The organism is Chryseobacterium sp. Tr-659, from assembly GCF_011752975.1.
GTDB lineage: Bacteria > Bacteroidota > Bacteroidia > Flavobacteriales > Weeksellaceae > Chryseobacterium.
In genome coordinates this window covers 634,388-740,783 of sequence record NZ_VWWP01000002.1, presented here as the reverse complement: position 1 = coordinate 740,783, position 106,396 = coordinate 634,388, and the positions used below count along the sequence as shown (strand labels likewise).

The 106,396-nt window shown below is 36.1% G+C and carries 110 protein-coding genes and 1 pseudogene (1 of these 111 only partly in view); 61 read left to right on the top strand and 50 right to left on the bottom strand.

Annotated features, from left to right (window positions below; all coding sequences use genetic code 11):
• The 3 genes from F3J23_RS07605 to F3J23_RS07595 form a co-directional block, all read left to right on the top strand.
• Positions 1 to 1,655 (top strand): RHS repeat domain-containing protein (locus F3J23_RS07605; RefSeq protein ID WP_167026493.1); only part of this gene is annotated, 1,655 nt, incomplete at its 5' end.
• An 875-nt stretch (positions 1,656 to 2,530) separates the two neighbouring features.
• A complete protein-coding gene (locus F3J23_RS21805; protein WP_410497578.1) occupies positions 2,531 to 3,643 on the top strand; it encodes an RHS repeat-associated core domain-containing protein in 1,113 nt (370 codons plus the stop codon).
• 11 nt (positions 3,644 to 3,654) lie between these two features.
• A complete protein-coding gene (locus F3J23_RS07595) occupies positions 3,655 to 3,894 on the top strand; it encodes a hypothetical protein (RefSeq protein WP_167026490.1) in 240 nt (79 codons plus the stop codon).
• A 52-nt stretch (positions 3,895 to 3,946) separates the two neighbouring features.
• Here F3J23_RS07595 and F3J23_RS07590 read toward each other — a convergent pair whose 3' ends face one another.
• Positions 3,947 to 4,168, bottom strand: coding sequence for a transcriptional regulator (locus tag F3J23_RS07590; RefSeq protein WP_167024626.1), 222 nt, complete (start codon positions 4,166 to 4,168; stop codon positions 3,947 to 3,949).
• A gap of 17 nt (positions 4,169 to 4,185) precedes the next feature.
• On the opposite strand from F3J23_RS07590, the gene F3J23_RS21615 reads away from it, so the two are divergent.
• The 11 genes and pseudogenes from F3J23_RS21615 to F3J23_RS07540 all read left to right on the top strand — a co-directional run bounded on the left by F3J23_RS21615 (position 4,186) and on the right by F3J23_RS07540 (position 9,678).
• Positions 4,186 to 4,443, top strand: coding sequence for a hypothetical protein (locus F3J23_RS21615; protein WP_228455288.1), 258 nt, complete (start codon positions 4,186 to 4,188; stop codon positions 4,441 to 4,443).
• Positions 4,444 to 5,049, top strand: coding sequence for an RHS repeat-associated core domain-containing protein (locus tag F3J23_RS07585; protein WP_317167703.1), 606 nt, complete (start codon positions 4,444 to 4,446; stop codon positions 5,047 to 5,049). It begins immediately after the preceding gene.
• 21 nt (positions 5,050 to 5,070) lie between these two features.
• Positions 5,071 to 5,295 (top strand): hypothetical protein, encoded by a 225-nt coding sequence (locus F3J23_RS07580; protein WP_167026487.1) that lies wholly within the window; start codon positions 5,071 to 5,073, stop codon positions 5,293 to 5,295.
• 29 nt (positions 5,296 to 5,324) lie between these two features.
• Entirely contained in the window at positions 5,325 to 5,675 is a 351-nt protein-coding gene (locus F3J23_RS07575; protein WP_228455286.1) for a hypothetical protein, read from the top strand.
• A pseudogene (locus F3J23_RS21800) lies at positions 5,674 to 5,856 on the top strand (RHS repeat-associated core domain-containing protein); the annotation flags it as partial. The gene F3J23_RS07575 and the pseudogene F3J23_RS21800, both read left to right, overlap by 2 nt.
• A 375-nt stretch (positions 5,857 to 6,231) precedes the next feature.
• A complete protein-coding gene (locus F3J23_RS07565) occupies positions 6,232 to 6,531 on the top strand; it encodes a hypothetical protein (protein WP_167026481.1) in 300 nt (99 codons plus the stop codon).
• Between the two features lie 689 nt (positions 6,532 to 7,220).
• Positions 7,221 to 7,781 carry a hypothetical protein gene (locus tag F3J23_RS07560; protein WP_167026478.1) on the top strand — a complete coding sequence of 187 codons (561 nt, stop codon included), beginning with the start codon at positions 7,221 to 7,223 and terminating at the stop codon, positions 7,779 to 7,781.
• Between the two features lie 216 nt (positions 7,782 to 7,997).
• The gene (locus F3J23_RS21795) at positions 7,998 to 8,279 is read left to right on the top strand and encodes a hypothetical protein (RefSeq protein WP_410497582.1); all 282 of its coding nucleotides are present in this window, start codon (positions 7,998 to 8,000) and stop codon (positions 8,277 to 8,279) included.
• Positions 8,228 to 8,785: an RHS repeat domain-containing protein gene (locus tag F3J23_RS07550; protein ID WP_410497575.1), complete on the top strand. Its 558-nt coding sequence runs from the start codon at positions 8,228 to 8,230 to the stop codon at positions 8,783 to 8,785. Before F3J23_RS21795 ends, F3J23_RS07550 begins: the two co-directional genes overlap by 52 nt.
• A 120-nt stretch (positions 8,786 to 8,905) precedes the next feature.
• On the top strand, positions 8,906 to 9,316 hold the full coding sequence (locus F3J23_RS07545) for a hypothetical protein (RefSeq protein WP_410497573.1): 411 nt from the start codon (positions 8,906 to 8,908) through the stop codon (positions 9,314 to 9,316).
• Positions 9,317 to 9,318: 2 nt separating this feature from the next.
• Complete coding sequence (locus F3J23_RS07540; RefSeq protein WP_167026472.1) at positions 9,319 to 9,678, top strand: hypothetical protein; 360 nt, start codon at positions 9,319 to 9,321, stop codon at positions 9,676 to 9,678.
• A 78-nt stretch (positions 9,679 to 9,756) separates the two neighbouring features.
• Here F3J23_RS07540 and F3J23_RS07535 read toward each other — a convergent pair whose 3' ends face one another.
• The gene (locus tag F3J23_RS07535) at positions 9,757 to 9,978 is read right to left on the bottom strand and encodes a transcriptional regulator (RefSeq protein ID WP_167024623.1); all 222 of its coding nucleotides are present in this window, start codon (positions 9,976 to 9,978) and stop codon (positions 9,757 to 9,759) included.
• 83 nt (positions 9,979 to 10,061) lie between these two features.
• On the opposite strand from F3J23_RS07535, the gene F3J23_RS07530 reads away from it, so the two are divergent.
• From F3J23_RS07530 to F3J23_RS07520, 3 genes are read left to right on the top strand one after another with little or no spacing between them, the layout of a single operon-like run.
• A complete protein-coding gene (locus F3J23_RS07530; RefSeq protein WP_317167699.1) occupies positions 10,062 to 11,009 on the top strand; it encodes an RHS repeat-associated core domain-containing protein in 948 nt (315 codons plus the stop codon).
• Positions 10,987 to 11,268 (top strand): hypothetical protein, encoded by a 282-nt coding sequence (locus F3J23_RS07525; protein ID WP_167026469.1) that lies wholly within the window; start codon positions 10,987 to 10,989, stop codon positions 11,266 to 11,268. The genes F3J23_RS07530 and F3J23_RS07525 overlap by 23 nt, the downstream gene beginning before the upstream one ends.
• A 6-nt stretch (positions 11,269 to 11,274) precedes the next feature.
• Positions 11,275 to 11,610 (top strand): hypothetical protein, encoded by a 336-nt coding sequence (locus F3J23_RS07520; protein ID WP_167026466.1) that lies wholly within the window; start codon positions 11,275 to 11,277, stop codon positions 11,608 to 11,610.
• Between the two features lie 28 nt (positions 11,611 to 11,638).
• Here the strand turns inward: F3J23_RS07520 and F3J23_RS07515 are convergent, their stop codons facing one another.
• Together F3J23_RS07515 and F3J23_RS07510 are read right to left on the bottom strand one after the other, a co-directional pair.
• Positions 11,639 to 12,067 (bottom strand): hypothetical protein, encoded by a 429-nt coding sequence (locus F3J23_RS07515; protein WP_167026464.1) that lies wholly within the window; start codon positions 12,065 to 12,067, stop codon positions 11,639 to 11,641.
• A 172-nt stretch (positions 12,068 to 12,239) separates the two neighbouring features.
• On the bottom strand, positions 12,240 to 12,380 hold the full coding sequence (locus tag F3J23_RS07510) for a hypothetical protein (protein ID WP_167026461.1): 141 nt from the start codon (positions 12,378 to 12,380) through the stop codon (positions 12,240 to 12,242).
• Positions 12,381 to 12,463: 83 nt separating this feature from the next.
• On the opposite strand from F3J23_RS07510, the gene F3J23_RS07505 reads away from it, so the two are divergent.
• Positions 12,464 to 12,859, top strand: coding sequence for a hypothetical protein (locus F3J23_RS07505; RefSeq protein ID WP_410497570.1), 396 nt, complete (start codon positions 12,464 to 12,466; stop codon positions 12,857 to 12,859).
• 64 nt (positions 12,860 to 12,923) lie between these two features.
• Here the strand turns inward: F3J23_RS07505 and F3J23_RS07500 are convergent, their stop codons facing one another.
• From F3J23_RS07500 to F3J23_RS07455, 9 genes are all read right to left on the bottom strand, one after another.
• Positions 12,924 to 13,115: a hypothetical protein gene (locus F3J23_RS07500; RefSeq protein WP_167026458.1), complete on the bottom strand. Its 192-nt coding sequence runs from the start codon at positions 13,113 to 13,115 to the stop codon at positions 12,924 to 12,926.
• Positions 13,116 to 13,171: 56 nt separating this feature from the next.
• Positions 13,172 to 13,507: a hypothetical protein gene (locus tag F3J23_RS07495; protein WP_167026455.1), complete on the bottom strand. Its 336-nt coding sequence runs from the start codon at positions 13,505 to 13,507 to the stop codon at positions 13,172 to 13,174.
• Positions 13,508 to 13,527: 20 nt separating this feature from the next.
• A complete protein-coding gene (locus tag F3J23_RS07490) occupies positions 13,528 to 14,133 on the bottom strand; it encodes a DUF4230 domain-containing protein (protein ID WP_167026452.1) in 606 nt (201 codons plus the stop codon).
• Between the two features lie 3 nt (positions 14,134 to 14,136).
• Entirely contained in the window at positions 14,137 to 14,700 is a 564-nt protein-coding gene (locus F3J23_RS07485) for a TlpA family protein disulfide reductase (RefSeq protein WP_167026449.1), read from the bottom strand.
• A gap of 3 nt (positions 14,701 to 14,703) precedes the next feature.
• Positions 14,704 to 15,171, bottom strand: coding sequence for a nucleoside triphosphate pyrophosphohydrolase family protein (locus F3J23_RS07480; protein WP_034694493.1), 468 nt, complete (start codon positions 15,169 to 15,171; stop codon positions 14,704 to 14,706).
• A 226-nt stretch (positions 15,172 to 15,397) separates the two neighbouring features.
• Complete coding sequence (locus F3J23_RS07475; protein WP_167026446.1) at positions 15,398 to 15,817, bottom strand: hypothetical protein; 420 nt, start codon at positions 15,815 to 15,817, stop codon at positions 15,398 to 15,400.
• An 11-nt stretch (positions 15,818 to 15,828) separates the two neighbouring features.
• The gene (locus F3J23_RS07470; RefSeq protein WP_167026443.1) at positions 15,829 to 16,545 is read right to left on the bottom strand and encodes a glycohydrolase toxin TNT-related protein; all 717 of its coding nucleotides are present in this window, start codon (positions 16,543 to 16,545) and stop codon (positions 15,829 to 15,831) included.
• Between the two features lie 427 nt (positions 16,546 to 16,972).
• A complete protein-coding gene (locus F3J23_RS07465; RefSeq protein WP_167026440.1) occupies positions 16,973 to 19,900 on the bottom strand; it encodes a reprolysin-like metallopeptidase in 2,928 nt (975 codons plus the stop codon).
• 365 nt (positions 19,901 to 20,265) lie between these two features.
• Entirely contained in the window at positions 20,266 to 21,405 is a 1,140-nt protein-coding gene (locus F3J23_RS07455; RefSeq protein ID WP_167026436.1) for an acyl-CoA dehydrogenase family protein, read from the bottom strand.
• Between the two features lie 191 nt (positions 21,406 to 21,596).
• Here F3J23_RS07455 and F3J23_RS07450 point away from each other — a divergent pair, with 191 nt between their 5' ends.
• From F3J23_RS07450 to F3J23_RS07425, 6 genes are all read left to right on the top strand, one after another.
• Complete coding sequence (locus F3J23_RS07450; RefSeq protein WP_167026433.1) at positions 21,597 to 23,507, top strand: endonuclease; 1,911 nt, start codon at positions 21,597 to 21,599, stop codon at positions 23,505 to 23,507.
• Between the two features lie 353 nt (positions 23,508 to 23,860).
• Positions 23,861 to 24,466 (top strand): SatD family protein, encoded by a 606-nt coding sequence (locus F3J23_RS07445; RefSeq protein WP_167026429.1) that lies wholly within the window; start codon positions 23,861 to 23,863, stop codon positions 24,464 to 24,466.
• 2 nt (positions 24,467 to 24,468) lie between these two features.
• Positions 24,469 to 25,164 carry a DUF3307 domain-containing protein gene (locus F3J23_RS07440; RefSeq protein WP_167026426.1) on the top strand — a complete coding sequence of 232 codons (696 nt, stop codon included), beginning with the start codon at positions 24,469 to 24,471 and terminating at the stop codon, positions 25,162 to 25,164.
• A 37-nt stretch (positions 25,165 to 25,201) separates the two neighbouring features.
• Positions 25,202 to 25,924: a phosphoribosylaminoimidazolesuccinocarboxamide synthase gene (purC, locus tag F3J23_RS07435; RefSeq protein WP_167026423.1), complete on the top strand. Its 723-nt coding sequence runs from the start codon at positions 25,202 to 25,204 to the stop codon at positions 25,922 to 25,924.
• Positions 25,925 to 26,061: 137 nt separating this feature from the next.
• Positions 26,062 to 27,561, top strand: a complete 1,500-nt coding sequence (gene purF / locus F3J23_RS07430) for an amidophosphoribosyltransferase (RefSeq protein WP_167026420.1) — start codon at positions 26,062 to 26,064, stop codon at positions 27,559 to 27,561.
• A 139-nt stretch (positions 27,562 to 27,700) separates the two neighbouring features.
• Positions 27,701 to 28,648 (top strand): glycerophosphodiester phosphodiesterase family protein, encoded by a 948-nt coding sequence (locus F3J23_RS07425; RefSeq protein WP_167026417.1) that lies wholly within the window; start codon positions 27,701 to 27,703, stop codon positions 28,646 to 28,648.
• Between the two features lie 107 nt (positions 28,649 to 28,755).
• Here the strand turns inward: F3J23_RS07425 and F3J23_RS07420 are convergent, their stop codons facing one another.
• The 7 genes from F3J23_RS07420 to aroB form a co-directional block, all read right to left on the bottom strand.
• The gene (locus tag F3J23_RS07420) at positions 28,756 to 29,472 is read right to left on the bottom strand and encodes a porin family protein (RefSeq protein ID WP_167026414.1); all 717 of its coding nucleotides are present in this window, start codon (positions 29,470 to 29,472) and stop codon (positions 28,756 to 28,758) included.
• A 325-nt stretch (positions 29,473 to 29,797) separates the two neighbouring features.
• The gene (locus F3J23_RS07415) at positions 29,798 to 30,499 is read right to left on the bottom strand and encodes a porin family protein (protein ID WP_167026412.1); all 702 of its coding nucleotides are present in this window, start codon (positions 30,497 to 30,499) and stop codon (positions 29,798 to 29,800) included.
• Between the two features lie 439 nt (positions 30,500 to 30,938).
• Positions 30,939 to 31,538, bottom strand: a complete 600-nt coding sequence (locus F3J23_RS07410; protein ID WP_167026409.1) for a porin family protein — start codon at positions 31,536 to 31,538, stop codon at positions 30,939 to 30,941.
• 181 nt (positions 31,539 to 31,719) lie between these two features.
• A complete protein-coding gene (locus F3J23_RS07405) occupies positions 31,720 to 32,319 on the bottom strand; it encodes a porin family protein (protein ID WP_167026406.1) in 600 nt (199 codons plus the stop codon).
• A 241-nt stretch (positions 32,320 to 32,560) separates the two neighbouring features.
• Positions 32,561 to 33,151 carry a porin family protein gene (locus F3J23_RS07400; RefSeq protein WP_167026402.1) on the bottom strand — a complete coding sequence of 197 codons (591 nt, stop codon included), beginning with the start codon at positions 33,149 to 33,151 and terminating at the stop codon, positions 32,561 to 32,563.
• 212 nt (positions 33,152 to 33,363) lie between these two features.
• Positions 33,364 to 33,993: a porin family protein gene (locus F3J23_RS07395; RefSeq protein ID WP_167026399.1), complete on the bottom strand. Its 630-nt coding sequence runs from the start codon at positions 33,991 to 33,993 to the stop codon at positions 33,364 to 33,366.
• A 276-nt stretch (positions 33,994 to 34,269) separates the two neighbouring features.
• Positions 34,270 to 35,316 carry a 3-dehydroquinate synthase gene (gene aroB, locus F3J23_RS07390; RefSeq protein ID WP_167026396.1) on the bottom strand — a complete coding sequence of 349 codons (1,047 nt, stop codon included), beginning with the start codon at positions 35,314 to 35,316 and terminating at the stop codon, positions 34,270 to 34,272.
• 101 nt (positions 35,317 to 35,417) lie between these two features.
• On the opposite strand from aroB, the gene F3J23_RS07385 reads away from it, so the two are divergent.
• Complete coding sequence (locus tag F3J23_RS07385; RefSeq protein WP_167026393.1) at positions 35,418 to 36,596, top strand: pseudouridine synthase; 1,179 nt, start codon at positions 35,418 to 35,420, stop codon at positions 36,594 to 36,596.
• Positions 36,597 to 36,663: 67 nt separating this feature from the next.
• Here F3J23_RS07385 and F3J23_RS07380 read toward each other — a convergent pair whose 3' ends face one another.
• Complete coding sequence (locus F3J23_RS07380; protein ID WP_167026390.1) at positions 36,664 to 38,235, bottom strand: amidase; 1,572 nt, start codon at positions 38,233 to 38,235, stop codon at positions 36,664 to 36,666.
• Between the two features lie 145 nt (positions 38,236 to 38,380).
• Positions 38,381 to 38,986 carry a bifunctional nicotinamidase/pyrazinamidase gene (gene pncA, locus F3J23_RS07375; RefSeq protein WP_167026387.1) on the bottom strand — a complete coding sequence of 202 codons (606 nt, stop codon included), beginning with the start codon at positions 38,984 to 38,986 and terminating at the stop codon, positions 38,381 to 38,383.
• Between the two features lie 214 nt (positions 38,987 to 39,200).
• On the opposite strand from pncA, the gene F3J23_RS07370 reads away from it, so the two are divergent.
• The 5 genes from F3J23_RS07370 (at position 39,201) to F3J23_RS07350 (ending at position 42,521) form a co-directional block, all read left to right on the top strand.
• On the top strand, positions 39,201 to 40,343 hold the full coding sequence (locus F3J23_RS07370) for a DEAD/DEAH box helicase (RefSeq protein ID WP_167026384.1): 1,143 nt from the start codon (positions 39,201 to 39,203) through the stop codon (positions 40,341 to 40,343).
• Between the two features lie 216 nt (positions 40,344 to 40,559).
• The gene (locus F3J23_RS07365) at positions 40,560 to 41,096 is read left to right on the top strand and encodes a YfiT family bacillithiol transferase (RefSeq protein WP_167026381.1); all 537 of its coding nucleotides are present in this window, start codon (positions 40,560 to 40,562) and stop codon (positions 41,094 to 41,096) included.
• The gene (locus tag F3J23_RS07360; protein ID WP_167026378.1) at positions 41,090 to 41,551 is read left to right on the top strand and encodes a DUF1569 domain-containing protein; all 462 of its coding nucleotides are present in this window, start codon (positions 41,090 to 41,092) and stop codon (positions 41,549 to 41,551) included. The genes F3J23_RS07365 and F3J23_RS07360 overlap by 7 nt, the downstream gene beginning before the upstream one ends.
• A complete protein-coding gene (gene ytxJ / locus F3J23_RS07355; protein WP_167026375.1) occupies positions 41,548 to 41,928 on the top strand; it encodes a bacillithiol system redox-active protein YtxJ in 381 nt (126 codons plus the stop codon). The genes F3J23_RS07360 and ytxJ overlap by 4 nt, the downstream gene beginning before the upstream one ends.
• A complete protein-coding gene (locus F3J23_RS07350; protein ID WP_167026372.1) occupies positions 41,925 to 42,521 on the top strand; it encodes a Crp/Fnr family transcriptional regulator in 597 nt (198 codons plus the stop codon). The genes ytxJ and F3J23_RS07350 overlap by 4 nt, the downstream gene beginning before the upstream one ends.
• 138 nt (positions 42,522 to 42,659) lie before the next feature.
• Here F3J23_RS07350 and F3J23_RS07345 read toward each other — a convergent pair whose 3' ends face one another.
• Positions 42,660 to 44,081, bottom strand: a complete 1,422-nt coding sequence (locus tag F3J23_RS07345; protein WP_167026369.1) for a PLP-dependent aminotransferase family protein — start codon at positions 44,079 to 44,081, stop codon at positions 42,660 to 42,662.
• A gap of 95 nt (positions 44,082 to 44,176) precedes the next feature.
• On the opposite strand from F3J23_RS07345, the gene F3J23_RS07340 reads away from it, so the two are divergent.
• From F3J23_RS07340 to F3J23_RS07320, 5 genes are all read left to right on the top strand, one after another.
• Complete coding sequence (locus tag F3J23_RS07340; RefSeq protein ID WP_167026366.1) at positions 44,177 to 45,061, top strand: DMT family transporter; 885 nt, start codon at positions 44,177 to 44,179, stop codon at positions 45,059 to 45,061.
• A 274-nt stretch (positions 45,062 to 45,335) separates the two neighbouring features.
• Complete coding sequence (locus F3J23_RS07335) at positions 45,336 to 45,932, top strand: Crp/Fnr family transcriptional regulator (protein WP_167026363.1); 597 nt, start codon at positions 45,336 to 45,338, stop codon at positions 45,930 to 45,932.
• Between the two features lie 42 nt (positions 45,933 to 45,974).
• Positions 45,975 to 46,589 carry a Crp/Fnr family transcriptional regulator gene (locus tag F3J23_RS07330; RefSeq protein ID WP_228455283.1) on the top strand — a complete coding sequence of 205 codons (615 nt, stop codon included), beginning with the start codon at positions 45,975 to 45,977 and terminating at the stop codon, positions 46,587 to 46,589.
• Positions 46,590 to 46,910: 321 nt separating this feature from the next.
• Complete coding sequence (locus tag F3J23_RS07325; protein WP_167026360.1) at positions 46,911 to 47,291, top strand: hypothetical protein; 381 nt, start codon at positions 46,911 to 46,913, stop codon at positions 47,289 to 47,291.
• A gap of 178 nt (positions 47,292 to 47,469) precedes the next feature.
• On the top strand, positions 47,470 to 47,970 hold the full coding sequence (locus tag F3J23_RS07320; RefSeq protein WP_167026357.1) for a CinA family protein: 501 nt from the start codon (positions 47,470 to 47,472) through the stop codon (positions 47,968 to 47,970).
• A gap of 26 nt (positions 47,971 to 47,996) precedes the next feature.
• Here F3J23_RS07320 and F3J23_RS07315 read toward each other — a convergent pair whose 3' ends face one another.
• The gene (locus F3J23_RS07315) at positions 47,997 to 48,803 is read right to left on the bottom strand and encodes an AraC family transcriptional regulator (RefSeq protein ID WP_185156434.1); all 807 of its coding nucleotides are present in this window, start codon (positions 48,801 to 48,803) and stop codon (positions 47,997 to 47,999) included.
• 183 nt (positions 48,804 to 48,986) lie between these two features.
• On the opposite strand from F3J23_RS07315, the gene F3J23_RS07310 reads away from it, so the two are divergent.
• Entirely contained in the window at positions 48,987 to 50,123 is a 1,137-nt protein-coding gene (locus tag F3J23_RS07310; protein WP_167026354.1) for an Atu1372/SO_1960 family protein, read from the top strand.
• 126 nt (positions 50,124 to 50,249) lie between these two features.
• Here F3J23_RS07310 and F3J23_RS07305 read toward each other — a convergent pair whose 3' ends face one another.
• Complete coding sequence (locus tag F3J23_RS07305; RefSeq protein ID WP_167026350.1) at positions 50,250 to 51,683, bottom strand: PLP-dependent aminotransferase family protein; 1,434 nt, start codon at positions 51,681 to 51,683, stop codon at positions 50,250 to 50,252.
• 101 nt (positions 51,684 to 51,784) lie between these two features.
• Between F3J23_RS07305 and F3J23_RS07300 the strand changes: the two genes are divergently transcribed.
• The 5 genes from F3J23_RS07300 to F3J23_RS07280 all read left to right on the top strand — a co-directional run bounded on the left by F3J23_RS07300 (position 51,785) and on the right by F3J23_RS07280 (position 55,497).
• Positions 51,785 to 52,240 carry a cupin domain-containing protein gene (locus tag F3J23_RS07300; protein WP_167026347.1) on the top strand — a complete coding sequence of 152 codons (456 nt, stop codon included), beginning with the start codon at positions 51,785 to 51,787 and terminating at the stop codon, positions 52,238 to 52,240.
• Positions 52,241 to 52,384: 144 nt separating this feature from the next.
• A complete protein-coding gene (locus F3J23_RS07295) occupies positions 52,385 to 53,269 on the top strand; it encodes a dihydrodipicolinate synthase family protein (protein ID WP_167026344.1) in 885 nt (294 codons plus the stop codon).
• Between the two features lie 12 nt (positions 53,270 to 53,281).
• Positions 53,282 to 53,515 (top strand): conjugal transfer protein TraF, encoded by a 234-nt coding sequence (locus F3J23_RS07290; RefSeq protein WP_167026341.1) that lies wholly within the window; start codon positions 53,282 to 53,284, stop codon positions 53,513 to 53,515.
• Positions 53,516 to 53,681: 166 nt separating this feature from the next.
• Positions 53,682 to 54,479 carry a helix-turn-helix domain-containing protein gene (locus tag F3J23_RS07285; RefSeq protein WP_167026338.1) on the top strand — a complete coding sequence of 266 codons (798 nt, stop codon included), beginning with the start codon at positions 53,682 to 53,684 and terminating at the stop codon, positions 54,477 to 54,479.
• A 64-nt stretch (positions 54,480 to 54,543) separates the two neighbouring features.
• Entirely contained in the window at positions 54,544 to 55,497 is a 954-nt protein-coding gene (locus F3J23_RS07280) for a nitrilase family protein (RefSeq protein WP_167026335.1), read from the top strand.
• A 44-nt stretch (positions 55,498 to 55,541) separates the two neighbouring features.
• On the opposite strand, the gene F3J23_RS07275 is transcribed toward F3J23_RS07280, so the two are convergent.
• The 12 genes from F3J23_RS07275 to F3J23_RS07220 form a co-directional block, all read right to left on the bottom strand.
• Positions 55,542 to 55,898 carry a rhodanese-like domain-containing protein gene (locus F3J23_RS07275; protein WP_167026332.1) on the bottom strand — a complete coding sequence of 119 codons (357 nt, stop codon included), beginning with the start codon at positions 55,896 to 55,898 and terminating at the stop codon, positions 55,542 to 55,544.
• Positions 55,895 to 56,197 carry a DUF3817 domain-containing protein gene (locus tag F3J23_RS07270; RefSeq protein ID WP_167026329.1) on the bottom strand — a complete coding sequence of 101 codons (303 nt, stop codon included), beginning with the start codon at positions 56,195 to 56,197 and terminating at the stop codon, positions 55,895 to 55,897. The genes F3J23_RS07275 and F3J23_RS07270 overlap by 4 nt, the downstream gene beginning before the upstream one ends.
• 2 nt (positions 56,198 to 56,199) lie before the next feature.
• Positions 56,200 to 56,658, bottom strand: a complete 459-nt coding sequence (locus F3J23_RS07265; RefSeq protein ID WP_167026326.1) for a hypothetical protein — start codon at positions 56,656 to 56,658, stop codon at positions 56,200 to 56,202.
• Between the two features lie 69 nt (positions 56,659 to 56,727).
• Positions 56,728 to 57,318, bottom strand: a complete 591-nt coding sequence (locus F3J23_RS07260) for a TetR/AcrR family transcriptional regulator (protein ID WP_167026323.1) — start codon at positions 57,316 to 57,318, stop codon at positions 56,728 to 56,730.
• A gap of 101 nt (positions 57,319 to 57,419) precedes the next feature.
• Positions 57,420 to 58,079, bottom strand: coding sequence for a ligase-associated DNA damage response endonuclease PdeM (gene pdeM / locus F3J23_RS07255; RefSeq protein WP_167026320.1), 660 nt, complete (start codon positions 58,077 to 58,079; stop codon positions 57,420 to 57,422).
• Positions 58,080 to 58,131: 52 nt separating this feature from the next.
• Positions 58,132 to 58,734 (bottom strand): 2,3-bisphosphoglycerate-dependent phosphoglycerate mutase, encoded by a 603-nt coding sequence (locus F3J23_RS07250; protein WP_185156433.1) that lies wholly within the window; start codon positions 58,732 to 58,734, stop codon positions 58,132 to 58,134.
• Positions 58,735 to 58,848: 114 nt separating this feature from the next.
• The gene (locus F3J23_RS07245) at positions 58,849 to 61,299 is read right to left on the bottom strand and encodes a ligase-associated DNA damage response DEXH box helicase (protein ID WP_262888150.1); all 2,451 of its coding nucleotides are present in this window, start codon (positions 61,297 to 61,299) and stop codon (positions 58,849 to 58,851) included.
• A gap of 1 nt (position 61,300) precedes the next feature.
• Complete coding sequence (locus F3J23_RS07240) at positions 61,301 to 62,881, bottom strand: ATP-dependent DNA ligase (RefSeq protein WP_167026317.1); 1,581 nt, start codon at positions 62,879 to 62,881, stop codon at positions 61,301 to 61,303.
• A complete protein-coding gene (locus F3J23_RS07235; RefSeq protein ID WP_167026314.1) occupies positions 62,878 to 63,900 on the bottom strand; it encodes a ligase-associated DNA damage response exonuclease in 1,023 nt (340 codons plus the stop codon). Before F3J23_RS07235 ends, F3J23_RS07240 begins: the two co-directional genes overlap by 4 nt.
• Before the next feature lie 225 nt (positions 63,901 to 64,125).
• Positions 64,126 to 65,193 (bottom strand): SDR family oxidoreductase, encoded by a 1,068-nt coding sequence (locus F3J23_RS07230; protein WP_167026311.1) that lies wholly within the window; start codon positions 65,191 to 65,193, stop codon positions 64,126 to 64,128.
• Between the two features lie 85 nt (positions 65,194 to 65,278).
• Positions 65,279 to 65,863 (bottom strand): Crp/Fnr family transcriptional regulator, encoded by a 585-nt coding sequence (locus F3J23_RS07225; RefSeq protein ID WP_167026308.1) that lies wholly within the window; start codon positions 65,861 to 65,863, stop codon positions 65,279 to 65,281.
• A gap of 48 nt (positions 65,864 to 65,911) precedes the next feature.
• Positions 65,912 to 66,367, bottom strand: a complete 456-nt coding sequence (locus tag F3J23_RS07220) for a PPC domain-containing DNA-binding protein (RefSeq protein WP_167026305.1) — start codon at positions 66,365 to 66,367, stop codon at positions 65,912 to 65,914.
• Positions 66,368 to 66,691: 324 nt separating this feature from the next.
• Between F3J23_RS07220 and F3J23_RS07215 the strand changes: the two genes are divergently transcribed.
• Positions 66,692 to 67,318, top strand: a complete 627-nt coding sequence (locus F3J23_RS07215; protein ID WP_167026302.1) for a CatA-like O-acetyltransferase — start codon at positions 66,692 to 66,694, stop codon at positions 67,316 to 67,318.
• Between the two features lie 658 nt (positions 67,319 to 67,976).
• A complete protein-coding gene (locus tag F3J23_RS07210; protein WP_167026299.1) occupies positions 67,977 to 68,318 on the top strand; it encodes a helix-turn-helix transcriptional regulator in 342 nt (113 codons plus the stop codon).
• 15 nt (positions 68,319 to 68,333) lie between these two features.
• Here F3J23_RS07210 and F3J23_RS07205 read toward each other — a convergent pair whose 3' ends face one another.
• Positions 68,334 to 69,065: an MBL fold metallo-hydrolase gene (locus tag F3J23_RS07205; RefSeq protein ID WP_167026296.1), complete on the bottom strand. Its 732-nt coding sequence runs from the start codon at positions 69,063 to 69,065 to the stop codon at positions 68,334 to 68,336.
• A 266-nt stretch (positions 69,066 to 69,331) separates the two neighbouring features.
• Here F3J23_RS07205 and F3J23_RS07200 point away from each other — a divergent pair, with 266 nt between their 5' ends.
• A complete protein-coding gene (locus tag F3J23_RS07200) occupies positions 69,332 to 70,528 on the top strand; it encodes an MFS transporter (RefSeq protein WP_167026293.1) in 1,197 nt (398 codons plus the stop codon).
• A gap of 64 nt (positions 70,529 to 70,592) precedes the next feature.
• Here F3J23_RS07200 and F3J23_RS07195 read toward each other — a convergent pair whose 3' ends face one another.
• Entirely contained in the window at positions 70,593 to 70,970 is a 378-nt protein-coding gene (locus F3J23_RS07195) for a winged helix-turn-helix transcriptional regulator (protein ID WP_167026290.1), read from the bottom strand.
• Between the two features lie 159 nt (positions 70,971 to 71,129).
• Here F3J23_RS07195 and F3J23_RS07190 point away from each other — a divergent pair, with 159 nt between their 5' ends.
• The 3 genes from F3J23_RS07190 (at position 71,130) to F3J23_RS07180 (ending at position 74,002) form a co-directional block, all read left to right on the top strand.
• A complete protein-coding gene (locus F3J23_RS07190) occupies positions 71,130 to 72,068 on the top strand; it encodes an alpha/beta hydrolase (RefSeq protein WP_167026287.1) in 939 nt (312 codons plus the stop codon).
• Positions 72,068 to 73,234, top strand: coding sequence for an MFS transporter (locus tag F3J23_RS07185; protein ID WP_167026284.1), 1,167 nt, complete (start codon positions 72,068 to 72,070; stop codon positions 73,232 to 73,234). The genes F3J23_RS07190 and F3J23_RS07185 overlap by 1 nt, the downstream gene beginning before the upstream one ends.
• Before the next feature lie 66 nt (positions 73,235 to 73,300).
• Positions 73,301 to 74,002: a DsbA family oxidoreductase gene (locus F3J23_RS07180; RefSeq protein ID WP_167026281.1), complete on the top strand. Its 702-nt coding sequence runs from the start codon at positions 73,301 to 73,303 to the stop codon at positions 74,000 to 74,002.
• A gap of 234 nt (positions 74,003 to 74,236) precedes the next feature.
• Here the strand turns inward: F3J23_RS07180 and F3J23_RS21715 are convergent, their stop codons facing one another.
• A complete protein-coding gene (locus F3J23_RS21715) occupies positions 74,237 to 74,371 on the bottom strand; it encodes a hypothetical protein (RefSeq protein WP_262888149.1) in 135 nt (44 codons plus the stop codon).
• 147 nt (positions 74,372 to 74,518) lie between these two features.
• On the opposite strand from F3J23_RS21715, the gene F3J23_RS07175 reads away from it, so the two are divergent.
• The 4 genes from F3J23_RS07175 (at position 74,519) to F3J23_RS07160 (ending at position 77,273) form a co-directional block, all read left to right on the top strand.
• The gene (locus F3J23_RS07175; protein ID WP_167026278.1) at positions 74,519 to 75,100 is read left to right on the top strand and encodes a 5'-methylthioadenosine/S-adenosylhomocysteine nucleosidase; all 582 of its coding nucleotides are present in this window, start codon (positions 74,519 to 74,521) and stop codon (positions 75,098 to 75,100) included.
• A 16-nt stretch (positions 75,101 to 75,116) separates the two neighbouring features.
• The gene (locus F3J23_RS07170; RefSeq protein WP_167026275.1) at positions 75,117 to 75,638 is read left to right on the top strand and encodes a GNAT family N-acetyltransferase; all 522 of its coding nucleotides are present in this window, start codon (positions 75,117 to 75,119) and stop codon (positions 75,636 to 75,638) included.
• Positions 75,639 to 75,650: 12 nt separating this feature from the next.
• Entirely contained in the window at positions 75,651 to 76,226 is a 576-nt protein-coding gene (locus tag F3J23_RS07165; RefSeq protein WP_167026272.1) for a Crp/Fnr family transcriptional regulator, read from the top strand.
• Between the two features lie 234 nt (positions 76,227 to 76,460).
• Positions 76,461 to 77,273, top strand: a complete 813-nt coding sequence (locus tag F3J23_RS07160; RefSeq protein WP_167026269.1) for an alpha/beta hydrolase — start codon at positions 76,461 to 76,463, stop codon at positions 77,271 to 77,273.
• A 64-nt stretch (positions 77,274 to 77,337) separates the two neighbouring features.
• Here F3J23_RS07160 and F3J23_RS07155 read toward each other — a convergent pair whose 3' ends face one another.
• The 7 genes from F3J23_RS07155 to F3J23_RS07125 all read right to left on the bottom strand — a co-directional run bounded on the left by F3J23_RS07155 (position 77,338) and on the right by F3J23_RS07125 (position 89,753).
• Positions 77,338 to 78,750: a serine hydrolase domain-containing protein gene (locus F3J23_RS07155; RefSeq protein WP_167026266.1), complete on the bottom strand. Its 1,413-nt coding sequence runs from the start codon at positions 78,748 to 78,750 to the stop codon at positions 77,338 to 77,340.
• Between the two features lie 161 nt (positions 78,751 to 78,911).
• Positions 78,912 to 80,255 carry an MATE family efflux transporter gene (locus F3J23_RS07150; protein WP_167026263.1) on the bottom strand — a complete coding sequence of 448 codons (1,344 nt, stop codon included), beginning with the start codon at positions 80,253 to 80,255 and terminating at the stop codon, positions 78,912 to 78,914.
• The gene (locus F3J23_RS07145; protein ID WP_167026260.1) at positions 80,231 to 81,544 is read right to left on the bottom strand and encodes a lysine N(6)-hydroxylase/L-ornithine N(5)-oxygenase family protein; all 1,314 of its coding nucleotides are present in this window, start codon (positions 81,542 to 81,544) and stop codon (positions 80,231 to 80,233) included. Before F3J23_RS07145 ends, F3J23_RS07150 begins: the two co-directional genes overlap by 25 nt.
• Positions 81,545 to 81,736: 192 nt before the next feature.
• The gene (locus tag F3J23_RS07140) at positions 81,737 to 84,160 is read right to left on the bottom strand and encodes a GNAT family N-acetyltransferase (protein ID WP_167026257.1); all 2,424 of its coding nucleotides are present in this window, start codon (positions 84,158 to 84,160) and stop codon (positions 81,737 to 81,739) included.
• Positions 84,138 to 85,655: a pyridoxal phosphate-dependent decarboxylase family protein gene (locus tag F3J23_RS07135; protein ID WP_167026254.1), complete on the bottom strand. Its 1,518-nt coding sequence runs from the start codon at positions 85,653 to 85,655 to the stop codon at positions 84,138 to 84,140. The genes F3J23_RS07140 and F3J23_RS07135 overlap by 23 nt, the downstream gene beginning before the upstream one ends.
• Before the next feature lie 88 nt (positions 85,656 to 85,743).
• The gene (locus F3J23_RS07130) at positions 85,744 to 87,972 is read right to left on the bottom strand and encodes a TonB-dependent receptor (RefSeq protein WP_167026251.1); all 2,229 of its coding nucleotides are present in this window, start codon (positions 87,970 to 87,972) and stop codon (positions 85,744 to 85,746) included.
• A gap of 293 nt (positions 87,973 to 88,265) precedes the next feature.
• The gene (locus tag F3J23_RS07125; protein WP_167026247.1) at positions 88,266 to 89,753 is read right to left on the bottom strand and encodes a PLP-dependent aminotransferase family protein; all 1,488 of its coding nucleotides are present in this window, start codon (positions 89,751 to 89,753) and stop codon (positions 88,266 to 88,268) included.
• Between the two features lie 66 nt (positions 89,754 to 89,819).
• Between F3J23_RS07125 and F3J23_RS07120 the strand changes: the two genes are divergently transcribed.
• From F3J23_RS07120 to bioA, 5 genes are all read left to right on the top strand, one after another.
• A complete protein-coding gene (locus F3J23_RS07120) occupies positions 89,820 to 90,443 on the top strand; it encodes a hypothetical protein (protein ID WP_167026244.1) in 624 nt (207 codons plus the stop codon).
• Positions 90,436 to 91,542 carry an aminotransferase class I/II-fold pyridoxal phosphate-dependent enzyme gene (locus tag F3J23_RS07115; RefSeq protein WP_167026241.1) on the top strand — a complete coding sequence of 369 codons (1,107 nt, stop codon included), beginning with the start codon at positions 90,436 to 90,438 and terminating at the stop codon, positions 91,540 to 91,542. Before F3J23_RS07120 ends, F3J23_RS07115 begins: the two co-directional genes overlap by 8 nt.
• Positions 91,543 to 91,616: 74 nt before the next feature.
• The gene (bioD, locus tag F3J23_RS07110; protein ID WP_167026238.1) at positions 91,617 to 92,228 is read left to right on the top strand and encodes a dethiobiotin synthase; all 612 of its coding nucleotides are present in this window, start codon (positions 91,617 to 91,619) and stop codon (positions 92,226 to 92,228) included.
• A gap of 2 nt (positions 92,229 to 92,230) precedes the next feature.
• Positions 92,231 to 93,214: a biotin synthase BioB gene (gene bioB / locus F3J23_RS07105; protein ID WP_167026235.1), complete on the top strand. Its 984-nt coding sequence runs from the start codon at positions 92,231 to 92,233 to the stop codon at positions 93,212 to 93,214.
• Positions 93,215 to 93,483: 269 nt separating this feature from the next.
• Complete coding sequence (gene bioA, locus F3J23_RS07100; protein WP_167026232.1) at positions 93,484 to 94,776, top strand: adenosylmethionine--8-amino-7-oxononanoate transaminase; 1,293 nt, start codon at positions 93,484 to 93,486, stop codon at positions 94,774 to 94,776.
• A 473-nt stretch (positions 94,777 to 95,249) separates the two neighbouring features.
• Here bioA and F3J23_RS07095 read toward each other — a convergent pair whose 3' ends face one another.
• From F3J23_RS07095 to F3J23_RS07085, 3 genes are all read right to left on the bottom strand, one after another.
• Positions 95,250 to 96,020 carry a T9SS-dependent choice-of-anchor J family protein gene (locus F3J23_RS07095; protein ID WP_167026229.1) on the bottom strand — a complete coding sequence of 257 codons (771 nt, stop codon included), beginning with the start codon at positions 96,018 to 96,020 and terminating at the stop codon, positions 95,250 to 95,252.
• Between the two features lie 432 nt (positions 96,021 to 96,452).
• The gene (locus tag F3J23_RS07090) at positions 96,453 to 97,355 is read right to left on the bottom strand and encodes a C1 family peptidase (protein WP_167026226.1); all 903 of its coding nucleotides are present in this window, start codon (positions 97,353 to 97,355) and stop codon (positions 96,453 to 96,455) included.
• 555 nt (positions 97,356 to 97,910) lie between these two features.
• Positions 97,911 to 99,116 carry a CynX/NimT family MFS transporter gene (locus F3J23_RS07085; RefSeq protein ID WP_228455282.1) on the bottom strand — a complete coding sequence of 402 codons (1,206 nt, stop codon included), beginning with the start codon at positions 99,114 to 99,116 and terminating at the stop codon, positions 97,911 to 97,913.
• A 71-nt stretch (positions 99,117 to 99,187) separates the two neighbouring features.
• Here F3J23_RS07085 and F3J23_RS07080 point away from each other — a divergent pair, with 71 nt between their 5' ends.
• The 5 genes from F3J23_RS07080 to F3J23_RS07060 all read left to right on the top strand — a co-directional run.
• Positions 99,188 to 99,967 carry a helix-turn-helix domain-containing protein gene (locus F3J23_RS07080; RefSeq protein ID WP_167026223.1) on the top strand — a complete coding sequence of 260 codons (780 nt, stop codon included), beginning with the start codon at positions 99,188 to 99,190 and terminating at the stop codon, positions 99,965 to 99,967.
• A 603-nt stretch (positions 99,968 to 100,570) separates the two neighbouring features.
• Positions 100,571 to 101,179 carry a hypothetical protein gene (locus F3J23_RS07075; protein ID WP_167026220.1) on the top strand — a complete coding sequence of 203 codons (609 nt, stop codon included), beginning with the start codon at positions 100,571 to 100,573 and terminating at the stop codon, positions 101,177 to 101,179.
• Between the two features lie 118 nt (positions 101,180 to 101,297).
• Positions 101,298 to 101,660 carry a hypothetical protein gene (locus F3J23_RS07070; protein WP_167026217.1) on the top strand — a complete coding sequence of 121 codons (363 nt, stop codon included), beginning with the start codon at positions 101,298 to 101,300 and terminating at the stop codon, positions 101,658 to 101,660.
• 204 nt (positions 101,661 to 101,864) lie between these two features.
• Positions 101,865 to 106,202: a CusA/CzcA family heavy metal efflux RND transporter gene (locus F3J23_RS07065; protein ID WP_167026214.1), complete on the top strand. Its 4,338-nt coding sequence runs from the start codon at positions 101,865 to 101,867 to the stop codon at positions 106,200 to 106,202.
• Between the two features lie 7 nt (positions 106,203 to 106,209).
• A protein-coding gene (locus tag F3J23_RS07060; RefSeq protein WP_167026211.1) for an efflux RND transporter periplasmic adaptor subunit crosses the window boundary here: on the top strand, positions 106,210 to 106,396 show its beginning. 965 nt of this gene lie beyond the right edge of the window; only the first 187 of its 1,152 coding nucleotides appear in the window; it begins with the start codon at positions 106,210 to 106,212; its stop codon lies beyond the right edge, outside the window.

Sequence of the window (106,396 nt, the reverse complement as noted above, 5' to 3'; positions counted from 1 at the left end):
AGATCGATTGGAAAACATCCACAGTTACCAATGACAATCTGAGAAGATACGGTTATGTGTATGATAATCTGAACAGGCTTACCGCAGGCTTTTACCAGAAAGACAGCAATCCTTCCGCTCAGGAGTATAATGAACTTTTCGCATATGATCTGAACGGAAACATCCTGAACTTGATAAGAACTCAGGGAATACTTCCGGGAAGCACCACAGCGTTGGTGATTGATAACCTGGTGTACAATTACACAGGAAACAAGTTGGATAAAGTATCCGATGCTTATATGAACCCCTCTGGCTATCCCATAGGAGGCAATGAAATCACCTATGATGACAACGGGAATATGACGATTCATCCCGATAAAGGAATTTCCTCGATCAGGTATAATTATTTGAATTTACCGGGGCAGGTTACCCAGGATGCGAAAATTACCAATTATATCTACCGTTCCGACGGGGTGAAGGTTAGAAAATATGGAACCGCAGGCCTGGCCACAGATTATCTGGATGGCTTCCAGTATACAGAAGGAAGTCTGAAATTTGTTCCTACCTCTGAAGGGTACTTTAATTTTGAAAATAATAAGTATATTTACAACTATACAGACCATTTAGGAAATGTAAGATTAAGCTATTTCCACAATGGAAGCGGAATAGAAGTTCTAGAGGAAAACAATTACTATCCATTCGGATTGAAACATGAGGGATATAATCCTTTGGTAGGAAATCCTTCTTATAAGTACAAATACAACGGCAAAGAACTCCAAGAGACGGGGATGTATGATTATGGTGCAAGATTCTATATGCCGGATATAGGAAGGTGGGGAACGATAGACCCGAAAAGTGAATTATTAGAGAGTTCATCTCCATATGTATATGCTCTTAATAGCCCTATTCTTTATTTAGATAAAGATGGTGAACTTCCTATTTTAATTAATGGACGAGTTGAATCAGAATCATTAAGAGCAAGTTCAAATTATTGGACATCATCAATAATAAATACAATAAAAGGTTCAGGCATTCCTAATCCAGGAGGGGAATTCCATTATGTAGATGGAGATAGATATGCACAACAAGATTTTTCAGGAAATTGGAGTATCAAGAAAGGTAGTTGGATATGGGGTAATGATCCTATCAATAGAATTCAAGCAGGTAGAATGGCTATGACCGATAAAGAATTTCAAAATATTTTATCAAAGTTAGCAAAAGATCCAAAGACAGGGAAAATTATAGAAAAAATACAAATATATACTCATAGCAGGGGAGCTGCATTTGGTCAAGGATATACAGAACGATTAGTTCAAATGATTAATGAGAATGCTGATTTATTTGCAGACGCTGCTAATGAGGTAGAGTTTTCTTATAATATGGCACCTCACCAATCTGGAAAATTAAGTGCTGTTGATGGAGTGGATACTTATACCCAAGACCATACTAAAGACTGGTTATCTGGAAATAAAATGAAGGGTGCAAAAGGTGCTTTTACTTCGAATGAAGGAATTGGAGGTATGGTTCCTGAAGCTCATTATGTCGAGGGCTTTCAGAATGATTTAAAATCATTCACATCTTCCTTCTTAAAAGGAGGTACAAGTCAACAAGTTGTAAATAATTTTATACAAGAAATGAAGAAAAAATATAATATAACTGTAACCGTAACTCAATGAGAAATATATTAATATTAATAGGAAATGTAATTATTCCGATTATTTTGTTTTTTATTTTTGGACTAACTTACATAGGGATTTTTGGATCAAGTGGGCGATTTGATTATAAAAAGGTTTTGATACTTGAAATACTTTATTTTTGTGTTGGTATTATTCATTGTTACATTTATATAAAAAGGGTTGACAGTAACTATAAAATAATAACAGGTTTAATAATTTTATTTCTATATTTTTATTTGGCTTTTGTTATAGGTAAATAAAAAATAATTAAACTGTCCCAGAAAGTTAGGAGCTTTTTAAAGGCAGTTTTTATAAGAGAGGGTCAAAAAATGATAATAATTTCAAAAAATTATATCTAAAGAAGAACTTTATAACAAGCTATCACAAATTGAAATTTAATAAGAAGAATCTTTTACTGGCGGGTATTTTCCTCTACTTGTATACAACTATATAATGAACCTGTTTAAACTTATTTAGAAAATGAGTTTCCAGGAAATTAGCAATTTAGAGTTGCAAAAAAAAGAACTAAAATCTGGAACTCGTAAGCAAAGATAAACTGGAAAAATGGATTTTACCTCATTTAAGCAAAGGCAAGCGAGGATTTTCTACAAGATTTGATTTAGGAAAAATCTTTAGACTTATTATCAAACGATTGAAAACGGTCTGCCAATGGTGTGAATTAAGTCTCAAAGAATATTTTTCAAAAGAAACAATAAGCTGGCAATTATGAAGTCTTCAAACAGACTATATTTACAGAGCAGACGGAGTAAAAGTAAGAAAGGTTTTTGGAACGGAAACTACAGATTATCTCGATGGTTTCCAGTATACTGATTCTGTATTAGAATTCTTACCAACGGCAGAAGGGTACTTTAATTTTGAGACTGGAAAACTATACAGATCACCTTGGAAATACCAGATTAAGCTATGCTAAAAATGGAGCAGGAACAGAGATCATTGAGGAAAACAATTACTATCCATTCGGATTGAAACATGAGGGGTATAATCCTTTGGCAGGGAACCCTATGTATCAATACAAGTACAATGGGAAGGAGTTGCAAGAGACGGGTATGTATGATTATGGAGCAAGAATGTATATGCCTGACTTGGGAAGGTGGGGTGTTGTTGATCCTCTTGCAGAAAAGATGACTCGTTATAGTCCTTATAATTATGCGTTTAATAATCCAATTAGATTTATTGATCCGGATGGAAGACAAGGTACGGACTGGGTTAGACAAACTTCTAACGGAGCGTCAACCTGGACATATGATCCAAGCATACAAACGGTTGCTCAGGCAGAAGCCGCAGGTTATCAAGATGTAACTGCTGTTACTTCTTCTGCTACAATTTCTAGAGAATCCACTTTAGGAATGGGTGGATATAGTTATTCTTTAAATAGCGATGGTTCTGTAACTAACAATTCCGATGGTTCAGGTATAAACAATACATTTGTTACAGGTGCGGGAACAACAATTAATGCTCCATCTGGTACATTTATGAATGAACACAAATTAGATTTAACTGAAAAATGGGCTAATTCAAGCAATTTCTTTGCAAAATTTTCATACGGAATCGCTAATAATGCTTACGTCACTGCACAAATTTTTGATGGAGGACTAATGGAAAGACCCGAATGGTCAAACCCCTTAGGAGGAAACTATGGAAATTTGGATGGCACGCCTAATTACCAACAAGCGGATGCTTTGGTGAATACAGTAGCTACAGCGGCTCCTTATGCAAGAGGAGCTAAAGCTGTAAACTCTCTTATGCCTGAAGGATTAAGTATACTGAGTAGATTTGCACCTGCTACCGGAGCAAGAGGAGTAATTAACAATACCTTAAACAGAGGAGTAGATGCTGTAAATGGAACTGTAGGAAAAGGAATGATCGTAAGACCTATCGTTACCGCTGCTGGAAATGCTGCAAAACCAGATAGTCCTGTTAGAACATGGTTGAGAAGAAATGTAGGTTATCGTCCACAGTTTGATTAATAATAATTATTATGACTTTACTTGAAATAATATTCGGAGGGCTAATTACCCAATTTTTAGGATTGAATACAAGGTATTATTTTTTCAAGATTTTTAATAAGAATCTGAAAAAAGGAGATTTTGAAAATGATAAAGAAGATATAGGTTCTAGTTTTTCTCAAGGATTTTATAATTTTTTTATAGGACTTATAGTTTTTATTCTTTTATCTTTTGGAGTAGTATATTTATTAGATTTATTTCATCTTTTATAAACTTTTGCTTGCCTGAAAACAAAAACCCTCGCATTTTGCGAGGGTTTTTGTTTTATAAAGCTGCTGCGTTTTTATTAAAGAAATCTTTAAATTTTTTGGTGGTAAGCATTTTATCAATGATTTTAAAGACGGTGCTTTTATCTTCTTTGTCGAGCTGTTGAATAAGTTCCATTTGTTCGAGAGTCAATTTATCTTCAATTACAATCTCTTTAGGAATTATATTTTCATAGTTCAGGATCTGATCTGCAGCCTGATTAAAAAGCTTGGAAAGCATCAATTCAATATAATTATTTGAATTTACCCGGGCAGGTTACCCAGGATGCGAAAATTACCAATTACATCTACCGTTCCGACGGAGTGAAGATCAGAAAATATGGAACCGCAGGCCTGGCCACAGATTATCTGGATGGCTTCCAATATATAGAAGGAAGTCTGAAATTTGTTCCTACCTCTGAGGGGTACTTTAATTTTGAAAATAATAAGTATATTTACAACTATACAGACCATTTAGGAAGTGTAAGATTAAGCTATTTCCACAATGGAAGCTGAATAGAAGTTCTAGAGGAAAACAATTACTATCCATTCGGATTGAAACATGAGGGATATAATCCTTTGGTAGGAAATCCTATGTATCAATACAAGTACAACGGCAAAGAACTTCAGGAGACGGGTTTTTATGATTATCAGGCGCGCCAGTTAATGACAGATGCACCGGGATTTTTACAAATCGGCCCGCTTGCTGAAAAGATGCCTTGGATGTCGCCTTATGCCTACGCATTCAATAACCCAATCCGAAATACAGACCCGACCGGAATGGAACCGGAAGATGTGATTGATGACGGCGGTGGTTCTGAGCAATGTTGTGGACCTTTCTTTGGCGGTTTAATGAGATTTATGCCAATGCTTGAAGGCGGTTCTAATGTAAGACCTAGCCCTGTGGTAGAAATTACTACCAAAATAGGAGAAATATTGTCTAAATCTCAAGAACATTTTCAAAATGGTCGAAATGTTGAAAAGCAACAGCTTGAGCAAATGGGATTAGAAAAAAACAATAGAACTTTTGAATTTAAAGACCCTAGAACAGGTAAACTAGAAAGAACTATTCCAGATGCTGTAAAAAAGGATGGTGGTACTGTTGAAATTAAAAATGTATAAAGACAGTCGCTTACAAAACAATTGAGGGGACAATTAGAAATATCTAAAGGCAATGGTGCGGAAGCACTTTTACGTATAAACGAAGGGGCGAAGACATCTAAACCATTAGAAAACTCAGGAATAAAAATTCAAAGATTTACACCTACAAAAACGGATAATATCAAAGTTAATACTCCTCCTCCAGCCAATCTTTTTCCACAACCAAAAAAAGTTGATTGGTGTAAGAATAATCCAAATTGTGCTTAAAAATTTAAAGTGATACATTAATGAATAATATGGAAAACCTAATTGGTTTGATACAGCAAAGAGCAGAGCTTTTTTTAAGGGAGAATGGAGAATTTGCGCCATTTGGAGCATACGTTAGAAGTAATGGAGAAATTACAGATATCGCAAGTTATTCCGAAAGCACATCTTCAGAAGAAATGTACAACATACTTTTGAAAGGGGTTGCTCAGGATTTACAAGACGAAGATATAAGAGCTTCAGCTATTGCTCTAGACGGAAGAGTTGACGGTAAGGATGTTTTAGTAATAGAAATTTTCCTTTCAGAAGAAGATAAATATCAAGCGATTTACCCTTACAATATTGAGGACGGTAAAGTAACGTTTGAGAAAAGAATGCAATAAGTATAAGTACAATGGTAAGGAGTTGCAAGAGACGGGTATGTATGATTATGGAGCGAGATTCTATATGCCGGATATTGGGAGATGGGGTGTTGTAGACCCGCTGGCGGAAACTTTACGTCGTTGGTCTACTTATAATTATGCTTATAATAATCCTATAAGGTTTATTGATCCGGATGGTAGACAGAATGAAGATATTATTAAAGTTAATTCACAAGGCTACGTTCAATCTATTACTCCTCAAGAAGGTCCCCATGTTGTTGTTGAACAGGGAAATCAGTTAAATCTAAATGATCCTGTGGCAGACCAAAAGCAGTTACAAGAGCCTGTTGATTACGCAGGTACAATGACAGATTATGAAGTACAAGATGCAGAAGTCAGATTATTTACGCCTTATTCGGCTCAAGATATGGCAGATGCTTTTAATAAACTTGGAATTGGAGATATAAAAGATAAAGCACAATATCTTCAAGCTTTTGGAGAGCAATCATTCATTATGTTTCCGTGGATGACATATATGTGATCTTTAGGTAATGGAGAATTTGATTTCGCTGGAGAAATGGGAGCTCTTGTTAGAGATGGTGGAAATTATCCGGCTTTACGTGGGGCTACAAATGTTCCCGAGGATGGAACGGGAGGTTTTGTGAAATTTGAAGGAAGCAATACTTTATACAACGTATATGATGGAGGGAATTTTATGACAGGGAAGGCTTTCCAAATGATTGGAGCTCCTTTGGATGTTTTGGAAAAAGGTGCAAATTTCAATAGCAGAATAAGATTTGATGGAAAAGATACTGCAACAGACAAAAAAGCATATACTACTGGTTACAATTATAATAGAGTGGGATGGAAAAAATAAATGATAAATTATTATCAATACTATCATTCGTCATATTTTTAATTAATATGATTAAATATTATTTGATAAATGTAGAACAATTAATATATTCTTATAGTCCTCAAAATGGATTAATGAGTTTAATCTTATTTCCAATAATAATTATAGGGTTAATATTTTCATTAATTGTTATAGTGAAGAATATATTTTATAATAAGCGTAGTATTTTAAATGTTATCTTGTCAATGCCTTTAATTATTTTTTTTATTTATTTTTTCTTTATAAAATGAGACCCGATCTCGCGGATTTGTAATCCGTGAGCAACAATAAATAACTCACCGCAAAGCGGTGGGTTTTGTGTTTTATAATAAAGCAAAACTTACTTATAGGCTTTTCTTGCATTAAAATCCCTTATGGTAAGATCAAGAAATCTTGTTACCAGAGCTTTGTCTTCTTCACTCATCTCCTGTATGGCTTCAAATTTTTTCAGAAGTTCCTTATCTTTAATAGCAACTGTTTCATCGTTCAGTAAATAATGGGCTTTTCAATGTAACTACACAAGAGAAAGCGGAAGCAGCTTGGGTTCCTTTAAATGTGAATGAAGGAGATGTATACAAAGCTTCTACACCTGGAAATAACCTAAATTTTAGAAGATCATCAGAATTAAAAAAAGCTGTTGAAAATTTTAATAATGCAAATACTCGATAGAAATGATGAAAAGATTTATCACATTAATAGTTTTAATAATTGTAGTTAATTCTTGTCAACAGCAAGAAAAAGACTATATATCTGAAAAAATGAATATTAGAAATGTAAGTTTTGAAGTTCCATCAAACTTTGTACTAAAAAAAAACAATAGTATAGATACAAGTGTTTATGATATATTTTTCCACGAGAAAAATATTGGTTCAGTTTATTTGGGAGCTTACTATAAACCTTTTACTGAAAATTACTCTATCACTGAAGAAAAAGAAATTTATGACAAAGTTAGTTCAAAAGGAGCTAAGATTTACTACTCCAAATATTTGGACGGTGACTATAAAAATGGAATATTCAATGATAATTATTACTATTACGATACTATAAATAAAAATATTGCCCAGATAATGCTTCCTAAGAAACCTAATAAAGGATCAATAGGGATTTATTTTGATAGTGTAGATATTCATAAGAATAAATTTGCAATAGTTAGTAATGATTTAAGCGAAGAAAATAAAAAAAGATTTTTAGAAATTTTTAAAACAATTAAAATAAACAAAGCCACTTATTAAGTGACCTTGTTATTTATAAAATGTTTGCTTAAGGAAAGCATCAAGGAGAACGAAGACGTGTTGTCTGTCGTTCCTTTTTAGTTTTTAGATGTCAAGGATTTTGGAAAAAAGTATTGTTTCCAAAAGAACATCTGTAGAACCTATAAGATAATCCAAAGAAACTTCCAGAACTTCCACCAGTTGTGTAGCCATCTCAATAGATGGTTTTAATTCCTCATGCTCATATCTACCGATGACTACGTGGGAGATATGAGCAACCATCCTGATAAAGGGATTTCTTCCATTCAATATAATTATTTAAATTTACCAAAGCAGATTATTCAGGACTCCAATATCACTCAATATATTTATAGAGCAGATGGAGTAAAGGTGAAGAAGCTCTTTAAAAGTTTAGAAACGGATTATCTGGATAGATTACAGTATAAATCAACATTTGGGATTGAATCATGGAATGGGGAGGTATTTATCAACCTGATCCTAATGAAATTCCTGAATTAAAATTAAGAATAATCCCCACTTCAGAAGGCTATTATGATGCCTTACTGAACCGGTATGTTTACAATTTTACAGACCATTTAGGAAACGTAAGATTAAGCTATTTCCACAATGGAAGCGGAATAGAAGTTCTAGAGGAAAACAATTACTATCCATTCGGATTGAAACATGAGGGGTATAATCCTTTGGCAGGAAATCCTATGTATCAATACAAGTACAATGGGAAGGAATTGCAGGAAACGGGTATGTATGATTATGGAGCGAGGATGTATATGCCTGATATTGGAAGATGGGGTGTGGTGGATCCGTTGGCAGAACAATACAGAAGATGGAGTCCATACAATTACGTAATGAATAATCCACTGAGATTTATTGATCCGGATGGAATGCAAGTTATGGATCCAGGAGATAGATTTAAAACTTTAAGGTCAGCAGCAAATGATTTTGGAAAGCAATATAATGGTCTATCAATTAATTATGACGTAGAGCTTCGTACAATGTTTTACTAAGCAACTGATAAGAATGGAGAAACTTACTACAGCTATTCCGTTCCTGAAGTTGGATCTGCAGGTATGGCAGGAAATGTTACTCCAGAGCAAGTAGCTGCAGTCTCAAAATTAGGTACGATCGTGGGTGATGGACATACACATGCAGGAGACGTTTTCGTAGTACCAATTGATGGAAAGGACTACAGTAGTGCAAACCAATTCTCTCCTCAAGATATTTCTATTTACAAGAATACTTTAACAGAAACAGGTGGTAAAAAAGTGGACAGCGGTTATGGTAAACCTGTTGTTGGATATGTAGCTACTCCAGACGGTGGATTAAGAGAGTATAGCCCAGGCGTTAGTAATAGCTCTAATTCTGGGAAAGTAGATGCGGGCGGAGTTCCTATTAAAAATTATGATGTTCCGGTGGCTAAGGATTTTCCTTCTGATCCCGCATCGAAAGGATTACGACTTAACAATATTCCTCCTACCACGATGCCTAATGTATTGCCCAATGGCTTTAGTCTTAACGATTATACTAAAAGATATTAATTATGATAAAAAAAGTTTTAATGGCACTATGCTTTATACCTTTATTCATTATAGCTCAAGAGGATAAAAAATGTAAAGATGAAAACAGGGGGATAGATCAGTTGCCCTGTACAATTGCATATCGTTATGGAATTGATGTAATGCCGGATGAAGATTCAGCAGTAAGGTATGTTGATATTTTAATCAAAAAACGAAATTTTCTTGAACCTGAGAAAGCTAAACCTTATCAAGTAAGCTTGATTGCAGATAATAAAGTTTGGCATATAGTGGTAAAAAGTTACAATTGTAGATATTGTAAGATATATATCAATATTAATAAAAATACAGGAGAAGTATTAAATTTTTATAGATCAGAAGATTAATAATCTCCGCTACCGCACGATTGTATCATGTGGCAGATAAAATAAAGAAAACCTTCGCATTTTGCGAGGGTTTTTGTTTTATAAAGCTGCTGCGTTTTTATTAAAGAAATCTTTAAATTTTTTGGTGGTAAGCATTTTATCAATGATTTTAAAGACGGTGCTTTTATCTTCTTCGTCGAGCTGTTGAATAAGTTCCATTTGTTCGAGAGTCAATTTATCTTCAATTACAATCTCTTTAGGAATTATATTTTCATAGTTCAGGATCTGATCTGCAGCCTGATTAAAAAGCTTGGAAAGCATCAATTCAATATAATTATCTAAATTTACCCGGGCAGGTTACTCAGGATGCGAAAATTACCAATTATATCTACCGTTCCGACGGGGTGAAAATCAGAAAATATGGAACCGCAGGCTTGGCCACAGATTATCTGGATGGCTTCCAGTATACAGAAGGAAGTCTGAAATTTGTTCCTACCTCTGAAGGGTACTTTAATTTTGAAAATAATAAGTATATTTACAACTATACAGACCATTTAGGAAATGTAAGATTAAGTTATTTCCACAATGGAAGCGGAATAGAAGTTCTAGAGGAAAACAATTACTATCCATTCGGATTGAAACATGAGGGATATAATCCTTTGGCGGGAAATCCTTCTTATAAGTACAAATACAACGGCAAAGAACTCCAAGAGACGGGGATGTATGATTATGGTGCAAGATTCTATATGCCGGATATTGGAAGATGGGGAGTTGTGGATGAACTCGCAGAAAAATCAAGAAGATTTTCGACTTATACTTATGCTTTAGACAATCCGATTATGTTTGTTGATCCGGATGGAAGACAAGGAACAGACTGGTTTAATAATTCTATGGGACAAATGGAATTTAGATATGATGTTAAAAGTCAGCGGGATTTAGATGATAAGGGCATTAAAGGAAGCTATGTGGGAGAGACTGCTCAGCAGGGTAGCTTAAATTATGCCGCAGACGGAGTGGTTTATGATGAATCTTCTGGAGGAAAGCCTATTGCTGATGGAAGAGTGTATGATATTGGAGAAGTTAAAATAACTCCTAAAAGTGTTGTTAAAGAAAGAAATCTTCAAGCTGCAAGAACAAGACTTGGAGCTGCTGAATTTGCTATGTTTGGAAAATATGCTATAGGAATTACTTTTGGAGGAGCCTTTGCCCAGAGTTCAGTAAGCTTAACCTTAGCTTATAACTTAGGTACTGAACAAGCAAATTTGTTTGGAACTTACGGAGATCTGGATTTACCAAGTATAGGAGTAGGTTTTCAATTTAATCAAATGAATGCCTTTGGCACAATGCCCTAATGGGCAAGCATTTACTAATGTTTTTGCAGATGCAGAAGGGGAATCCACAGCTATTTCAGGTTCATATGTTGTTGGTGGTGAACATAGTGTAAGTACTAAAAATGGTCAGCGTGTAGAGTATGGGACAGTAACCAGAAGCTTAAATTTGCAAGCAGGTTTTGTAGTGGGAAGAGCAAGAACTCAAACTATGAGTATTAGTAACTGGATGAAAGCTAATTCACAGTATTTTAGAATTGGTAAATCTCCACAATTAGATTAAATAAGAATGAAATTATTTACATATTTAAGTGTTGTTTTTTTTACATTTTCCTGTAGAAAGTCCGATTGTAATAATGTAAAACTAGCGTTCTATTCTGATGATTATAATATTATTGTTGAAGAACAAAATATAGATTTAACATGGATAAAAATAAACGGCTTTGCTCCTGTAGCACACAAAAAAACAAATATTATGGTACACAATAATTGGATTGTTGATTCTAATGAAGTAGAAGTTGGAGACACAATAGTTAAGAAAAAAGGAGAATTAGCTTTTGCTATTCATAAAAAGGATACTATTATTAATCATGATTGGTATTGTGAAGGGAAATTGTATAAATGAAAAATAAACGTGGAAAATTTTTCCACGTTTATTTTTTTTGTATAATGTCGAAGTCTATTCGAGATTTTATTATTTTAATGGTATCATTTTCCTTTTGCATTAAAAAAAACTCTTTGGTGTTAGAGATATTCCGGGTTACATCATATGTTAATAGATAATCAGCTTTTGAATTTGTCCCTTTAACAATAAAAGTTTGCCAAGCAGAAAGTTTGTAATCTTTTATTGCTCCGTTTTCATTTTCTACTTTATCATAGATCATATAAAATTTTTCTTTGCTTGTTGTTTCTTGATTAAATAATTTAAATGCCTCCTCTTTGTTATTTTGTTTTATTAAAGAATAGAATCTGTCAGTTATCTTTTGAGCTTCTTGTTTATCGGATTCTCTGTTTTCATAAATTTTATCATAACTACAGCCAATAAAAAGAAAAGAAATCAGTATTATAATATATTTCTTCATAATATTATTTTCAATTTTTTTAGTACAATGTCCACGTAGCAAAATTCTCTTTTTTCTGAGAGTATTTATTTTATTTCTGATATTAAATATGTTATCTATGTATAACTTAAAGTAAAAACAAATTTAGGAGAACCTTATTACATAAAAAAGTACATATCGAAAAAAGATGGAATTAATATTCATTTTTGAATATCATTAAAGAGGTCAGGGAGAGGTCGGTTTTTTGGGAGAAGATCAAAACTTCTTCAGGAATAATATTTTCATAGTTTAGGATGATCTGATCTGCAGCCTGATTAAAAAGCTTGGAAAGCATCAATTCAATATAATTATTTGAATTTACCCGGGCAGGTTACCTAGGATGCGAAAATTACCAATTATATCTACCGTTCCGACGGGGTGAAGATCAGAAAATATGGAACCGCAGGCTTGGCCACAGATTATCTGGATGGCTTCCAGTATACAGAAGGAAGCCTGAAATTTGTTCCTACCTCTGAGGGGTACTTTAATTTTGAAAATAATAAGTATATTTACAACTATACAGACCATTTAGGAAATGTAAGATTAAGCTATTTCCATAATGGAAGCGGAATAGAAGTTCTAGAGGAAAACAATTACTATCCATTCGGATTGAAACATGAGGGGTATAATCCTTTGGCGGGAAATTCTATGTATCAATACAAATACAACGGTAAAGAATTGCAGGAAAGCGGGATGTATGATTATATTAAGAATTATAATATTCCTGTTGCTAAAGATTTACCTTCTGATGCGGCTTCAAAGGGATTAATATAACGGTGTCGTAAAAAAGAAATTCCTTCCGTAAATGGGAAGGAATTTATTATATAAAACCTCAAGGTTACTTTGATCTTTTTGTATTATCCGTTTTTCCCGATTTATTTTTGGACGCTTTCTGAATATCTTCTCTGTCTATATCAGGCGGATTGCTCTTTTTTGAGGTTGCAGGAATACCCTGGAAATCCTCATTTTGCTTCTTCGTTTCTGCGGCATTAGCAGATTCTTTGTTTTTATTGTTTCCTTTTGAATCCATGACTTTAAATTCTAATGTTTCATAATATTATTCAAAGTGTTTGCCAAAACAAAAAATCAATCAAAAACGGATGTTTTTTCCATAAAGACTCTTGATGCAATACCTGAAATAGTAATAAGAGAAACTAAAAACACAAATATTTGAGATGCAAGTTCATACATTTCTATTTTATATTTTGAATTCTCTTCCGAATTTTCAAAAATGGAAATAAAAGTTTTCATTTTAAAGAAATTAAAAATACCAAACCCTATAAAACAGCTTCCCACAAAAATATTGATCAGAATATTATTATGATTTCCTATAAAAACTCCATAGCAAATCAATAGCCCGGAAAGGAGAAAAAGCATTGACGAAATACGATTGATAATTTTTAAAAGTCTTAATTTCATCATTAATTCAATAAGTTTGCTCTTTAAAGCCCCAAAACACCAATCTTTCCGGTTTTATCCTCAATGGTATAATTCAGTGCTTTCGCTAACACAAAAATATTATCGAGGTTTTCCATTAACTGTTTACGCCCTTCGTTTCTCAATTGGTTCTGATCAATAGATTTTACAGCCGTTTCCTTAGCTTTTTCAGTTACGTTTTTAATATCTTTTTCAGAAATCCTGTTGAAGAAAGAATCATCAAGAGATTGGATCTCAACACTGGGCGTAATTCTTATGTCTGCATCAGGAAGTTCAGAAATTATCAGCTTTTTATTGATAGAATCTACCTCGATCTTCATTTTATTAAGATCGTAAGAAACCTGTGCATTGGTCTTGGTATAAGTAATAATACTGTTGCTTGAAACCTCTTTTCCAAATACCTCATAACCCATTTTGGTTTTCTGCATACTCGAGGTATTCTGTTCAATAACCACCATTTTATTCATTTTGGAAATCTGATTGGTCAGGATATAATAATCCGACTTCTCGGTTTTTCCACCAAGATTCAGGCAGGATTTTAAGCCAAAAAACAGAAGGAGCATTACCCCGGCACCCGCTGCAAACGATAGAATTGTTTTATAATTTCTCAAAATCTATTTAAAAATTTCTTTAATTACAGAAGAATCATTCTTTTTCAGAATTTCAACCAGGTCTCTTTCAATATATCCGGTAGTAGGCATTTCTACAATTCTTCCCACCTCTTTTCCATATCGTTTTACAATGATGGTAGGAACTTTTTGAATATTATAAAGACCTTCATCTCCGGTTGGAGATTCTTTTTTGCGGTTAACAGCAATAATGGTAAGCTTACTGTCAGGATAGCTTACGGCTTCCAGGATCTTCATCAGTCTTGGGAAATCTCTGTGGCTGTCCTCGCACCATGTTCCCATGAATACAAGAATATCATAAGAGCCGATTCTTTCTTTTCTCAGCTCACTAACAGCCTTTTGATCAAGAGCATATTCATCATGTTCTTTTACATACCAATCTGCATAAGGAGCTTTTAAAAACTGTTCTTTCAGTTGATTTCCCAAAAGCATTTTCCCGTCTTTCTGGGTCTCCACTTCACGGTTTACCACCACTTTCTGGGCACTAAGCTGCTGAACAGCCAAAAATAAGCTTGAAAAGGCAACAATATTGGTAATAAATTTCTTCATATTTTATTTTTCGATAATTGATTTTAAATCGGCAGGAGAGTAGTATTTGTTTTTCAATACTTTATGATCTGCCTGTCTGTAAACATTGAACTTTTCTCCAGACTTTTCATAAAAAGATTCTACTTCCTTCTCTTTGTAAAATTCAACAGTTTCTTTTGCCTGTTCTTCATTATCACACGCTTTCGACATGTTAGAACGCTGAACTTCGTTGAATAGCTCTACAAATTTATTGCCAAGTCCGAATTCAAGAACTGCGCCGCTCAAAACGTACTGAAGATCACATAATGCATCTGCAATTTCTACAATATTATTATCTGCAATTGCCTGTTTCAGCTCATTCAGTTCTTCCTGAAGAAGTTCTACTCTGAGATTGCATCTTTCCGGGGAAGGAATTTGTGGGGTATCTAAAATAGGGGCTTTGAAAGTAGTATGGAATTCTGCTACTTGGTTCAGACTATCAATTTTATCCATGAATTTTTTTATTTACGACAAAGATAGAAAACGATTTGTAAATTGTGAAATCTACAAGGCAAAATGTATTGATGAAATAAGGGAAAAAACTATATTTCTAGATGAATTTTCATAAAGTAAAATGTACTCTCAGGTTTCAAAGAATCCGGATGATGGTTAAGGATTCAGCAATAAAAAAACCACAATATTTAAATTGTGGTTTTTTTGTATTTGTATTGGATACTGATTACACTGATTCTTCATATTTCCAGATACCGGAAATATTTAAAACCGTTAAGCCCGGCTGTCTCTCTCCGTAACTGAATACGCAAATATATTTTGAAGGGCAGGTTTTACACGCCGTTCCGAAATATAAAGTGGGTAAATCATTAACCGTTAATTCCCCGAAATGTATCATGCTTTCAGAAGTTTTGTGAGTCATATTATTGATTAACAATTCCTCTTTAGAAAGCACACGATTATGATCATAGATTTGAAAAATAGGAAATCCGGATTGATACGGAATGATTTCAATTGTATTTTCGTGGCTGCAATCACAGCAGATAAACTGCGTTTTGGATGAGGGAATGGTTTCATCATTAATGAAAACATTTTTTGCCACGAGGGCTTTTTTTCCGGGATTGATTTTCTTTGTTATGGAATACATCTGAATTTTATTTACGGCTGAATAACTGTGCCTACTAAGTTAGGATATTTTCCGCTAGGACTCTTCTTAATTGTAATTTTTACATATCCTTCTTGCGCAAGCTTATTCCATGTTTTCTGATAGCCGGTTGTAATGTCGATCGGAATTTTCCACATAGCCTGTTTTCCCTTTCCTGCCTGACCAAACCACGGAATAATATCTGCGGTCTGGGTTTTAAACTGCATGGAATTATTCAGAACATCAATTTCATAGTAAAAATCATATTTGTCTTCAGACTGATTTAAGGCCCTTTGTGTAAAAGTATACGTATATCCGTTAATAATCGGACTGGTAAAGCTTCCGCCTAAAGTAGGAACTCCGTTTCCGTTATAGCTGCCTACAGCTCCGCTGTATCGGTCAAATTTCTGCCCTGCCTGCAATGGAACTTCATCAACAATATTGTAACCTCCATTGGCTGGCGGCCATCCGCCATTTAAATTATTAGCCTTAAAAAGAGATTCCAATTCGTTCCATTTACCCCTTTTATACAGGTCATAGGCTTGATTTCTGAGGGTTGCATTTACAGTTCCGTTAGGGTCGTAAGTTGTTGCCAGCTCATCAGCATTCTTGTAGAACACTGTTGTTACGTCCGGATTTATATCAGCTTCTTCATCTCTTCTGTCTGAACTACAGGCAACCGAGAAGGAAGTAATAGTCAGGAAAAATAAATACTTAAATAAATGTTTCATAGTATAAAGTTTTTAAATAGTTTAAAAATTTAACGAGGTATTTAAAGGAGATGACCTCTTTGAAACATGGTCTTTACAAAAGTTTATCTAATATCTATGACGAAAAAGGAAAATAGTAATAGAATGTACATTAAAATTGCATCAAAAGGTATAATCAAAGAAGCTATTAAATCAAAAATAATTTATTAGTTCCTTTAAATACAAGTCGGGTGACGATACAATGATAATTAGGTGATAAATTTAAATTAAAAAAGTAAATTATTCAATAATTATTTTTACATAAAGCATTATTTATAAATTTTATATATTAATAAATGTGTTTTTGCGGATTAAATATATTTTAATATTTGATAAAACTCTCTGAGTATGAATAAAAAAGGCTGTCCGAAACCGAACAGCCTTTCACATCGTTTAATTTTAAAAAAGATTAGTTTTTAACAAATCTCTTTGTTGTTTCTCCTACTTGGAGCATATAAGCACCTTTGATCAGGTTGCTTACATTAACAGTTCCTCTTTGAAGTTTTCCTGAATCTATTAGTTTTCCACCCATATCGAAGATTTTATAATCTTCAGACGTCGTATTTGAAATATGTAATAAATCTTTTGCAGGGTTTGGATAAAGTTTAATATCAGTAATCAGATCTTTTGTGTTGGATAGATCTCCTTTTCCGGAAGAAATGATATTAAGTGTATAATCTTCTACCTGGCCGTACGTATAAGCTTCACATGATGATGTAGGAATAGAGCTGTATTTCATCATTACTCTCATTCTTGTAGATCCGATAGTGGCAGTTGCAGGAATTGTAATAGATCCTGTAACCGGACTTGTGGTAGATCCTGCTTTTGACCATACTAATTCTCCACTGTCTGTGAAGTTTCCATTTCCGTTGTAATCAATGTAAACAGCATACGCTTCGCTATATTTTGTAGAAGTCCATACAGGAGTTATAGAAATAGTGTAAGTATTTCCTCTGGTAACATTAGTAGAAACAGAAGTGAAGTTTTCATATCCTGCAGTTCCTGTTGAAGTATTGTTGATACTTCCAAATGTCACATTTCCGATTCTTTCGTCTGCTGTATTGGATGCTGAAGAAGAGCAATAAGTAACAGTTCCTCCGGCAAGAGTAGTCACATTTACCGTATTGCTGGAAACTGAAGCATTTCCTGCTGCATCTTTAGCTTTAACAGAGAAAGAATAAGTGGTAGATGGGCTTAATCCTGTTACAGTATAAGTTGTAGATGCTGTAGAGCCTATCAATGAAGCTCCCTGATATACATCATATCCGGTAACACCTACATTATCAGTAGCACCTGACCATGAAAGATTAGTTGTTGTAGCAGTTGTTCCTGAAGCAGCAAGGGTAGGAGCTGTAGGAGCAACAGTATCTGGAGTTCCTGAGCCTGCATTTACTGTGATATTGGCATTATTTACATCAAAGAAAATATGATTGGAGCCTTTTACCATGATTCTCCCCGTTGAAGTGGTAGAATTAGGAATGATAACAGCCTGTGAACCATCATTTGGAGTTCCTGCCAATAGAGTAGACCATGTATTTCCGCTGTCTGTAGACCAAAGAATATCTACATTAGCTGTGTTTACACCATTTGCAGTAGTTCCGGCTATATCCCAGGTAACAGTTTGTGAGCTTCCTCCTGCGTAGGTTGTTGCTGAATTTTGAGAAGTAACAGTAAATGGTCCTGCTGTAGAATTCACGGTAATTACAGCATCATCAGAATTGTTTCCTGAACCTCCTGCTTTGTTGTCGCGAACGGTAAATCTAAAATTTAATGTTCTGGCTACCGAAGATAACGCCTCAACAGTGATTTCTGTTCCAGCTGTAGTAGTTGCACCTGTTAATACGGAAGCCATTCTTGGGAAATACCTTACCGGGGAAGTGGTAGGAACCCATGATCTGAAATTAGGTCCTGAAGCTTTCGTTGCACTGGCTGCGGAACTTGCTCCTGTCTGGGAAGAAGAAGCGTTGTCCATCTGCTCCCAGATATATGTTAAAGAATCTCCGTCTGCATCTGTTCCTGTACCTGTAAGAACGAACGGAGTGCCTTTTGGAATAGTGTAATCTAAACCTGCATTCGCTGTTGGAATTGAATTTCCTGTATTGGTGTTTACAGAGCAGGTTTTAGCTTTAATATTGTTAGTGATCTGCTGAATACTGATAGCATGGAAAAATGCATCAGAATGTGGTTGTACATCCTGGCTGGTAATCCCTGCATATCCCATAATTGTTGATCCTGAACCTGGTTCCATATTAGCTCCTGTACCTTCATTACTCATCGAGAATGTGTGGTTTCCGCCGAATTGATGACCCATTTCGTGAGCTACATAATCGATGTCGAAATTGTCTCCCGAAGGAATGGCATCTGCCGGAGAGGTATATCCGCTTCCTTTTGATCCATTGGTACAGATACATCCGATGCATCCTGCATTTCCACCACCACCTGAAGCTCCGAATAAATGTCCGATATCATAATTGGCTTCACCAATTACAGAAGTTAGCGTGCTTTGTAATTGAGAATTCCAGCTGCTCATTCCTGAAGCAGCAGAATATGGGTCAGTAGAAGCATTCGTGTAGATAACAGCGTCGTTATTAGCGATCAGAACCATTCTTGCAGCGAAGTCCTTTTCAAAAACACCGTTTACACGGGTCATTGTATTATTCATTGCGGCTAATGCCTGGGCTTTTGTTCCTCCGAAATACACGGCGTATTCCCCTGTACAAGATAAAGCCAGTCTGAATGTTCTCAGTTTGGCGTCATCAGCATTGGGTCTTGCCAGTGCCGAATTATCAACACCTTTTTTTGCAGCATCTACTACCGTACATTCAAATTTATTCAGAGCGTCCTTTTTATCAGATTTTCTGTATACTACATAGGTCGAAAGATCTTTGGAGTAAGGTTCGATAAATACGGCTGATTTATCACCGTAAATTTCCATTGAAGATAATCCAAGTGAAGAAACACTGAAGTAAACTGTAGAATTAGGATCATCCAGGCCTTGGCCTACGTAGGATTTAATGTCCGGATATTTTGCTGCCAGTTCAGGGACAAAGTTGGAATTCTCCCTCACTTTAAAATTTTCCATTCTGCCGTCAGAGTTAGGAAAAGAGATGATGAGTTCAGATTTTTCGCCTGCTGCCAGTCTTTTAGGAGCTTTTGCCAATACATTTTTCAATCCTTCTATATTTAGGCTGTACACCTTGGGATTGTTGATGCCTGACTTGTTTTCAAAGATCTCTGAAGGGTTTTTTTTTGAACCTTCAGACCAAAGACGATCAGTCTGCGCGAAAGAAACACCCGAAATAAGGAGCATTCCGATCAGGGTTAATTGTTTTTTCATATTAAATATTAATTTTGATTGTGGAATATCAAAGCTAATAAAAAATATGTTACGAAAAATAAAATTTTTTAAGATGATTTTAGAATGTTTGTTCAAAATATTATGTAATGCATTGAACATAATTGAAAAGAGCGGTCAGTAAAAGAAAAATGACATACAGATGTGTGTATGTCATTCTTTATGTAGTGAATTTTATAATCTTTCAATTACACTTTATCATCAGTGGAAGGTCCGTAGAGCCCCGGAATTTTATTCCCTGTTGATCTTAAATAGACCACCAGCTCACCTCTGTGATACTATAATACTATAAATGATTATTGAGGTAACTTCTTGCCTGTTTAATCATTTGTATAGGTTTTTTCGGGTTATTTTGTAATATCTCTTCCGATTACCAGTCTCTGGATCTCAGAAGTTCCCTCACCAATTGTACAAAGCTTGGAATCTCTGTAGAATTTTTCAGCCGGGAAGTCTTTTGTATATCCATAACCACCGAAAATCTGAACCGCATTGTTAGAAATTCTCACACAAGCTTCAGAAGCATATAGCTTGGCCATAGCTCCTTCTTTTGTCATTTTCTGTTTTGCATTTTTCAGAGTGGCAGCTCTTTGAATAAGAAGTTCGGCCGCATCAATTTCCGTGGCCATGTCTGCCAGCATAAAGTTGATTGCCTGGAATTCAGAGATTGATTTTCCGAACTGATGTCTTTCTTTTGCATATTTTAAGGCCGCTTTATAAGCTCCTCTTGCAGTTCCTAAACTTAAAGCTGCGATGGAAATTCTACCGCCATCCAAAACTTTCATAGCCTGTTTGAAACCTTCTCCAACTTCTCCTAAACGGTGAGAATCCGGTACTCGAACATTGTCAAAAATTAATTCTGCAGTTTCGGAAGCACGCATTCCTAACTTATTTTCTTTTTTTCCGGATGTGAAGCCCGGCATTCCTTTTTCTAAAACGAAAGCTGTAGAATTGTTTTTAGCTCCTTTTTCACCCGTTCTGGTCATTACAACAGCAATATCTCCTGAAATAGCGTGGGTAATGAAATTTTTAGCACCGTTGATAATCCATTCATCACCATCTTTTACAGCTGTAGTAGACATTCCTCCTGAATCCGAACCTGTATTGTGTTCCGTAAGTCCCCAAGCTCCAATTACTTTTCCTGAAGCCAGTTGTGGAAGCCATTTATGTCTTTGCTCTTCGTTACCGAATTCATAAATGTGATTGGTACAAAGTGAGTTATGTGCTGCTACAGAAAGACCGATTGATGGGTCAACCTGAGAGATTTCATCCAGAATCGTAACATATTCATGATAACCTAAACCGGAACCTCCATATTGTTCAGGAACTACAATTCCCATAAAACCCATCTCACCCAGCTGGTGGAATAAGTCCTTCGGGAAAGTTTGGCTTTCATCCCATTCCATAATATTCGGTCTGATATTCTTCTCTGCAAATTCTCTAGCCGTTTCCGCTATCATTTTGATGTTGTCAATAGTCTCTGTATTCATATAATAATAGTTAGTTCCCAAAGATAACCAAATTGGCGGAATGCTAAAAAAAATTATTGCATTCATAATATTTCAAGAATTAAAATGTATAATTTCAAATTTTAATATTTTGAGATTTAATGTTTTATTAATAAAATTTTCAGGTTTTTACATTTTTTATTTTACTATTTTAGTCGCCCAATTTTTATGGCATGAAAAAAATTCTACTTCCTATTATTTTGATTTCCTCTTATATTGCTGCGCAGGCTCCTGCCGGATATTATGATGGAACAGCTGGATTGACGGGCTATGCCCTGAAGTCGAAACTGCACGATATTATTTCGGAAAAAATGATTAACTGGCATTATGATGATCTTAAAGTATTGTATGGCCAAACTGATCTTGACAAATATTATGATCATGATGCTACAAATACTCAATATCTGCTGGATATATATTCGGAAATCCCATCAGGGCCGGATGCTTATGAGTATACAGCAGATCAGCTTATAGCAGGGGCTGGTGCTGAAGGTTTGGGATACAATCGAGAGCATATGATGCCACAAAGTACATTTAGTACAAGTTCTTCCATCAGTGATTATCCAATGTATTCAGATCTTAATTTTATTATTCCTGTTGATGCCTTTATTAATCAGAGGAGAAGTAATTATCCTTATGGAATAGGAAATAATACAAATCATTATATCTTTACCAATACGTCGAGAATATCCAATGCGGCAATTCCTAACTACCCTTATACAGGAAGAGTTTACGAGCCCATTAATGAATTTAAAGGAGACATCGCAAGAACATTATTATATTTTGCGGTGAGATATGAAGGAAAGCTAGGTTCATTCAATACTGCTTACAGTGCGTCAGCTAACATAACGCCTGCAACAGATCAATGCCCGTTGGATGGAACAGAAGAAAGAGCGATTGACCTTCCGTATGTTGCCATGCTGAAGCAGTGGAGCGCCGCAGATCCTGTTTCTCAAAGGGAAATTGATAGAAATAATACGATATATAATCTTCAGAAAAACAGAAATCCATTTATTGATCATCCTGAATGGGTTGATATGATCTGGTCTGAAACTCCGGACAATATTGCCCCTGCAGCTCCGGGATCACTAGTTTCAACACAACAAAATGCCTATTTTGTTAATCTGAACTGGACCGCTTCCCCGGATACGGATGTGCTGGGATATAGAATCTATATGAACGGATCAACAACACCTGTTGCTTTTACCAAAGGAACATCTATAAGTATAGACCACCTGAATCCGTCAACAACGTATACTTTTACAGTGAAAGCTTTTGATAAAGCATACCTTGAATCTCCTTTCAGTAATATGGTTACAACTGCAACTATTGCTTCAGATTCTTATGCACCTGATCTTATGATCACAAAGTATATATCAGGAACGAATAACAATACCATTAAGAATAATGCATTGGAAATTGTTAACAAAACAGGACATGAAGTTAATCTAAATAATTACAGGATTAATATTCAGTTTAAAAATAATACCTCGGGAGCTATTTATAGCGGAGATACTTATGAGCTGGAAGGTAAGGTAGGAAATAATGAAACCTTTGTTATTTTGAATCCAAAATCTACATTGTCATGTTATACTCCTGCTCAGGCAAAATTTGTAACGGCTTCCGATCCTATGTTGTTCTCTGGAGGAAATTATGTAGAGCTTGCTTATAATAAAACGGTTACTGTAGATGCAATTGGAGTAAAATATACGATCAATAATAACGGAAATGTATCTTTATACAGAAAAGGTACAATCAATAAGCCTGCTGATACATTTGATATCAATGAATGGGATTCTTATCCATCCAATTACTGCCAGAATCTGGGAACATTGTCTACTTCAGAGGTGATTGCTTCTAATAAAGAATTTAAGATTTATCCGAATCCGGCTTACGAGAATCTTTATGTAAGCGGAGAAACGGAAAAGGTACAGACAGCTCAAATCATAGACCTTTCAGGAAAAGTGATTTATACTGAGAAAGATCCGTTCCGAAATAAAAAGAATATTTCTGTACAGGGACTTACAACAGGTATTTATATCCTTAAGCTAGACGAAAAAGTACAGCAGTTTATTAAAAAGTAAATTATAGCTAATAATCTTGACAGGTTTTGAAAACCTGTCAAGATTAAAAAATAGCCCTGGTAGAAGCGGTTACCCCACAGCATGTTCAGGATGACAGCCTGGGAGCGAGGAGTATGAGCGGATAACAGGAATAGCTTCTTATCAAAAAGAATAAAAAAGTAGAGTTAATATTCAAGCACTGTAAAAAATAATCACATTATTTTATCTTTTTGCAATTTTACGATTTTGCCTAAAGCATTAAAACCCTTATATTTACTGTATCATCGATATAAGCAGATTCACTAATAATCAATATCTATAAGTGTTTTCGCTTATATTTTTTATTTATAAGTATTTATGCTTATATTTGCAGTATGATAGCGGTCATTACCGGTGATATTATAAATTCACAGCATGCGGACACTGAAGTTTGGATCACCAAGCTTAAAAATCTTCTCGAAACATGGGGAAGCGCTCCTCACACATGGGAAATCTACAGAGGAGATGAATTTCAGTTCAAATGTAGTATTGATTCTGTTTTCTGGCACTTTCTAGCCATTAAATCTCTTATTAAAAGCCAGGAAAATCTGGACGTAAGAATGGCCATAGGTATAGGTGAAGAAAGTTTTTCTTCCGAAAAGATTACCGAATCCAACGGCACCGCATACGTACATTCCGGCAGATTACTGAACGACCTTAAAAATGACGGACATACGGTTGCTATAAAAACATCCAGTGACCCCGTTGACAGAGATCTTAACATTCTGCTGAAATGGTCTTCCAAAGATTTTGACAACTGGACTATGGCGACTGCCGAAATCATTCATGAGATGATCATGAACCAGGATATCACCCAGGAAGATCTTGCCAAGAGATTTGCTATATCACAGTCTTCTGTAAGCCAGAGACTGAAACGAGCCAACTATGAGCTCATCGTGGAAACCAATCAGTATTTCAGAAAGAAAATCTCAGAACTATAGGCATGATTTTCATCAAACTCATATTGGCACATCTACTCGGAGATTTTATACTTCAGCCAAATTCATGGGTTGCTGATAAGGAGAACTATAAACTGAAAAGTAAATTTTTATACCTTCATATTCTGATTCACATCGCTTTAAGTCTTATTTTTCTTTGGGATTTACAGTTATGGTGGGTTGCTGTTCTGGTGGGAATCACTCATTTTATCATTGATGCAGCAAAACTTACTTTTCAAACGGTAAAAACGAAGAAAAGATGGTTTTTTATTGACCAGCTGCTTCATGTTTTGGTTATTGCAGGAATTTCTTTTTATTTCCAGGAATTCAGTTTTGAATTTTTACAGGATCAGTACTTTTTAAAAATAATGATGGCTGCATTGTTTCTTACAGCACCTGCTTCCATTTTTATCAAAATCTTATTGTCATCATGGACTCCTGCTCCGGATGGCCCCAACTCAATTCAAACCGAATCTTTAACAAGTGCCGGAAAATATATCGGAATTTTAGAACGTCTGCTGGTTTTCACTTTTATCATGGTGAATCACTGGGAAGGCGTAGGTTTCATGGTTGCTGCCAAATCTGTTTTCAGATTCAGTGACCTTGCACAGGCAAAACAGAGAAAACTCACAGAATATGTATTAATTGGTACACTGCTGAGTTTTGGGCTGGCTGTCTTAACAGGAATAATAATAAAATAAATCAATAAATCTAACTACAATTTAGAAAGTAAAAATTATGAGTCAAAAGAAAGAAATGTTGTACGAGGGGAAAGCAAAACAGGTATTTGCTACCGATAATCCTGATGAAGTAGTAGTACGTTTCAAAGACGATGCTACAGCATTTAACGCTCAAAAAAGAGGTCAGGTAGACCTTAAAGGGGAAATGAACAACGCTATTACAACCCTTATTTTTGAATACTTAAATGAAAAAGGGATTAAAACTCATTTCATCCAAAAATTAGACGAAAGAGAGCAGCTGGTAAGAAAAGTATCCATCATTCCTTTGGAAATGGTAGTAAGAAACTACTCTGCAGGAAGTATGGCACAAAGATTAGGAGTGGAAGAAGGAATTAAATCTCCGGTAACCATCTTTGATATCTGCTACAAAAAAGATGAATTGGGAGATCCGCTTATCAATGATCACCATGCAGTTTTCTTAGGAGCAGCTACTTATGAGGAACTTGACGAAATGTATGAACTATCTTCGGATATCAATGAAATCCTTATAGAGCTGTTTGACAAGATCAACATCATCCTGGTAGATTTCAAAATTGAATTAGGAAAAACTTCAGATGGCGAGATCATCTTAGCAGACGAAATTTCTCCTGATACATGCAGACTTTGGGATAAAGATACAATGAAGAAGCTTGATAAAGACAGATTCAGAAGAGACCTGGGAGAAGTAACGGAAGCATATGTAGAGATCTACAATCGTCTTAAAAGTTTTCTTGGAAAATAAGATTTCAGATGCTAGATATCAGATGTCAGATATTAGCACCAAAAAATACTTTGTTAGTTTAAAACAAAATTAAAATTTGAAGTTAGTTTTTAGTCTGAAATCTGAAATCTGACTTCTAAGATCTACAATTAGAAAAAATGAAAAGTTTAGACATTCATAAAAGTGAATATTTAAAACAGTTTGAAAACCAGATTTATGGGAGAAATCTTTTCAGAACTCAGGAAGAGGAAAGATTAGATGCTCCCAATGAGGAATGTGGGATCTTCGGGTTGTATTCGGATAATGATCTGGATACATTCTCTCTTTCACAATTCGGGCTTTTTGCTTTACAGCACAGAGGCCAGGAGGCTTGTGGTATTTCCGTGTTGAAAGACGGAAGAATTACCAATATGAAAGATGAAGGTTTGGTTTTGGACGTTTATAAAGATATTCAGAAACCTGAAACTTTTATGGGAAATTCTGCAATAGGGCATACTCGTTATACCACTGCAGGAGATAAAAAGAAATATAACTTCCAGCCATTTTTCGCTAAAAACGAATATGACCAGATTATACTTTCCATTGCTCACAACGGTAACCTTACCAATGCAAAGGAATTAAAGGCAGAATTAGAAGCTGAAGGTGTTGTTTTCAGAGCAACTTCCGATTCTGAAGTCATCTTAAGACTGATCCAAAAAAATCTTGATCTTGGACTTCGTGGAGCGATTAAAGCAACAATGGAAAAGATTGAAGGAGCGTATTCCGTAGTAGGAATGACTAGAAATAAATTCTTTGCATTCAGAGATTTCAACGGAATTCGTCCATTGGTGTTAGGAGCTATTGATGAAAAATCTTACGTAGTAGCTTCAGAATCTGTAGCATTAGATGCGGTAGGGGCTCAGTATGTACGTGATATTCTTCCTGGGGAAATCATTTATACCAATGAAAACGAACCTGGTAAACTTCATTCTTATATGATGGATGAAGCGAAGGGAAAACAAAGGATTTGTTCTTTTGAATACATCTATTTTGCCAGACCTGACTCTACGCTAGAAAACATCAACGTTTATGAAATCAGAGAGAAATCCGGAGAGAAAATCTGGGAACAGGCTCCTGTAGAAGCTGATTTGGTTATCGGAGTTCCGGATTCCGGAGTTCCTGCTGCTATTGGTTTTTCAAAAGCTTCAGGAATACCTTTCCGCCCTGTATTGATCAAAAACAGATATATTGGAAGAAGTTTCATTGTTCCGACTCAGGAAATGAGAGAAAGGGTAGTGAACCTTAAACTGAACCCGATCATTTCCGAAATGAAGGATAAGAAGGTTGTAATTATTGATGACTCTATCGTTCGTGGAACCACATCTAAAAGGCTTGTTAAGATCTTAAAAGATGCAGGAGTAAAAGAGATCCACTTCAGAAGTGTTTCCCCGCCAATTATTGCTCCATGTTATTTAGGAATTGATACTCCGTCAAAAGATGATCTTATTTCGGCAAACATGTCAACAGAAGAGCTTAAAAATTATCTGGGAGTAGATTCTTTAGAGTTTTTAAGCATCGATAATCTGAAAGATATTTTAGGATCTTCCAATCATTGCTTTGGATGCTTTACCGAGGAATATCCGGTAGGAAAAGGAGAGGAGGTGGATTTATTCAATTAATCTCTTTATTGGAATAATAAACATACAGAACCGGGTGCATAGCTCGGTTCTTTTTTATATAAATGTAGCAAAAGCTTAATATTCCTTTAGTATACGGTATAAATGCAAATTTTAATTTTATAGGATTAAAATTTGAAGAATGGAAAATGTGCTTTTTACCGGCCTGTTTCTGGCATTTACCCAACTTTATACGGCTCAGTCTTTTGATAAGCAGGCGCATCGGGGTGGAAAATCTTTGTATCCCGAGAATACTATCCCGGCGATGAAGAATGCGTTAGAAATGAACATTACAACACTGGAGATGGATTTGGCTGTCACGAAAGACAAAAAGGTTATTCTTTCCCATGATGCCTTTCTTTCCCCGGAATTGGTCACAAAACCAGACGGAACTTATATTCCGAGAGATTCCGGATTTTATTATAAAATTTATGATATGCCTTACACAAAGATTCAAACATTTGATGTAGGCTTAAAAAAGCTCACCAATTATCCTGATCAGAAGAAGATGAGAGCTCAGAAACCTCTTTTCTCAGACGTAATAGATGCATGCGAGGCGTATTCCCGGGAATTGAAAAGACCTTTACCGTTTTATAATATAGAGACCAAAACACGTCCTTTTTCTGATCATATATTTCATCCGGAACCCAAAGAGTTTGTAGACCTGATGATGAAAATCATTATGGAAAAAGGAATTCAGGACCGCGTAATTATTCAGTCGTTTGATCCGAGAACTCTGGAAATCATTCATAAAAAATATCCTAAAATAATGACCGCTTTTCTGGTGGAAAAAGTTGACGACAAGAAGCTTGCACAACAACGGACATATTTTAAAGATATTTCTTTGGAAAAATTCAAAATGTATCCTAACCATTTGAATGGAGTAGCAGGAGATATGAAATTTCTTAGTTTTACACCCACCATTTACAGCCCGGATCATACCCTTGTAACGTCGCAGCTCATAAAAGAATGCCATGCATTAGGCATGAAAGTAATCCCGTGGACAGTGAACACCAAAGAAAGACTAAGCGAATTAAAAGAAATGGGAATTGATGGAGTAATCAGTGATGATCCTAGAATATTTGAATAATTGCTATCCTATTATATCCATACAATATAAATAGCCGGAAGAATTTCTTCCGGCTATTTTATGCGTGCAGAAAACTGCACTTGGGGTTAAAAATTGGTTCTGGTTAATTAAAATTTATAGTTCAGACCTAACTGAAATACTCTGTTGTTATTTTCAGCTGCCGGTCTGCTTTTATCAATCTTTGTAAGACTGTTTACATATCTTGCACTGATTCCGATATTGTTGGTAATATCATATCCCAACCCAAGGCCTAAACCGAAGTTGAACTTATTGATCTGATCTTTGTTAATATCTTCCGAGTGAGACTGTGTAGTGGTTGTAGTTACACCAGCTGTAGTACTTGCTACAGTAGCTTCTCCTTTATTTTTACCGTTGATGAAATAACTGAATTCAGGTCCTGCTTCAATATAAAACTTATCTATAGGTCTCATTTGAACCATTAAAGGAACTGAAATATAATTCATCGTTACTTTATCCTGTAATTTGGTCTTTACGTTTGTAGTTCCGTTGTCTGTTTCTAGTGAAGAGATGACATCTCTTGCCCCCATTTGGTTGTACAATACTTCCGGTTGAAAACTGAATTGCTTAGAAATTGGAATGTTAACGAATACCCCTGCGTGGAAACCAAGTTTTTGGCTGTTCATACCAAATTCCTGCTTACTGAAATATGCCGAGTTTCCCCCTGCTTTAATCCCGAATCTAACGGGTTGAACATCTTTTTTAAGAGGTGACACGCTTACTGGTTTTGTTTCTTCAGTTTTTGTTTCCTGTGCGAAAGCTAATGTACCGGCAGTTAATGCCAACCCTAAAAATAACTTCTTCATAATTTTATTTTTTAATTTTACTATTTGTGTATTGAATGATTTCTCAATCAGACTTGAATTATTTTGCAAATTGCTTGCCAAAGTTGAAAAAGCTTTATTTTAAAGGGTTTTTAAAAGGTTTTAGATGTTCATTCCCTACATGGTTTTTCTCTTTTTCTATCAGAAAATACAGTATTAGTATCTTTTTTTTGAAAACAATTGAATGCCCAAAAAACTTTAGTACTGATAATGGAAATAGTGAAAACTTTAAAATCCAATAGCTCTTTTTCTAATAAAAAATGCCGGATACTGAAATATCCGGCCCCAAATTGAAAATAAAATATAGTTATTTAAACTTATAGGCGACTCCGATCTGGAATGCATTATTTCTGATTTTATCGTCTGAGTTGTATTTGTATACCTCAGTAATACCAGCGGTAAATCTAGCTGTGGCGGCCAATTTTTCCGTAAAGTAATACCCCGCACCAATTCCGATTCCGAAATTGAATCGGTTCAATAAACTCATAGGAATGCTTTTTGAAACATGTTCATTATGCTCAACAATGAGTGTACTTCCTGTCATTTCAATGGTAGTAAGATCTCCTTTTGTCTTTCCTCCCAGTAAAAGGCCAAATTCAGGTCCGGCTTCTACGTACAGCTGAGGAAGAATATTATACTGAACCATTAAAGGAAGGGTGATATAGTTTAAAGTTGTTGTATAACTATAATGCTGTGTCATTCTGTAATTGTCGGAAGTGGTTCTGTAATTGTAATCCGATTTTGATCCCAGCTGACTGAAAAGAAGCTCAGGTTGTACACTAAACTTTTCCGTAACAGGAATATGTACAAATACACCGGCATGAAAGCCCGGCTTTATTTTCTCGTTATTATCATAATTATAGCCATCTCCTCTCGTAAGGGTAGAACCATTAAAGCCGGCCTTAACACCGAAACTGATAGGGGAAAGAGATGAGGTAGATTGAGCTTTTTCCTGAGCATTTACGAAAAGGCTCCCTGCGAATGCTATAACTGCAATGAATTTCTTCATGGTTTAAAGTTTTTATTTAAGTTTTTAATGCGACAAAACCCCTGCCATAAAGGATAAAGGTGATAAAAATCATACAATAAGCGAAAAAGTCAGGCTTAAACAAATAAACCTGACTTTTTCTATTGAAATCAAAATGTATTTTATGTACATGCAACATTATTTATGTTGCTTTTATGCAGCTGATATCCACGCTCACTTTTCAGTATTATCTAAACATATTGCTAAATAATAATTTCTAATTTCGAAAATGATAAATGGTTATTAAACTGAATCGAAACGAATTTCAGAAAGATACAGAAACTGTAATCTGAACGTTGGCGGAATAAGATACAATCACTACACACTACGCAAATTTCTTGCCAAAAAAGAATAGAACATAAGAAAAAGCCGGATTAAATAAATAATCCGGCCTTTTATGCTGTGTAAAATAAATTCAGTATTAGAATTTATAAGCTAAACCTACCTGGAATACTCCATTTTTAGACTTGTCTTCAGAAAGATCAGGTCTGTTTTTTAGAATATCCGTTAAGCCTGCAACGTATCTTGCCGTAACTCCGATATTTTGTGTGAAATAATATCCTGCACCAATACCAAGACCGAAATCAAAACTTTTGAATAGGTCTTTACCATCTGCAGAATTTGATTTATACTTTAACTTTGAATTGATTAAAAAGCTGAATTGAGGTCCCGCTTCTAAATATAGATTAGGTAAAGCATTGTATTGAAGCATTAATGGAACAGAGATATAGTCTAAGTTTACTTTTGCATTACTGTCTGCTTTAGATTTTGCACCCATTCCGCTGTATAAAACCTCCGGTTGGAAAGAGAAATCCTGTGCTACAGGGATGTTTGCAAATACTCCTCCGTAAAATCCTGCTTTAGATTTTGAATCATTACCAGAAAAGCTCGAAACGTTAAGACCAGCTTTTAAACCGAATCTGACAGGAGATGATGCTGAAGTTGAAGTATTAGTAGTGGTCTTTTGAGCGAAAGCAAATGTACCCGCTGCAAGGGCAAGACCTAAAAAAATCTTTTTCATAAGTTTTTATTTTTAATAGTTTTTAAGTTTTATTTAACATTTTGTTTATAAGCAAACAGTGTACCAAAAATAAAATATTGATAATCTGTGTTTTGTGATAAATTTAAATGTTAATAAAAGTATTTTAAATTAATAGTTTATTTAATTGTTGTTATTTTTATTAAAATATTAAATCTAATATTTAAAATTTATATGCTAATCCTATCTGGAAAGCACCATTTTTTACAGCTTCAAGACCTACAAGTCTGTCTTTTGCAATATCAGATAAACCAGCAACATATCTTGCCGTAACTCCGATATTTTGAGTGAAATAATATCCTGCGCCAATACCAAGTCCGAAATCAAAGCTTTTAGTTACATCTTTAGCATCTAAAGACTCAGAACTGTCTTTAAATTTTGAGCTAATCAAAAAGCTGAATTGCGGTCCCGCTTCTACATAAAGCTGAGGAAGAATATTATATTGAATCATTACCGGAACTGCAATATAATCCAAATTAAGTTTTAAATTATTTCCATAATCAGCTTTTGCACCTATTCCGCTGTATAAAACCTCCGGTTGTACAGAGAAATCTTTCGCTACAGGAATGTTGGCAAATACACCTCCATAAAAACCTGCTTTGGAGTTCCAGGAGCTTTTAGAAAGACTGGAAACATTAAGACCGGCCTTTACACCGAATCTTATCGGAGATGAAGAAGTTGTAGAAGATGTGTTTGTGGATGTACTCTGAGCGAAAGTAAATGTACCTACGATAAGCGCAAGGCCAAAAAAGATCTTTTTCATAGAATTAGTTTTATATTTTGTTTAACTTCCTGCTTAACATCAAACAATGTACCAAGAAAGGGTTTGTTATAAAGGCTTTGGAACCTTAACAGTAAAAGGTAAGTAAATGTTTAATGGACAGAATTAATAATGGTGCAGGATTTTATGTTGAATAGTACTGGAATTCTGGGTGTTATCACAAAAAAGCCGGATTAAATAAATAATCCGGCTGAAATCTGTTGTTTAAAAATAAATTCAGTTCTTAAAATTTATAAACCAAACCTACCTGAATAACATTATTTTTAGATTTGCCATCGTAAACGCCTGGCGTATTTTTTACAACATCTGTTAAGCCTGCAACATATCTCGCTGTAATTCCGATGTTTTCTGTTAAATAATATCCTGCACCAATACCAACACCAAAATCAAAAGTTTTGAATTGATCCTTAGTATTTGTAGAATATGATTTATACCTTAACTTTGAATTAACTAAAAAACTGAATTGAGGACCTGCTTCTAAGTATAGATTAGGCAGAGCATTGTACTGAAGCATTAACGGAACAGAAATGTAATCCACATTTACTTTTAAACCACTGTTTGCTTTAGCTTTTGTTCCCACTTGGTTGTATAATACTTCCGGCTGAAAAGAGAAATCCTTTGCTACAGGGATATTAGCAAATACACCTGCATTAAATCCTGTTTTAAATCTTGAATCGCTATCAGAAAACCTTGAAATGTTAAGACCAGCTTTTAAACCGAATCTTACTGAAGATGATGAATTACCAGCGTTGGTCTGTTGAGCCAAAGCGAAAGTGCCTGCCACAAGGGCAAGACTAAAAAAAATCTTTTTCATAAATTGTGTTTTTAAAAAAATTAAACTTTGTTTAACGTTTTATTAAGAAACAAATGATATACCAAGAGTAATATTGGCGATTATGACTTTTATCATGATTGGGATAATTATGAAAGACTGAATAGTATCACAAAAAAAGACCAGGTTAAAAAATTAACCTGATCTTTCTATTGAATATAAAAATTTGTTAGTGAATGTGCGTGTGCTTATTCTTATTTGAATTTATAAGCTAAACCTACCTGGAATACATTGTTTCTTACTGCATCCGATCCGCTAGGTCTGTTTTTAGCAATATCTGTTAAACCTGCAACATATCTTGCTGTAAGCCCAAGGTTTGGAGTGAAATAATATCCTGCACCAAGCCCGATACCAAAGTTGAATGTATTAAAATTATCTTTGAAGTTATCAGATGTAGTAGAATCTCCGTTAGATTCGTTTTTTAATTTGTTTTTAGCACTTACCATGAAACCAAACTCTGGCCCTGCTTCTACATAAAGATTAGGGATTAAGTTATATTGGAACATTACCGGAACTGCAATATAATCTAATTTAGTAGATGCTGAATATTTTGTTCCTAAAGCTGTAAAATCAGATTTGTTACCATACTGTGAATATAACACCTCTGGCTGAATGCTGAATGAGCTAGCTACCGGAATGTTTGCAAATACACCTGCATTAAATCCTATTTTAGATTTTTGGTCATCTAAACCGCTATCTTTTGAAAGTGAAGAAACGTTCATTCCTCCTTTTACCCCAAATGTTACCGGATTAGAAGAAGGCGTCTGTTGAGCGAACGCTAATGTTCCTGCAGTTACTGCTAATCCTAAAATTAACTTTTTCATAACTTTAATTTTTTAATTTTACTCTTTCTTAATTTTAAATTTTACTACTGTGCAACATTTTCAGTTGAACGCAGAGTATCTTTCAAATTGCTTGCCAAAAATATTTTTCAGGATGAAAATCAATAAAAAATCCGCCTATTTATTAAGCGGATTTAATTTTATGTGTTTAATTATTAATTACTTACGTGGTTAAATAAACATTTGTTTAGAAATGATCTAAATTGACAATTTTGTCAAAAATAGAGCCTGGAAAAGCTGTAATTTCTTCAAAATAGATTAAGCATCATTTAATTTTCTGTAAAAAGATAATGATTCAAGGATGTTTTTCTGGCTGGATTGATAATCATAGGTACATGAACCGATACCGGAAAGCAATGAAAAGTTGATCTTGCTGTCGGTATTCTTTTTATCATTCATCAATAAAGCGGTAATATCTTCATCTTTAAAATCACTGATATCCAGATAAGGATAATACCTCTGGATATTTTCAATGATCGCTTTTGAATCTTCCTCGGAGATCAAATTTTCAAGATAAGAAAGATGTGCTTCGGCAATCATTCCCATAGCAACAGCTTCACCATGAAGAATAGGATTACCTTGCTGCAGGCATAAACTTTCAACAGCATGACCAATGGTATGGCCGAAATTCAATGTCTTTCTGATATTCTGCTCATGAAAATCCTGATCTACAACATTCTGTTTGATATTCATAGAAGTCTGAATGTGCGGTGTTACTGTTTCTACTTCAAGTTTCTGGATTTGAATCAGCTGATCCCAATGAGCTTTTTCTGCAATAAGACCGTGTTTCAACATTTCTGCAAACCCGCTTCTTAATTCTTTAAAAGGTAACGTGTTTAAAAATTGAGGATAAATAAAGATCTGCTCAGGGAAAGCAAAAGTTCCTACCATATTTTTATAATGCATCAAGTCTATTCCTGTTTTTCCTCCTATAGAAGCATCGCACATGGATAAAAGGGTAGTAGGAATATTGATGAACTGTATTCCTCTTTTATAAGTAGATGCAACAAAACCTCCCATATCTGTAATTACACCTCCGCCAAGATTAATGACCAGTGCTTTTCTATCTGCCTGCATTTCGGTAAGAATTTCCCAAAGCTGGTTGGCGGTCTGGATATTTTTCATTTCTTCACCGGATTCTATCTCCAGAATTTCAAAGCCAAGATCGGTTTCCATATTTCCTAACAGAACAGGAAGACAGTATTCATGTGTATTTTCATCTACAAGAATAAAAATTTTACTGAAAGTTTTTTCGTGAAGGAACTCGTTGAGCTGAGAAAAATTATCGTTTAATATTGTTATCATCTTCAAATGTATGTAAAGTTAAAATGTAAACTATATTGCAAAGTTATGATTCTTAATTTTTAACTCGTAACTAAATTACTATCTTTGCAGAAATTTTTAGAATGAGCAGAGATAATAATAATTCAGACAGACCAAAGAGACCAAGAATTTCAACCAAGAAAAGTTCTGATGATTCTCGTGCTTCCAGATCTGGAAATTCTTCAGGATCAAAACCTTTTAAGAAACCTTTTTCTAAAGACGGTGCAAGAAAAGGCCCGGAACATAAAGGATCCAACTCAAAATTTGAAAAGAAACCTTTCAAGAAAAATACAGACAGCTTTGAGAACTCCAATGAAGATTTTGGTTCTAAATCTGAAAGAACGCCATACATCACGAATAAAAGTGAGAGCTATGAGAAAAAATCTTTCGGAAGACCAAAAAGAGGAGGGAAGAACTTTGATACAAGAGATAAGTACGAAAGAGGCAGCCTGAAATACGGAAGAAGACCATCTAACGGAGAGGAAAGAGATGACAGAGCAAAATCTTTTGTACAGAAGAGAAGACTGAACAAAATTGAAAAGGATGTGAATAAAGACAGCATCCGTCTCAATAAGTATATTGCCAATTCCGGAATCTGCAGCAGAAGAGAAGCTGATGAGCTGATTACACAAGGATTGGTGGAAGTAAACGGAAAAGTGGTAACTGAAATGGGATATCAGGTACAGAAAACAGACAGAGTTGTTTTCGACGGACAAAGTATTACTCCAGAAAAACCTGTTTATGTACTTTTAAATAAGCCAAAAGGTTATATTTCTACTACGAAAGACGACAAAGCAAGAAAAACAGTAATGGATCTTGTGGCAAATGCTTCTCCTTACAGACTTTTCCCAGTGGGAAGACTGGATCGTTCAACAACTGGTGTTATCTTATTAACCAACGACGGACACATGACTAAAAAGTTGACACACCCGTCTTTCGATGCTAAAAAGATCTATCATGTAACATTGGACAAAAAACTTACCGGTGAAGATTTACGTCTTATTGCAGAAGGTATCCGTTTGGATGAAGGGGTAGCGGTAGTTGACCAGATTTCGTATATTGAAGGAAAGCCGAAAAATGAAATCGGAATTGAAATTCATATCGGATGGAACCGTGTAATCAGAAGAATTTTCCAAAGATTAGGTTACGAAGTAGAATCTTTAGACAGAGTAATGTTTGCCGGATTGACGAAGAAGAATATCAAGAGAGGACACTGGAGAATCCTTACAGAACTGGAAGTGAATAACCTTAAAATGCTTTAAAATAATTTTAAGTGTTAAAAATATAAAGCGCAGAAAGTAATTTCTGCGCTTTTTGCTTGTATATTATCTAATTTCCGGGTAAAAATCCGGGTACTTTTCTTTGCGGATTAACCTGTTCAAAAGTGTAAGCCATATTGATGAGTTTCCCTTCTTCCCATTTTCCGGCAGAAAATAAAATTCCGACAGGTAATTCGTCAATGTATCCCATCGGAAGTGTAATACTGGGGTATCCCGCAATAGCTGCGGCATCAGCACTTCCAAACGAGTATGAATCTCCGTTTTTGAGATCTGTTTTCCAGGCTTCAGTGGTTGCAGGAGAAATAATGGCATCGAGTTTATACTTATTCATAGTAAAATCTATTCCTTTCTTTTGGCTTCCTTCCTGTACTGATTTTAAGGTTTGCGGGTAATTCTTATCTTTTATGCCATTGCTTTTAGCGGCAAGTTCTAAGAATTCCTGACCGAAATACTGTAATTCTTCTTTGTTATTTTTATTAAAGGTAATTAATTCATCAATATTTTTAATAGGTGCGTTCTTTCCCAGAGATAAAAAGTAATCATTTAAACCGTCTTTAAATTCATTAATCATTAATTCAAAGGATTTTTGCTGCACGTTTTCTGAAATAATATCATTGTCTATCTCGATAATAACAGCTCCCTGGGCTTCTAAGACTTTTAAGGTTTTTCTGAATAATTCATCTACTTTTTTACTGGCTCCTTTTGTAATTCCTTTTACATATCCTAATCTTTTTCCTTTCAGTCCGTTCAAAGTAAGGAATTGGGTGTAATCTTTATGCAGATATGGCGCGTTTCCAATTGTTTTTATATCTTTTTTATCTTCACCAGCCATTGTTCCCAGACTTATAGCAATATCTCTTACTGTTCTTGCCATAGGCCCTGAAGTATCCTGAGTATTTGAAATAGGAATGATTCCCTGTCTGGAAATTAGTCCAACAGTAGGTTTTAACCCGACAATTCCGTTGATGCTTGATGGGCAGATTATAGAGCCGTTGGTTTCTGTACCTATGGCAATAATACCAAGATTGGAAGAAATTGCAGCTCCTGAGCCGGCACTGGATCCACAGGTATTCCTGTTCAGAATATATGGATTTTTAGTAAGTCCTCCCAATCCGCTCCAGCCACTGGTAGATTTTTCACCTCTAAAGTTGGCCCATTCACTCAGGTTGGTCTTTCCGATAATCACAGCTCCGGCTTCTCTTAATTTTTTTACCAGGTAGCTGTCTTGCAGGGGAAATGAATCTTTTAAAGCCAGAGAACCGGCTGTATTGGGCATTTTATCATGAGTATCTATATTGTCTTTTAACAAGACAGGAATCCCGAACAAAGGCTTGTTTTTAGATTTAGAATCAAGATGATCCAGAGAATCAGCAATTTTGACGGCATCAGGATTGATGGTGATTACAGAATTCAACTGTACACCATTTTTATCAATATCATGAATCCGTTTAAGATAGGCTTCAACAACTTCTTTTACAGTTGCTTTATTATGCTTGTAAAGATTTTGGATCTTCTGCACATCATATTCAAGGTATTTGAATGATTGATCCGATGTGTTTTGGGCTTTTATACAAATAGAGGCAGCAGCAAAAACCACAATAGATAAGATGCTTTTTTTCATTAAGATGTTTTTTCAAATATAAATAATAATCCTAAATGAAAATTGCCATTAACACAAAAGCACAGAAAAATCTGCGCTTTTGTTTATCTTCTCTAATAAATTATCTATTTGAAGCTTCAGCATAGCAGAGACGCCTCATTTATAATTATCCTAGTACGGTTACTCCCTTTTGGATCATTTCATAGATCGCATCTCTGGCATTGTCCGGCTTTACATTTACAGCTCTGGTTCCATTGAAGTGGAGACAGGTAACATAGCCATTGGCCACTGCATCTAAAGCTGTGAATTTCACACAATAATCCAGTGCAAGGCCCACGATTTCCAAAAGTTGAATATCATGATATTTCAGGAAATCATCCAGCCCGGTTTTCATAAAGTGATTGTTATCCTGGAAACCGCTGTAGCTGTCGATTTCAATATTTTTTCCTTTTTGTATGGTGTGTGTTACTTTATCCTGATTGAGATCTTTGTGGAATTCTGCTCCGAAAGTTCCCTGGATACAGTGATCTGGCCACATAAACTGAGGAACTCCATTTAAAATAATACTTTCTCCAACTTTTCTTCCATTGCTGCTTGCGAAACTTTTATGACCTGCAGGATGCCAGTCTTGTGTAAGAACAACCTGATCATATTGGTTTTCTTCCATCAAAAGATTGATATATGGAATAATTTCGTTAGCTCCAGGGACTGCAAGTGCTCCGCCTTCACAAAAATCATTCTGTACATCGACTATTATTAACGCTTTTTTCATATTTAGATTTCTCGAATTTTTGATAAATTTACAAAACTAATCCGCAAAAACTTGTCCAAAACCGAATTATCGGACAAATCGGCAAAGTAAATTTTTAATAGGGCAAGAATGAGAGGGTTAGAAATAAAAATAATTAAACTTTGTCTGCAGCCTATTGAATTTTGAGGTTTACACCAAATCTCAATAGCTTATCTTTGCAGGAAATAAGTATTTTATGTCATTTGAGTCTTTAGGATTATCACACAATATTATTCGTTCTGTAAAGAAGTTAGGGTATTTAAAACCATTTCCAATTCAGGAGCAGGCTGTTCCCATAATTTTGCAGGGAAAGGATCTGATGGGAATTGCTCAGACTGGTTCCGGGAAAACGGCTTGTTTTGTGATGCCGATTTTAGAAAAATTACAGAATTCGGAAGTTAAAAAAGACCGTAATATTCAGATTTTAATATTGGTTCCTACCCGTGAATTGGCTATTCAGATTGATGATGTCTTCAGAGCTTTTACAGAAAATCTTAAGAGAGAAGTTCGGACAATGGCTGTTTATGGAGGTGTTTCTATCAATCCACAGATGAAGGGAATGTTTGGAGTGGAGGTTTTGATTGCTACTCCGGGACGTTTATTAGACTTAATTGATCATAATGCGTTGAGTATTTCGGAAATTAAGCATCTGGTGATTGATGAAGCAGATAAAATGTTTCAGCTGGGCTTTGGTGAGGAAATGAATAAGCTGTTTGCTTTGATGCCTGTTGCAAAACAAACCACATTATTTTCTGCAACTTTAAATGATAAAGTAGCCGAAATGAAAGAGCGTCTGTCCATTAATCCTACTATTATCGAAATTAAAAAAGAAGAAGTTGAAATTGATAATATTGAGCAGCTTGCCTATCATGTTTCCCCTGAGAATAAAGGTCCTTTTTTACGATATCTAATCAAAGAAAAGAAAGTGGAAAAAGCTTTGATTTTTGTTTCATCTACAAGATCTGCAGATAATCTGGTAGAAAAACTGAAAAAGAATAAAATTAAAGCAGTAGCTATTCACAGTCAGAAATCACAAGGAGCCAGAAGAAATAACCTGGAAGAATTTAAAGTGAACGGAGCTCAGATTCTGGTTGCAACTGACCTGATTGGGCGTGGAATTCATATTGAATCTCTGCCGTGTGTCATCAATTACGAATTGCCGCGTTCGCCTTTGGATTATATTCACCGTATTGGTAGAACAGGGCGTGCCAATGAAAAAGGAACAGCGATTAGTATTTTAACGGATGATGAACTGCAGCATTTCAGGGTAATTCAAAAGAAAATGGGCAGAAAAGTAACTCTGCAAAGAACAGAAGGGATTGATTTGCATGGTTATTAATCATTGATAATAAATAAAAAAGGTTTCAGTTTTTACAATTGAAACCTTTTTTAATGAAAAATTGGTACCACAAAAATTATTATCGGTACAATTAATGCTTTATTGACTTTAGATTCTTGAATTTTTGATAAATTCGCACAAACTGATATTTGTAAATTGTCCTGATAGATAACGATAGGACAAATCGGCAATAATTAAAAATTAAAACCCTGAACAATGAGTGATTTAGAGAAAAAGAAGTTTCCAATAGGACAGTTTGAAGCACCAGAAAACATATGCGACACTACATTGGATGCTTATATTAAAGTGATTAAGGACTTTCCCGGCAGACTAAAAAATCTCATTGAACATTTTACGGATGATCAGCTGGATACTCCATACAGAGAAGGAGGATGGACGGTGAGACAGCTTGTTAATCATCTTTCTGACAGCCATATGAACAGTTTTATTCGTTTTAAACTGGCTCTTACGGAAGATAACCCTACCATTAAACCTTATGACGAAGCCAAATGGGCAGAGCTTCAGGATAGTTTTCATATGCCGGTAAAACCTGCTATGAGAATGTTGAGAGGAACCCACCAAAGATGGGTTACTCTTCTTAAAAGCCTTACCAATAAACAATTTGAGAGAACTTTTCATCACCCGGAGCATCAGAAAAACTATAATTTGAGAGAAAGTCTGGCATTATATGTCTGGCACTGTAATCATCATTTTGCTCATATTGAAAATCTGAAGAAAGAAAAAGGTTGGTAAAGAAGAGTCTTAATAATCCCAAATATTATAAGGAAGTTGTAAACAGAATTTCCAGCCTCTCCGAAAACTCTCCCGGGAAATGGGGGAAAATGAATGCAGCTCAGATGTTAAAGCATTGTGATAGGGTTCTTCAGGTGGCGCTGAAAAAGATTGAACTTCCCCGCATTAATGTCCTTTTTGAGACAATAGGGATCATTACCAAAGCAGAAATGTATGTTTTCAATAATGGAATTCCCAGAAACATGCCTACTTTTCAAAAACTAATCGTTAATTTTGAGTGTGATTTTGATGAATCGAAAGCCAATCTGCTGGAAACACTGGAGGAATTCCGGAAGGCATGTGACCATAAAACCCTGCCGGACCGCCACAGCCTGTTCGGAAATATGACAGAAAAGGATTGGGAATTTTTAGAGTATAAACATCTTGATCATCATTTAAAACAATTTAATGTATGAGTTTTTTTGATAAAATATTCGGAGGAAAGAGTGATGCTCCTGATCAGAAATCTTTCTGGAAAAAGATAGAATCTGAAGGGGATCTTGAAAAAGCTGTTGAAGAATCTTTTCAGCATAAAATAGCAATATTCAAACATTCAACAAGCTGTTTCATCAGTAGAACCGTATTGAAGAATTTTGAAAAAGAAGTTGAGAATTCGGAACAGGAAGTTCATGTGTATTATCTGGATCTACTGGCTCACAGACCAGTTTCCAATAAAATTGCAGCAGATTTTGAAATCAGACATGAAAGCCCGCAGCTGATTGTAATAGAGAACGGAAAGCCCGTTAATAATGCTTCACACCAGGATATTTCTTTAAGCCAGATCGTATCATGAAGAATATAAATGATTATTTAGCCAAAGTTTTAAATGTTCCGCTTCAAAGTGTGAACGCTTGCAGTTTACATTATGAAGTTAAAAAGATTCCCAAAAACCAGTTTCTTCTTCAATATGGCGAAATATGCCGACATATATTCTTTGTAGAAAGAGGCCTTTTAAAGATGTATTCTATTGATAAGAACGGCAAGGAACATATTATTCAGTTTGCTCCTGAAAGCTGGCTGATCTCTGACCGAAGCAGCCTTTATTTCAATGAGAAATCCATTTACTATATAGAAGCAGTGGAAGATTCGGAAGTGCTGTTCCTGCATCCTGATTTTTTCAATAAACTGGTAGAACAGTTCCCGAACAGTATTGAGCGTAGTGATTTTCTTCTTCAAAAGCATATCAGAAGCCTTCAGAACAGGATCAATTCGCTGTTGGGAGAAACTGCGGAGGAAAGGTATATGAAATTCATTAAAATGTATCCGGATCTACTGTTGAGGGTTCCGCAATGGATGATTGCATCTTATCTTGGAATTACTCCGGAAAGTTTAAGCCGCGTGAGAAAAGAACTGGCAAGAAAAAATTTCGTACCGGACAATAAATAAAAAAGGCTGGAAGAGGGAAGCCTGAAGTTCTAGTAAATATAAAAGAACTTCAAGAGCTATAAGATGTCCTTTATATTATCAATAAGAATTGAGATAAGCTATTTTTAAAACTATTTTGACTTCAATCTTCCAGCTTCCTTACTTTAAATAAATCTTTTTAGCAAGATTTCCAATCTGTCTAAGCTTAGTTTGTGTATTTTCCGACCATGGAAGCCCGATGCAGAGCCTCATGCAGTTTTCAAACTGTTCCTGAAAAGTAAACATCCTTCCGGGTGCTATACTGATATTCTGTTTGATGGCTAAGTCGTATAATTCAGTGGTTTTAATACTCTTATCAAATTCCACCCATAATGATAATCCGCCCTGTGGACGACTGGTTTTTGTTCCTTCCGGGAAAAACTCAGCAATGGTTTGAACATAATTCTGATAATTGCTTTGCAATGTTCTGCGAAGCTGCTGAAGATGTTTTTCATATTTTCCGGATTTTAGGAAGTTGGCTACGGCTTCATTCACAATAGAAATTGAGGAAGTGGAATGAAGAAGTTTAAGTTTCAGTATCTTGTCTTTATATTTTCCGGGAGCAATCCATCCAACACGATATCCGGGAGCCAGCGTTTTTGAGATAGAACTGCAATACAGCACATTTCCATCTTTGTCAAAAGATTTGCAGCATTTGGGCCGGCTGGAACCGAAATATAGATCTCCATACACATCGTCTTCAATCAGGGGAATATTATTTTCTGACAAGATTTTTACAATTTCTTTCTTATTTTCATCAGGCATACAGCTTCCTAAAGGAGAATTGAAATTGGGGATCAGCAGACACAGATCTATTTTAGGAATTACCTTTTTCAGGGCTTCAATTTCGATACCTGTAGTAGGATGGGTGGGAAGTTCGAGAACTTTTAAACCAAGTCCGTTGGCCAGCTGCAAAATTCCTGGATAGCAGGGGCTTTCAATGGCAATTGTATCTCCGGGTTTTCCCAGCGCCATTAAGCAGAAAGATAGGGCATTCATTCCGCCGTTGGTGGTAATCAGATCGTTTTCGCTCAAATTTCCTCCCCATTGCAAAGAACGGATAGCGATCATCCTTCTCAGTTTCAGATTTCCCTGAAGTTCTTCATACTCTGTACCGCCTTCTTTTAATTCCCTGATGGCATTTACGATTTCTTTTTTCAGTTTGGCCTGAGGCAAAAGATCCCCGGAAGGAATTCCGATTGAGAAAAAAGTCATCTCTTTTTTACCCATATTTTCATACACCTTGCTGATCAGCTCATCAGGTTCGTCATTATTCGCGATTAAAGACGGGCGGCTTACTTCGGGTAAAGGAAGTTTTACAGACAAAAGCTGGCTTACAAAATAACCCGACTGCGGCTTTGATTCTACCAGTGATTGAGATTCCAGTTCCAGGAAGACACGTTTTGCCGTATTCATACTCACCTGATGTTCCTGGCACAACATTCTTACTGAAGGAAGTTTATCTCCCGCCTTTAGAATACCGGTTCTGATCTGCCCTGCAATTCCGTCTGCAATTTCTGTATATAAAAATTCTTTGCTCATATTTTTAAACTGTGCTCATGCAAATATACAAAACTGATACTGTGTTTATCAATTTATCCTTTCTAATTTTGAACCATCAATTAAACCTTATCAAAATGATGACAAATACAATCTCAAAAGATCAGGCAGTAAGCGGATGGATCAATGGTTTCATAGGCGTATTGCTTTTTAGCGGTTCAATGCCTGCAACTAAACTGGCGGTAATGGAAATGGATCCTATATTTGTAACCATAGCCCGGGCAGTGATTGCCGGAGTACTGGCACTTGCAGTTTTGTTATTCTATAAAGAAAAACGACCTGCAAAGAATCAGATATTTTCTTTAGTATTGGTAGCTATTGGCTGTGTGATAGGATTTCCTCTGCTTTCTTCTTTGGCTTTGCAGTATCTTACTTCTGCCCATTCTATTGTATTTCTTGGAATGCTACCTTTAGCTACTGCTATTTTTGGGGTATTTCGTGGGGGGGAAAGACCGCATCCTGTATTCTGGATTTTTTCGGTGATCGGAAGTCTTTTGGTTATCGGGTATGCCTTTTCACAAGGAATTTCGGCTTCCCCAATAGGCGACATTCTGATGCTTCTGGCGGTTATCCTTTGTGGATTGGGATATGCAGAAGGAGCTAAATTATCCAAAACATTGGGAGGCTGGCAGGTTATTTCATGGGCTTTGGTAATTTCTTTACCTGTAATGCTTCCGTTATTTTTTATCTATTTTCCAACCAACCTGGAAGCGGTTAGTTTCAAAGGCTGGTTTGGATTAGGCTATATTTCATTGTTCAGCATGTTCATCGGATTTATATTCTGGTATAAAGGCTTGGCGCAGGGAGGGATCACCTCAGTAGGACAATTGCAGCTGCTTCAGCCGTTCTTTGGTCTTGCTTTAGCAGCTTATCTTCTTCATGAGCAGGTAAGTATAGGAATGCTGGGGATTACAGTTGGTGTTATTTTATGTGTTGCAGGAACTAAAAAATTTGCCAAGTAAAATGATATAGATTCACTTTCTATTGTAAAATAAAATCCGTTTTAGATGATAAAACGGATTTTTATTATTTATAAATCAACATCACATATATTATTATTAATGACAAATGATTAATAATATAATTTAAAATCATTATTATAAAGTATATTTTTAACTTTTTTTAACGATTTCTGTGATAATGAAGGTTTGATTTTTGCATGCCTCTTATGAAGTTCCCCAATGATATTTTTTACTAAGATGAATTTTAAAAAATAACATTAAAAAACAAAGTATTATGGTTATTGACGAAAATATTTTGCACTCGGCGGGAGCAGAAATAAAGCATTACAGCCCATCTGAATATTTATTCAGCCAGGGCGATATTCCTCATTATTATTATCAGATTATTAAAGGAGAGGTAAAGCTTAACAACTACAATGAAGACGGAAAAGAGTTTATACAGAATATCCTGTCTGACGGGCAAAGCTGTGGAGAGGCCATACTTTTTATAGATAAACCTTATCCAATGAATGCTGAAGCAATGACAGAATGCAGTGTATTGAGACTTCATAAATCGAGTTTTTTCAACTTATTGAATGAATCTCCGCAAATATGTATGGAAGTGAGCAGCTTTCTTTCTCAGCGTCTCTATTATAAGTTTGTCATGATGCAGAACATTTCATCTCAGGATCCATCAACAAGACTTAAAGGATTAATGGATTATCTTAAAAGTTTTCAGGATGATGAGAGCCCATATTCTTATATGATTCCGCTAACGAGGCAGCAGATGGCCAGTCTCACAGGATTATGTGTAGAAACTGCCATAAGGACTATCAAAAACATGGAAAAAGATAAAATTGTTAAAATTGAAAACCGAAAGGTTTTGTATTGAGAAACGGTCTCAATTAAATATCTTTATAAAAATCACAAAAGTATGAAAATAATAAGCTGTATGAATATTGATGAAGATCTTCTGTATTCATTTGGAGGGGAAAACAAAGTGTATAAAAAAAGTGAACCCGTTTTTAAGGAAGATGATTCTGTTCTTTATTACTTTCAGATTGTACAAGGAAAAGTAAAGCTCAATCATTATAATGAGGATGGAAAGGAATTTATTCATAATATCTTAGGCAGAAAGCAGAGTTTTGGAGATGCATTTCTTTTTCTTAATCAATATTATCCAATCAATGCTATATGTCTTGAACCTTCTGAAATAATAAGACTTCCTAAACAAAAATTCATAGAAATGCTGAAACAGAATCCTGATCTGTCGCTTGATATGAACGCTTGCTTTTCACAGGAAATTTATTACAAACAGAAAATGATACAGAATATGGCTTCTCAAAATCCGGTTCAACGGCTGAAAGGACTTCTTGATTATCTGAAAAGCTATCATTCTGAAGATTGTGGAAGCTGTTTCCATATCAAGTTTACAAGACAGCAGATTGCTAATTTAACAGGATTGCGCGTGGAAACAGTAATCAGAACATTGAAAAAAATGGAAAAAGAGGGAAGTCTTAAATTAGAAAACCGTAAAATTTTATACTGATCTTCTGAAGTATGATCAAGATCATAAAAAAGTGAATTATTTTATTGTAATTTTGATTAGCTAATTTTCAGTGTGTTACAATAACAACTGGGAAAATAGAAAATCAATTTTCTGCAAAAAGATAAATTATACCTGATAAGCCATATAGAAAAAATATATGGCTTATTTTAACCATAAAACCGGAGATATCGACGGTAAGCTAAATAGAAGACCTTATCAAAGCTATCAATCTGAGAAGTGGTTTCAAAAGCAGGCCGGCTTGTATATATACCAAATAAATAACAGTATTTAAAAGCTTCTGAAAACTAATGCCTATTTAATATGATATTTGAAAATGAGACTTTACAGCATTCCGGGCTGAATGATAAAAATAATGTTTTGGAAAATCAATCGTTATTTCCTGTTATTATTAACTCTTACGGAGTTACGGCTTTTCTGATCAAATCATTAGAAAAGATCAGAAAGAATGCAACATGTGAAGTTATGAAAAACGTCATAGACACTCATATTAAAGAATATATTTTACATATCCGTGAGTTCCACATGAAAAATCTAGTGAATATTACCGATATGGAGACAAAAATAGAAGTTGAAGAACCATCTTTTACACTCTATGCTAAAACCGCTTACTATAAGGTTGTAAAAGAAGAGGAGTATATTAATAGATTTCTTATGATGCTTGAAAAGGGTAATCAGGAGTAAAAAAATAGATTCATAAAGTACATTGAATCAAGCTATGAAAATGTAATAAAAACGGATCAATCCTTTTCACCACTTTATATATCAAAAAGCTGCAGTCTATTTTATTCAGCAGCTTTTTTATCCTTTTCATTGCGGATATTAAGTTCGATTTCGTTTAATTTCTTTTAAAAATAATATTATGGAATTTCAAAAGAATCTTCTTGAATATATAAGCCAATCACTTATAAGTATAGATGAAACCATTTCAATTGCTGAAAGTGTTACTTCAGGATGTTTACAGCTTGCTTTTTCACAAATGCCCAATGCACCTGTGTTTTACAAGGGCGGAATAACAGCATACACTTTACCAGAAAAAGTCAGACTGTTAAATGTTGAAGAAGAAGATGCTGAAGATTGCGGATGTGTATCAGGCAGTATTGCGGGAACAATGGCCCTGAATGTTGCCAGGCTCTTTGAGTCTGACTGGTCTATTTCAACAACAGGTTATTGTACACCCGTCCGCAGTTCTGCATACAAAATTTTCACTTATTTCTCATTTTCGTATAAAGGAGAGATTATTTTAACCAAAAAATTAGAATTGCACCCAAGAACCCAAGCGCTGAATGCACAGATTTATTATACAGAATTTATTCTAGGATGTTTTAAAAGTGAGCTCAACAGATTACTGATCTTAAAATAACAACAAAATCGGTTTGCTTCTCTCCATTAAACTTCCGCATTATTTTTATACTTATTTAGCCTTGGCTTTGTTTTCATGACTGCAAAGTAAGATAAAGTAAAGGCTGACAGACTTTGATATCCAATTCTAAAGGCTACTTCGCTTAAGGTATATTTTTTAGTATCTATTAATTCTATACTTTTTAAAATCCTCGTGAGCTGCAAGTATTTTTGCAGCGTGATTCCTGTTTCTTTTTTAAAGGTTCTTTGAAGGCTTCTTACAGACATCTGTGCTTTTTCAGCCAATGAATCAATATCAAGATTGTATTTAAAATTGGAATTGATATCCTGGCAGACAGGAATCAATCGGGTATCAGCTGGTACGGGAATTTCCAAGCCATTGCTTTCTTTACAGAAATTAGGAAGACTCTTTAAAATAGCTTTAAAAAAGATATCCTGTTCTTCATTTTCAATCAGAGACTGGTTCCATTTGGAGGCATAAAGCAGCATTTCTTTTAAGACAGAAGGAACAGCAAAAACCTGTACATTCTGATAAAATTCATCTTCAAAAACAGTCTTAAATAAAAATACCATCAGATTTACGGTTTGCGCTTCAGATGTAATTTTATGGGCTTTTCCGGATGGAATCCAGATCACGTGATGTTGAGGAACAATATAAATTTTCTGATCAATATGAAAATACTGATAACCTTCCTCTACAAAAGTAAGCTGGGCCCGGTTGTGGTTATGTTCATGGTCATCATGTTTCCAATTTTTCTCACACCAAACATATGCTTCTTTTTCAATTGTATCTACAAAATGGTTTTCCGTTTTTTCTGTCAGGCCACATTTCATGTTGTCGTTTTGTATATATTTTTTGGCAAATTTAATAAAAACGCCAATACTAATTTTGTATTATCAATCTAATAGATATTTTCAACTCAGAAGTTATTAGATTTTGATTCATTCTGAGTTGAAAAAGCATATAAGAAGTTAATATAAACAAATCAACAATATCAATTTATATCTTTATTCAGCATGAAAAAACGATGTCTTTTTTTTATCTTAATTTTATTATCTAATATCACCAGCATCATGGCACAAAATAAAGCGAAAATATTGGTTCTGATTCATTCGGATCAAGGCGGAACCTATGAGTTGGCTAAAGAAATAGCCAAAGGAATTGAAAGTGGAAACAATGCTATTCCTTATATTAAATTAGTAAAAGCATCCCAAAATCCTAATCTTAAAAACCTGCCTGTAGCTACAGTGGAAGAGCTTCCCGGCTATGATGGGATTGCTTTTGGCTCTCCTGTGTATTTTGGAAATATCAGTACCGGAATGAGTGAATTCTTATCTAAAACAGTAGATATCTGGACTCATCATGCTTTAGAAGGAATTCCGGCAACCGTTTTCATGTCAGCAGGGAGTGGGGCAGGAAAGGAACTGGCACTTCAGGCATTCTGGAACAGTCTTGCTGTACATGGAATGATAATGGTACCCAACGGAATCCGTGGAACGGAAGAGCTTAATAAGGCAATTCCACAGGGCAACAGTGTTTTGGGAATAACAAGTATGGCTTCCTTAAAAGATGTTGAAAGGCCTACAAAAGGAGAAAGAAATATCGCTGAACTTCAGGGGAAAAACTTTGCGAAAATAGCATTGGCGTTAAAGGATACACACCCTAAAAAAACGGTATTAGTTGTTGAGAATCATCAGAATTTCAGTGAGGTTTTAAAACAGAAAAATATTATGCTCCCACAAGTTCCAAAGCCTGCGGGAAATTATCAGCCTTTCGTACGTTCAGGGAATCTGGTATTTATTAACCAGGTGGCTTTAAAGGACGGAAAAATTTTCAATCCTGGAAAGCTGGGCGTTGAAGTAAATGAACAGCAGGTAAAAGATGCTACAAAAGTAACAATGCTTAATGTCATTTCTGTATTGAATGAAGCTGTTGGAGGAGATTTAAGCAAGGTGAAGCAATGCGTTCAGCTTACGGGAATTTTCAATACCAAAGATGATTATACTAAACATGCTGATCTGATGAATGTAGCTTCTGATCTTACTGTTGAGGTTTTTGGAGAAAAAGGGAAACATGCGAGAGCTACATTAGGAGCTTCATCTATCCCTGTAAATTCTTCAGTGGAGATCCAGGCTATTTTTGAAGTGGAATAGTTGGGTTATTATTCTGAAACACTCTTACAGATTAAAAAAATTATGCTGGTTTTCTAAGTATACCTTCTTGATTTTTTTAATCTGTGAGAGATGATAAAAAGTTTTTCAAACCTATCAGCACTCTGCTTATTCGGATAATTTTGTAAAGACCTCTGAAATAACAGGTATACTTTGTGCTAATTGATCTTCAGAAAGTGCACCATAACTCAATCTGAACCCGTTGATAGGATTCTGGCTGTATTGTTTCGGATGAATGATCCTGATATTTTTTTCAAGGAGTAAGTTCGTTGCTTTATCCCAGTCCAGTTTATGCTTAGGCACGATCCAAAAAGCCAGCCCCCCTTCAGGTAAAGTGAAATCTGCAATATCCTTCATATATTTATTCAATAAACCGTAAACAAAATCTCTTTTGTTTTTGTAATGAACGGTAGCCTTCTTGATATGTTTTTTTACAGCACCCTCCTTAATCAGCTGTAAAACGGCCTGCTCCATAATAACATCTCCGTGTACATCAATAATCTTTCTCAGACTTCCTATTTTGTTTAGCAGTTCCTGATTTTTTGTTGCGAGATAGCCGATTCTGAGTGCCGGAGCAACTACTTTACTCAATGTTCCGATATATACATAATTCTTAAGCTCCGGAAAACTTGAAACAGGAAGAATAGGACGGTAGCCAAAATGAAATTCATTATCATAGTCATCTTCAATAATTGTGATATTGTACTCATTGGAAATCTCAATCAGTCTTAACCTTCTGGATAGGCTTAAAGTAGCGGTCGTAGGGTATTGTCTGTGTGGAGTAATGTAAATTGCCTTTATATGTTGGTGCTGCTGTAAAAGTTTTTCTATAGCTTCAATACTGATTCCTTCCTTATCTACGGAAACGGGTAAAAGCTTTGCTCCTGCATACTCGAATGCCTGCCATGCCGGTTTATATCCGGGATCTTCTACAATTACCTCATCACCGGAAGTAAGAAGGGTTTGAGCAGTAAGAAACATTCCCATCTGGCTCCCTCTGGTGATTGAAATTTCATTTTCATGAATCTGCATTCCCCGCTGATGATTGAGCATTTGTGTAATCATTTTCCGAAATTCCGTATCACCATGTTCATCCCCGTAACCCATCATCTGCCACTTTGCTTTTATACCGAAGATTTGTCTGTAAGCTCTTGCCAGTTCGGTTACAGGTGCAATTTTACTATCAGGGTGGCCATCATCAAAATTGATGAATATCTGATTTGACATCACTGATGGATTATGGTCATCATTCATCCTATGGGTCCGGTGTTCATGTAATGCCGGAAGTTTATCAGATACGAAAATTCCTTTTCGCTCTTTAGAGATAACCCATTCTTCATTAATCAATACCTGAAAAGCTTCTACAACCGTATTTCTATTGATTTTCAGGGTTAGAGCAAGATTTCTGCTTCCGGGGAGAGCATCTCCGGCTTTCAGTCTGCCTGAACGAATATCAGCAATAATGGTATCTGCAATCTGTAGATAAACTGCTTTATCAAGCTTTTTATCAATTTCTAATTCTAATTTCCAAGGACGTAACATCTGGACTACTTATTTATGTAAAAACTGAATCATTTAAACAGTCCAAATATAAAATAATTTTGTCATGCAATAAAGCACAAAACCATAATAATTTTAAAATCATGGATAAGAAACAATTTAGTTCAAAAGATTTTCACGAAACATTTGCAAGACCAAAGTATGTAAAACCGAGTCATTTGCTTCATAAAAATGTAGAAAATGCCGGGGAACACAACCAGTTTTCAACAGAAAGAAAACACCCGGTGTTCTTTGTGGATCTTCCAAGTAAAAATGTCAGTATGACGATCGGAGGTTTATTACCCGGACAACAAACCAACAGACACCGTCATACTTATGAAACTGTTCTGTTTGTGATTGAAGGTAAAGGCTGGACAGAGGTTGAGGATGAAAGAGTACATTGGGAAGCTGGAGATGCTGTATATATTCCTTCATGGGCATGGCATAAACACCAGAATCTAAGCGATACCGAACCTGCCAAATATATCGCCTGCGAAAATGCTCCTCAGTTACAAAATCTGGGAGTTGCCCTAAGAGAGGAAGAAGGCAGAGATCTTTAACATTGATTTAAGCCATTAAGAAAGTATGTGGAATACAGGAAAGCTTCAAATATTCCAATTTAACTTAACATTCATAGCCGCTTTCTCATTTCTTAATGGTTTAATCTTCCCAAAAATTATTTCAACTTTTAAACAAAGAATTACATGAAAAATGTTCCATTTAAAGGCATTATTGCTTATCCAATTACTCCCTTTGATGATAAAGAAAAAGTAGATATTCCTCTTTTTAAACATCTGGTAGAAAGGCTGGTTACTTCCGGAAGCCACGGAATTGCCCCGCTGGGAAGCACAGGAGTAATGCCGTATCTTTCTGATGAAGAAAAAGAAGCGGTTACTGAAGCCACCATACAACAGGTAAATGGAAGAATACCGACTCTTGTTGGGGTCTCCAATCTTACCACAGAGAAAACAATCCATCACGCAAAGTTCGCTGAAAAGGCTGGCGCTGAGGCAGTGATGATTATTCCTATGAGTTATTGGAAACTGACTGATGATGAAATTGTTGCACACTATGATGCTGTAGCCAGCAAAATCTCTATCCCAATTATGGCTTATAATAATCCTGCAACCAGTGGAGTAGATATGTCTCCGGCTTTGTTGAAGAGACTGCTCGAAATTCCAAACGTAACAATGATTAAAGAAAGTACGGGAGATGTACAGAGAATGCATTATTTGAGAAAAGAGCTGGGGGAAGATGTCGCGTTCTATAACGGTTCCAATCCTTTGGCGTTGGCGGCTTTCTCTGCCGGAGCAAGAGGCTGGTGTACGGCGGCTCCCAATCTCATTCCTGAGCTTAACATTAGTCTTTATAATGCTGTAGAAGAAGGTAATCTTGAAAAAGCAAAAGATGTTTTCTATAAGCAGTTTGATCTTCTAAAGTTTATTGTTAATAAAGGGCTGCCAAGAGCAGTTAAGGCAGGTCTGAATATTTTGGGTGAAGAAGGCGGAAATCTGAGAAGTCCTTTAAAACCTCTTCATGAAAAAGAAACGGAAGAATTAAGAAATATTATTAAAACCATTCATCATTAATTGAGACAACTTATGAAAAAGTCAATTTTTTATCACGCAGGATGTCCTGTCTGTGTAAGTGCAGAGCATGATATCATAGATCTTATCGGTCTGGAAAATGTGGAGATCGTTCATTTAGGAAACGATAGAAATAGAATAGGAGAAGCGGAGAAATCGGGAGTGAAATCGGTGCCGGCTTTAGTTACTCCTAACGGGAATGTACTTCATATTAATTTCGGAGCATCTATGGAAGATGTGAAGAAATAACATTATTAATCTTGTGTTGACGACCCGGCTTTCCGGGTCGTTTTTTATTATCTCTCGCAGATTTTTCTGATTAAGCAGATATTTTTGAATGTATAAGAATACAGATCATCATGATATAAGCAAGGCTTTAATTGCTAAAAAAGAGAAATTGATGTACATTTGAAGAATGCAGATATCACCTCCAAAACATCTTGCTCCGTTTATCAGACATTATATCTTTTTGGAAAACTCAGGAAAGGATACGAGGAATGTCCGGTTGTTTACAGATGGGAGTTCCGGGCTTATTTTATCCGGAAATATGAATCTGCATTCTCCATTTTCGGGAGAGAGTATGCCGCTCTCATTTTTCTATGGTGCATTGAGCAGTTACAAAGATTTCTATTCAAAAGGGGAGTTTTCTTTGGTAGCCGTAGTATTTCAGCCTTATTTTTTAAATATGCTGATAAAAGCTTCAGCTAAAGAGGTCTGTGATCAGATTATCTCTGTTGAAGATGTCTTAAAAAATCAACTAGAGCCTTTTCAGGAAAAACTTTTAAAAAAAGCGGACCCTTTGTCTGTCATTAATGATCTCAATATTTTCTTTACTGAATTTTTAACTGATAGGATGAATGCAGATTATGAGCTTATAGCCGCAGTTCAGCAATATATTCTGTCCCATAGAGGTTCTGTATCATCAAAAGATTTGGAAAGGTTTACAGGGTATTCTGAACGGCATCTGGAAAGGAAATTTGAAAATCATATGGGGCTATCTCCCAAAAAATATGGAAATATCATTCGTCTCCATTATTTCTTGAGCCTGCTCAATAAGCAATCTGCCCATAAAAATATGACAGGACTTTCCTATGATGCAGGTTATTCTGATCAGTCTCATCTTATCAAAGCATTTAAAAATAATATCGGATTGACTCCCAATCAATATATAAATACAAAAAATAAAATGGCGGTTAACTTTATTGAGCTGTAAATTATTCATGTCGGAATTGTACAATTTTTCAGGAAAAGAGTGATCTAGTTTTGCTGAAAAAACAATGAATATTAAAATTTCAACCGCACAATTTGAAAATAAAAGCGGAGATAAAGCTTATAATCTTTCCGTGATAGAAAAATTAGCCAGGGAAGCTTCCGAAAAAGGCTCCCATGTGATTGCTTTTCATGAATGTTCTGTTACCGGATATACTTTTGCCCGTAAACTTTCTAAAGAGCAGCTTCTTGATATTGCAGAACTTATTCCTGAAGGAGAAAGTATACAAAAATTAAGAGAAATTGCGGAACGATATGATATTATAATTTTATCCGGCCTTTTCGAGAAGGATCAGGATGATAATTTGTTCAAAGCATATGTATGCGTTGACAAAACAGGACTGAAAGCCAAATACAGGAAACTTCACCCATTTATTAATCCCCATCTTATTCCGGGGAATGAATATTGTGTATTTGATATCCTGGGGTGGAAATGTGGTATTCTGATCTGCTATGATAACAATATTGTTGAGAATGTAAGGGCAACAAGGCTTTTGGGTGCAGAGATCATTTTTATGCCTCATGTTACTATGTGTACGCCTTCTACAAGGCCCGGAGCAGGGTTTGTAGATCCGAAGCTTTGGGAAAACCGAAATACAGATCCTACTTCATTGCGCCTGGAATTTAACGGTATGAAAGGCAGAGACTGGCTGATGAAATGGCTTCCGGCAAGAGCTTATGACAACGGAGTTTATCTTATTTTTTCAAATCCTGTTGGAATGGATGATGACCAGCTTAAAAACGGATGTTCTATGATTATTGATCCTTTTGGGGATATTATAGCAGAATGTCATTCATTTGAAAACAGTTTTGAATCTGCACTGCTTACCCGTGAAAAGCTTACACAGGCGGGAGGGCACAGGTATATTCAGGCACGCAGACCAGATTTATACCGTGAGATTATCGGGAAACAACATCTTCCGGAGCAGAAGGTGGTATGGCTTAACGATAAACCCTTATAAAGAAATCATCTCTCCTGTATATTATTTACGGGAGAGATGATTTTTTATTGATTAATTGCCTTTTGCAGGTCTGTCCAGGCTCCTCCATTATAGATGTGTTTAAAGCCTCTTTCTTTAAGGATATTTTCAGCTTTTACACTTCGAAGCCCATGAGAACATACAGTGATATATGTTTTTTCCGGATCTAATTCTATATACCGTTCTCTGATTGTTCCTAATGAAATATTAACAGAACCTTCTATATGTCCCGTATCATATTCTTTTTCAGTTCTTACATCCAGAATAATAGCTCCTTTTTTTAGCAATTCCGGCAATCCGTTGTCTAAGGTCTGGAAACGGTAAACTTTATAGACAACATAAAGAATAAGAACAATTCCACAGAAAATAAGAAGACTTTTCATAGCTTGCTCAATATTTTTTTGTCAATATAAAAAGTTCCAAAAGGAATGAAGCAGGCAAGAATCACTTTCCAGGTTACTTCTTTAAACTTCCAGTTTTGTTCTACACCAACACTTAGTGTGTTAAATAGAAAAAGCAGGAATAATGTTCCATGGACTGGTCCCATTAATCTTACAAATATTGGGTTTCCTATCCAGTATTTTATAGGAACGGCAATACATATCAAGCTTAATAATGAAATCCCTTCCAAAATAGCCAGAATTCTCAACTGGCCGATTTTTGTTTTAAATAAATCCATCATAATTATCGGAAATAAGGTCTGTTTACAAAAGGAGAAAAAGGCCATGGAATTGCAATGAAAATAATCATCAGTGCAATAGAAAACCAGATGCCTATTGTTTTGAATTTTTCTTTGTCTGAAAGTTTTCTTTTAGCTAAAGCGGAACCAATCGTAATGATAATAATGGCCGTAATCATCAATGTAATATGGATCAGCCCAAAGAACAAATGTTCAAAAGATGCTGTGGCTTCATTTACATTCTTCCAAAAATACTTGATTACAGGACTTTTTAAATAGAATATCATTCCTATGATTAACTGAATATGAGCAATGGAGGCTGTCCAATGCCTTACAGAATCATCTGTTTTTGTAAATTTTCTTTGTGACTGATATCCTTTGAAAGAACGGTAAATAGCATAAGTCAAGCTTAACAAAACCAGCCAGCGGGTTTGAGAATGTAAAAATGTAAGTGTTTGATACATCGTTTATTTTTTGAACACAACAAAGGTATAATAAAAACATACTAATTAGTATGTTTTTTGAAAAAAAAATTATTGAAGTGTTTTAAAATAAGACTTAAGTCCTTTTAAATAAACAAGATAAACTTCTTTTGTGTTTTCCAGTTTCCCCATATTTCTTACTCCCCAATAGCCTGAAATAACAAAAACGCTTACTTCTCTTGCACTTACTTCTTTCTTGATGAATCCGGCTTCTTTCCCTTTTTCAATACTTTCTGCAAGAGCTAGTTCCCATTCTTTTGAAAGTTCATACAAAGCTTGAGTAAAAGCATGGTGCCAAGGTGCCATTTGTTGAACGAAATTAGATGTGGGGCAGCCATATTCAACCTTTAAAAAGTCGTTTTCCATCAGAAGATCATGCATAATGGTATAAATACTGTCTAAAGGATTTTGGCTGTTCTGAAGAGAATTAATGAATATTTTCCTAAAATTGGGCTTCATCAGATCATTAATAATGGCGAGTCCCATTTCATCCTTGGTTTTAAAATGATAGTAAAAGGCACCTTTAGTTACCTGAGTCGTTGCGATAATTTCATCAATGCTGGTTGTCTGAAACCCTTTTACATAGATTAATTCGAACGCCTTCTGGAGAATAGTAAGACGTGTGGCTTCTGATTTCTTCATTAAAACTTCTGATTATTTTACAAAGGAACAAATTTTAAATTTAAAGTCTGTTTAAACTTTTTACTAAACCACAAAAGGCATAAAAGCATTTTACTAAATTATTAGTTTTCAAATAGCCATATTTCATAAATCTCAATATCCGTAAAGACAAAAAACTTTCCTTTTTTAGGAATATTTTGGGTATCCAATCCGGTGAATTCACTGAAAGCCGGCAGTAACAGCTGATCTGCTGTAAGAACAAAGCAGGGGAGCCGGATATTTTTTACCGAAGAATTCAAAATGATTCCCGGGTGAATATGCCCTGTAATCTGAAATCCGGAAACGGAAGCATCAAAATCATGGATAAACCGGATGCCTGAAATATCCAATAATCCGGATTTATAGCTGAAACATAATTTCTTTTCCAAAGACTCCGAGATACGATCATGATTACCTTCAATCAGATAAAACCGGATATCAGGATACTGGTCTTTCCACAGACAGAATTCATCAACATCAGAATTGTCGCCGGCATGCAGCAGATCCCCAACCACGATGAATTTTTCGGGTTGAAAATATTCTATCAATGCGGAAAGCCTTGCCAGATCACTTTTCATAATGTGATTGGCCAAAGCAATTCCGTTTTTCCGGAAATGTGCGGTTTTTCCGATATGAAGATCAGAAAGAATCAATGCTTTTTCCTTTTCCCAGAATACTGCCCGTTGATTGGTCAGGATGAAGGTTTCATTTTGAATAGAAATGCTTTTTACGGCTATAAACACGTTGTATAAATTGAAAATTTAGAGTTAAAAAGTGAACTTTACATCAAATAAACTAACCTACTTTTCTGCTTACATGAAATTTTTCATCAAAAACATAGGTCAGAGGAACACCTGTCGCAATTTCTCTTTCTAGAATTTCTTCCGGTGATAGATGCTCGAGATACATGATCAATGCACGCAGGCTGTTTCCATGTGCTACGATCAGTACATTTTCCCCATGTTTCAACAAAGGTTTAATCTCAGTTTCAAAATAGGGAATAACCCTGTTATAAGTATCTTTAAGGCTTTCTCCTCCTGGTGGAACCACATCATATGATCTTCGCCAGATATGAACCTGTTCATCACCATATTTTAATGCGGTTTCAGCCTTGTTCAATCCTTCAAGATTTCCGTAAGAACGTTCATTCAGTGCTTTATCCATAACAACCGGAATATTGGGGTTTCCGATTTCTTTAAGGATGATGGACAGGGTATGCTGTGCCCTGATAAGTGCCGAAGTAAAAGCAATATCTATTTTTTGTCCTTTTAAGGCAATACCTGCTTTTTTGGCTTCCTCAATACCTGTTTCGGTTATATCGATATCCTTCCAACCTGTAAATCTGTTTTCAAGATTCCAGAGTGATTGTCCGTGACGGACCAAGAATAATTTTTCCATTATTTTAAACTTTATATTACTTTCAGAGAAATATACTCTAAGGTACGATGATTATTTAAACTTATCAAGATATTTAACGTTAAGATTCCCCCAAAATTTATGTTTCATAATTAATCATTCGTTACTTATTCCCTGCAGCTTTAGCATTCTTTTAATTCTTGCATCAAGGCCTTCGCTGGAAAGTGTCTGCCTCAGACTGTCTACTTTGATCGGGAAACTTAATGGAGTAAATGAACGGGAATGCTTCAGGATAATTTCAGATTTTTCAATCCGTTTAAAAGCTTCTACAAGGCGCTGTTCCTGCAGCTGCATGTTAAAAACTTCGGTATAAGCCTGTCTAATTAAAAAGTGATTGGGATTATGATCTTCAAGTACCTTAAAAATAAGTCCTGCAGAACTTTGTAATGATTTATTAGAGCGCTGCTGCCCCGCATAATTCTGAATGACCATTCCTGAAATAACGGCAATATCCCTAAATTTCCGTCTTGCCATTTCTGCCGAATTAATGCTTGCAATAACATCATTCATCAGGTTTTCCCGGGTTAAAATCTGATGTAAGTTATCTTCATTTAAAGGAATTTCTTTATCACTGAACAGCTCAAACCCGTAATCATTCATTGCCATAGAAAAGGAGATCGGAGCTAGTTTCGAAATACGATAGGCAATCAAAGCAGCCATCACTTCATGCACCAGACGGCCTTCAAAAGGATACATAAATAAATGGTAACCTTCACGGTTTTTGATCATTTCAACCAGAAATTCATCTTCTTTGGGAATATGAGAGTTCTCTTCCTGATTCATTAATAACGGGTGCAAAAATTTAAGTTCTTTTTCAGAAGCTTTCGGATTTAAAGCATGTGAAAGTTTTTCTCTTAAAAATTGTCCCAGATCGGAACTTAAAGGAAGTCTTCCTCCAAGATAGCTAGGGACCAGGGCTCTTCCTTTGGCGGCTCGCACATAAACCGTCATGTCTTTGATCATTACAACTTCAAGTGTACGTCCGGCCAGAATAAACTTTTCCTCTTTTTTGAGTTTTGAGATAAAATATTCTTCAATCATTCCTATATAGCCTCCAGAAATAAATTTGACCTTCAGCATAGCATCACTTACAATTACTCCCATATTCATCCGGTGAAGCATTGCAATTTTTCTTGATGTAACTTTATATAAACCGTCTTCCATAATGACAATTTTATGGAATTCTTCATAGCTTTTTAAAACACTGCCTCCAATCGTAAGAAATTCCAGTATGCTTTTCCATTCCTCATCCATTATTTCACGGAACGAGTAGACCTTTTTAATTCTTTCATACAATTCATCGGGATAGAAACCATTCCCAACTGCGAGTGTCATCAGAAATTGAACCAGAACATCAAAGCATAAAACCTGAGGCTCTCTTGGTTCAACAACTTTTTGTTTTACCGCTTCTTTTAAAGCAGAAACCTCAATCAGTTCAAGAGAATGGGTAGGAACACAATATATTTTTGAAGTTTCAAAAGGGGAGTGTCCGCTTCGGCCGGCCCGTTGGAGAAATCTTGCCACTCCTTTTGCAGAGCCGATCTGAATGACGGTATCCACAGGTTTAAAATCAATACCAAGGTCTAAGGATGAGGTGGAAACCACAGCTTTTAATTTTCCGGAACTTAAATTTTCTTCAATCCAGATTCTTAAGTGGGCATCAATAGAGCTGTGGTGAATAGCAATCTGCCCTGCAAAGTCGGGATGAGCATCCAGCAGCAGCTGATACCACATTTCACTCTGGCTTCTGGTATTGGTAAACACAATGGTAGATTTTGATTCCAAAATGATCGGAACTACTTTATCTGCCAGTTTATTACCAAGATGTCCCGCCCACGGTAATATCTCAACCTCGTTCGGAAAAACAGGAATAATATCTATTTTTTTATGTTCTTTAGCGGTGATCTTTACTTTTTTACAATCGTAAGGAATAAGAACTTCCATGGCTTCATCTAGATTTCCGATGGTTGCTGTAATTCCCCAGATTTTTATTTTCGGAACATATTTTCTGAGTTGTGAAATAGCGAGTTCTGCCATTACCCCTCGTTTTGAACCCAGTAATTCATGCCATTCATCCACAACAGCACATTTCATCTCCCGGAACAATGTTTCATGATTCTTCTGTGCCATAAGAAGATGAAGACTTTCAGGTGTTACCACCAGGATTTCAGGCATTTTTTTCACTTGCTGCTGTCTTACTTTAGGATCTGTATCTCCGTTTCTCACCCCAACAGCCCAATCCAGCCCGATCTCATCAATAGCCTCCTGCATAGCCTTTGCAATATCTTTGGATAAAGAACGGAGCGGAGTTACCCAAATCATTTTGAGTCCTTTCTTGTAGTTTTCGGGATGATTCAGAAAGTCTGAAACTAAAGCTAAAAAAACGGAAAATGTTTTTCCAAAACCTGTAGGAGCAATTACCATCCCGCTATAGCCGTTTCCAAATTTCTGCCAGGTATCTGTCTGAAATTTAAATGGAGACATGTTTTTGCCGGTCATCCATTGCTGAATGATCTTAAATCCATTGGTATTTTCAAAAGCAGTCAAGTTATTGTATTAATTTTTTAATTTCTTCAAGAGAGTCAATTTCAGCCACCGTTTTATCTCTCCGCCACCTTACGATTCTTGGAAAACGAAGGGCTACACCGCTTTTATGACGGTTACTGAATCCAATCCCTTCAAAGGCAATTTCAAAGACTAATTCTGCCTTTACAGTTCTCACAGGTCCGAATTTTTCGACTGCATTTTTGGTCACAAAACGGCTTACTTCCATAATTTCTTTGTCTGTCAATCCGGAATAAGCCTTTGCAATGGTAACCAGAGAATCACCATTTTTAACTGCAAAGGTATAATCTGTGTAATAGGCACTTCGCCTTCCGCTTCCTTTTTGAGCATAGATAAGGACTGCATCAATGGTAAATGGACTGATCTTCCATTTCCACCAGTCGCCTTTTTTCCGGCCGGAATGGTAAGGAGAATTTTTTTGTTTCAGCATTAAACCTTCACTGTTTACAGCTCTTGAATTTTCCCGTAATGTATCCAGCTCTTCCCATTTTTCAAAATCGAGGCCTTTGGAAATTTTAATATTTTGAGGGTTTTCGTTCAGTAATAGTTCTTCCAGCATAGCTCTTCTTGCGGAAATAGGTTGATCTCTTAAATCATTGTTTTCAAGCTCCAGCAAATCATAAGCAAATACTTCTATCGGAATTTCCGAAAGCATTTTTTTAGTTAAAGTTTTCCTGTTTAATCTTTTCTGTAATTCATTGAAATTTAAAACTTTACCATCTTTTACCGCAAGTATTTCTCCATCTATAACAAAACTGCCTTTCATGGCTTGTATTACTGCTGCAATTTCAGGAAATTGTTCTGTTACAAGTTCTTCTCCTCTTGACCAGAGGAATACCTCATCATTTCTTCTGATGATCTGCCCGCGTATTCCGTCCCATTTATATTCCACCAGCCATTCTTCGGGCTTCCCGAGTTCATGTGGTTCTTTTTCCAAAGGATAGGCAAGACAGAAAGGATAGGGCTTTGAATTATCCGGATTTACATTTTCTGCGGCAATCAATTCTTTAAAAGATACTTCATCCGGAAGCCATTTTCCCATCAGGCTATGCATTAATGCACTGGGTTCCTGGCCTGAAAATTTTGTCAATGCATTAATCAATGTTTTATCTGAAACTCCTATTCTGAAACTTCCGCCTATTAATTTATTGAATATCAGTCGTTCTGTGTAATCCAGTCCGTTCCATGAATGTAAAACAAATGATTTTTTTTCTGCATCGGTTTTTCCTTTCAAATCAACAATATCATTCATCCATTCGGATAATGTACGGTCTATTTTTTCCTTTGGCGGGGGAAGAATCAGTGAAAGTGTTTCTCCCAGGTCTCCGACCGCAGAATAACTCTCCTGAAACAGCCAGAACGGGAGTTGTGTAATTTCGAGCGCCCATTCTTTCATGTAGTTTGTATTGACATTTCTTTTGGGCCTTTTTCCGGTAAATAGAGCAATGAACCATACTTTATCTTCATCCGGAGCGCGTTCCAGATAATCGATAATTGCATCAATTTTTGCATTGGTTTTATTGGTGGTTTCCAGTGCATTGATAAGATCTGCAAAATGTTTCATGGTTCAGGCGTTTCAATGGTTTCTTTTTCCGATACTTCTTCATCTTCCCCGAACAGTGTTTCCACAACATCTGCCCGGATGCCTGTTTCATTTAGATATTTTGAAAAGATTTCTGTTTGTCCGTGGGTGACATGAACAATTTCTGCTTCTGTTGCTTTTACCGTTTGCAGCAACCCTTTCCAATCCGCATGGTCACTCATTGCAAACCCTGCGTCTGCACTACGCCATCTTCTGGCACCGCGTACCTGCATCCAACCTGAACAAATTGCGGTTGCCGGATCCGGAATTTTTTTAATGATATTGCTATCGAGTAAGGCAGGCGGCACAATTACGATTTCATGTTCCAGCTCTTTAGGACGTTCTCTGAAATCTGCAATAGTGTAATCCGGAAGATCAATTCCTACGGTTTCAAAAGCTTCGTTGAGCTTTCCAATAGAGTAATGGACGTATATTTTTCCTAAATCTTCCACCGCTTTCATAATACGCTGGGCTTTTCCAAGAGAATAACCGATAAACACGGATGTTTTATTATTTTCTTTATTTTTTAGCACCCAATTCTGAAGTTTTTTATTTAAATCCGGAACTTCCAGCCAGTTATAAACAGGCAGTCCGAAGGTACTTTCCGTAACAAATTCATTACATTTTATAAGCTCGAAAGGTGTACTTAAACCATCGTCCTGAACCTTATAATCACCGGAAACAACCGTTACATATCCTTTATATTCCAATCTTATCTGTGCTGAACCAATGATGTGGCCTGCGGGATGAAGGGAAAGCTTAACTCCATTTATGATGATTGTTTCTCCATATTCCACACTCTGACATTCTATATCTGTTCCGATTCTCTGATGGAGAATAGGTTTTGTAAAATGATGACAAAGGTATTTTTTCATTCCCCAACGGGCATGATCTGCATGGCCATGTGTGATAATGGCCATATCTACGGGTCTCCACGGATCAATATAGAACTTTCCCTGCGGGCAGTAAATTCCTTTTTTGGTAAATGTGATTAGCTTCAATGGTGTAATTGGTTTTAGAAAATAAGCTTCAAAAACTTAACCAATTTACAATAAACCACTGATTTTATTTCCATCAGATGGGGAAATTCCGGGATATGTGGTACGTAATGTATGATATCGGGATGTATATTTAAAATAAAAAACGGACCGAAGTCCGTTTTTGTAAATATCTAAAATTAGAAACCATCTGAATTGAGAGGTAAACAATTTTTAAATTTTATATGATTAAGGAATCAGATTTTCATTTCTTAATCTTTCAAATAAACTGATAAAAGAATCTTCTGTATTGATATACGCTTTGAAACCAAGCTTTCTGCTTTTAGACATGTCACACATGACTTCCAGAGGTCTTCCCAGATCAAGATCAGTATGCCATGCTGAAGCGAGACGGTTAAGACGGCTTTCTTTCAGATTATACTTTTGGGCTATATCTTCCCATATTTTGTGATCATTTTCCAGTACATTTTCCAGAGGTTTTATCGTAGTTTCAAATCCTTCAGATTCTACACCAAACCAGTCTGCAAGTCTTTTCCAAAGCCATTTCCAGCGAAATACATCACCATTCACGATATTGAAGGCCTGATTCTGTGCAGATTCTGTTATTGAGGCCCAAACCAGTTGTTTTGCCAGTATTCCGGCATCTGTTACATCTGAAACGCCATTCCATTGTGCTTCTGATCCGGGCCAGATCATTTTTCTTCCTGTTTCCTTACAGATGCTTGCATATACAGCCAGTGTAGTTCCCATATTCATAAGGTTTCCAACAGCATATCCAATAACGGTATGTGGTCTGTGAATACTCCATGTAAAGCCGTCCCTTTCTGATGCTTTGTATATTTCATCCTCCTGAGTATAGTAGAAATTGGGTATGGGAAGTCTGGGATGTTCTTCTCTGACAGGAGTTTCAGGTAGAACTCCTTCTTTAGCATAGGCTTCGAACGGCCCTAAATAGTGCTTCAACCCTGTAACCAGAGCTACATGTTTTACTGATTTTTTAAGGGATAGAACATTCAATAAATTTCTCACCAAAAGGCTGTTAACGCGAATGTTTTCCTCTTCGGTATCATTCCGCATCCAGGTGGTGAAATAGATGTGAGTGGGAGAGATGTCCTCCAGTGCTTTGATCAGGTTTTGTTCATCTAACAGGTCTGCTTTCACAGGACGAAGACCGGCTATTGTGTTATTGGGATTTCTGGATAGTCCATAGGTAGTCCATCCTTGTGCAATAAGTTCCTCGGCAAGGTTACTTCCGGTGATTCCGGTAGCGCCTACTACCAATGCAATATTTTCCATAAGTATTGTAAAATTTCTTTCACAAAATTATGGAGGGTACAGGCTTTCACCCTTGATCTGAATCATGGGTTTAGATTGATCTGGATCAAGTATTTTTTAAAGAATTCTTTTTACGGATCCTGCTAACTGTTTCAGGAGCCAGCCCGAGATAGGAAGCGATAAGATTATGAGGAACTCTTCTAATCATTTCGGGGTTATTTTTTGCCAGCTGCAAATATTTTTCTTCGGCTGTATATCCGTTGGAAACTATAAGCCTGTGATCTTTTGTAACGAGACTGTTTTGGTATAAAATCCTAAAATAACGGTCCATTACGGGAATTTCCAGTGTCATTTTCTCATAGTCTTCCAATGTGATCATTAATACTTCGGTTTCTTCAATGGCATCAATATTCAATACTGATTTTTCCTGGTGGATAAAACTATTAAAATCTGAAATCCACCAGCCTTCAAAAGCAAACATATTGATGTGTTCACTTCCTTTTTCATCGAGAAAATAAGATTTTAATAATCCTTTGCTCACAAAAGACAGGCATCTGCATATGTCTCCTTCCTGTAACAGATACTGCTTTTTTCGAAGCTTTTTAAGAGTAAAGAAAGACTGAACATGATTTTTCTGCTCTTCGGTTATATCAACCTTATTTTGAATATGGGAAAGCAGTACCTCAAACATTAAATAAATATTTGATCAAAAATACTACTTTCCATGGCAATAGAAGATCTATTTTTCAAAATCATAGAGATTGATTCCGATTTCTTCGTTCTTTATCTTTACTATTCTGGTATTTAACGGATAAAAGATAAATTCACCTGCTCCCTGGATCTTAGCTTCTAAAAGATGTCCTGCCAAAGCGCTATAATCTTCTCTCCCCAATGTAATGTGAAGATGAAGTGTCAGTTTGCCTTCAATTTCAGAAATATTTCCGGAGATATTGGTGACTTCCATCTGTTCTTTAAAGGTTTTATCAACATATTTTTTTGTTGCCGGGCTGAAGAAGCGTAGGGCTGCTTCACTTACAGCGCCTATTCCGGTAACTTCTCCGGCTTGTATTTTCTGTTCCCGAACGAAATCGGTTAAAGTTTCTACAATATTAGAATGATTCTTAATGCTTACTAAATAAACGTGATCAACTTTTTTTGCCGACCAATTGTTTCCTTTTAAATATTGTGCTTCCATAAATCATATGATTAGAGTGGTTTTCATGCAGAGGGTTGAATTAATATTCACGTTCAAAGATTGTTTAAAATTTTCTTACGGATCAAACGATATTGCAGATTTTGTTTTGGTTCAAGATCTGTAAAGAATATTCATACCATCAGTAGAAATCCCAGATAGGATATTATCAAATCAGTCTTTGTGTGGATTCTTCAGAAAAACAAATACAATAATTGTGCTTTAATAATATTTAAGTTTGAAATTAGATATTTAATTCTAAATTTCTTCATTGATCAAGCTAAAAACAGATAAAAAATACCGAAATTTGCGGCAAAATAAAAATCAATGAAGATTGTAGATCTGGATCAATGGAACAGAAAGGAGCATTTTGAATTTTTCTCTGGTATGGCAAGCCCGTATTTTGGTTTTACTACGGAAGTAGACTGCACAAAGGCATATGATATTGCTAAAGAAAAAGGGTATTCATTTTTTGCTTATTATTTTCACAAATCTATGGTTGCAATCAATACTGTTGATGAACTGAAGCTCAGGATAATTGACGGAAATGTTGTTCAATTCGACATCGTTCATGCCGGAAGTACTATCGGAAGACCGGATGGAACTTTTGGGTTTTCATTTACCCACTTTTCGGAAGATTTTGAAGTGTTTAATACTGCTTTGCAAAAAGAAATAAAAGGTGTGCATGAGTCTTCGGGATTAAGATTAAGTAATGAAAGGCTGGGAAAGGATCATATAAGACATACTACAATTCCCTGGAATTCCTTCAGTGCTATTTTGCATCCAACAGATTTTAATACTACGGAATCGGTGCCTAAGATCGCTTTCGGGAGATTCAATATCCGTGACGGCAGAAAATATCTTCCTGTTTCTATTGAAGCACATCATGGGCTTGCAGATGGAATTCATCTGGCGAAATATCTGGAAGAATTTCAAAAACAATTGGATCTTTAAACATCATATGCCGGAAAAAGTCTTCAGCATCTTCTGAATAGAACAATTAAAAATAATGCATTTATCTTAACTGTTGATTTTAATAACAGTTCTTTTTCTTCTATCATTTCAGATCTCCGTATTACATCTGAATGTTTTCTACCCTATAATAAATTTGATTTTCTTTATCGGCTGCAAATTATGCCATCGGTATAATTCCGTGTGTTTTTACTTTTATAATAATAAAAATTATTAAAATATTGATCAGGATCATAAAAAGTAGACCTGACAAGACATTACATTTATGCCCTGTCAAAAATAGCAATAGAACTATATGGGAATAGGCTGATAAAAGCTGTTAGAATATTGTGTTTAAAAATATAACGTGGTATGTATGTGGTATACAGTTTTAATAAAATTTTAATCATTTTTTCTTTCTTTGCCCTGTATAAAATGAAATACAATTCACATGTATAAATTTTTAATACAATTATTCAATAAATACAACCCTATGCTATCAATCACTGAACAGTATCTAAAAAAACAAATGGATTTTGAATAGATAAAAATCAACTAGTTCCAATATTAATTATCAGAAACTTTCTGATAAAAAGAAAAAGATTTTGTACAGATGCACAAAGGATGTAGCATCTGAAATTAGTAGAGATGAGAAAGTATTATGAAAAATAAAAAAACTGAACACAACATTGAAGATCTGAACCAGAAAATTCTTGTACAAGATGAAATCATGGCACTCGCCAAAGCAAATTCTCCTCGCTTGCTGAATAAATTCAGATTGGTGTACCCGGATTTCTTCGGAAAGTTGTCTGCAATACAGCCTGGTCTTAAAAATTCAGAACTGATCTTTTGTATTTATCTTAAGCTCAATATGACCACAAAGGAAATCGCAACATATATCTTTGTCACGCCAAAAGCTATACAAAATCGGAAAAACCGAATCAGAAAGAAGCTTAATATACCTTCTGAATTCGATATCTATAAATGGTTTAATGAAATTTAAACCATTTTTTTAGATCTATACTTCTACTATCGTTTTATCCATATCATGATACAGAAGAATTTTCCAGCGGTTTTCCTTCGCTTCTTTTTCCCATTTAAGCCTTAATTCCATAGCTTTTCTGCCATCAAAATCACTTTTGTAAGCCAAATGATATTTCAGATAAGATGCTTGCGGAAGATCGTCTGCCCCATAGAAAACCGTTTCCTCATTTTCTCTGATCCAGAATACCTGCATGAAAGGAGTGTGCCCGCCTACTACTTCATAGGAGATTTCATCCGTGATCTGCCCTTTGTCGTCATTCATCCAAATGATATTAGGTAATTGAATCAGTTTTTTAAGAATTTCAAAATCAAAAGAAGGGTTTCCCTCGTTTTCCATTGCAAAATCCAGTTCGCGTTTTTGAATATAAATCTGTGCATTGGGAAAGGCGGCCTCGAAACCATCATGTGTAAGCCTTATTGCTCCTTCAATATGATCTTTGTGAAGATGAGAAAGCAATAGTTTTGTAATTTGAGAGGGAAGAATATTTTCTTTTTCAAGAATTTCGGAAATAACAGATTTTCCGTCTTCATTTTTCCAGCCAATACCGGCATCTAAAAGAATGTAATCATTTTGAGTAATAATAAGAAAAGGTTGCACAGACATTTTGATCCCTGCAATTTTATCAAAATTTTCATCTGTTAAAAGACTAAAGTCTTTGGTTTTACTAGCCGAAAAATTGCCTTCTTTAAGCGGAATGATTTTCATCTTGCAAATTTCCTTAATATTTCTAATATCCAAAAGGATTTTCATCGATATATATTATCAATAAAAACAATAATAAAGCTGTATGAACTTAAATCTTTAAAATTTAACAGGAATAAGATCTGTTCATAGAAATGTAAAAATTCAAATTGAATAATTTCCTTGATAAATGATTATCTTTGAATTCTTAAAAAATAAACTGTTTCAACGGATATCACTTGTTATCATTCATCTGAAATGGTTTTCCATTCAATAAAATTTTATACGTAATGCAGGAGAGTTCTTCCAACGGTATTTCCCGGACTGTTATATGGCTGATGGCTATTATTTCAGGGCTTGTGGTCGCTAACAATTATTATAATCAGCCATTGCTGGCTCTTATTTCTGAAGATTTACATGTTTCCGAAAGTGCAGCCAGCAGAATTTCCGTCTTAACCCAGATTGGTTATGCCTTAGGATTGCTGCTTATTGTTCCGCTTGGAGATAAATTTTTCAGGAAGAGATTGATTCTGATTGATCTTTTTCTTGTCTTCGGATCATTATTATGGATGACATTTGCCAACCAGCTATGGATGTTATATGCTGCGAGTTTACTGATTGGAGCAACTTCGGTTATACCGCAGTTATTTGTCCCCATTGCGGCTGAACTTTCATCAGATAAAGAAAAATCTTCAAACATTGGTCTTGTAATGTCCGGATTATTATTGGGAATTCTTCTATCCCGCTTTATAGGTGGAATTGTAGGAGAAGTGTGGGGATGGAGAGCAATGTTCGGAATTGCTGCAGGACTTATGATCCTGGTATGGTTAGCCGTTTATAAGATGCTTCCTGAGCTTCATCCAAATTTTAAAGGAACTTACAGAGAACTGATGCGTTCGGTTGGCCACCTCGCAAAAACACAACCGATTTTACAGCTTGCTTCCTTCCGTGGTGCCATGGCATTCGGATCTATGTGTGCGTTGTTTACAACATTGGTTTTTCATATGGAGAAACCTCCCTTCAATGCAGGTTCTTCCGTAGTAGGGAGTTTTGGACTGGCAGGAGCGGTAGGCGCTTTGGCGGCGGCAAAAGTAGGAAAGCTTCAGAAATATCTGGATATCAACCGGATTATTTTATATTCTTTACTCATCGTCATCGGAAGCTGGGGGTTCACTTATTTTGCAGGAGAAACGTATTGGGGATTAATTGTAGGAGTAATTCTTGTTGATCTGGGAGTACAGTCCAGCCATATTATGAACCAGACGAATTATTTTCTGATTAAATCAAATGCTGTTAATAGATTGAATACGGTGTATATGGTTTCGTATTTTATCGGAGGATCATTGGGAACGTGGCTGGCTTCCATTGCATGGCAGAAAGCACAATGGAGCGGTGTTTGTTTTATAGGAACATTATTTGGTGTACTGGCACTTATCGCGCACATTCTGTTTAGTAAAAAGGTAAATAAAATAAATACAGAGGTATAAATTTTTATAGCTCTGATGTATTTGAGAATCAGGGATTTTATCATAGATAAAATCCCCGATTCTTTTATTCTTCAATTATTTCCTGTGTTTTAATTAAATCTTTGTGTTTTCCACCCCATTCACTCAACATACTCCATATAGGAATTAGCTCAAGGGCAATTTCTGTAAGTTCGTAATCTACCCGCGGAGGAACTTCGGCGTGCACCGTCCGCTTTACAAGACCTTCTTTCTCAAGCTCTCTTAATTGCAGGGTAAGCATTCTTTCCGTGATGCCCAGAATAGATTTTCGAAGCTCACTGAAACGCAGCTTTCCTAACTTTAACTTATCAAGAATCAGGAGTTTCCATCTGCCGCCAATTTTACATACCGCATAAGTAAGGTCACATTCGTGTATATATTGCCTGTTGATATTATTCGTTGAATTTTCTTTTATTTTTCCCATTACTTACAAATTTGTTAGTACCGTACATTTAGCTGTATACACTGCAAATGTAAGGGTTGAGATTTAATTTTGTTCATCAAAACAGAAAAATATTCTGCAATAAAGAACAATAGCGCTAACGTTCCGGCAGAAGCAATAACAACTTAAATCAAAACAACAATGCAATTAACTCCTAAAATAATACAGATTGTAAATCATTTAGAAAAGATACAACCTTTCAACCCACAAGATTCTTTAGACGGAGCACGCAAATATCTTGAAACAATGTCTCTCCAGTTAAGTGGTAAGAAAGAATCAATAGCAATGATTGAAGAATTGAATATTCAAAAAGATGATCATCAGATTCCTGTTCGAATTTACCGTCCCAGGGGAAAAGAAATTAAGTCATCATCAGCTATTATTTATATTCATGGAGGATGGTTTATGGCAGGCGGATATGAAACCCATGATGCTGTCGTTAGGAAACTGGCTAATAAAACCGGATCTGTAGTTATATTTATAGATTATCGTCTTTCTCCGGAACATCCTTTTCCTGCGGGTTTAAATGATTGTATTAACGGAATAGGCTGGGTATTTGAAAATGCAGAATATCTGGGAATTGATCCTGATAAAATTGGAATCATAGGAGACAGTGCCGGAGGTGCTCTTTCAACGGCAGTATCTACCCAGCTGGGAAAGCAGTTGAAATTTCAGATATTGATTTATCCTGCTGCCGACAATCAATTGAACTCAAAATCATGGGAAACCTATGAAAATGGGCCGGTACTTAATAAACAGGGAGGTATTGATGCATGGGCAGGCTATCTTCCGGAAGAAGAAAAAGGAAATCCTCTGGCAATTCCTGTTCTGATAAAAGATTTCAAGGAAACTCCACCTACATTCATCATTCTGGCAGAGCATGATCCTTTGCTGGACGACGGAAAGCAACTTGCTATGAACATGGAAAAAGCCGGAGTGAAACTTAAGACAAAGCTTTATAAAGATATGGTTCATGGGTTTATGCATATGGGAGAATTGTTAGAAGAAATGCAATCAGCGGTGAATGAAATGGCAGGATTTGCTCATCAAAATTTAAAATCTCACGAAGAAATAGTGTAATGAAGAAATATGCATACATCGGATGTCTGGGGTTTATAGCAGTTATTACAACGGAATTTGGAGTCATTGGAATTCTTCCGCAAATTGCTGAACATTATCAAATAGGTATAGACAAAGCAGGGTATCTATTGAGCGCTTTTGCATTAATCATTGCTCTTACAGGTCCTTTTATGACCTTACTTACATCAGGATTTGACCGTAAAAAAATAATGCTCACAGCCATTTTTATGTTTCTGGTTACAGGATTTATCTCTTCTTTTTCACCACCTTTCTGGCTCTTGATGCTGGTAAGAATTTTACCTGCATTTTTGCAGCCTGTATATATTGCAACCGCATTATCTGTTGCCGTATCTCAGGCGGATGAGGGAAGGAAGAATGAACTGATGGGAATCGTTTTTAATGGAGTGGCTATTGCTATGGTCACCACAGTTCCTTTTGCAAGGTGGATTGCAGGTCTTTGGTCATGGGAATATTCATTTATGATTCAAACCTTAGTCAGTTTAATTGCTTTGATGGTCATTTATTTACTTCTTCCTTCAATGCCTGTAAAGGAGAAGAAATCCTTTGGAAATCAGGTGAGAATATTAAAACAGCCTCCATTCATTCTGAGTATCCTTACTAATTTTTTTATGATTACCGCCTGGTTTTCTACCTACAGTTATTTTGCAGATTATCTGAATAAAGCAAAAGGAATGAATACTTCAATGGTAAGCTATATGTTGCTGCTCTTTGGGATTGTTGGAGTGATAGCCAATGGAGTAGCCGGAAAAATGCTCAACAAAAATGTAGCAGGTACAACCGCTGTTTTTCTTTCCGGAACTATTTTAGTACCTGTTCTTTTATATATTTCCGATGGAAATTTATGGGGAACCATGGTGGTAATCGGGATCTGGGGATTTCTGTATTCGCCAAGCTTTTTGAATGCATCAACGTATATGATTTCGTCAGCACCGGAATCGCTGGAATTTGCGAACAGTCTTGCCACATCATTCGGAAATCTGGGGGTAACGTTGGGAACCACAATTGGAGGATGGATTATTGTAACAAAAGGGGTAGAGTATATTCCCTGGATTGGTGTGTTTTTTGGCCTTCTTGCATTTTTGATGATGATTTTGAGAAATATATCAGAGAGACGTAGCCGGCTACTATCAACCTGTCAGGATTAAACTGTAATATTTTTTGTTACATTAAATAAAATACAGTAAATTTGCATTATCAAATTAATTAATACAATGAAAATAGAAATCTGGTCGGATGTAATGTGTCCGTTTTGCTATATCGGAAAAAATAACTTTGAACAGGCATTGGAAAACCTGCCTTTTAAAGATGAAGTAGAAGTAGAGTGGAAGAGCTTTCAGCTGGATCCGACTTTGGATCCCAAAAAAACTCAGGATACTATTCAATATTTTAGAGAAAAAAAAGGAGTTCCTGAATCTCAGGCTTCGCAAATGCTTGGTCAGGTTACTCAAATGGGAAAAGGAGCCGGAATTGATTTTGATTTTGGAAAAACGTTAATTACGAATACCTTTACCGCACATAAATTGCTTCATTTAGCCAAAAAGCATAACAAATCGAATGAGATGGAAGAAGCATTATTTATTGCTCATTTTATTGATGGTAAAAACGTAGGTGATGTGGAAGTCCTGATCGCGCTGGCTGAAAATCTGGGAATTGATAAAGAAGAGGCAAGGCAGGCTGTAACCACTGACGAATTGGATTATGAAGTTAATCAGGATATTCTGGAAGCCAGAAACAATGGTATTTCCGGAGTTCCATTCTTTGTACTGAACGGGAAATATGCTGTTTCCGGTGCACAGCCGGTAGAAGTGTTTGAAAATGCCCTTCAGCAGACATATAAGGAAACTGTGAGTCCATTTAAAGATCTGTCGGGTGGTAATGGAGCTTCCTGTGATACAGACGGATGCAGTATTTAATAATGTAAACCCCAGAACATTTTTGTTTTGGGGTTTTTATATTAATGCATGTGTTTTTCGAAAAATAAATGAATATATTTAAAATGTAAAAACATCAAAAGTGCTCACCAAAACTAATTTTATCAGAAATATCTCCATTGTATCTTATTTACTCATAGTTCTAGTCGGGCAAATAATTGGGCTGCCCTTTATTATTTGGCTTTTGTTTACGGCTTTCGATTTCGGGAATATTGATCAGGTTTTTGCTGTATTGGGAATTTTAGGAATTGTTCTCAATTTCACAAAATGGAAAAATAAAATATTGATCACAATTCTCAGTTTACTCATGATGCTTTCACCACTTGCCAGCAGAATGATACAGGTACCCATAGAACAGTTTAATTATCTGGCATTCCAAATTCCTTTTCTACTATTTATTTTCTGTTATTTAATATTCATCATTCTTAACGTAATAAAAAGAAAACGTGTCGTATCTTTGTAAGGCAGTGGAAATTTCTGCTTAAATCTAATTTCTCAATGATAAAAATTAATAATGAACTTCATTATCCGGTAGCAGACACACTTTTTGTTTTTGCATTGGATTCGGAAGCGGGAACAGTGTTTGACGATAAAAATAAATTAATAACAGGGATAGGAAAGGTAAATGCGGCTATAGAACTTACCAAAGAAATTCATACCAGAAAACCTAAACTGATCGTTAATCTAGGTTCTGCAGGAAGTAAAGGATTTCACAAAGGAGAAGTAGTCTGCTGTACAAAATTTATCCAAAGAGATATGGATGTAAGAGGTCTCGGCTTTAAAATGTATGAAACACCACTGTCAGGAGTTCCGCCAGTATTGGAATACGGATTGAAAATGGACCGCTTAAAGGAGGGAATATGCGGAAGTGGCGACAGCTTTGAAATGAACCATTCTGAAACCGATTATAATATTGTTGACATGGAAGCTTATCCGTTAGCATTAATTGCCCAAAAGGAAAATATTCCGTTTCTATGTCTGAAATACATCTCCGATGATGCCGGAAGTGATGCCGCAGACGACTGGAGCGTACAGGTACATCTGGCTTCGGAAGCATTTAAAAAAATACTTTTCTCATAACAAATATTTTTAGTGCATGACATCGATTATCATTAACAAAGCATCTTCCGAAGACCTGGAAACAATACAGAGTTTAGGAATACAGACATTTTCTGAAACCTTTGCAGAAGATAATACCGAAGAGGCCATGAAAAAATATCTGGAAGAAAGTTTCAATACCGAAAAGGTAAAATCCGAACTTCATAATCCTGATTCACTTTTCTATATTGCCTGGGAAGAAGATGACCCCGTAGGCTATCTGAAATTGAATTCTGGCAGTGCCCAGACAGAACTGCAGGAGGAGATGAGTCTTGAAATTGAAAGGATCTATGTAAAAAAAAGCCATCATGGCAAAAAAGTGGGGCAGCTTTTATACAATCAGGCATTGGAAACAGCCCAAATTTTGAATAAATCTTCTCTATGGCTGGGAGTTTGGGAAGAAAATCTAAGGGCTTTAAATTTTTACAAAAAAAATGGTTTCGTTGAATTTGATAAGCATATTTTCAGGCTGGGTGATGAGGAACAGACGGATCTGATGATGAGAAAAATATGGGAATAAATTAAACTCTTTATGAATACCTCAGAATTTTTAAAGCAGATCAATCAGTATTACCCACTTTCTGAGGAAACGATAAATGCTTTGCTGAATATTTGTACGGAAGATAAATATAGCAAGAATGATCTTTTGCTGGAGTCCGGAAGTATGGCAAGGTATTATTATTTTCTTAAATCCGGATTGGTAGGATATTATACTGTGGATGAAAAGGGAGAAAGTATTTATAAAATATTTTTTGAAGAAAACAGCTTTATCGCTTCTACAGCGGCCATTATTAAAAATCAGCCCAGTGACTTTAATATTATTGCTCTTGAAGACTGTTCAGTCATAAAATATCCTGTAAAAGCTTATCGGGAATTACTTGAACAATACCATGACCTGGCTCTTTTCCATATGTATTATCTGGAAAAAAACTGGGTCGTAAAAAAAGAACCGCTGGAAGTTTCCCTGAAGTATGAAACGGCTAAACAGCGTTATTTACTGTTGCTGGAAAATCTATCATTATATAATCGTTTGAAGCAAAACCAGATTGCCTCCTACTTAGGAATTACACCTACGCAGCTTAGCCGTATTAAAAAAGATTTAAGCTGATACATTTGTACAGAGACATTCATGAAAGACATTTTTTAGCTGCAATAAAAAGAAAAAAAAATTAAAATTCTTCAACATTTGTTGAAGAATTTTTCATTTTCCAATCGCAATTTTGTCATGCGATAAGATCATTGAATTTATCATTAAAAACCTTGAATATAGACCGTTTTAAAACAAGACTTTGTAATTTTAAGATAGACTATGATCTATATTCATTAATTAAAATTTTACAGTATGCAGAAGTTAATCAGTATGGTGTTTGTCCTTACAGTATTTGTACAGGTTTCAGCACAAAAAATCATTCATCAGGAAATCTTTAGTCCGAAAATGAATAAAAAGATCAAAACCATTATCATAACTCCTAATCTTCAGCCCAATACCACTTATCCATCAGTTTACATCCTGCATGGATTCAGCGGAAACCCTGACCGGATCATTAAAGAAGATATTCCTGATCTGGTGAAGAAAGCACAGGAGTATAAGGTGATTTATATACTTCCGGACGGAAATTACAGTTCATGGTATGTAGATAGTCCCATTGTTAAAGATTCACAATACCAAACCTTTATCGGAAAAGAGCTGGTTGAATTTATTGATAAAAATTACCCTGTGAAACCAGAGAAGAAATTTCGTGGGATTATGGGATGGAGCATGGGTGGATATGGAGCAACAAATATCGGGGTTACCTATAATAAAACCTTTGGAATTGTGGGAAGCTCTTGCGGTGCTTTAGATTTCAGTTCATTCGGAGAAGGGTATCAGAAATATATGCTCTATAAAGTACTTGGACCGCTGGAATCCTTAAATCCCAATTACTTTACGGACAGTAAAATAAAACAAATGGAAGGAGCGGGGCAGCAATATATTTTTGATTGTGGTACTGAAGATACCCAAATGATCGGCATGAACCGGAATTTTCACAAAAAACTTACAGAAGCAAAAATCCAGCATTTATACACAGAATCTTTAGGCGGGCACACTCCTGAATACTGGAGCAGATCTTTATCCGAACAACTGGTATTATTTGACAGATTCTTTAGGCAATAAAAGCAATAATTTTAGAATAAAAAAGACCTCATTTTGTTTGAGGTCTTTTTCATATACATCCGGTTTATTCCTTTGAAAATATAAATTTTTGCATATTTCCCTGCTTAAATTCCATAGTCTGTTTTTCGGGAAAAAACTGCATTCTTATATCTGCTCCGTCAAATTTGAAAATATGATTTTCATAAGGAGTTAATTCAAATGCATTTTGTCCTTCCGCCAAGGCTTGCCCGTAAAGAGAGCCTTCCTTTTCAAATATTTTAATCTTCATTGGAAAATCGGAGGAAGAATAAGTTCCGTTATAAGTCTGGAGCTGATTAGCTGTAAGATTGGTCTTCTTTAGATTTTCAGTCATCAGTTTCTCATGATAAAGAATTTTTCGGACATCATCAGCCGGAATTTTAGTTATAGGTGTCCAGTTATTTTGCAGTAAAATAAATGTTTTATCATTATCCAGGTGTCGTTCTATAAAAGTGGAGTAACCTGCCCAGCCGCCTGAATGGTTCACAATTTTTCCATATTTTGTTTTATTTTTAACAAGCCATCCGAAGCCGTAATTCGTTTCTTTTCCATTCGTTGTAATAACATCATTAAAGATCAGTTTCTTATCCTTTTCATTCACCAGTTTGTCGGTATATAATGCGCGGTCCCATTTAAGAAGATCTTCAAGTGTGGAGTTCACCATTCCATCACCAACAATTCCATCCAGGTAATATGTGAAATATTCTTTTCCATGGCTGTCTAAAAGAACTTTGTTACCGGAATTATCCAGCTCATATCCTAATGCATAATTGGAAATCGTTTGCGGTTGGTAACGGCTTCTGTATACCAATGTATGCTTCATATCCAGAGGTTTAAAAATATTCTGATTTAAAAATTCTCCAAATGACTTTCTGGAAACCCTTTCAATAATGCTTGCTAAAAAAACATAGCCTGTATTGCTGTATTCGAATTGCTGGTTGGGTTCAAACTCCAGAGAAGGTTTATATTTTGCGAATTCTTTAATGATATCGTCATTGGTTGCGAATTTACTTTTATCCCATTTCTTATCAAAAAGTTCCATATAATCGGGAAGTCCGCTGGTATGATTTAGAAGGTTTCTGACTGTAATCTTATCATAAAAAGCAAGCTCAGGAATATATTTTGAAACTTTGTCATCATAATTAAGCTTTCCTGCTTTCTCCAAAAGAACAATTCCCATCGCTGTAAACTGTTTGGATACCGAAGCCAGTTCAAAGGTACTCTGGGGATCAAGTCTGCGTCCCGTTTTTTCATCTGCAAGGCCATAACTTTTTTCAAAAATAGGCTTTCCTTTTTCGGCAACTAATACATTTCCGTTAAACTTTTTCTGATTGTGCAAAGCTGTAAAAAGGCTGTCCAGCGTTTTAGCCTGATCCTGGGCATAGGTCCCGATGGCAAACAATACTAACGGAAGCACTATCAGTCTTTTTGATGCCCATGTTATTTTTGATTTTGACATAGTAATTAGTTTTAAAATTTTCATTCATATCATATGTCGCTGTTTCTCGGAGTATGTTTCAATACAATAGGTTGGACTTCTGTTAAAGCCTGAACTTCTGTCATATAAAAACAGCCTGATACAAATCGATACCAGGCTGTTTAATAAAAAATTAAATCTAACTAAATTTTAACTTCATTCATCTTCATTTTATACTTTTTAAGCAAAAACAAAGTCACAATTCCTACCACGAGCTCAATCAGTGCGCTCCCCCAATAAATGCTTTTTACCCCGAAATAGTGAGGAAGAATGAGCATGAGAGGAATATAAAGAATAACCTGGCGGAGGAAAACCAGAAAACTGGCTTTTTTACTTTGGTTAACTGCCGGATAATAGGAAAGTGCCAACACGGTAACCGGAAGCAAAGGCAATACAGAAAAAAACAATCTGAAATCAATAATCTGATGATTTTCTGCTGAATATCCGGGTAACATCAGACCAATCAGCTGTTCCGGAAATACCAATGCTACAAGAAAAAATGGAGAAAGTATTGCAACGCCGGCCAGAATATACGTTCTCAGAAACTTTCCGGCTCTGTTGAACTGTCCCGCTCCAAAATTAATTCCTACCACAGGCTGCAGCCCTCTCATCAATCCGAATAAAGGGGTAAGCAGAAACAGGAAAAACCTGTTCAGTACCGTAAAGAATGAAATATCTTTTTCCGTTCCATAAGCTGCAATCGCATTAAAAATAATAATGCTCTGAATAACTCCCATTACGGATAAAATCATTTCCGGAAGGCCTAGTTTTAAAATCCTTTTACCAATAGCTGCATCATAGGAGAAAGATTTCCAATTGGTTTTAAATGAACTTTTTCCTTTAGCATAATAATAAAATCCCAGCAGGGAATAGATCAGCATTCCGCAGTTGGTTGCCCAGGCTGCTCCTGCAACACCCCAGCCGAATACAGAGATAAAAACAGGCTTCAGGATAATATCGATGATTAGTCCTACAGTAATCATGACCGCTGCCGTTTTCATTTTTCCCTCTGCTCTTACCAGCATATTTAAAGCCAGTCCGTAAATCCAGAATATAGTTCCGATGAGTGTAACCCTGAAATATTCTACGGCAATAGTCTGCAAATTTCCCCTGGCCCCCATCATGGCCATTAATTCATGAGCATATATGTAAGCGGGAACAGCACATAATACCGAAAACAAGACACAAAGAACATTAAAGCTCCCGAATAATTGGTACAGTTTATCTTTATTATTTTCCCCGATCCATATACTTACGGCAGCACCGGCACCGGTTCCGGCCAGTCTTCCGAGTCCTAATACGATCTGAGAAAGGGGATAAGCCATTCCCACTGCCGCTAAGGCCTGAGTGTTGATAAGATAGCCAACAAAAATAGCATCCAGAAAGTTATTGATTCCGTAGAGGACAATTGCCGCAACGGCAGGCCATGAAGTTTCCCACATGACCTTTTTCACATCACCTTCTAAGATGAATGTTTTGCGGTCCATGTTTTTTGGGTATTAAACTCCTGGAAAGCAATTCTTTTTTCAGCTTTATAGATTTCTTTCCCGGCAATTGCATTAATAATCAGTGTATTTCTGTAAGCGCCCATTCCAAGATCCGGTGTTACAAAACCGTGAGTATGAAGTTCAGCATTCTGTACAAAAATATTTTGGGCCTGATCTATGGTATAATAACGGCTTACATCAAATAATCCCTCTTCCGTTCTTTGAACCAGGTTTTCAATACCTTTCAGGAATTTAGGTTCTTTGTATTTGTATCCCGTTGCCAGAATGATATAATCTGAAATATGAGTGAAGGCAGCATTGTCCTGTACATGGGTAAAATTCATGGCATATGAATTACCTTCAGGAGTAATGCTATCTAACTGACAGCTTGGCCTTAAAGAAACATTCAAAGGAGTATTTCCTACGCTCATTCCGTATAATGTATCAAAAATATCATTAATCAGATCAAAATTAATTCCTTTGTAAAGTGGCGGCTGTTTGGCCAGGATTGCTTTACGTTGTGAATTGGGCATATTATAAAAATGATCTACATATTCCGGGGAAGTCAGTTCAAGGGTTAATTTTGAATATTCCATAGGGAAAAAACGATCAGGTCTCGTAAACCAGCTTGTAAAAGGTCCGTCTTCAGTTTCCGGAAGAAGATCCTGGAATATTTCTGCGGCACTTTGCCCTGAGCCAATGATTGAAACTGAGCTGGCCTTCAGAATATTCTCTTTGTTGTTAAGATATTCTGAAGTGTGGATTACATTCGGGAAGTTCTTATTTTCCATAAATGCCGGCAGATTAGGTTGTGTTCCCGTACCTAATACAATCTTTTTAGCATGAAACTGAATAACATCATTGTTCTTTAGGTCCAGAACATCAATAATAAAGACCTTTTCCGTTTCGTTAAAAATGATATTTTCTACCTTTTTACCAAATAAGCAGCTCTGCAGCTGATCGGCAGCCCACTGGCAATACAGGTTATATTCTTTTCTTAAAATAAAGAAATCTTCCCGAATGTAAAATTTATACAAACGGTCTGTTTCTTTTAAGAAGTTCAGAAAGCTGTATTTACTTTTCGGATCAGCCATTGTCACAAGATCAGCCATGAAAGGAACCTGTAATGTTGCATTATCCAGCATGAGCCCCGGATGCCAGTCGAAACCGTCTGCCTGATCAAGAAAAAGAGCAGAAATACTTTCTACAGGCTCAAGAAGAGCGGCAAGTCCAAGATTAAAAGGACCGATTCCGATTCCGATGATATCGTATATTTTATTGTTTTTCAATGTGTTATATTTTATAAATTAATGTTAAAAATGTGTCAATTCAAGCCAGATGGAGTGGAAGCCTTGAGTATTTAATTCTCGCAGACTAAGCAGATCCTGCAGATTTGTAAAACTATTGTCTACATAAATATCTGCTCTACTTCCTCAATCTGCGAGAGATAAAAGCTATCTGATTTTACTCCTAGGCTTACTTTAAGCGTTATTTGCCTCCAGTCTGCTTTCCGGACATTTTTCCCAATAGTTTTCGCGGGTACAGAAAGTAAGGTAAGCCGTTTTATGCGGCATTGTGATTACTCCTTCTCTTGTATAGCCGAGTCTGGTAATCAGTCTGTCAGTTGGAACTGCTTCTACGGAAGCTTCACCAATACATTTCCCAACTTCAGGAAGTGAGAAAATATAGTCTAACGCCACCTGGAATGACTGGAAAGAGTACTTTTTATCTTTTTGAGTTTCCGCTACAAAGAAATGGGTTCCATAATCTGAAGGAAGAGAATCGTAATAAGCTCCTACAATATCTCTCATCGGCCAATAAGGTTCGAAACTGAACTGCGGAATTCCGTTCACTTCCCCAATGAAACTGTGCTGCTCATCACTTGGAAGGATGGTTCTGAACCAAAGCTCAAGGTCTCTTTTCGGGCCGTCCATTTTCCAGTAAGGCTTCGCATGTTCCATATTGAACCATTCATGAATCATTTCAAAATCATTGTTGATATCAAAAGGCCTGATACTGATCGTGATATTTTCATCTTCAAAATGACGTGAATATACTGTTTCTGTACTTTCGGGTTTAATAAGCTTGTGGCTGTAGAAATACTTTGTAAGAGGGTTGGCTGTATCAAGGAAAACTGCAGGATATTCAAGTGATTCATCTGCTTCATTGATATTCTGCAAACTTGTGATCAGGTTTCCTTTGGTATACCAGTTTCTTTTATTTACAATATAGTCTACCAATCCAGTTTCATCTTCATTTTCAAGTTCTTTGAAGGCTTTGTAAACAAGATTGATCAGTTTTTTCTCATCAGCCAGTTTATTGCATCCTAAAGCATTCACTACTCCTAAAATATTATTGGTTACCAGATAATATGTGTATTTCGGTGCTAACGATTCTTCATCAATGATAGACTGGCTTTCATCTGCAATTCCAGGAAGGGCAGCGGATACCATTTCTTTTCTGCCTTCTCTGAAAAAGAATCCCTGATTGTCTCTAAAATAGATTTTCGCAGGAAAGCCTTTCTTATCAAGTTCAATCATTACATTCTGCTGGTGAAATTCACAAGCCAGTCCGTACGTATTCAGAATTCTTACAATAGGACGCACACAAAGGTGAAGATATTGTTTGAACCATTCGATAGCAATCTTTTCTACAGGCTGGGACAGTTTTTCAGCAGTGTTGGTAATGATATTCTGAAGTCTTGAAGGCTTTCCAAGAATTTCGTCCTGGCATAAAGCTGCTAAAAGAGTCACATTTTTATTTTTATTCTCTCCCTGAAACGGATTTCTCCTGATACTGATGTTAAACCCATTGATCACTTTTCCGTTAAAAGTTACCGCCATAAAAGCCGGATCTACCATGAAGTCTATCTCAGGAAAATCTTTCTGAAGGTTTTTACCCCAGTCAGTTTTCAAAAGCTGGCTGATATCGTGACCACGGTGAAGTTCAGGATAAAGGTTGATTCTTTCAGAGTTTGTAATTTTCACATGCAGAGAAAATTTGAACATCCATTTATTATCTTCACTGTATACCGTTCTTACCGATGAAGTAGGAGTGAAGTATTCTCCGTAATGCCCTAAAGCAAAAAGAATTCCCTGCTCCTGCATAATTTGCACGTTTTCCTGGCTTAGCAGGTAATCTGCTTCCCATGGATGCATCGGAAGAATATGGTATTCAGGATGATTGTCCCATAGTTTTTTGTGTTCAGGATTTAAAAGCGGGTAGATTTTTTCTCCTAATTCCTTGCTCACGAGTTCTCCGTCTGCATTTTTTTCGATCATATTTTCAGGATTTACCAGAAAATAAAACAGTTGGAATCTTCCCGATGTTTCCGGAGAATATTTCAGCAGGTCTTCACCTGTGAATCCTTGTTTTGACTTTGGAACCGGGTGAAGGATATGTCCTAAAATAAGAGATTGCTCCGCTTCAATAAAAGACAATTCCAGATCATTAATCGGTTTTTTAGTATGTACGGTATGGTATAAATATTCAGCAAGATTCTCAATACTGTTTTTTAGTCTTTCCAAGACGGTAGATGCTTCAATGCCAGGATAAATGCCTTTTGCATATTCTGCAGTAAGGGTCATGAATCCGTAAACATCAAGCTCTGAAACCTCGTCGGTTGCCAATACTCTCATCAGTACCGGGAATCCGAAAAGATGTCTTCCGCTTTCAGAAAAATAAGTAACAGGAACATATACATCGCATCCTATAGAAGAAAAATCTATTCTGATGTGAAGATCTGTTGGTGTTTTCTGTAAATGGGCTGCAATACCTTCATCGTATTTAGGGATTCCAAGATAGCGGCTCCAGTTTGTAAATTCTTTCATGTAGCAGTTGATAAGCGATGTATAGTTTATCTTTTCTGCATATTCCGGGATATTAGTTGACTTCAATGTATTCATTTCCGTATTTTTTTATGGTGTTAAGGATAGATGTAATGTCTTCGATTGTAGTTAAAGGGTTAAGGATTGTAAACTTCAGGTAGAATTGTCCGTTTACTTTGGTGCCGGCTGTAAGGGCATTTCCTTGTTTATAGAGTTGTGATTTGATGTAAGTGTTGATTCTGTTCAGGTCAAATGTTTTAAAAGGGTCGGCCGAATAGCGGAATACCAGCGCTGAAATATCTGAGGTGTTCAACAGTTCGAAATGCGGATCATTTTCTAAAGCTTCTACGGCCTCACGTGCTGTCATGATAATTCTGTCGATATAACTCCCCAGTCCCTTTTTACCAATGATTCTTAGAGTGAACCAGAGTTTCAGTGCATCGAAACGTCTTGTGGTTTGTATGGATTTATTAACCTGGTTCGGAATTTCATCTTCATCATGATCTTTAGGATTTAAATAATCTGCATAATGTGTGATAAGTCTGAAGTAGTTTTTATCTTTCACCAGAAATCCGCTGCTGCTTACCGGCTGGAAAAAGGCTTTGTGATAATCTACGGTTACAGAATCAGCCTCTTCAATGCCATTAATCAGATAACGGTATTTTTCCGTTAAAAGCAATGCACATCCATAAGCGGCATCCACATGGAACCAAAGGTTATATTTCTTAGCAATTCCTGAAATATTGATCAGCGGATCTACATTTCCAAAATCTGTGGTTCCTGCAGTGGCTACAACAGCAATCGGAATATTTCCGTTTTCAATTTCCTTTCTTACAGCATCTTCCAGTAATACACTGTTCATTCTGAAAGATCTGTCCGTTTTGATCTTGATTACTGCCTGCTCGCCAAGTCCCAGCATAGATGCACTTTTCTGGATACTGAAGTGCGCTGCTTCTGAAACAAAGATCCTGAAACGGTGTGCTTCTTTGGGTAATCCGTCTTTCTTAATGTTATGGTTCAAAAATTTAATCGAAAAATGATCTCTGGCTAAAAGCATTCCCATCAGATTGCTTTGAGAACCTCCGCTGGTAAAGATCCCGTCTGATGACTGATCAAATCCTATTTCCCTGCAGGTCCATTCAATAAGCTTTTGTTCCATTAAAGTACCACCCGCACTCTGATCCCAGGTATCCAGGGAAGAATTGATAGAACTTATCATAGCTTCTGCTGCAACGGCTGGTATTACAACCGGACAATTGAGGTGGGCTACATATCTGGGATGATGGAAAGCGATAGCATGTTGGGTATACAGATCGTTTACTTCTTCAAAAAGTTCTTCATAGCTTATAGGAGGAGCATTAAGATCTATGGATTCAAACTGTTTTCTCAGGTCTTTAGGGGAAATTCCGCTGAAAGGCTGATGGGTGTCCTCTAAAAACGCAATGACACTCTGCTGCGTTCTGTACATTGCATTCTGATATTCGTGAATGTTTATATCACAGAATAAATTCTCCAGATTTGGGAAAAAAGTCTCCTTTTCCGCGACAATCTGCCCGGTAATAGCTGTGTTCATATATATGTTGAGTTTGTGTTCTTTTTACTTTCCGATAAGTAAATTCTGGATTAAAGATTAATGGAAAATGTCTCTGCTAATCTTACAATTAATAGGTAATCGTGTAGCCTACAGAAAATGTTGTTCCGCGACCCTGATAAGCAAATGCTTTCTGAGGTGCTCCATAGAAAAATACGGAACGCTGTCCCCAGATCGTTGTATATTGCTTATTAAAAATATTCTGAACGCCGAAATTGATGGTTCCTTTGTTTAATTTTATGTCTCCTACAAAATCGAATAGGGTATAGCCCGTAATTTTCATATCTGCCAGATCCGTATAATTCATAGAATTCTGCATTTGCAGTCTCAGTGAAAATTTCTTAGCATTCCAGCCCGTGAAAACCATAAATTTGGATGGGTTTGTGGTATACACCGACTGATTCTGCCAGCCTTTATCTACAGTTTCCGTTTCAGACTGCATTAATAATACATTTCCACCCAATTCAAGTCCTTGTGCAAAACGATAGCCCAAAGCCCCTTCAAAACCATAGTTTCTAAGTTTCTGGTCAAGTAATGAAACGGTAAAAGCTGCATTGTCAATTTTTAAGGTTTTGCTGGAAAGTGCATAGAAAAATGATCCCTGTGCATACAATCCTGCCGAGCCTTTATTATGTCTGAATCCAAGTTCTATCTGATCTGTTTTGATTCCGCTTAACGGTTGTTCTGCGATGTTCATGCTGTTTAAAAGATTCCAGCGGTTATTGGCCAATGAATACTTTCCGAAACCATAAGATTTCGCTGCATCAGGAACTGCAAACCCTTGTGAGAAGCTGAACCACGTCTGCCATACCGGAGTTACTTTGTACAATAAACTTGCATTCAGCAGGGTTACTTCATAATTGTTTTTCCCTCCTTTAACGGCATCCGCAGAATTTCCATATCCGAAATGCATATAAACCTGCTCTTTAAATCCTACGAAATCATCCAGCTTTACATTGATAAACTGTTGTCTTACACCTCCGGAAAGAGTAAGTTGTTTCGTAATGTTCCAGTCTGCCTGAATGAAGCCGGCAAGTGTAAATATTTTAGTATCAGGATATCTTCCTACAAAAGCATCTGTTTTATTGACAAGCCCTCCGGATTCACTGCTTATTTTAGGATTAAAAATAGCCTGATCTCCTTTGAAATTTTCAAAATCTATGTCTGCTCCATAAGTGAAATTAAATGCATTCCATTGTTTTGACATCACCGCTTTGGCACCATAAACATCTGTATTTCCTCTTCCTGAAGATAAGAAAACTGGAAGGGTAACACCTGCCGGCGGTTTTGGAATTTCAGCAAAAGAAGCTCCGAAATCTACTTCTTCACGTCTTCCGTAAGCCTGAAGGAGTAAATTATGACCTCCTAAAATATTCCGAAGATTATACTGAACATTCGCCATGAAACGTTCCGTGCGGGGAACTACATCTGAATCTGCACCTCCCAGAACATTGATCAGGTCGGGGTTCTTTGTGGTAAATCCAGTAAATCCAGGTCCAAAAGAAAGCCATTTTTTATTTCTGACTTTTGAGTTATAGTACTGAAGGTCTACATTTAAATCCTGGTTAGGAGCAAGCTTAACACTTACACCTCCTAAAAGGTCTATGGATCTGTTATATTGAAAATCCGCTTGTTTTACATCCGTGATGATCTGATCTCCATGAGCATCAAAAGCACCCTCATTTTGAGTGAAAGCAGCTCCTAATCGGAACTTTACTTTATCATTACCTCCTTCAATGGACTGTGCAATTCTTTTATCAAGATCATCTTTATGAAATCCTGTTTTAAGGCCTACGGATGTTTCAAATGCCAGTTTGTTTGATGTGGGTCTTTTGGTGATGATATTGATAATTCCTCCTGTTGAATCTCCACCGTAGATGGCAGAAGCACCGGATAACACCTCAATTCTTTCGATATTAAAAGGATCAATAGCATCAAATTGTCTGCTTGCGGCCCTTGTACTGTTCAGCGAAACACCATTAAGCATTACCAGAACATTTCTGCCTCTCATATTTTGAGCATAATTGGTTCTTCCCTGATTTCCGAAATCAAATCCGGGAATCATATTTCCCAATACTTCTTTCAATCCGGCTCCCCCTCTTATTTGTGTCTGAAGTTCTTTTTCTCCAATGATCCATACCGTTCCCGGAATATCACTTATCTGTTTTGGAGAACGTGAAGATACCAGTACCACTTCATTGATATCTTTTGTGGTAATACTGTCCTGCTTGCTTTGCGCAGAAGTATGTGCAGAAAAGGCAGCCAATAGGATGGCTGAAAGTACATATTGTCGTTTCATTTATTTAGAACAATTAAAAATAATGGAGTAAATATAGAATATAATTGGGGAAAAAATCAAAATGATTTTTGTCACATATTTCAAATGAATGTGAATCGGGAGGAAATTACTCCCTGAATAAGGAAGTCTTTTCGGGGTTGTTTTGGCTTTAAAACCCATTTTGTTCCAGTCTCAAAATGAGACAAAAAAGAGCAGATATTTTTTTAGAATTAACAAAAATATAATATAAAAAAATGATTAAAAGGCAGGAAAATCATCAAAATACCCTGATTAAAAATCCCCAAAATGAGAACCTAGCCAGGCAATTTTGCGTTTTTTGCAAAAATTTCTACACTTTTTTCCATTTCATTGGAATTTAAATCTCCGAATCCCAAACGCATGGCAGTTAGCCCCTTATTTTGATAAAGCAGTGTTTTGGGAATGAAAAGGTTATCCTTGGCACAGTTACGGCTGAACTGCATCAGATTCAACGGAATATTCCATTCCAGCCAGACAGCCAGACCTCCGGAAGGGTTTTGAAAAGTAATAAGATCATCCAGACTTTCTGTAAGCAAATAAGTGAAATAATCTCTTCTTTCCTGGTAGACTTTCAACGATTTTTTAAGATATCGGTTTATTTCTCCTTCTTCAATCATTTCTCCGAGTGCTCTTTCCATAAGAATATCTCCCTGGCGGTCAATAATTCCCAGATACTTCCGCATTTCTGTCATCAGGTTTTCCGGTGCTACAATAAATCCGGTACGAAAACCCGGAGCCAATGATTTCCCGAAAGAACCAATATAGATTACCATTCCATGAGTATCTGCACTTGCGAGGGGAAGAATAGGACTTTTATCATAGTGGAATTCATAATCATAATCATCTTCCAGAATGATAAATCCGTATTCATGGGCCAGTTCCAGGAGTTCAAGCCTTCTCTGTGCACTCAATGCAACTGTGGTTGGGTAATGATGGTGAGGAGTGAGATAAAGCATACGGATTTTCTGTTTTTTACAGGCTTCGCGTACACTTTCTACAATAATTCCATCTTCATCTATAGGAATGGAAACAATATTGACTCCGGCTTTCATAAAGATCATGTTGACGGAAAAATAACTTAAAGATCCTACTAATACAGTATCTCCAGCTGAAAGTAAAATTTCGGAAACTATATAAATACTCATTTCCGTACTTCTGGTGATCAGAAGATTATTTTTTGAAATAGGTAAGCCGCGGGACAAATTAAGATATTGTGACAAATGTTCTTTAAAAAATTCACTTCCGTCCTGATTATAATGTCCCAATGCTTTCTGATTGGATTTACGTTTAAGAATAGAGCTATAGAACCGGGAATGCTGGCCAATCTGAGTAAGACGGATATCGGGAACGCCATCATTAAAAACATACTCGCAATTTGAATGTTCAAAAGGATTATCCAGAATATTGGATGTTTTGAAAGAAAATCCGGTTGTTTTCGGATAGTTTTGAAGGTTATTCCGTTCAAAATGGTTTACTTGTAAAGGCTTCTCCTGATCTTTTCCAATGACGAAAGTTCCTTTATTTGGAAAACTCTCCGTCCAGCCCTGTGCTGAAAGCTCATCATAAACGGCTACAGCAGTATTTCTGTGGATTTCCAGCATCTCACTGAAAGTTCTGGTACCGGGAAGTTTGGTTCCAAAAGGTAAAAATCCTCTTTGAATGGCATTAATCAACTGATTTGCGATCTGTAAATAGATAGAAGTCTCTGATTTTCTATCTATTTTTATAAAACTATCGTAGGGAATCTTAACCGGACTATCCATAATATCAAAACTGGCACCATGTAACCATCCGGCAATATACTACTTTTGACATCAAAATAAAAATCTATGGAATTTCATCATCTGTTACAAAAAATTGTGCAGGAAGGAAGTACCCATGCCAAATGGCTGAATACTCTTTCTTTTATGGAAAACGCCGGTGCAAGAAAGATTTCAAAGTGTGAGCATCCGGTACTCGTTTCCCAGATTCAACTGAAACATGCTGCTGAAGAGCACCGTCATGCCTATTATCTTAAAAAACAGATCGGGAAAATAGATCCTGAATTATGCAAGACTTATGAAAATCCGGAACTTCTGGCTCCAGTGGCTACCCGCCAGTATCTTCATGCACTGGATATCAAAGCCTGCCGTTACCTGCAGGAAGCTTTCAATCTAAATAAAGAAGACCTGAAATATGCAGCTTATCTTTTTGTAACCTATGCAATTGAGGTACGTGCTGATGCACTATATCCTGTTTACCAACAAGTGCTTACCGAAACATCATCCAGAATCATGGTGAAATCTATTATTCTTGAAGAGGAAGGACATCTTGAAGAAATGATTAATCAGTTGAATGAGTTTTCCGCTGATTGGAAACAGCATGCAGAACATGTCCTTACCATTGAAAAAGAACTCCATGAAGCGTGGATCAATGCTGTAACGGAAGATGTAGCCCAGCTTAACTATGCTTAATTTTCAACGTTTCCAGGAAGCACTTGATAAAAGAAAAGAGGAAGGAACACTAAGAACATTAAAGCTGCGTGGCGAAGGAATTGATTTTTATTCCAATGATTATTTGGGGTTTGCAAAAAATGAAAAGTTTCAAAACATTCTACTGGAAAAGGTGACTCAAAATCCGGAATTACTTTCAGGGAGTACGGGCTCAAGGCTGATCAGTGGTAATACCTGTCTCGCCACAGAGACTGAACGTTTTATTGCTCAAAAGCATCAGTTCCCGGCAGCATTGCTTTTCCCATCCGGATACAATGCAAATCTGGCTTTGTTTTCAACGCTTCCCAGCCGTCATGATATCATTATTGTAGATGAACAGATTCATCGTTCCGTACATGATGCCTGTAAATTGTCGAATGCAAAGAAGTTAAAATTTAAACACAACGATGCTGAAGATCTTGAAAATATTTTAAAAAGACAAGAAGGACACTGTTACATCGCAATAGAAAGCCTTTATTCAATGGAAGGAGATTTTGCACCCGTTCAGGAAATTGCAGCGGTTGCGCAAAAGTATAATGCTTCATTGATTGTTGATGAAGCTCATGCTTTCGGGGTTTTCGGATATGGATTGATTGGGAAGTATGATTTGCAGGATAGAGTGGCCGCTGTGGTAGTTACTTACGGTAAAGCTTTGGGAGCGCATGGTGCAGCTATATTGTGTAATGAAACGATGAAATCTTACCTCGTCAATTTTGCAACACCTTTCATTTATACAACTTCTGCACAGGATATTCAATGGCTGAGCATAAAAACAGGATATGAGTTTTTAGAATGCAGCCCTGAATCAGCAGAAAAGCTTCAGGAAAATATTAAAATATTCAGAAGCCGGAATCTGTGGTCTCCTTCATCAGAAATAAGTCCTATTCAGGCCATTGTCATTCCGGATAATCAAAAGTTGAAAGCTTTACAGGATGCTTTAGATGAATATGGATTTTTAACCTATGCAATATACAGCCCAACCGTACAGGCCGGAAGTGAGAGACTGCGGATATGCCTTCACAGTTTTAATACAGAAGAGGAAATTTCAAACCTTACCGGGATTATTAAAGAATTTATTTAAATCAAATCAAGACAGCTTCTCTGGAATTTAAAATGTAAACACTTTCAAAACGCGAAAAACGAACCTCATATCTCATGAAATTATTTATAACAGGAATAGGAACCGAAATAGGAAAAACAGTCTGCTCAGCTGTACTTGTTCAGTATTTTAAAACAGAATATTGGAAACCGGTACAATCCGGCGATCTGCATTATACAGACAGCCATAAAATTGCAGCATGGACTGACGGCACAATTTGCCACCCTGAAACCTATCGTTTACGATTAGCCGCATCACCCCATCAGTCAGCACGGGAGGAAAATAAAAAGATCAATCTCAATGATTTTCATTTGCCGGAAACGGAAAATTCTATGATCGTAGAAGGAGCCGGAGGTCTTATGGTTCCGATGTCAGACGATGTTTTTATGATCGATCTGATACAAAGATTGAATCTTCCTGCGGGGCTTGTGGTCAGGAACTATCTGGGGTGTATTAACCATACTTTACTCTCGGTGATGGCATTACAACAAAGAGAAATTAAACTGGAGTACCTGATTCTTAATGGTGAATTTCCAGCTGATACAGAGCGGGTAATTCTCAATTTTATAGGAAAAGAAACAAAAATTATCAAAATTCCGGAGATTGCAAGTCCGGATAAAGAACATATTAAAGCAGCAACAAAACAAGTAACAATAACAAAATTATGATAATGGATCAAAAAACAACAATCAGAAATAACTGGACCAAAGAGGAAATTGAAGAAATTTATCATTTACCTCTCATGGAACTTATCTATAAAGCGGCTACTGTGCATCGTGAATGGCATGATCCTTCCGAAGTTCAGATTTCTACTTTATTATCCATCAAAACCGGCGGCTGTCCGGAAGACTGTTCATATTGCGGACAGGCTGCACGATATCATACCAATATCAAAGTACAGGCTTTACTTCCTACGGAAACTGTAATTGCCCATGCTCAAAAGGCAAAAGATTCCGGATCTTCAAGATTCTGTATGGCTGCAGCATGGCGCGAGGTACGAAATAACCGTGATTTTGACAGAGTTATTGATATGGTAAAAGGGGTGAATGAACTTGGGCTTGAAGTCTGCTGTACTCTGGGAATGCTTACTGAAGAGCAGGCTCTAAGGCTTCAGGAAGCAGGATTATACGCTTACAACCATAATCTTGACACTTCTGAGCAGTATTATGAGGAAATTATTTCCACCAGAACATTTGATAACAGAATTAATACGATCAATAACGTCCGAAAAGCGGGAATTACAGTCTGTTCCGGAGGAATCATTGGGCTTGGGGAAACACATAGAGACAGAATCTCAATGCTGTTGACATTGGCAACAATGCCTAAACATCCGGAATCTGTACCTATCAATGCACTGGCGAGGGTAGAAGGAACTCCATTGGAAAATAATGAGAAAGTAGATACCTGGGAGATGGTAAGAATGATTGCGACAGCAAGAATTGTGATGCCTTCTTCTATGGTAAGATTAAGTGCAGGACGTATTGAAATGACAGAAACAGAACAGGCATGGTGTTTTATGGCCGGAGCCAACTCTATTTTTACAGGGGAAAGGGAAACGTTGCTGGTAACTCCTAATCCGGGAGTTTCCGAAGATATGCAAATGCTGCAGAACCTTGGGTTAAAACCAATGATGAAAAAGGAAACCTGCTGTTAAACAATTTTGAATTATAAATGATATGTTATGAGCTGGATTCTGAGCATTCTCCTGTTTATTTTATTTTGGGTAACCCATATTTTGAAATAAATACCTGTATTTAACTCAAGAATTTTATAAACATGAAGACTACATTCAGCTAAACTATTGCTGAATGAAATGGTTTTACAAAAGAATAGATACGATATAGGAAGAATAACCTTGTGCACTCGGCATTAAACCTCAAGTATCCGCTCTTACATCATCATGAATACATTTTACAACGAAACATGAACACAATAACAAAACAACCCAGCCTCCAGCAAAGAGATAAAGCAGTCAACTGGCATCCTTATACCCAGATGAAAACTGCGGATGACACAATACCTGTTGTAAAAGGAAAAGGAATTTACCTTTATGACCACGAAGGGAATAAATATATGGACGTTGTTTCTTCATGGTGGGTTACATTACACGGGCATTCTCATCCTCATATTGCCCAGCGGGTTTTTGAACAGCTCAACACATTGGAGCAGGTAATTTTCGCCGGATTTACCCATGAACCTGCGGTACAGCTTTCAGAGAACTTATTACAACTTCTTCCTAAAAACCAGGGAAAAGTTTTTTATTCTGATAATGGCTCCACAGCGGTAGAAGTAGCCTTAAAAATGTGTATTCAATATGCATATAACCAGGACAAAAGGAAAACCAAGATTCTTGCCTTTAAAAATGCTTATCACGGGGATACTTTTGGAGCGATGTCTGTAAGTGGAAAGAGTTTCTGGACAAAACCTTTTGAAAGCATGCTTTTCGAAGTTGTTTTCATTGATACTCCCAATGCTGAAAATATTGAAAGCTTACAATCACAAATTAGAGATCTTGCCGACGAAGTAGCATGTTTTATCTACGAACCTCTGGTTCAGGGAGCTGCCGGAATGCTAATGTATAAGGCAGAAAATCTCGATGAACTGATGAAATTCTGCAGAGAGCAGGGAGTTCTTATGATTCAGGATGAAGTTTTTACCGGATTTGGAAGAACAGGGAAGCTTTTTGCAGCAGACCATCTTACAGAACAGCCTGATATTATGTGTTTTTCCAAAGGATTAACAGGAGGAACCATGCCTATGGGAATTACAACCTGTTCTAATGAGATTTATAATGCTTTCCTTTCTGATGATCGTCATAAAACGTTATTTCACGGACACTCTTTTACGGCAAATCCTTTGGCTTGTGCTGCTGCTTTAGCCAGCATGGAATTATTACTCACCAAAGACACTCAAATGAATATCAACCGAATCACTCATCAACATTCTGAGTTTGCAAAAGCATTGGCTTTTCATCCTTATGTAGAAAAAGTTCGCCAGGTCGGGACAATTTTAGCTTTTGATTTTAAAACCGGGCATGGCACTTCTTATTTTAATGAAATAGGAAAAAAGCTTTACAATGAATTTTTACAACGGGGAATTATTATGCGGCCATTGGGAAATGTAATTTATCTGGTACCTCCGTATTGTATTTCATCCGAAGAACTGGACTTTGTATATCAGAATATCATAGAAGTTCTGGATCAGTTCAGAGATTGATTTTCTTTATACAACAGATCAGGTACAAACAATATTATACCCAATTAATAAAGCCTTATAGATTTCTTGGATTTATGAGGTTTTATTATACCGTTTTCCCACGTAAGTTTTAAATTAAATCTTTATTTATCAATATTTTTTTGATAAAATATAAAATGATTTTCTTTAAAAAGTGTTTAATATGTAAAAAAATAATAACCATAAGAGTAAGCCATTTTATATCAGTTCACAAAAAATTAAAATAATCACCCAATAATTAAAATTTTTTTTGTGCTTTTTCGCAATAGAGCAGAATGACGAATGGAATTATGGATTATTTCAGATGATAATTATTGTGTATGTTGTTGATTTGTAAATGAATAAGCCTTCAAATTAATGAAGGCTTATCTTGAAGAATTAAAAAAAGTAGAAAAATATGTGAATAAAAAATACCTTTCCATTTTATAAGAAAGATCTTTTTTTTAATCCTAATGCTATTTTTTTACGGACTTAAATGTTTTTACAGATTGGTTCTTATATCGTACTGTAATAAAATAACTGCCCGGCTGCAAACCTGAAAGGTTAATTTCTTTTTGCGGGTTGCTGATATTTTTCACCGTCTTTCCTGAAACATCAGAAACCAGAACAGAACTCACATGATCAATATCTGAAATGTGAACATAATCAGTAAAAGGATTGGGATATATCTTGGCATCATCCTTTATTTTAATGGCTTCTGAAGTAGTCAATACAGGAGCAGCATCTACTACAAAGGTATCTGCAAGAAGTGCCAATTGATTAGTATCAGTTGCATGAATCGCTACATAGACAGTCTGCCCGTTGTAAGCAGAAAGGTTAAAAGTTTTTTGAGTCCAGGTAACTGGTGCTTTTTCTGTTGATTGAAGTACTGTTGTAAAAGCAGGTTTTGTTTGATCAGTTGTGGAGAGTAAGATTTCATAATTTTCCAGAGCAGTTCCAAGAGCAGATCTTATATAAAAAGAGACTCTGTCGCTTACTCCGGAAGTTACGCTAATGGCTTTTGTAATCAGATAATCATCATGAGCCGTTGTGCCTCGTGCGATTCCAAATAAATTTGTTCCTGATTGGCTAAATGTAGCATTAGTAGTACCTGTCCATCCGTTAGGATCTCCGTTATTGATTATTGCCCATCCGGCAGGCAAAGCTGTCGAGGCATCAAAGTTTTCCGTCCATTGCCCAAAGCCCATAACAGGCAGTAGTAAAGCAAAAAATAGTTGTTTTTTCATCATAAATAATTTTAATAATTAGTTTGCTATTCTTCATTGTCTTTCTATGATCAAAAAATAAGGATAGCTTAATCTGTTGAAAGGTTCAACAAAGAGAGAAGAAATTGATTCTTTAATTGATTTTGTATTTTTTGTTTTTAAAACATTATATCATGTTTTAATCAGAATAAAATAATAACAGTACTGGCCAGTTTAAGTCCTTCAGACCCACACTGTTAACTTTTAAAGTTTTTTATTTCTGTTCTTCAAACGATCTAAAAATAATGATCCCCAGAGCAGTATTTTCTTGTAGTAAAAACCTTCTGCAATAAGCAGCAGAAGGTCGACCAAAACTAGTACAAAAAAAGATTCAAAATAATTTTGTACCTTATAGAAAGATAAGTATTTAAGCCTTTTTATTGTTTGCAAAATGGTAAATATTTGTGTATTGTTTTAATCTACATACGCTACATACGCTTCATTAACTGCACCGTTATTTGCTTTTGTTTTTTTAAAGAAGTTGTAGTCTATCCAAAAATATCCATTTACACCCCATCCTGTACCCCAGGAATTCTGAACTTTAAATGCCTGCTTGTTATCATCATAGCCTATTACAGTAACAGCATGACCTCCACGGACAGTTCCGCCATGAGACTTCCAAATCCAATCACCAAGTCCCAAAAGGCCTCCCATATTGTCAAAGTTGCTATCAACTGTCACGGCAATTATTACAGGAAGGTCCATACTTATAAGATTCTTCACACCATTAAGATCTGTGTTATTTACTACCCCCCAGTTCGTGAACTTATAGTTCTTAGCTAGAGCAGTCTGAAGAAAACTTGGTTGTGTAGTACATCCGGCGTCAGTATAAGGCATTTCATCCCAACTGCAAACACCTTGACTCTTAATTAAATTAAGTGCAGAAGAAATATAAGAACCCTGGCAATCATTACTTAATTTTATTTGATTAAAAACATATTCCGGACTTCTTTTTGCATCCGGAAAAGCCACCCCATTAAAATTATGCTGAAGTGAACTTGCTGCAGCATATGCCGTAGCCCAGGCAACACATGACCCTTCACCCCCTTGGTCACCGATAGGTGCGCCTGCAATAGAATAATTAGCTGGAAGAGCCTTTTGTGCATTTTCAGAGTTCCTGTTCTTGAACTTAAGACTTAAAGCGTTAACATCTGCTTTTTGAAAAGATGCATAAGTGGCTTCATCCACAAACTTAGCTCCTAAAGAATGGTACTTTTGAGAAGTAGATTCTGGTTTTTCCATGTCCATATCGTCATTAGACTTACATGCTGAAAGAAATAGTACCCCCAGTACCAGAGTAGTTAATTTTAGTTTCATATTTTTATTTTTTATGATTACGTTCCGAAGGTATTTTTTATTTTTTTTCTAAGCAATGTGAAATAAATTACTTTAATATATAAAATATAAAAAACATTCAATATCAGGTGGTTATGTTGTTTTTTATTAATGTTTTTTCACATAAATAATCCTATTAATTAATAATTATTAATACTGTTCTGAGGTATTTTATTAAAAGATTTTTTTCGATTTGATAAGATTTATAAGAAAACGCAGCCTGTACATTTAAAAATCTAATTTTTAAGTGAATGATTAAGGTTTCTTTAGCAATTGTCCAGTAAAAAATACTGATTAATACCTTTGTCAGAGACAAAACTCTTCAAATGATCCATGGAATATCAAATGCAATTTTTTTTCACTCTTCCCCTGTTATCTGCTGCCAGAATAGAAGATAGAGGGGAACTTTGTGTTATTTTTCTCACAATCAAATTATTTTCCGTTTCATTGATCAACCCAAAAAAAGCATTAAATAGAATAAAAAAAAGGATAGAGCAGTAGTTCTATCCTTTTTCATTTTATACATAAGTATTACATTTAATCTTCGACATATTTATTTCTTGCAGCCTTCATTCCGAAATAAAACATCAGTAATACGGCAGTGCTTAAAAAATAAAATGAACTGTTCCAGGAAATATCCCAATCATGGAGTTTCCCGAATAACGGAGGTCCGAATGCAGCGATAAGATATCCTACAGATTGTGCCATTCCTGAGATTTTAACTGCATTGATGCTGCTTTTGGTTCTTGCAGAAAAGAAGAGAATAGACAAACTGAAAGATAAACCGTTGGCAATTCCTATGATGATTGCATTTACATAGATCCATTCGGATTTCATAAAGACGAACATCATCGTACTTATAAACATCATCACACATACAAAAAGAATCATCAGTCTCTGATCTTTCATTTTACTGGCAATAATCGGACAGCAGAATGTAACAGGAATCATGGTGATCTGAATAACAAAGAATACCCATCCGGAACTTTCGGCCTGCATATGAAAATCTGCAAGGAAGGAAGGTAACCAGGCTACCAGACAATAATAGAATAGGGACTGTAATCCCATAAAAATACTGATATTCCATGCCTGGGCTGATTTAAACATATTAAAATCAGAGGTGCTCAACGCTGTTTTTGGCTGATCAGAATTCTTTTTATTGAATATAAATTCCAAGGCCAGAACCAGAAATCCCAACGCTGCAATTACCAGCCATATTCCCAGAGAACCACGCCAGCCAAAGCCTGTCCATTCCCCAATTTTCACACTGAAGCCTGAAGCCAAAGCCGCCGTAAGATTCATAGATACAGCGAAAATACCGGTCATCAGCCCGATCTGTTTCGGGAAATTATTTTTAACATATCCCGGAGTTACCACATTTCCGATACATATTCCTAATCCCATCAATACAGAACCTAAAAATAAGAGCCAGAGAGATCCCGTAATGCGAAGAAATAATCCGAAACTTAAGATAATTAATGAATACATCAGCAGCTTACTGATTCCAAATTTGTTGGAAAACCGGCTCACCAGAACAGAACAGACGGCAAACATAAACAGTGGAATAGAGGTTAGCAGACTCACCTGAAAATTATCCAGCTTCAATACATCTCTGATCTCTCCAAGTACCGGTGCTACCGCAACAATGGGCGAACGGAGATTACTTGAAATCAAAATAACAACCAGAACATTGATGATCAGCAAAACATACGAGGCTTTCTTTTTTACTTCATTCTTCATCATAATAAAAACTTTTGCACAAAATTAGTGTAGTAATTTTGTTTAATTTTGCCAAAGTTTTAACCTGAAACGACATGGATCCTAATAATATTATAATAGATGAACTGAATAAACCCTATTTTGTATGGTTTGAAGAAAACTGGGTTCACGACAATGTATTGCACCATCACAGAAAAGGCCAACTCGTTTATGTAGAAAGCGGTTTTCAGTACATCACAATTGAAGAGAGAATTTATCTGCTTCCCCAAAATCACGCCGTATGGATTCCCCCGAATGCTGTTCATAAGACCAATTCACATTCTGAAAAAATCAAACTGATGATCATGTTTGCAGATGTTGATATAAAGACACCGTTTTATCATCAGGTGCATATTTTTTCAGTTCCTCCTGTTTTAAAGGAAATGATCAAATACTCAGAAAGGTGGTCTAAACAGATGGTGGCTGATCACAGTGAAAACCTCTTTTTGGAAGCACTTTTCAATGAGCTTCCCCGTTTTGTAGAACATTCATTAGTGCTCCATATCTGTCTTCCAAAAGATAAGCGTCTTGTCAGTGTTATTGAATACCTTCATAATCATTACCACAACGATATAGCCATGGAAGACCTGAGTGAGGCTGCATTATTATCTTCCCGTACCCTTGAACGTATTTTTAAAAAAGAAACCGGACTTACACTGACTAAGTACCAGCAAATGCTTCGAATCATTAAAAGTCTGGAGTTTTTGAGCTCAGGACAGCTTACCATATCGGAAACAGCATATAAAGTGGGGTATAAGAGTATACAGGCCTATACCAGAAGCTTTCAATCGATGATGCAGTTTCGTCCCACTGATTTTATAAAAACGATCAAATAATCATTTTTGAAGATTGATTAAAACTGATAAGGCTGCTGGTTTTATCTGATAATAAATGAAAATAGAAAAGTAGACTTAATTTGTTATAAAAACAGAGTATTAGCCTATATAAAGCCATTAGGGAGTTTGTTCTGAAGAATATTTCACTTTTTAAGTATTTTTTCAAATAAATAGTAAATTTTCAATTATGCTATCAACGAAAATAAAAAGGTCCCCAAGAATGGAGACCTTAAAAAAACACAAATGATGAAAAAAAATTATTTCGATTCACAAATATAAATAAAAATCACGTTATACAAAACATCATAAGAGCTTTTTTTTTAAATATTATTTATTTCAAGTAAAAATAATTATTTACTAAATGATTATTGTTTTCTTTAAGATTATGGGATCATTTCCAAAGAAATATAATTCTTCAAAATATAATTCGCTATTTAATGACTTATAAATGGGGTTTTACTTACAATTTAGAAATTTAAGTCCAACAATTATGGTATAAAAAAGTCTTAGATGACTTAAAAACCAAACAATAATTTAACTAAATGTGACTATACTCACAAAATAATAAGAGTTATTTTCATTATTTTGTTTAAAACATATTATATGAAGCCCAAAAAAATCAAAGGAGTTCCCTCACAAAAATCCGGAGGTTTTCACGATACCGAAAGCAGAAAACTATTTAAGCAGGATCAGGTTTCGCTTAAATTTGAAATACTAAAAAAAAGACTCTTCTCTATCAACCAATGGAAAAGCTTTGGCGGAGAGTCTTTTGCAGACTTTAAACTTTATGATTCCAACGCTGATCCGGTACAGCGGGAACCTCAAAAGGGTGATTTTATCAGAATCAACATTCCCGGTCCGGGAGAAACGGAAGCCAGTGGATATGATTGGGTAGAGATTACAGATATCTGCTATTATCAGGACAGCTTTACAGAAAGTGTATTAATGACATGCAGACCGTCCCCGGATCCTGGAAATAAAAAAAGCCGTCATATCGCACATTTTTACAGTTCCAAGGCGAGTTCTACATTTTTAATATTCAGAAGCCCCACACATTTAAGGGCGGGTGTGTACGGAAGAAATGAATCGCCAAACTTCAATGCAAAACTTATAGATATTATCAGAAATATTACTGTTGCTGCCGGAGGAATGATGGGAACCGCCAAAATCCAATGGAAACAGCTTACTGATGGTTTTCTGGATTTTGATTAATTCCGGAGATCTTTAGATTCATAAACATTTATTTAAATCATTTTTTAAACAGCATAAATTCTTAAAAAATTAATACAGCAGTATTTTCAGCAAGAATTTAAGCCTTATATTTGCATCAATGTTAAAATGGTTCTCCATATTATGTTCAATGATGTATGTGCTGGCTACCACCAATGCGGGGGAAGTACTGAAAGTGCCTATGTTTGTTGAACATTATATGGAATATCATGGCAGCCTTTCAGAGTTTGTGATGGAACATTATGATAACCACAAACAGGATTCGGATTGGGATACAGATCAAAAGCTGCCGTTTATCAATCCCCCGATTGTATTGACTCTGCATGCACAGCTCCCGGAACTTGCATTTGAAATAAAAAAGCCTAAAGAAATCACTGTTGCCAAGAAAAACAGTATCTATAAAGAAAAGGATTTCTCCAATTACTATCTTTCCCAAATTTTCCAGCCTCCCCGGCTTTCATGATTGATTTTATATTGAAAATTAATGCTTTAAAAAATTAAAGCAGTCGTTTTTTTTGTATCAACTAATCCTCTGTGTGGTATAGAGCGGTTATTATGTCTGCAAAAGATCAGGAACAATAGATAAGCATTGTAATGAATATTTTGTGGCTTACCTTATTAACCGTTTTTACGCAATACTTCGGATTACTAATTAACCATTTTTTCCATGTTAAATAAAATTATTGAGTTTTCTGTAAAGAATAAACTCATCATTGCTCTGTTTACAGTGGGGCTTATCTTTTTGGGTGTCTATGAAACCACTCAACTTCCTATTGACGCCCAGCCGGATATTACCAATAATCAGGTTCAGATCATTACCACAGCACCATCTTACGGAGCGGCTGATATAGAACGTCTTGTTACATTTCCTATAGAACAGGCTGTCAGTAACATCAGTGGGGTTACCGAGCTGCGTAGCTTTTCACGTTTCGGGCTTTCTTTAGTTACAGTAGTTTTTGATGATAAAACAGATGTATACTGGGCTCGTCAACAGGTACAGGAGCGTCTACAACTTGTACAGGATAATATTCCGCAAGGAATCGGGAAACCCGAACTGGGGCCTATTTCCACGGGATTAGGTGAAATTTTCCAGTATGTGGTAAGGGCTAAAAAAGGATATGAAAATATCTATGATGAAACGGAACTTAGAACCATTCAGGATTGGGTAGTACGAAGACAGCTTTTGGGAACTAAAGGAGTTGCCGATGTAAGCAGTTTCGGAGGAAAACTTAAGCAATACGAAATTGCGATCAATCCCAATAAACTTCAGGCATTTAATATCAATATCAATGATGTTTTCACTGCTTTGGAAAAAAATAACCAAAATACCGGAGGAGCATACATTGAGAAAAAAGAAACCGTTCTTTTTATCCGTAGCGAAGGGCTTTTAGGAAGTACTGAAGATATTGGAAACATACAGGCAGCGGAAACTAAAGAAGGGATTCCGGTTCTTATTAAAGATGTGGCTTCGATAAAGATTGGATATGCTACAAGATACGGAGCAATGACCTACAATAATACAGGAGAGGTATCCGGAGCTATTGTTCTGATGTTGAAAGGGGAGAATGCCAATGTGGTGATTGGAAATATAAAACAGAGACTTGAAAAAATCCAGGAATCATTACCGGAAGGAGTGGTTATTGAGCCTTTTCTTGATCGTGCTAAAATGGTGAACAATACCATCAGTACGGTAAAAACGAATCTGATGGAAGGGGCTTTAATCGTTGTTTTTATTCTTGTTTTGTTTTTAGGAAATTTCAGAGCTGGATTGCTGGTAGCTTCGGTAATTCCTTTAGCGATGCTGTTTGCTATCATTATGATGAACATCTTCGGTGTAGGCGGAAACCTGATGAGTCTCGGAGCGCTTGATTTTGGTCTTATTGTAGATGGGGCCGTCATTATTGTTGAAGCGGTTCTGCACCAATTGGCCCACAAAAAGCATTTCGGAAAAGACAATACACTCAGCAAAAAAGAAATGGATGAACAAGTTTCAAGTTCCGCAGCTAAAATGGTAAACAGTGCGGTTTTCGGACAAATCATTATCTTGATTGTTTATCTTCCCATCTTTACTCTTCAGGGCATTGAAGGTAAAATGTTTAAGCCTATGGCCCAGACTGTTGCTTTTGCATTGGTTGGTGCATTTATTCTTTCGCTAACATATATACCCATGATGAGTTCTCTGGTATTAAGCAGAAAAAAGAAAGAAAAAGAAAATATTTCAGACAAAGTAATGGGTAAAGTGGAAGCTGTGCATCAGAAACTACTGATAAAAGCCCTTAAATTTAGAAAAACAATCATTGTAAGTGTATTAGTTTTGTTTGCAGGTGCTGTCATAATCCTTTCTAAAATGGGAGGTGAATTTATTCCATCATTGGAAGAAGGAGATTTTGCTGTTGAAATGCGGATCTTACAGGGAAGCAACATCAATGAGACCAAAAAAATAACCACACAGGCTGCCGGTATTCTTCTGAATCAGTTTCCAGAGATTGAAAAAGTGGTTACAAAGATCGGAAGTGCTGAAATTCCTACTGAACCAATGCCAATGGATGCAGGGGATATGATCATTGTTTTAAAGCCTAAGAAAGAATGGACATCCGCCACTTCTTTCTCTGAACTTTCCCAAAAAATGAGCAAAGCTTTAAAAGTAATTCCAGGGCTGACAACAGGGTTTCAGTTCCCCGTACAAATGCGCTTCAACGAACTAATGACAGGAGCAAGGCAGGATGTTGTCTGCAAGATTTATGGTGAGAACCTGGACAGCCTTGCCCTTTATGCTAAAAAACTGGGGAGCATCATCAACACCGTAAAAGGAGCGCAGGATCTTTATCTGGAGCCGGTTGTAGGAGCACCTCAGGTAGTTATTGATTACAACCGGGCAGCGCTTTCCCGCTACAATATTTCTGTGGCAGAGATCAACAGAGTAATCAATATGGCTTTTGCCGGACAAACTGCGGGTGCATTATACGAAGGTGAAAAGAGATTTGATATTGTAGTCCGAATGGATAATGAATATAAAAAAGATATTACAAGTATTCAAAATTTACTGGTTCCTACGCCTTCCGGTGAACAAATTCCTCTATCTCAGCTTGCTGGCGTGGAGCTTAAAAACAGCCCGAACCAGATTCAGAGGGAAGATACTAAAAGGAGAATTGTGGTAGGTTTCAATGTGAGAGGAAGAGATGTTCAGAGTATTGTGGAAGAACTTCAGAAAAAAACAAACAGAGAACTGAAATTGTCCTCAGGGTATACGATTTCTTATGGCGGTGCCTTTGAAAATCTAAATGAAGCCAAAGCTAGGCTGGGAATAGCAGTTCCTGTTTCGTTAGTAATGATCTTTCTGTTACTATTCTTTGCCTTTGGTTCTGTAAAACACAGTCTTTTAATCTATACAGCAATTCCATTATCAGCCATTGGCGGAGTGTATTTCCTGGCGTTAAGAGGAATGCCTTTCAGCATCAGTGCCGGGGTTGGATTCATTGCTTTATTTGGAGTTGCCGTACTTAATGGAATTGTTTTGATATCAGAGTTTAACCAACTGAAGAAGAAAGGAATAGCTAATACTAATAGAATTGTGCTTTTGGGTACAAAAATCAGGCTTCGTCCAGTTTTAATGACTGCTTTTGTTGCTTCATTAGGATTTTTACCGATGGCATTAAGCAACGGAGCCGGGGCAGAGGTGCAAAGGCCTTTGGCTACGGTAGTGATTGGCGGTCTGATGCTCGCAACTCTTTTAACGCTGTTTGTACTTCCTATCCTTTACGTCTTATTCGAACATATTAATAAAAATAAAATGAAATTCTCTAAAAAGGTAAATTATAAAAAAATATCTGTTTTCCTGCTGCTGATCTCTTTCGGAAACTTTCAGGCACAGGAAAATATCACCTATGAGCAGGCTTTAGAAAAAGCATTTCAGCAGAACGGAACACTCAGGAATTCCAAACTGATATCAGAGTATCAGGAAAAGCTAAAAGCCAGTTATCTTGATCTTCCCCAACTGGAAATTACAAGTGGTTTCGGACAAATCCAGGGTGAGGAAACGGATAATTCTTTTGGGATTTCTCAAAGGTTCAGTTTCCCCACGGTTTATTCTAAAAGAAAACAAATGCTGGATGCGGAATGGACGGCAAGTGTTATTCATCAAAACCTGACAAAAGCACAGCTTGCCAGAGAAGTAAGTGATGTTTTTTATAGGATATTAATCTTTCAGGAAAAGAAAAAAGTATTGGAATATGTCAGTAATTTGTATGATAAATTTGCTGAGAAGGCTGAGTTAAGATTAAAAAAAGGAGAAGCCAATATTCTTGAAGAATCCACTGCTGAAATCCAGAAAGAACAGATAAAAGTACAGCTGAATATACTGGAGAACGACTTGTATATAGCAAAACTTCAATTACAGCTACTGCTTCAGTCTGATAAACAATATCAGCCGGCGGCAGATCGGCCCACAATGAATATTGATTTTCAGATCTCAGAAGATCAGGTAAAACAGCATCCTGAACTTCAGTATTTACAGCAACAGATCAAAGTGGGAGAGGCTGAAGTACAGTTTGAAAAGAGCAAACTTCTTCCTGAACTTTTGATTGGCTATACTAATCAGAGTATGAAGAACATTAATAATAATCGGTTTAATTCGGTTCAGGTGGGTGTTGGAATTCCTTTATTTACAAAAGGGCAGCGGGCATTGGCAAAGGCTGCACAAGTAAAAATTGCTATCTCGGAAAATCAATACCAAAGAAAGGAGATTGAGCTTAAGAACAGGTTGGGGCAACAATTAAACAGTTATATGAATCAGCAAAGAATCATTGATAATTACGAAAAGAAGCAGCTTCCAAAATCCGAAATCATTTTAAAAACTGCACAGAAGCAAATGGAGGCAGGAGAAATTGATTATCTCAACTGGGTGATAGTAGTGAATCAGGCGGTAAAAACAAAAGCTGATTATATTGATCAACTGGAAAGACTTAACCAGATTGGAACGGAGCTTAATTTCTTAATTTCAAAATAACAACATCATGAAATTCAACACTATATCTATATACGGCCTTTCTTTACTTCTTATCTTATCGTCTTGTTCAGGAAAAAAAGAGGAAGATAAAACGGTTTATGAAAACACTAAATTCGCTAAAAATAATCAAAGCTCGGTTCATCTTACAGATCAACAAATTCAATCTGTGGGAGTTACCGTTACGAATATCCAGA

What these genes read in the sequence shown, in the direction of transcription:
- F3J23_RS07365 (WP_167026381.1), top strand. Translation starts at nt 40,560, where the DNA reads ATGAGTGATTTAGAGAAAAAGAAGTTTCCAATAGGACAGTTTGAAGCA.
- F3J23_RS07070 (WP_167026217.1), top strand. Translation starts at nt 101,298, where the DNA reads ATGTTAAAATGGTTCTCCATATTATGTTCAATGATGTATGTGCTGGCT.
- F3J23_RS07140 (WP_167026257.1), bottom strand. Translation starts at nt 84,160, where the DNA reads ATGAATACATTGAAGTCAACTAATATCCCGGAATATGCAGAAAAGATA.
- F3J23_RS07240 (WP_167026317.1), bottom strand. Translation starts at nt 62,881, where the DNA reads ATGAAACATTTTGCAGATCTTATCAATGCACTGGAAACCACCAATAAA.
- F3J23_RS07425 (WP_167026417.1), top strand. Translation starts at nt 27,701, where the DNA reads ATGGAAAATGTGCTTTTTACCGGCCTGTTTCTGGCATTTACCCAACTT.
- F3J23_RS07370 (WP_167026384.1), top strand. Translation starts at nt 39,201, where the DNA reads ATGTCATTTGAGTCTTTAGGATTATCACACAATATTATTCGTTCTGTA.
- F3J23_RS07470 (WP_167026443.1), bottom strand. Translation starts at nt 16,545, where the DNA reads ATGAAACATTTATTTAAGTATTTATTTTTCCTGACTATTACTTCCTTC.
- F3J23_RS07250 (WP_185156433.1), bottom strand. Translation starts at nt 58,734, where the DNA reads ATGGAAAAATTATTCTTGGTCCGTCACGGACAATCACTCTGGAATCTT.
- F3J23_RS07210 (WP_167026299.1), top strand. Translation starts at nt 67,977, where the DNA reads ATGAAAAATAAAAAAACTGAACACAACATTGAAGATCTGAACCAGAAA.
- F3J23_RS07400 (WP_167026402.1), bottom strand. Translation starts at nt 33,151, where the DNA reads ATGAAAAAGATTTTTTTTAGTCTTGCCCTTGTGGCAGGCACTTTCGCT.
- F3J23_RS07325 (WP_167026360.1), top strand. Translation starts at nt 46,911, where the DNA reads ATGATATTTGAAAATGAGACTTTACAGCATTCCGGGCTGAATGATAAA.
- F3J23_RS07265 (WP_167026326.1), bottom strand. Translation starts at nt 56,658, where the DNA reads ATGTATCAAACACTTACATTTTTACATTCTCAAACCCGCTGGCTGGTT.
- F3J23_RS07230 (WP_167026311.1), bottom strand. Translation starts at nt 65,193, where the DNA reads ATGGAAAATATTGCATTGGTAGTAGGCGCTACCGGAATCACCGGAAGT.
- F3J23_RS07535 (WP_167024623.1), bottom strand. Translation starts at nt 9,978, where the DNA reads ATGCTTTCCAAGCTTTTTAATCAGGCTGCAGATCAGATCCTGAACTAT.
- F3J23_RS07565 (WP_167026481.1), top strand. Translation starts at nt 6,232, where the DNA reads ATGGGAGCTCTTGTTAGAGATGGTGGAAATTATCCGGCTTTACGTGGG.
- F3J23_RS07200 (WP_167026293.1), top strand. Translation starts at nt 69,332, where the DNA reads ATGCAGGAGAGTTCTTCCAACGGTATTTCCCGGACTGTTATATGGCTG.
- F3J23_RS07085 (WP_228455282.1), bottom strand. Translation starts at nt 99,116, where the DNA reads ATGATGAAGAATGAAGTAAAAAAGAAAGCCTCGTATGTTTTGCTGATC.
- F3J23_RS07280 (WP_167026335.1), top strand. Translation starts at nt 54,544, where the DNA reads ATGAATATTAAAATTTCAACCGCACAATTTGAAAATAAAAGCGGAGAT.
- F3J23_RS07220 (WP_167026305.1), bottom strand. Translation starts at nt 66,367, where the DNA reads ATGGAAGCACAATATTTAAAAGGAAACAATTGGTCGGCAAAAAAAGTT.
- aroB (WP_167026396.1), bottom strand. Translation starts at nt 35,316, where the DNA reads ATGATAACAATATTAAACGATAATTTTTCTCAGCTCAACGAGTTCCTT.
- F3J23_RS07175 (WP_167026278.1), top strand. Translation starts at nt 74,519, where the DNA reads ATGATAAAAATTAATAATGAACTTCATTATCCGGTAGCAGACACACTT.
- F3J23_RS07590 (WP_167024626.1), bottom strand. Translation starts at nt 4,168, where the DNA reads ATGCTTTCCAAGCTTTTTAATCAGGCTGCAGATCAGATCCTGAACTAT.
- F3J23_RS07260 (WP_167026323.1), bottom strand. Translation starts at nt 57,318, where the DNA reads ATGAAGAAATCAGAAGCCACACGTCTTACTATTCTCCAGAAGGCGTTC.
- F3J23_RS07525 (WP_167026469.1), top strand. Translation starts at nt 10,987, where the DNA reads ATGCCTTTGGCACAATGCCCTAATGGGCAAGCATTTACTAATGTTTTT.
- F3J23_RS07195 (WP_167026290.1), bottom strand. Translation starts at nt 70,970, where the DNA reads ATGGGAAAAATAAAAGAAAATTCAACGAATAATATCAACAGGCAATAT.
- F3J23_RS07465 (WP_167026440.1), bottom strand. Translation starts at nt 19,900, where the DNA reads ATGAAAAAACAATTAACCCTGATCGGAATGCTCCTTATTTCGGGTGTT.
- bioA (WP_167026232.1), top strand. Translation starts at nt 93,484, where the DNA reads ATGAACACAATAACAAAACAACCCAGCCTCCAGCAAAGAGATAAAGCA.
- F3J23_RS07095 (WP_167026229.1), bottom strand. Translation starts at nt 96,020, where the DNA reads ATGAAAAAACAACTATTTTTTGCTTTACTACTGCCTGTTATGGGCTTT.
- F3J23_RS07120 (WP_167026244.1), top strand. Translation starts at nt 89,820, where the DNA reads ATGGAATTTCATCATCTGTTACAAAAAATTGTGCAGGAAGGAAGTACC.
- F3J23_RS07115 (WP_167026241.1), top strand. Translation starts at nt 90,436, where the DNA reads ATGCTTAATTTTCAACGTTTCCAGGAAGCACTTGATAAAAGAAAAGAG.
- F3J23_RS07330 (WP_228455283.1), top strand. Translation starts at nt 45,975, where the DNA reads ATGAAAATAATAAGCTGTATGAATATTGATGAAGATCTTCTGTATTCA.
- F3J23_RS07340 (WP_167026366.1), top strand. Translation starts at nt 44,177, where the DNA reads ATGATGACAAATACAATCTCAAAAGATCAGGCAGTAAGCGGATGGATC.
- F3J23_RS07380 (WP_167026390.1), bottom strand. Translation starts at nt 38,235, where the DNA reads ATGAAAAAAAGCATCTTATCTATTGTGGTTTTTGCTGCTGCCTCTATT.
- F3J23_RS07285 (WP_167026338.1), top strand. Translation starts at nt 53,682, where the DNA reads ATGCAGATATCACCTCCAAAACATCTTGCTCCGTTTATCAGACATTAT.
- F3J23_RS07180 (WP_167026281.1), top strand. Translation starts at nt 73,301, where the DNA reads ATGAAAATAGAAATCTGGTCGGATGTAATGTGTCCGTTTTGCTATATC.
- F3J23_RS07215 (WP_167026302.1), top strand. Translation starts at nt 66,692, where the DNA reads ATGAAGATTGTAGATCTGGATCAATGGAACAGAAAGGAGCATTTTGAA.
- bioB (WP_167026235.1), top strand. Translation starts at nt 92,231, where the DNA reads ATGGATCAAAAAACAACAATCAGAAATAACTGGACCAAAGAGGAAATT.
- F3J23_RS07275 (WP_167026332.1), bottom strand. Translation starts at nt 55,898, where the DNA reads ATGAAAAGTCTTCTTATTTTCTGTGGAATTGTTCTTATTCTTTATGTT.
- F3J23_RS07080 (WP_167026223.1), top strand. Translation starts at nt 99,188, where the DNA reads ATGGATCCTAATAATATTATAATAGATGAACTGAATAAACCCTATTTT.
- F3J23_RS07135 (WP_167026254.1), bottom strand. Translation starts at nt 85,655, where the DNA reads ATGAACACAGCTATTACCGGGCAGATTGTCGCGGAAAAGGAGACTTTT.
- F3J23_RS07090 (WP_167026226.1), bottom strand. Translation starts at nt 97,355, where the DNA reads ATGAAACTAAAATTAACTACTCTGGTACTGGGGGTACTATTTCTTTCA.
- ytxJ (WP_167026375.1), top strand. Translation starts at nt 41,548, where the DNA reads ATGAGTTTTTTTGATAAAATATTCGGAGGAAAGAGTGATGCTCCTGAT.
- F3J23_RS07305 (WP_167026350.1), bottom strand. Translation starts at nt 51,683, where the DNA reads ATGTTACGTCCTTGGAAATTAGAATTAGAAATTGATAAAAAGCTTGAT.
- F3J23_RS07150 (WP_167026263.1), bottom strand. Translation starts at nt 80,255, where the DNA reads ATGGACCGCAAAACATTCATCTTAGAAGGTGATGTGAAAAAGGTCATG.
- F3J23_RS07125 (WP_167026247.1), bottom strand. Translation starts at nt 89,753, where the DNA reads ATGGATAGTCCGGTTAAGATTCCCTACGATAGTTTTATAAAAATAGAT.
- F3J23_RS07315 (WP_185156434.1), bottom strand. Translation starts at nt 48,803, where the DNA reads ATGAAATGTGGCCTGACAGAAAAAACGGAAAACCATTTTGTAGATACA.
- F3J23_RS07270 (WP_167026329.1), bottom strand. Translation starts at nt 56,197, where the DNA reads ATGATGGATTTATTTAAAACAAAAATCGGCCAGTTGAGAATTCTGGCT.
- F3J23_RS07405 (WP_167026406.1), bottom strand. Translation starts at nt 32,319, where the DNA reads ATGAAAAAGATCTTTTTTGGCCTTGCGCTTATCGTAGGTACATTTACT.
- F3J23_RS07190 (WP_167026287.1), top strand. Translation starts at nt 71,130, where the DNA reads ATGCAATTAACTCCTAAAATAATACAGATTGTAAATCATTTAGAAAAG.
- F3J23_RS07595 (WP_167026490.1), top strand. Translation starts at nt 3,655, where the DNA reads ATGACTTTACTTGAAATAATATTCGGAGGGCTAATTACCCAATTTTTA.
- F3J23_RS07415 (WP_167026412.1), bottom strand. Translation starts at nt 30,499, where the DNA reads ATGAAGAAATTCATTGCAGTTATAGCATTCGCAGGGAGCCTTTTCGTA.
- F3J23_RS07520 (WP_167026466.1), top strand. Translation starts at nt 11,275, where the DNA reads ATGAAATTATTTACATATTTAAGTGTTGTTTTTTTTACATTTTCCTGT.
- F3J23_RS07075 (WP_167026220.1), top strand. Translation starts at nt 100,571, where the DNA reads ATGAAGCCCAAAAAAATCAAAGGAGTTCCCTCACAAAAATCCGGAGGT.
- F3J23_RS07335 (WP_167026363.1), top strand. Translation starts at nt 45,336, where the DNA reads ATGGTTATTGACGAAAATATTTTGCACTCGGCGGGAGCAGAAATAAAG.
- bioD (WP_167026238.1), top strand. Translation starts at nt 91,617, where the DNA reads ATGAAATTATTTATAACAGGAATAGGAACCGAAATAGGAAAAACAGTC.
- F3J23_RS07510 (WP_167026461.1), bottom strand. Translation starts at nt 12,380, where the DNA reads ATGCTTTCCAAGCTTTTTAATCAGGCTGCAGATCAGATCATCCTAAAC.
- F3J23_RS07440 (WP_167026426.1), top strand. Translation starts at nt 24,469, where the DNA reads ATGATTTTCATCAAACTCATATTGGCACATCTACTCGGAGATTTTATA.
- F3J23_RS07185 (WP_167026284.1), top strand. Translation starts at nt 72,068, where the DNA reads ATGAAGAAATATGCATACATCGGATGTCTGGGGTTTATAGCAGTTATT.
- F3J23_RS07300 (WP_167026347.1), top strand. Translation starts at nt 51,785, where the DNA reads ATGGATAAGAAACAATTTAGTTCAAAAGATTTTCACGAAACATTTGCA.
- F3J23_RS21715 (WP_262888149.1), bottom strand. Translation starts at nt 74,371, where the DNA reads ATGGGTACCTGTATCATTCTGCTGGCAAGTGGTGAAAGCATCATGAGT.
- F3J23_RS07500 (WP_167026458.1), bottom strand. Translation starts at nt 13,115, where the DNA reads ATGGATTCAAAAGGAAACAATAAAAACAAAGAATCTGCTAATGCCGCA.
- F3J23_RS07495 (WP_167026455.1), bottom strand. Translation starts at nt 13,507, where the DNA reads ATGATGAAATTAAGACTTTTAAAAATTATCAATCGTATTTCGTCAATG.
- F3J23_RS07130 (WP_167026251.1), bottom strand. Translation starts at nt 87,972, where the DNA reads ATGAAACGACAATATGTACTTTCAGCCATCCTATTGGCTGCCTTTTCT.
- F3J23_RS07320 (WP_167026357.1), top strand. Translation starts at nt 47,470, where the DNA reads ATGGAATTTCAAAAGAATCTTCTTGAATATATAAGCCAATCACTTATA.
- F3J23_RS07295 (WP_167026344.1), top strand. Translation starts at nt 52,385, where the DNA reads ATGAAAAATGTTCCATTTAAAGGCATTATTGCTTATCCAATTACTCCC.
- purC (WP_167026423.1), top strand. Translation starts at nt 25,202, where the DNA reads ATGAGTCAAAAGAAAGAAATGTTGTACGAGGGGAAAGCAAAACAGGTA.
- F3J23_RS07225 (WP_167026308.1), bottom strand. Translation starts at nt 65,863, where the DNA reads ATGTTTGAGGTACTGCTTTCCCATATTCAAAATAAGGTTGATATAACC.
- F3J23_RS07065 (WP_167026214.1), top strand. Translation starts at nt 101,865, where the DNA reads ATGTTAAATAAAATTATTGAGTTTTCTGTAAAGAATAAACTCATCATT.
- F3J23_RS07485 (WP_167026449.1), bottom strand. Translation starts at nt 14,700, where the DNA reads ATGAAGAAATTTATTACCAATATTGTTGCCTTTTCAAGCTTATTTTTG.
- F3J23_RS07350 (WP_167026372.1), top strand. Translation starts at nt 41,925, where the DNA reads ATGAAGAATATAAATGATTATTTAGCCAAAGTTTTAAATGTTCCGCTT.
- F3J23_RS07205 (WP_167026296.1), bottom strand. Translation starts at nt 69,065, where the DNA reads ATGAAAATCATTCCGCTTAAAGAAGGCAATTTTTCGGCTAGTAAAACC.
- F3J23_RS07475 (WP_167026446.1), bottom strand. Translation starts at nt 15,817, where the DNA reads ATGTATTCCATAACAAAGAAAATCAATCCCGGAAAAAAAGCCCTCGTG.
- F3J23_RS21795 (WP_410497582.1), top strand. Translation starts at nt 7,998, where the DNA reads ATGCTCATATCTACCGATGACTACGTGGGAGATATGAGCAACCATCCT.
- F3J23_RS07170 (WP_167026275.1), top strand. Translation starts at nt 75,117, where the DNA reads ATGACATCGATTATCATTAACAAAGCATCTTCCGAAGACCTGGAAACA.
- F3J23_RS07385 (WP_167026393.1), top strand. Translation starts at nt 35,418, where the DNA reads ATGAGCAGAGATAATAATAATTCAGACAGACCAAAGAGACCAAGAATT.
- F3J23_RS07455 (WP_167026436.1), bottom strand. Translation starts at nt 21,405, where the DNA reads ATGAATACAGAGACTATTGACAACATCAAAATGATAGCGGAAACGGCT.
- F3J23_RS07395 (WP_167026399.1), bottom strand. Translation starts at nt 33,993, where the DNA reads ATGAAAAAGTTAATTTTAGGATTAGCAGTAACTGCAGGAACATTAGCG.
- F3J23_RS07345 (WP_167026369.1), bottom strand. Translation starts at nt 44,081, where the DNA reads ATGAGCAAAGAATTTTTATATACAGAAATTGCAGACGGAATTGCAGGG.
- F3J23_RS07310 (WP_167026354.1), top strand. Translation starts at nt 48,987, where the DNA reads ATGAAAAAACGATGTCTTTTTTTTATCTTAATTTTATTATCTAATATC.
- F3J23_RS07445 (WP_167026429.1), top strand. Translation starts at nt 23,861, where the DNA reads ATGATAGCGGTCATTACCGGTGATATTATAAATTCACAGCATGCGGAC.
- F3J23_RS07480 (WP_034694493.1), bottom strand. Translation starts at nt 15,171, where the DNA reads ATGGATAAAATTGATAGTCTGAACCAAGTAGCAGAATTCCATACTACT.
- purF (WP_167026420.1), top strand. Translation starts at nt 26,062, where the DNA reads ATGAAAAGTTTAGACATTCATAAAAGTGAATATTTAAAACAGTTTGAA.
- F3J23_RS07165 (WP_167026272.1), top strand. Translation starts at nt 75,651, where the DNA reads ATGAATACCTCAGAATTTTTAAAGCAGATCAATCAGTATTACCCACTT.
- F3J23_RS07540 (WP_167026472.1), top strand. Translation starts at nt 9,319, where the DNA reads ATGATAAAAAAAGTTTTAATGGCACTATGCTTTATACCTTTATTCATT.
- F3J23_RS07450 (WP_167026433.1), top strand. Translation starts at nt 21,597, where the DNA reads ATGAAAAAAATTCTACTTCCTATTATTTTGATTTCCTCTTATATTGCT.
- F3J23_RS07515 (WP_167026464.1), bottom strand. Translation starts at nt 12,067, where the DNA reads ATGAAGAAATATATTATAATACTGATTTCTTTTCTTTTTATTGGCTGT.
- F3J23_RS07420 (WP_167026414.1), bottom strand. Translation starts at nt 29,472, where the DNA reads ATGAAGAAGTTATTTTTAGGGTTGGCATTAACTGCCGGTACATTAGCT.
- F3J23_RS07155 (WP_167026266.1), bottom strand. Translation starts at nt 78,750, where the DNA reads ATGTCAAAATCAAAAATAACATGGGCATCAAAAAGACTGATAGTGCTT.
- F3J23_RS07290 (WP_167026341.1), top strand. Translation starts at nt 53,282, where the DNA reads ATGAAAAAGTCAATTTTTTATCACGCAGGATGTCCTGTCTGTGTAAGT.
- F3J23_RS07550 (WP_410497575.1), top strand. Translation starts at nt 8,228, where the DNA reads ATGGAATGGGGAGGTATTTATCAACCTGATCCTAATGAAATTCCTGAA.
- F3J23_RS07160 (WP_167026269.1), top strand. Translation starts at nt 76,461, where the DNA reads ATGCAGAAGTTAATCAGTATGGTGTTTGTCCTTACAGTATTTGTACAG.
- F3J23_RS07575 (WP_228455286.1), top strand. Translation starts at nt 5,325, where the DNA reads ATGGAAAACCTAATTGGTTTGATACAGCAAAGAGCAGAGCTTTTTTTA.
- pncA (WP_167026387.1), bottom strand. Translation starts at nt 38,986, where the DNA reads ATGAAAAAAGCGTTAATAATAGTCGATGTACAGAATGATTTTTGTGAA.
- F3J23_RS07560 (WP_167026478.1), top strand. Translation starts at nt 7,221, where the DNA reads ATGATGAAAAGATTTATCACATTAATAGTTTTAATAATTGTAGTTAAT.
- F3J23_RS07410 (WP_167026409.1), bottom strand. Translation starts at nt 31,538, where the DNA reads ATGAAAAAGATTTTTTTAGGTCTTGCCCTTGCAGCGGGTACATTTGCT.